The 108,815-nt window shown below is 62.9% G+C and carries 117 protein-coding genes, 2 tRNA genes and 1 riboswitch (1 of these 120 running past the window's edge); of the genes, 37 read left to right on the forward strand and 82 right to left on the reverse strand.

Features of this window, described 5'->3' with window-relative positions; genetic code table 11:
• The coding region (locus tag ABD842_RS12430) for a type I restriction endonuclease (RefSeq protein ID WP_345114228.1) at positions 1-1,182 on the forward strand (1,182 nt) is incomplete at its 5' end.
• A gap of 136 nt (positions 1,183-1,318) precedes the next feature.
• On the opposite strand, the gene ABD842_RS12435 is transcribed toward ABD842_RS12430, so the two are convergent.
• Positions 1,319-1,612, reverse strand: a complete 294-nt coding sequence (locus ABD842_RS12435) for a hypothetical protein (RefSeq protein WP_345114233.1) — start codon at positions 1,610-1,612, stop codon at positions 1,319-1,321.
• A gap of 140 nt (positions 1,613-1,752) precedes the next feature.
• Between ABD842_RS12435 and ABD842_RS12440 the strand changes: the two genes are divergently transcribed.
• Together ABD842_RS12440 and ABD842_RS12445 are read left to right on the forward strand one after the other, a co-directional pair.
• Positions 1,753-2,547, forward strand: coding sequence for a thymidylate synthase (locus ABD842_RS12440; protein WP_345114236.1), 795 nt, complete (start codon positions 1,753-1,755; stop codon positions 2,545-2,547).
• A gap of 302 nt (positions 2,548-2,849) precedes the next feature.
• On the forward strand, positions 2,850-3,050 hold the full coding sequence (locus ABD842_RS12445) for a hypothetical protein (protein WP_345114239.1): 201 nt from the start codon (positions 2,850-2,852) through the stop codon (positions 3,048-3,050).
• On the opposite strand, the gene ABD842_RS12450 is transcribed toward ABD842_RS12445, so the two are convergent.
• The 3 genes from ABD842_RS12450 to ABD842_RS12460 form a co-directional block, all read right to left on the reverse strand.
• Positions 3,047-3,865, reverse strand: coding sequence for an aminotransferase class IV (locus ABD842_RS12450; RefSeq protein WP_345114241.1), 819 nt, complete (start codon positions 3,863-3,865; stop codon positions 3,047-3,049). The two genes, ABD842_RS12445 and ABD842_RS12450, sit on opposite strands and share 4 nt — an antisense overlap.
• A gap of 102 nt (positions 3,866-3,967) precedes the next feature.
• Positions 3,968-5,095, reverse strand: a complete 1,128-nt coding sequence (gene dprA / locus ABD842_RS12455; protein WP_345114244.1) for a DNA-processing protein DprA — start codon at positions 5,093-5,095, stop codon at positions 3,968-3,970.
• 159 nt (positions 5,096-5,254) lie between these two features.
• Positions 5,255-5,608: a MerR family transcriptional regulator gene (locus ABD842_RS12460; RefSeq protein WP_345114246.1), complete on the reverse strand. Its 354-nt coding sequence runs from the start codon at positions 5,606-5,608 to the stop codon at positions 5,255-5,257.
• 313 nt (positions 5,609-5,921) lie between these two features.
• Between ABD842_RS12460 and alaS the strand changes: the two genes are divergently transcribed.
• The 6 genes from alaS (at position 5,922) to ABD842_RS12490 (ending at position 13,767) form a co-directional block, all read left to right on the forward strand.
• A complete protein-coding gene (gene alaS / locus ABD842_RS12465; RefSeq protein WP_345114249.1) occupies positions 5,922-8,606 on the forward strand; it encodes an alanine--tRNA ligase in 2,685 nt (894 codons plus the stop codon).
• 3 nt (positions 8,607-8,609) lie between these two features.
• Entirely contained in the window at positions 8,610-9,020 is a 411-nt protein-coding gene (locus ABD842_RS12470) for a hypothetical protein (RefSeq protein WP_345114252.1), read from the forward strand.
• A gap of 119 nt (positions 9,021-9,139) precedes the next feature.
• Positions 9,140-9,772, forward strand: coding sequence for a hypothetical protein (locus ABD842_RS12475; RefSeq protein WP_345114255.1), 633 nt, complete (start codon positions 9,140-9,142; stop codon positions 9,770-9,772).
• A 43-nt stretch (positions 9,773-9,815) separates the two neighbouring features.
• The gene (locus tag ABD842_RS12480; RefSeq protein WP_345114258.1) at positions 9,816-10,571 is read left to right on the forward strand and encodes a TonB family protein; all 756 of its coding nucleotides are present in this window, start codon (positions 9,816-9,818) and stop codon (positions 10,569-10,571) included.
• A 325-nt stretch (positions 10,572-10,896) separates the two neighbouring features.
• Positions 10,897-12,354, forward strand: coding sequence for an Asp-tRNA(Asn)/Glu-tRNA(Gln) amidotransferase subunit GatB (gene gatB, locus ABD842_RS12485; RefSeq protein ID WP_345114261.1), 1,458 nt, complete (start codon positions 10,897-10,899; stop codon positions 12,352-12,354).
• A 282-nt stretch (positions 12,355-12,636) separates the two neighbouring features.
• Positions 12,637-13,767 carry a redoxin family protein gene (locus ABD842_RS12490; RefSeq protein ID WP_345114264.1) on the forward strand — a complete coding sequence of 377 codons (1,131 nt, stop codon included), beginning with the start codon at positions 12,637-12,639 and terminating at the stop codon, positions 13,765-13,767.
• 242 nt (positions 13,768-14,009) lie between these two features.
• On the opposite strand, the gene ABD842_RS12495 is transcribed toward ABD842_RS12490, so the two are convergent.
• From ABD842_RS12495 to ABD842_RS12505, 3 genes are all read right to left on the reverse strand, one after another.
• Entirely contained in the window at positions 14,010-14,804 is a 795-nt protein-coding gene (locus ABD842_RS12495; protein WP_345114267.1) for a hypothetical protein, read from the reverse strand.
• A 40-nt stretch (positions 14,805-14,844) separates the two neighbouring features.
• Positions 14,845-15,363, reverse strand: coding sequence for an acyl-CoA thioesterase (locus ABD842_RS12500; RefSeq protein WP_345114874.1), 519 nt, complete (start codon positions 15,361-15,363; stop codon positions 14,845-14,847).
• A 164-nt stretch (positions 15,364-15,527) separates the two neighbouring features.
• On the reverse strand, positions 15,528-16,187 hold the full coding sequence (locus ABD842_RS12505) for a protein-L-isoaspartate(D-aspartate) O-methyltransferase (RefSeq protein ID WP_345114269.1): 660 nt from the start codon (positions 16,185-16,187) through the stop codon (positions 15,528-15,530).
• A gap of 191 nt (positions 16,188-16,378) precedes the next feature.
• Here ABD842_RS12505 and ABD842_RS12510 point away from each other — a divergent pair, with 191 nt between their 5' ends.
• The 6 genes from ABD842_RS12510 to ABD842_RS12535 all read left to right on the forward strand — a co-directional run bounded on the left by ABD842_RS12510 (position 16,379) and on the right by ABD842_RS12535 (position 19,812).
• On the forward strand, positions 16,379-17,797 hold the full coding sequence (locus ABD842_RS12510; protein WP_345114271.1) for a sugar transferase: 1,419 nt from the start codon (positions 16,379-16,381) through the stop codon (positions 17,795-17,797).
• A 28-nt stretch (positions 17,798-17,825) separates the two neighbouring features.
• The gene (locus ABD842_RS12515; RefSeq protein ID WP_345114274.1) at positions 17,826-18,314 is read left to right on the forward strand and encodes a hypothetical protein; all 489 of its coding nucleotides are present in this window, start codon (positions 17,826-17,828) and stop codon (positions 18,312-18,314) included.
• A 17-nt stretch (positions 18,315-18,331) separates the two neighbouring features.
• Complete coding sequence (locus tag ABD842_RS12520; RefSeq protein WP_345114276.1) at positions 18,332-18,475, forward strand: hypothetical protein; 144 nt, start codon at positions 18,332-18,334, stop codon at positions 18,473-18,475.
• Positions 18,476-18,488: 13 nt separating this feature from the next.
• Positions 18,489-19,079 (forward strand): riboflavin synthase, encoded by a 591-nt coding sequence (locus ABD842_RS12525; RefSeq protein WP_345114279.1) that lies wholly within the window; start codon positions 18,489-18,491, stop codon positions 19,077-19,079.
• A 1-nt stretch (position 19,080) separates the two neighbouring features.
• A complete protein-coding gene (locus ABD842_RS12530; RefSeq protein WP_345114282.1) occupies positions 19,081-19,509 on the forward strand; it encodes a hypothetical protein in 429 nt (142 codons plus the stop codon).
• Positions 19,510-19,608: 99 nt separating this feature from the next.
• Positions 19,609-19,812 carry a hypothetical protein gene (locus ABD842_RS12535; protein WP_345114285.1) on the forward strand — a complete coding sequence of 68 codons (204 nt, stop codon included), beginning with the start codon at positions 19,609-19,611 and terminating at the stop codon, positions 19,810-19,812.
• 148 nt (positions 19,813-19,960) lie between these two features.
• Here ABD842_RS12535 and ABD842_RS12540 read toward each other — a convergent pair whose 3' ends face one another.
• The 3 genes from ABD842_RS12540 to ABD842_RS12550 form a co-directional block, all read right to left on the reverse strand.
• A complete protein-coding gene (locus ABD842_RS12540) occupies positions 19,961-20,536 on the reverse strand; it encodes a phosphatase PAP2 family protein (protein WP_345114288.1) in 576 nt (191 codons plus the stop codon).
• A complete protein-coding gene (gene hemF / locus ABD842_RS12545; RefSeq protein WP_345114290.1) occupies positions 20,533-21,492 on the reverse strand; it encodes an oxygen-dependent coproporphyrinogen oxidase in 960 nt (319 codons plus the stop codon). The genes ABD842_RS12540 and hemF overlap by 4 nt, the downstream gene beginning before the upstream one ends.
• 211 nt (positions 21,493-21,703) lie before the next feature.
• The gene (locus ABD842_RS12550) at positions 21,704-22,222 is read right to left on the reverse strand and encodes a GNAT family N-acetyltransferase (protein ID WP_345114293.1); all 519 of its coding nucleotides are present in this window, start codon (positions 22,220-22,222) and stop codon (positions 21,704-21,706) included.
• 139 nt (positions 22,223-22,361) lie between these two features.
• Between ABD842_RS12550 and ABD842_RS12555 the strand changes: the two genes are divergently transcribed.
• A complete protein-coding gene (locus tag ABD842_RS12555) occupies positions 22,362-24,590 on the forward strand; it encodes an alpha-ketoacid dehydrogenase subunit alpha/beta (RefSeq protein ID WP_345114296.1) in 2,229 nt (742 codons plus the stop codon).
• A gap of 53 nt (positions 24,591-24,643) precedes the next feature.
• On the opposite strand, the gene tamL is transcribed toward ABD842_RS12555, so the two are convergent.
• Positions 24,644-27,205, reverse strand: coding sequence for a translocation and assembly module lipoprotein TamL (gene tamL, locus ABD842_RS12560; RefSeq protein WP_345114298.1), 2,562 nt, complete (start codon positions 27,203-27,205; stop codon positions 24,644-24,646).
• An 8-nt stretch (positions 27,206-27,213) separates the two neighbouring features.
• On the opposite strand from tamL, the gene ABD842_RS12565 reads away from it, so the two are divergent.
• On the forward strand, positions 27,214-27,957 hold the full coding sequence (locus ABD842_RS12565) for a TrmH family RNA methyltransferase (protein ID WP_345114301.1): 744 nt from the start codon (positions 27,214-27,216) through the stop codon (positions 27,955-27,957).
• Between the two features lie 101 nt (positions 27,958-28,058).
• Here ABD842_RS12565 and ABD842_RS12570 read toward each other — a convergent pair whose 3' ends face one another.
• From ABD842_RS12570 to ABD842_RS12600, 7 genes are all read right to left on the reverse strand, one after another.
• Positions 28,059-29,216: a porin family protein gene (locus ABD842_RS12570; RefSeq protein ID WP_345114303.1), complete on the reverse strand. Its 1,158-nt coding sequence runs from the start codon at positions 29,214-29,216 to the stop codon at positions 28,059-28,061.
• 19 nt (positions 29,217-29,235) lie between these two features.
• Positions 29,236-30,111: a hypothetical protein gene (locus ABD842_RS12575; protein WP_345114306.1), complete on the reverse strand. Its 876-nt coding sequence runs from the start codon at positions 30,109-30,111 to the stop codon at positions 29,236-29,238.
• Positions 30,092-30,670: an RNA polymerase sigma factor gene (locus ABD842_RS12580; RefSeq protein ID WP_345114309.1), complete on the reverse strand. Its 579-nt coding sequence runs from the start codon at positions 30,668-30,670 to the stop codon at positions 30,092-30,094. Before ABD842_RS12580 ends, ABD842_RS12575 begins: the two co-directional genes overlap by 20 nt.
• A gap of 288 nt (positions 30,671-30,958) precedes the next feature.
• Positions 30,959-31,318 (reverse strand): CoA-binding protein, encoded by a 360-nt coding sequence (locus tag ABD842_RS12585; protein WP_345114312.1) that lies wholly within the window; start codon positions 31,316-31,318, stop codon positions 30,959-30,961.
• A gap of 127 nt (positions 31,319-31,445) precedes the next feature.
• Entirely contained in the window at positions 31,446-33,011 is a 1,566-nt protein-coding gene (locus tag ABD842_RS12590) for an NAD(P)/FAD-dependent oxidoreductase (protein WP_345114315.1), read from the reverse strand.
• A gap of 200 nt (positions 33,012-33,211) precedes the next feature.
• Positions 33,212-33,601, reverse strand: coding sequence for an acyl-CoA thioesterase (locus ABD842_RS12595; RefSeq protein WP_345114318.1), 390 nt, complete (start codon positions 33,599-33,601; stop codon positions 33,212-33,214).
• 184 nt (positions 33,602-33,785) lie between these two features.
• Positions 33,786-33,980, reverse strand: a riboswitch (cobalamin riboswitch).
• Positions 33,981-34,145: 165 nt separating this feature from the next.
• On the reverse strand, positions 34,146-34,478 hold the full coding sequence (locus ABD842_RS12600) for a hypothetical protein (protein WP_345114320.1): 333 nt from the start codon (positions 34,476-34,478) through the stop codon (positions 34,146-34,148).
• Between the two features lie 248 nt (positions 34,479-34,726).
• On the opposite strand from ABD842_RS12600, the gene ABD842_RS12605 reads away from it, so the two are divergent.
• Both ABD842_RS12605 and ABD842_RS12610 read left to right on the forward strand, forming a co-directional pair.
• Positions 34,727-36,049, forward strand: a complete 1,323-nt coding sequence (locus ABD842_RS12605) for an MFS transporter (protein ID WP_345114323.1) — start codon at positions 34,727-34,729, stop codon at positions 36,047-36,049.
• A gap of 113 nt (positions 36,050-36,162) precedes the next feature.
• The gene (locus ABD842_RS12610) at positions 36,163-36,696 is read left to right on the forward strand and encodes a DUF2911 domain-containing protein (RefSeq protein WP_345114326.1); all 534 of its coding nucleotides are present in this window, start codon (positions 36,163-36,165) and stop codon (positions 36,694-36,696) included.
• Positions 36,697-36,799: 103 nt separating this feature from the next.
• Here the strand turns inward: ABD842_RS12610 and ABD842_RS12615 are convergent, their stop codons facing one another.
• Positions 36,800-37,051 (reverse strand): hypothetical protein, encoded by a 252-nt coding sequence (locus ABD842_RS12615; RefSeq protein WP_345114328.1) that lies wholly within the window; start codon positions 37,049-37,051, stop codon positions 36,800-36,802.
• Between the two features lie 9 nt (positions 37,052-37,060).
• Entirely contained in the window at positions 37,061-38,056 is a 996-nt protein-coding gene (locus tag ABD842_RS12620) for a tryptophan 2,3-dioxygenase family protein (RefSeq protein ID WP_345114331.1), read from the reverse strand.
• Positions 38,057-38,257: 201 nt separating this feature from the next.
• Here ABD842_RS12620 and sdaAB point away from each other — a divergent pair, with 201 nt between their 5' ends.
• The 6 genes from sdaAB to ABD842_RS12650 all read left to right on the forward strand — a co-directional run bounded on the left by sdaAB (position 38,258) and on the right by ABD842_RS12650 (position 44,152).
• Entirely contained in the window at positions 38,258-38,938 is a 681-nt protein-coding gene (gene sdaAB / locus ABD842_RS12625) for an L-serine ammonia-lyase, iron-sulfur-dependent subunit beta (RefSeq protein WP_345114334.1), read from the forward strand.
• Positions 38,939-38,962: 24 nt separating this feature from the next.
• Positions 38,963-40,507 carry a TolC family protein gene (locus ABD842_RS12630; RefSeq protein ID WP_345114337.1) on the forward strand — a complete coding sequence of 515 codons (1,545 nt, stop codon included), beginning with the start codon at positions 38,963-38,965 and terminating at the stop codon, positions 40,505-40,507.
• A gap of 193 nt (positions 40,508-40,700) precedes the next feature.
• Positions 40,701-42,107, forward strand: coding sequence for an efflux RND transporter periplasmic adaptor subunit (locus ABD842_RS12635; protein ID WP_345114340.1), 1,407 nt, complete (start codon positions 40,701-40,703; stop codon positions 42,105-42,107).
• 137 nt (positions 42,108-42,244) lie between these two features.
• A complete protein-coding gene (locus ABD842_RS12640; protein ID WP_345114344.1) occupies positions 42,245-43,234 on the forward strand; it encodes an NAD(P)H-dependent glycerol-3-phosphate dehydrogenase in 990 nt (329 codons plus the stop codon).
• A gap of 23 nt (positions 43,235-43,257) precedes the next feature.
• On the forward strand, positions 43,258-43,716 hold the full coding sequence (locus ABD842_RS12645) for a hypothetical protein (protein ID WP_345114347.1): 459 nt from the start codon (positions 43,258-43,260) through the stop codon (positions 43,714-43,716).
• Entirely contained in the window at positions 43,700-44,152 is a 453-nt protein-coding gene (locus ABD842_RS12650) for an EamA family transporter (RefSeq protein ID WP_345114350.1), read from the forward strand. Before ABD842_RS12645 ends, ABD842_RS12650 begins: the two co-directional genes overlap by 17 nt.
• Positions 44,153-44,170: 18 nt before the next feature.
• Here ABD842_RS12650 and ABD842_RS12655 read toward each other — a convergent pair whose 3' ends face one another.
• Positions 44,171-44,590 (reverse strand): hypothetical protein, encoded by a 420-nt coding sequence (locus tag ABD842_RS12655; protein WP_345114352.1) that lies wholly within the window; start codon positions 44,588-44,590, stop codon positions 44,171-44,173.
• A gap of 173 nt (positions 44,591-44,763) precedes the next feature.
• On the opposite strand from ABD842_RS12655, the gene ABD842_RS12660 reads away from it, so the two are divergent.
• Positions 44,764-45,168, forward strand: coding sequence for a DUF4259 domain-containing protein (locus ABD842_RS12660; RefSeq protein WP_345114355.1), 405 nt, complete (start codon positions 44,764-44,766; stop codon positions 45,166-45,168).
• Between the two features lie 281 nt (positions 45,169-45,449).
• Here the strand turns inward: ABD842_RS12660 and ABD842_RS12665 are convergent, their stop codons facing one another.
• From ABD842_RS12665 to pdxH, 4 genes are all read right to left on the reverse strand, one after another.
• Positions 45,450-46,886 (reverse strand): hypothetical protein, encoded by a 1,437-nt coding sequence (locus tag ABD842_RS12665; RefSeq protein ID WP_345114357.1) that lies wholly within the window; start codon positions 46,884-46,886, stop codon positions 45,450-45,452.
• 47 nt (positions 46,887-46,933) lie between these two features.
• Entirely contained in the window at positions 46,934-47,521 is a 588-nt protein-coding gene (locus tag ABD842_RS12670; RefSeq protein WP_345114360.1) for a Maf family nucleotide pyrophosphatase, read from the reverse strand.
• A complete protein-coding gene (locus ABD842_RS12675; RefSeq protein ID WP_345114363.1) occupies positions 47,487-48,809 on the reverse strand; it encodes a DUF1015 domain-containing protein in 1,323 nt (440 codons plus the stop codon). Before ABD842_RS12675 ends, ABD842_RS12670 begins: the two co-directional genes overlap by 35 nt.
• 118 nt (positions 48,810-48,927) lie before the next feature.
• Positions 48,928-49,578 (reverse strand): pyridoxamine 5'-phosphate oxidase, encoded by a 651-nt coding sequence (pdxH, locus tag ABD842_RS12680; RefSeq protein ID WP_345114366.1) that lies wholly within the window; start codon positions 49,576-49,578, stop codon positions 48,928-48,930.
• 239 nt (positions 49,579-49,817) lie between these two features.
• Between pdxH and ABD842_RS12685 the strand changes: the two genes are divergently transcribed.
• The 5 genes from ABD842_RS12685 to ABD842_RS12705 all read left to right on the forward strand — a co-directional run bounded on the left by ABD842_RS12685 (position 49,818) and on the right by ABD842_RS12705 (position 55,909).
• Positions 49,818-50,384, forward strand: coding sequence for a YqgE/AlgH family protein (locus tag ABD842_RS12685; RefSeq protein ID WP_345114368.1), 567 nt, complete (start codon positions 49,818-49,820; stop codon positions 50,382-50,384).
• A gap of 59 nt (positions 50,385-50,443) precedes the next feature.
• Positions 50,444-52,879, forward strand: coding sequence for a DUF349 domain-containing protein (locus ABD842_RS12690; RefSeq protein ID WP_345114370.1), 2,436 nt, complete (start codon positions 50,444-50,446; stop codon positions 52,877-52,879).
• Positions 52,880-53,131: 252 nt separating this feature from the next.
• A tRNA-Thr gene (locus tag ABD842_RS12695) sits at positions 53,132-53,204 on the forward strand.
• Positions 53,205-53,340: 136 nt separating this feature from the next.
• Positions 53,341-54,657 (forward strand): phage integrase SAM-like domain-containing protein, encoded by a 1,317-nt coding sequence (locus ABD842_RS12700; RefSeq protein WP_345114373.1) that lies wholly within the window; start codon positions 53,341-53,343, stop codon positions 54,655-54,657.
• A gap of 421 nt (positions 54,658-55,078) precedes the next feature.
• Positions 55,079-55,909, forward strand: a complete 831-nt coding sequence (locus ABD842_RS12705; RefSeq protein WP_345114376.1) for a hypothetical protein — start codon at positions 55,079-55,081, stop codon at positions 55,907-55,909.
• Here the strand turns inward: ABD842_RS12705 and ABD842_RS12710 are convergent.
• The 14 genes from ABD842_RS12710 to ABD842_RS12775 all read right to left on the reverse strand — a co-directional run bounded on the left by ABD842_RS12710 (position 55,898) and on the right by ABD842_RS12775 (position 68,803).
• Entirely contained in the window at positions 55,898-56,152 is a 255-nt protein-coding gene (locus ABD842_RS12710) for a hypothetical protein (RefSeq protein ID WP_345114379.1), read from the reverse strand. The genes ABD842_RS12705 and ABD842_RS12710 overlap by 12 nt on opposite strands.
• Positions 56,153-56,624: 472 nt before the next feature.
• Positions 56,625-57,053 carry a hypothetical protein gene (locus ABD842_RS12715; protein ID WP_345114381.1) on the reverse strand — a complete coding sequence of 143 codons (429 nt, stop codon included), beginning with the start codon at positions 57,051-57,053 and terminating at the stop codon, positions 56,625-56,627.
• Positions 57,054-57,479: a hypothetical protein gene (locus ABD842_RS12720; RefSeq protein WP_345114384.1), complete on the reverse strand. Its 426-nt coding sequence runs from the start codon at positions 57,477-57,479 to the stop codon at positions 57,054-57,056.
• A 66-nt stretch (positions 57,480-57,545) separates the two neighbouring features.
• Positions 57,546-58,085: a hypothetical protein gene (locus tag ABD842_RS12725; RefSeq protein ID WP_345114387.1), complete on the reverse strand. Its 540-nt coding sequence runs from the start codon at positions 58,083-58,085 to the stop codon at positions 57,546-57,548.
• Positions 58,055-58,552, reverse strand: a complete 498-nt coding sequence (locus tag ABD842_RS12730) for a hypothetical protein (protein WP_345114390.1) — start codon at positions 58,550-58,552, stop codon at positions 58,055-58,057. Before ABD842_RS12730 ends, ABD842_RS12725 begins: the two co-directional genes overlap by 31 nt.
• A gap of 21 nt (positions 58,553-58,573) precedes the next feature.
• Positions 58,574-59,230, reverse strand: a complete 657-nt coding sequence (locus ABD842_RS12735) for a DUF6549 family protein (protein WP_345114393.1) — start codon at positions 59,228-59,230, stop codon at positions 58,574-58,576.
• A 4-nt stretch (positions 59,231-59,234) separates the two neighbouring features.
• Positions 59,235-59,870, reverse strand: coding sequence for a hypothetical protein (locus ABD842_RS12740; RefSeq protein WP_345114396.1), 636 nt, complete (start codon positions 59,868-59,870; stop codon positions 59,235-59,237).
• Between the two features lie 163 nt (positions 59,871-60,033).
• On the reverse strand, positions 60,034-60,522 hold the full coding sequence (locus tag ABD842_RS12745; protein WP_345114399.1) for a hypothetical protein: 489 nt from the start codon (positions 60,520-60,522) through the stop codon (positions 60,034-60,036).
• Positions 60,523-60,532: 10 nt separating this feature from the next.
• Positions 60,533-61,264: a hypothetical protein gene (locus ABD842_RS12750; protein ID WP_345114402.1), complete on the reverse strand. Its 732-nt coding sequence runs from the start codon at positions 61,262-61,264 to the stop codon at positions 60,533-60,535.
• Positions 61,264-63,468, reverse strand: coding sequence for a hypothetical protein (locus ABD842_RS12755; RefSeq protein WP_345114404.1), 2,205 nt, complete (start codon positions 63,466-63,468; stop codon positions 61,264-61,266). Before ABD842_RS12755 ends, ABD842_RS12750 begins: the two co-directional genes overlap by 1 nt.
• Positions 63,468-65,783 (reverse strand): hypothetical protein, encoded by a 2,316-nt coding sequence (locus ABD842_RS12760; protein WP_345114407.1) that lies wholly within the window; start codon positions 65,781-65,783, stop codon positions 63,468-63,470. The genes ABD842_RS12755 and ABD842_RS12760 overlap by 1 nt, the downstream gene beginning before the upstream one ends.
• A gap of 3 nt (positions 65,784-65,786) precedes the next feature.
• Complete coding sequence (locus tag ABD842_RS12765) at positions 65,787-67,979, reverse strand: hypothetical protein (RefSeq protein WP_345114410.1); 2,193 nt, start codon at positions 67,977-67,979, stop codon at positions 65,787-65,789.
• A gap of 51 nt (positions 67,980-68,030) precedes the next feature.
• Positions 68,031-68,231, reverse strand: a complete 201-nt coding sequence (locus tag ABD842_RS12770) for a hypothetical protein (RefSeq protein WP_345114413.1) — start codon at positions 68,229-68,231, stop codon at positions 68,031-68,033.
• A 143-nt stretch (positions 68,232-68,374) separates the two neighbouring features.
• A complete protein-coding gene (locus ABD842_RS12775; RefSeq protein ID WP_345114416.1) occupies positions 68,375-68,803 on the reverse strand; it encodes a hypothetical protein in 429 nt (142 codons plus the stop codon).
• A 67-nt stretch (positions 68,804-68,870) separates the two neighbouring features.
• Between ABD842_RS12775 and ABD842_RS12780 the strand changes: the two genes are divergently transcribed.
• Positions 68,871-73,349, forward strand: a complete 4,479-nt coding sequence (locus tag ABD842_RS12780; protein WP_345114419.1) for a phage tail tape measure protein — start codon at positions 68,871-68,873, stop codon at positions 73,347-73,349.
• 54 nt (positions 73,350-73,403) lie between these two features.
• On the opposite strand, the gene ABD842_RS12785 is transcribed toward ABD842_RS12780, so the two are convergent.
• From ABD842_RS12785 to ABD842_RS12975, 40 genes are all read right to left on the reverse strand, one after another.
• The gene (locus ABD842_RS12785) at positions 73,404-73,865 is read right to left on the reverse strand and encodes a hypothetical protein (protein WP_345114422.1); all 462 of its coding nucleotides are present in this window, start codon (positions 73,863-73,865) and stop codon (positions 73,404-73,406) included.
• Between the two features lie 436 nt (positions 73,866-74,301).
• Positions 74,302-74,375, reverse strand: a tRNA-Ala gene (locus ABD842_RS12790).
• Between the two features lie 155 nt (positions 74,376-74,530).
• Positions 74,531-74,788, reverse strand: coding sequence for a hypothetical protein (locus ABD842_RS12795; RefSeq protein WP_345114425.1), 258 nt, complete (start codon positions 74,786-74,788; stop codon positions 74,531-74,533).
• Entirely contained in the window at positions 74,782-75,348 is a 567-nt protein-coding gene (locus ABD842_RS12800) for a hypothetical protein (protein ID WP_345114428.1), read from the reverse strand. Before ABD842_RS12800 ends, ABD842_RS12795 begins: the two co-directional genes overlap by 7 nt.
• Positions 75,349-75,350: 2 nt before the next feature.
• Entirely contained in the window at positions 75,351-75,689 is a 339-nt protein-coding gene (locus ABD842_RS12805; protein ID WP_345114431.1) for a hypothetical protein, read from the reverse strand.
• Positions 75,686-76,123 carry a hypothetical protein gene (locus ABD842_RS12810; RefSeq protein ID WP_345114434.1) on the reverse strand — a complete coding sequence of 146 codons (438 nt, stop codon included), beginning with the start codon at positions 76,121-76,123 and terminating at the stop codon, positions 75,686-75,688. Before ABD842_RS12810 ends, ABD842_RS12805 begins: the two co-directional genes overlap by 4 nt.
• Positions 76,123-77,247: a hypothetical protein gene (locus tag ABD842_RS12815; RefSeq protein ID WP_345114437.1), complete on the reverse strand. Its 1,125-nt coding sequence runs from the start codon at positions 77,245-77,247 to the stop codon at positions 76,123-76,125. Before ABD842_RS12815 ends, ABD842_RS12810 begins: the two co-directional genes overlap by 1 nt.
• Complete coding sequence (locus ABD842_RS21195) at positions 77,231-77,581, reverse strand: GNAT family N-acetyltransferase (protein ID WP_425553186.1); 351 nt, start codon at positions 77,579-77,581, stop codon at positions 77,231-77,233. The genes ABD842_RS12815 and ABD842_RS21195 overlap by 17 nt, the downstream gene beginning before the upstream one ends.
• A 69-nt stretch (positions 77,582-77,650) precedes the next feature.
• The gene (locus ABD842_RS12820; RefSeq protein ID WP_345114440.1) at positions 77,651-78,727 is read right to left on the reverse strand and encodes a hypothetical protein; all 1,077 of its coding nucleotides are present in this window, start codon (positions 78,725-78,727) and stop codon (positions 77,651-77,653) included.
• A gap of 128 nt (positions 78,728-78,855) precedes the next feature.
• Positions 78,856-79,773: a hypothetical protein gene (locus tag ABD842_RS12825; protein ID WP_345114443.1), complete on the reverse strand. Its 918-nt coding sequence runs from the start codon at positions 79,771-79,773 to the stop codon at positions 78,856-78,858.
• Between the two features lie 43 nt (positions 79,774-79,816).
• Positions 79,817-80,440 (reverse strand): hypothetical protein, encoded by a 624-nt coding sequence (locus tag ABD842_RS12830; protein ID WP_345114445.1) that lies wholly within the window; start codon positions 80,438-80,440, stop codon positions 79,817-79,819.
• 105 nt (positions 80,441-80,545) lie between these two features.
• Complete coding sequence (locus ABD842_RS12835) at positions 80,546-81,088, reverse strand: hypothetical protein (protein ID WP_345114448.1); 543 nt, start codon at positions 81,086-81,088, stop codon at positions 80,546-80,548.
• Positions 81,051-82,844 (reverse strand): hypothetical protein, encoded by a 1,794-nt coding sequence (locus tag ABD842_RS12840; RefSeq protein WP_345114450.1) that lies wholly within the window; start codon positions 82,842-82,844, stop codon positions 81,051-81,053. Before ABD842_RS12840 ends, ABD842_RS12835 begins: the two co-directional genes overlap by 38 nt.
• A gap of 195 nt (positions 82,845-83,039) precedes the next feature.
• A complete protein-coding gene (locus tag ABD842_RS12845; RefSeq protein ID WP_345114452.1) occupies positions 83,040-83,654 on the reverse strand; it encodes a hypothetical protein in 615 nt (204 codons plus the stop codon).
• Positions 83,655-83,804: 150 nt separating this feature from the next.
• On the reverse strand, positions 83,805-84,266 hold the full coding sequence (locus ABD842_RS12850; protein WP_345114454.1) for a toll/interleukin-1 receptor domain-containing protein: 462 nt from the start codon (positions 84,264-84,266) through the stop codon (positions 83,805-83,807).
• Positions 84,267-84,554: 288 nt separating this feature from the next.
• Positions 84,555-86,081: a terminase large subunit domain-containing protein gene (locus ABD842_RS12855; RefSeq protein ID WP_345114456.1), complete on the reverse strand. Its 1,527-nt coding sequence runs from the start codon at positions 86,079-86,081 to the stop codon at positions 84,555-84,557.
• Positions 86,068-86,850, reverse strand: coding sequence for a terminase small subunit (locus tag ABD842_RS12860; RefSeq protein ID WP_345114459.1), 783 nt, complete (start codon positions 86,848-86,850; stop codon positions 86,068-86,070). Before ABD842_RS12860 ends, ABD842_RS12855 begins: the two co-directional genes overlap by 14 nt.
• An 80-nt stretch (positions 86,851-86,930) precedes the next feature.
• The gene (locus ABD842_RS12865; protein ID WP_345114462.1) at positions 86,931-87,365 is read right to left on the reverse strand and encodes an HNH endonuclease; all 435 of its coding nucleotides are present in this window, start codon (positions 87,363-87,365) and stop codon (positions 86,931-86,933) included.
• Positions 87,362-88,126, reverse strand: a complete 765-nt coding sequence (locus tag ABD842_RS12870) for an ASCH domain-containing protein (RefSeq protein ID WP_345114465.1) — start codon at positions 88,124-88,126, stop codon at positions 87,362-87,364. Before ABD842_RS12870 ends, ABD842_RS12865 begins: the two co-directional genes overlap by 4 nt.
• A complete protein-coding gene (locus tag ABD842_RS12875) occupies positions 88,123-88,593 on the reverse strand; it encodes a VRR-NUC domain-containing protein (protein WP_345114468.1) in 471 nt (156 codons plus the stop codon). The genes ABD842_RS12870 and ABD842_RS12875 overlap by 4 nt, the downstream gene beginning before the upstream one ends.
• A complete protein-coding gene (locus tag ABD842_RS12880; protein ID WP_345114471.1) occupies positions 88,593-88,943 on the reverse strand; it encodes a hypothetical protein in 351 nt (116 codons plus the stop codon). The genes ABD842_RS12875 and ABD842_RS12880 overlap by 1 nt, the downstream gene beginning before the upstream one ends.
• Before the next feature lie 112 nt (positions 88,944-89,055).
• On the reverse strand, positions 89,056-89,325 hold the full coding sequence (locus ABD842_RS12885; RefSeq protein ID WP_345114473.1) for a hypothetical protein: 270 nt from the start codon (positions 89,323-89,325) through the stop codon (positions 89,056-89,058).
• Positions 89,326-89,503: 178 nt separating this feature from the next.
• Positions 89,504-90,253 (reverse strand): hypothetical protein, encoded by a 750-nt coding sequence (locus ABD842_RS12890; RefSeq protein WP_345114475.1) that lies wholly within the window; start codon positions 90,251-90,253, stop codon positions 89,504-89,506.
• The gene (locus ABD842_RS12895) at positions 90,250-90,447 is read right to left on the reverse strand and encodes a hypothetical protein (protein ID WP_345114477.1); all 198 of its coding nucleotides are present in this window, start codon (positions 90,445-90,447) and stop codon (positions 90,250-90,252) included. The genes ABD842_RS12890 and ABD842_RS12895 overlap by 4 nt, the downstream gene beginning before the upstream one ends.
• Before the next feature lie 4 nt (positions 90,448-90,451).
• Positions 90,452-90,718, reverse strand: a complete 267-nt coding sequence (locus ABD842_RS12900; protein WP_345114480.1) for a hypothetical protein — start codon at positions 90,716-90,718, stop codon at positions 90,452-90,454.
• Positions 90,711-90,899 carry a hypothetical protein gene (locus ABD842_RS12905; protein WP_345114483.1) on the reverse strand — a complete coding sequence of 63 codons (189 nt, stop codon included), beginning with the start codon at positions 90,897-90,899 and terminating at the stop codon, positions 90,711-90,713. The genes ABD842_RS12900 and ABD842_RS12905 overlap by 8 nt, the downstream gene beginning before the upstream one ends.
• The gene (locus ABD842_RS12910) at positions 90,896-91,804 is read right to left on the reverse strand and encodes a hypothetical protein (protein WP_345114485.1); all 909 of its coding nucleotides are present in this window, start codon (positions 91,802-91,804) and stop codon (positions 90,896-90,898) included. Before ABD842_RS12910 ends, ABD842_RS12905 begins: the two co-directional genes overlap by 4 nt.
• The gene (locus tag ABD842_RS12915) at positions 91,749-92,825 is read right to left on the reverse strand and encodes a DUF1376 domain-containing protein (RefSeq protein WP_345114488.1); all 1,077 of its coding nucleotides are present in this window, start codon (positions 92,823-92,825) and stop codon (positions 91,749-91,751) included. Before ABD842_RS12915 ends, ABD842_RS12910 begins: the two co-directional genes overlap by 56 nt.
• The gene (locus ABD842_RS12920; RefSeq protein WP_345114491.1) at positions 92,822-93,844 is read right to left on the reverse strand and encodes a phosphoadenosine phosphosulfate reductase domain-containing protein; all 1,023 of its coding nucleotides are present in this window, start codon (positions 93,842-93,844) and stop codon (positions 92,822-92,824) included. The genes ABD842_RS12915 and ABD842_RS12920 overlap by 4 nt, the downstream gene beginning before the upstream one ends.
• Positions 93,845-93,893: 49 nt before the next feature.
• A complete protein-coding gene (locus tag ABD842_RS12925; RefSeq protein ID WP_345114494.1) occupies positions 93,894-94,085 on the reverse strand; it encodes a hypothetical protein in 192 nt (63 codons plus the stop codon).
• The gene (locus ABD842_RS12930; RefSeq protein ID WP_345114496.1) at positions 94,075-94,305 is read right to left on the reverse strand and encodes a hypothetical protein; all 231 of its coding nucleotides are present in this window, start codon (positions 94,303-94,305) and stop codon (positions 94,075-94,077) included. The genes ABD842_RS12925 and ABD842_RS12930 overlap by 11 nt, the downstream gene beginning before the upstream one ends.
• Positions 94,298-95,932 (reverse strand): DNA cytosine methyltransferase, encoded by a 1,635-nt coding sequence (locus ABD842_RS12935; protein WP_345114499.1) that lies wholly within the window; start codon positions 95,930-95,932, stop codon positions 94,298-94,300. Before ABD842_RS12935 ends, ABD842_RS12930 begins: the two co-directional genes overlap by 8 nt.
• The gene (locus ABD842_RS12940; RefSeq protein ID WP_345114501.1) at positions 95,932-97,119 is read right to left on the reverse strand and encodes a hypothetical protein; all 1,188 of its coding nucleotides are present in this window, start codon (positions 97,117-97,119) and stop codon (positions 95,932-95,934) included. Before ABD842_RS12940 ends, ABD842_RS12935 begins: the two co-directional genes overlap by 1 nt.
• Positions 97,120-97,156: 37 nt before the next feature.
• The gene (locus ABD842_RS12945) at positions 97,157-97,393 is read right to left on the reverse strand and encodes a hypothetical protein (RefSeq protein WP_345114503.1); all 237 of its coding nucleotides are present in this window, start codon (positions 97,391-97,393) and stop codon (positions 97,157-97,159) included.
• The gene (locus tag ABD842_RS12950; protein WP_345114506.1) at positions 97,390-97,749 is read right to left on the reverse strand and encodes a hypothetical protein; all 360 of its coding nucleotides are present in this window, start codon (positions 97,747-97,749) and stop codon (positions 97,390-97,392) included. The genes ABD842_RS12945 and ABD842_RS12950 overlap by 4 nt, the downstream gene beginning before the upstream one ends.
• Positions 97,749-98,432, reverse strand: coding sequence for a hypothetical protein (locus ABD842_RS12955; RefSeq protein WP_345114509.1), 684 nt, complete (start codon positions 98,430-98,432; stop codon positions 97,749-97,751). Before ABD842_RS12955 ends, ABD842_RS12950 begins: the two co-directional genes overlap by 1 nt.
• Before the next feature lie 227 nt (positions 98,433-98,659).
• A complete protein-coding gene (locus tag ABD842_RS12960; RefSeq protein ID WP_345114512.1) occupies positions 98,660-98,938 on the reverse strand; it encodes a hypothetical protein in 279 nt (92 codons plus the stop codon).
• Positions 98,938-99,477, reverse strand: coding sequence for a hypothetical protein (locus ABD842_RS12965; protein ID WP_345114515.1), 540 nt, complete (start codon positions 99,475-99,477; stop codon positions 98,938-98,940). Before ABD842_RS12965 ends, ABD842_RS12960 begins: the two co-directional genes overlap by 1 nt.
• A gap of 2 nt (positions 99,478-99,479) precedes the next feature.
• Entirely contained in the window at positions 99,480-99,860 is a 381-nt protein-coding gene (locus ABD842_RS12970; protein ID WP_345114517.1) for a hypothetical protein, read from the reverse strand.
• Positions 99,861-99,931: 71 nt separating this feature from the next.
• Positions 99,932-100,162: a hypothetical protein gene (locus ABD842_RS12975; protein ID WP_345114518.1), complete on the reverse strand. Its 231-nt coding sequence runs from the start codon at positions 100,160-100,162 to the stop codon at positions 99,932-99,934.
• Between the two features lie 128 nt (positions 100,163-100,290).
• Between ABD842_RS12975 and ABD842_RS12980 the strand changes: the two genes are divergently transcribed.
• The 3 genes from ABD842_RS12980 to ABD842_RS12990 are packed head-to-tail and all read left to right on the forward strand — an operon-like array spanning position 100,291 to position 101,929.
• Positions 100,291-101,163, forward strand: a complete 873-nt coding sequence (locus ABD842_RS12980; protein ID WP_345114520.1) for a S24 family peptidase — start codon at positions 100,291-100,293, stop codon at positions 101,161-101,163.
• A 53-nt stretch (positions 101,164-101,216) separates the two neighbouring features.
• A complete protein-coding gene (locus ABD842_RS12985) occupies positions 101,217-101,570 on the forward strand; it encodes a superinfection immunity protein (RefSeq protein ID WP_345114522.1) in 354 nt (117 codons plus the stop codon).
• Positions 101,567-101,929, forward strand: a complete 363-nt coding sequence (locus tag ABD842_RS12990) for a hypothetical protein (RefSeq protein WP_345114524.1) — start codon at positions 101,567-101,569, stop codon at positions 101,927-101,929. The genes ABD842_RS12985 and ABD842_RS12990 overlap by 4 nt, the downstream gene beginning before the upstream one ends.
• Before the next feature lie 619 nt (positions 101,930-102,548).
• Here ABD842_RS12990 and ABD842_RS13000 read toward each other — a convergent pair.
• The gene (locus ABD842_RS13000) at positions 102,549-104,315 is read right to left on the reverse strand and encodes a hypothetical protein (RefSeq protein ID WP_345114526.1); all 1,767 of its coding nucleotides are present in this window, start codon (positions 104,313-104,315) and stop codon (positions 102,549-102,551) included.
• Positions 104,316-104,746: 431 nt separating this feature from the next.
• Between ABD842_RS13000 and ABD842_RS13005 the strand changes: the two genes are divergently transcribed.
• On the forward strand, positions 104,747-105,004 hold the full coding sequence (locus ABD842_RS13005) for a hypothetical protein (protein ID WP_345114528.1): 258 nt from the start codon (positions 104,747-104,749) through the stop codon (positions 105,002-105,004).
• On the opposite strand, the gene ABD842_RS13010 is transcribed toward ABD842_RS13005, so the two are convergent.
• Positions 105,001-105,417 (reverse strand): hypothetical protein, encoded by a 417-nt coding sequence (locus ABD842_RS13010; RefSeq protein ID WP_345114530.1) that lies wholly within the window; start codon positions 105,415-105,417, stop codon positions 105,001-105,003. The genes ABD842_RS13005 and ABD842_RS13010 overlap by 4 nt on opposite strands.
• Positions 105,418-105,695: 278 nt before the next feature.
• Between ABD842_RS13010 and ABD842_RS13015 the strand changes: the two genes are divergently transcribed.
• The gene (locus tag ABD842_RS13015; protein WP_345114533.1) at positions 105,696-106,160 is read left to right on the forward strand and encodes a LytR/AlgR family response regulator transcription factor; all 465 of its coding nucleotides are present in this window, start codon (positions 105,696-105,698) and stop codon (positions 106,158-106,160) included.
• Between the two features lie 102 nt (positions 106,161-106,262).
• On the opposite strand, the gene ABD842_RS13020 is transcribed toward ABD842_RS13015, so the two are convergent.
• On the reverse strand, positions 106,263-108,815 hold the 3' portion of the coding sequence (locus tag ABD842_RS13020) for a PAS domain-containing protein (RefSeq protein WP_345114535.1). It continues 918 nt past the right edge of the window; the window shows 2,553 of its 3,471 coding nt (coding positions 919-3,471); its start codon lies off the right edge, out of view — the gene reads right to left on this strand; its stop codon occupies positions 106,263-106,265.

Below are 108,815 nucleotides of genomic sequence, written 5' to 3' on the forward strand. Positions count from 1 at the left end.
CATCGACTGGATTACCAGCCAGAATGCCAGCAATTGGTTCGATCACTGCGGCTACCACACCCAGCCCGCTTGACCACTGGCCACACCGTTCACGAATCCGCTATAGCGTCGCGGGCTCAAAAGCAAATATCCCACATCCAGACAGAGGAGGCCACAAAGAATGCGCTGGTAATGCCGTTCATAAATGCCCTCGGGTACAATGTCTTCGATCCGACGGAAGTAGTGCCGGAGTTTATCTGCGACATTGGCACCAAGAAAGGCGAGAAGATCGATTACGCCATTGTGCGGGACGGCAAGCCCATTATTCTGATTGAGTGCAAACACGTAGGTGCCGAGTTGAATATTAACCATGCCAGCCAGCTGTTTCGCTATTTTCACGTCACGGATGCCCGCATTGCGGTGTTGACCAATGGCATTGTCTATAAGCTGTTTACTGATCTGGAGCAGCCGAACAAAATGGATGAGCGGCCCTTTATGGAATTTGACTTGTTCAGTTTCCACGAAAACGACGTTGCCGAAATTAAGAAGCTGAGCAAAGCAACTTTCAATATCGAAGACATGCTTTTTGCCGCCTACAACCTGAAGTACATGCGGGCTTTCAAAAAGTACTTCGATGAGCAGTTCACGCAGCCGTCAGCAGATTTTATCCACTTTGTCTCCAAACAGATCTACGATGGTGTCCTGACTCCAAAACTCAAAGAGCAGTTTAGCATCCTGGTACACCGGTCATTTCAACAATTTCTGAACGACAAAATTGCCATGCGGCTACGCTCAGCGTTGGTTGACACCAGCGGCCAAGGCCTTCTGACTACTGAGTTGCCCGCCGTCCCGATGCTGGAAACTGTTGCTGTCACCGAAGCAGAAGGCAAGGAAAAAGACATTGAAACGACGGTAGAAGAAACGGAAGGCTTTATGATCGTGCGGGCTATCCTGCGCAAGACAGTGGGTGTAAATCGGGTAATAATGCGGGATGTACAGTCTTACTGCGGCATTCTACTGGATGATAATAACCGCAAGCCCATCTGTCGGCTGCACTTTAACGGGAGCCGTAAATTCGTCACCTTGTTTGATGTGGAAGGCGGTGAGCGGGTAGATATTAACTCGCTGGATGATTTGTACGGTCTAGCCTCCCGGATTCGAGCAGCCGTACAACGGCACGAAACGAAGCCAGTTGAAGCATAAAGAAAAGCCCCAACCTCGCTATGAGGTTAGGGCTTTTGTATGAGAAGCGGTTTAGGAAGTCGCCAGATCAAGCAGGACGTTCTTTTGACTTCCTAAACAGCTTCTAAAACCAAACTTTATAGGAGCAGCTAATCCCCTACGCCAGCACACTTTCCTCCAGCAACTCGGCCAGGCTCACCTCTTCCACATCCGGTACGGCGGCGAAGCGGCTTTCGTGGAAGTTGGCTTCGGGAAAGCCCGGGGCCACGCCGGCGTTGTTGATTTCCTCCACCGTCAGGCCAAAGCCCTTGGACGTGTCGAACAAACCGCGCACCACGTAGATCGGGCCGCGCTTGGGCGTCTGGATGGCCGGGTTCTGGGCCCGCAGCACGGTGAAGTCGTCGTTGGTGCAGACGATGGGCTGCCCGGGGTGAAACAGAGGTGGGTTCATAAGGCAAAGATAGGGGCGCAACTCGTTATTCGGCTGTCCCGCTGCCCGCTAAGGCGAAAGAAGCCTGGGTTTCGCCGCGTCGCCTTGCCCGCATGAGCCGGGTTGCTACCTTTGGAGCCCGACCATTACCGCTTTGCCGCATGCGCCAGTATCTCGACCTCGTCCGCCACATTCTCGACCACGGCACCCGCAAAACCGACCGCACCGGCACGGGCACGCTCAGCATCTTCGGCCACCAGCTGCGCTTCGATCTGCAGCAGGGCTTTCCGCTGGTCACCACCAAGAAGGTCCACCTCAAAAGCATCATCCACGAGCTGCTCTGGTTTCTGCGCGGCGATACGAACGTGCGCTACCTGCAGGAAAACGGCGTGAAGATCTGGGACGAGTGGGCCGACGAAAACGGGGACCTGGGGCCGGTCTACGGCAAGCAGTGGCGCAGCTGGCCCCGCCCCGACGGCACCCACACCGACCAGATGGCCGACGTTATCCGCCAGCTCAAAACCACGCCCGACTCCCGCCGCATCCTCGTCTCGGCCTGGAACGTGGCCGAGCTGGACCAGATGCGCCTGATGCCCTGCCACGCCCTGTTCCAGTTTTACGTGGCCGACGGCAAGCTCAGCTGCCAGCTCTACCAGCGCTCCGCCGACGTATTTTTGGGCGTGCCCTTCAACATTGCCTCCTACGCCCTGCTCACGCTCATGGTGGCCCAGGTCACGGGCCTGCAGCCCGGCGAGTTCATCTGGACCGGCGGCGACACCCACCTGTACGCCAACCACCTCGAGCAGGCCCGCCTGCAGCTCACCCGGGAGCCCCGCCCGCTGCCCCGGCTGCTCCTGAACCCGGCGGTCCAAGATATTTTCGGCTTCCAATATGATGATTTCAAGCTGGAGGCCTACGACCCGTACCCGGCCATCAAGGCGCCGGTAGCGGTGTAAGCCGGACTCCGGCGCGGGCTGACTGGGTAAGGCAGCCCGCGCCGGCTGATAGTACTCAACCAGCGCGGATAAGCCTAGCTGCGGGGGATTGGGGCCGGGGCGTAACGAATATAAATTATAACCTATAGAATGAGAAGGTTGGCCGGCTTTACGCCCTATCTTGGCGGTGCTTAGCTTGATAGCGCTGGCGGAATAAGGTAGTTGACGCCTAAAATCTATTACGGCAAAATTAAACTCTGCAGTGAAAATCCAATCCAAGGGCCGATTCCGTATCTGCCGCCATGCCTACTCGCACGCCCCCTTTGTCCGTCTACTCCCCGGTTGCTCCCGCTGATACCAGCCTGTCGCGGAAGCACCGCGCCCTGGTGGCGCTGTACGCGCTGAGCGCCGGCCAGCAGGCGCGCGAAGAAGTTCTGCGCATCAACAACGTATCGGAAACGGACCTGGCGGAGCACGAAGCCGAGTGGCTGCTGCTGCGCAACCGCAATACGCCCGCCAACTAGTCCGGCTGCTGCTCCCAGCGCTGCAGCGCGCTCCACAGGGCCGGCGGCGTAGCAGGCAGCCACTGCGCCCCGATCTGGCGGATGAGCCTCAGGCCCGCGACGTTGGCGGTAAAGACGGCTGCGGCGCCGAGTACGGCGGTCGGCTCATACTGCCCTTCGTAGCACGTCACGCCGCGCTGCCGGGCCACGCGCAGCAGGTGGGCCCGCCGCACGCCGGCCACGCAGCCCGTCGTCAGGGCCGGCGTAAACAGCTCCCCGGCTTGGATCCAGAACAGCGCCGCGGCCCCGGCTTCGGCTACGTGGCCGGCGGCCGTACACAGAATGATTTCATCCAGCCCGCGCTGCTGCCGCTCCCGGGCGGCCCGCACGTACAGCCAAGCCTGGGGCCCCTTACAGAAGCTGAGCGGGGAAGGCAGCGAGTGGTTTTCCCGGGCAAAGTCGGCCCGCCCGATGGCGGTCTGGTCCGCGGCATAGGGCTCCGCGGTAGCCAGCCACTCCGCCTCCTCGCCCGGGGGCTTGTAGCGCCCGCCGCCCGAGCGCCAGAGCTGCAGGCGCAGCCGGGCCGCGGGCAGCTCATTGGCTGCCGCCAGCCGCTGCAGCGTGGTCTGCAGCGCTTCCACCGTCGCCAGCGGGGCGGGGAGTTGAAAATACAGCGCCGCCGCGGCCTGCTGCATCCGGGCGTGGTGGTCGGCGGCGTAGCGCAGCTGGCCATCGACGCAGACCAGGGTTTCAAAAAAACCGTCGCCGAAGGCCAGGCCGCGGTTGGGCAGGGGCAGGGCGGCCGTCGGCAGCAGGTGGTTGTTGAGCAGCAGCATAAGGGCGCAAGGTAGAACACGCCGACTACCTTTGTTCCGAAAAAAGTACGCTACGGGCGTGCCGCGCCCAATTCGCAACTGCCCCAGGCCTATAAGCAGCTCTCACGAAAGCCGAAACTTCTTGCCCGGCAGGGCCTTGACCACGCCCCGGAACTCCAGGCTCAGCAGCAGCGAGGCTGCTTGGTGCACTGGCAGCTGGGCTTTCCAGCTCAGGTTGTCCAGCAGCTCCTCGCCGGGCAGTAAAACTTCAATGACCCGGAATTCTTCGGGGGTGAAGTCGGCCGGGTCGTAGGCCGGGGCCGAGCGGGGCTTGCCGGTGGGGTGCAGGGCTTCGTCCCAGTTGAGCAGCTCCTCCAGGTCTTTCGGAGCCGAGTACAGCGCGGCCTTGTTGGTCCGGATCAGCTCGTTGCAGCCCTCGGAGGCCGGGCTGCCCAGGCTGCCGGGCACGGCCAGCACGTCGCGGTCGTAGCTCAGGGCCAGCTCGGCCGTAATCAGGGCCCCGCCTTTTTTGGCCGCTTCCACCACCACGGTGCCGTCGGCGAGGCCGGCAATGATACGGTTGCGGGCCGGGAAGTTGTAGCGGTCGGGCGGGGTGCCGAAAGCAAACTCGGTGAGCAGGCCGCCCTGGGTGAGCATCTTTTCGGCCGTTTTGCGGTGGGCGTGGGGGTAGAGTACGTCGAGGCCCGTGGCCATGACGCCCACGGTGTCCAGTCCTTCCTGCAGCGCGGCGCGGTGGGCGGCAATATCAATTCCGTAGGCCAGGCCGCTGACTACCAGCGGCCGGTGCGGCAGCAGGCCCTGCACCAGCAGCTCGGTCTGGGCCCGGCCGTAGTCGGTGGCCTGGCGGGTGCCGACGATGGCCACGATTTTGGGCTGGTTCAGCTCGGCCGTGCCCTGGTAGTAGAGCAGGGCCGGGGCGTCGGCAATCTGCTTGAGGCGGCGGGGAAACTGCTTGCTGGTGTAGAACAGCAGCTGAATGCCCTCGGCGGCGGCTTTTTTCAGCGTCGCCTCCGCTTTCTGCAAGGCCGCCGTGCGGGCCGCGCCGGTCAGGGCCAGCACGGTGGCCGGCCCCACGCCGGGAATCTTGCGCAGCTTGCCCGGGGGCAGCATCAGCACGTTTTTGGCCGAGCCCCCGTAGCTCATCAGTTGCCGGGTAAGCTGGGGGCCGACGCCGGGGAAGAGGGTGAGGGCAACTTCGTGGAAGAGTAATTCGTCGGTAGCAACGGGCATTAGATAGGTGTGATAGAAGTTAAAGTAATCCACTCTCAGCCTGCATAACCGCCTGTCCTCCTGAGCCCAGCGAAGGCCCTTGCTACGGCCGAACGAGTCGTTGTTGCGCTGGTCGTTCAACTGGCATAAGGTCCTTCGCTGGGCTCAGGATGACAGCCGCTAGCTCTTCCCAATCACCTCCAGCTCCTTTTTCATATTCACCAGAAACCCGCGCACTTTCTCCAGGCTCTGAATCACGTCGATTTTCTCCTTGAGCTGGGGGCCCTTCTGCTTGAGCAGGTCGCGGGCCCCGGGGATGGTGTAGCCGCGCTCCTTGACCAGGTGGTAGATGGTGCGGAAGATGTCGATGTCCTGGGGCGTGTAGAGGCGGTTGCCCTTCTTGCTTTTGCGCGGGCGCAGCTCCTCAAACTCGGTTTCCCAGAACCGGATCAAGGACGGGGCCACGTTGAACTGGGCCGCCACCTCGCCGATGGTGAAGTACTGCTTCTCGATTTCGCGGTCTTTGTAGGGCATGGGCTGGGTATTCGGGGCTATTCAGGGCAAAAAGAACGTCATTTCGAGCTTGCCGAGGAATCTCGCGGGCTGACGTTGGATCAGTAATCGGACGACGCCACGCGAGATTCCTCGGCAAGCTCGGAATGATCAACGAAAAAAAGCGGGCCTCGCAGCGGCAATTTCGCTTTCCGGCTTAGTCGGCTAACTTTGCCGGAAGCGCCTTTCCGTCGGAAAGGCGAAAAGTAGCCAAAATCCCGGCCGCCGCCAATTCCGGCGGCTCTGCCATCCACGAACCTTACGACTCGCGAAGTGAAACTTCGCGGTACTGCTTATGTCCCTTCCTACCGCCAGCCACGTCCGCCAGCAGTTCCTCGACTTCTTCGCCTCCAAGGGCCACCACATCGTGCCCTCGGCGCCCATCGTGGTGAAGGACGACCCGACGCTGCTGTTCATCAACTCGGGCATGGCCCCATTCAAGGACTACTTCCTGGGCAACAAGCCCGCGCCCTACAAGCGCATTGCCGACACCCAGAAGTGTCTGCGGGTGAGCGGCAAGCACAACGATCTGGAAGAGGTAGGCTACGACACCTACCACCACACCATGTTCGAGATGCTGGGCAACTGGTCGTTTGGCGACTACTTCAAGACCGACGCCATTGCCTGGGCCTGGGAGCTGCTCACCGACGTGTTTAAGCTGGAAAAGGACCGTCTCTACGTCACCTATTTCGAAGGCGACCAGGCCGACGGCACCGGCCCCGACACCGAAACCCAGAACCTCTGGCGGCAGTACACCACCGACGACCGGATTCTGCCCGGCAACAAGAAGGACAACTTCTGGGAGATGGGCGACACCGGCCCCTGCGGTCCGTGCACCGAAATTCACATCGACCTGCGCTCCGACGAGGAGCGGGCCGCCACGCCGGGCCGCGAGCTGGTGAATGCCGACCACCCGCAGGTGGTGGAAATCTGGAACAACGTGTTCATGGAGTTTCAGCGCCTGGCCGACAAGTCGCTCATCAAGCTGCCCGAGCAGAGCGTGGACACCGGCATGGGCTTCGAGCGGCTGATGATGGCCGTGTCGGGCGTGAAGTCGAACTACGACACCGACGTTTTCCAGCCCCTGATCCAGTTCATTGCCAACGAGGCCGGCATCCGGTACCACGGCACGGCCCCGGCCAAGGTGACCGACCAGCCGGCGACGGAAAACGAGAAAACCGACATTGCCATCCGCGTCATTGCCGACCACATCCGCACGATTTCCTTCGCCATTTCCGACGGGCAGCTGCCCTCGAATGTCAAGGCCGGCTACGTGATTCGGCGGATTTTGCGCCGGGCCGTGCGCTACGCGTTTTCGTCGCTGGGCTTCAAGCAGCCGTTTCTCTACAAGCTCGTGCCGGTGCTGGCCGAGCAGATGCGCGACATCTTTCCCGAGCTCAAGCAGCAGACCCAGTTTGTGCAGCGCGTAGTAGAAGAGGAGGAAATTGCCTTCCTCAAAACCCTCGAAAACGGCCTGCGCCGCCTCGACGCCTTGGAAGAAGCAGCCCGCGCCAACGGCAACCGCATCGACGGCAAAACCGCGTTTGAATTGAGCGACACCTTCGGCTTTCCGCTCGACCTGACGGCCCTCATTGCCCGCGAAAAGGGCCTGACGGTGGACGAGGAAGGCTTCAAGAAGGAGCTGGAGCAGCAGAAGAGCCGCAGCCGCAATGCCCAGGAAACCGAGCAGAGCGACTGGACCGTGGTAACCGAATCGGACGAGCAGCCCGCTTTCGTGGGCTACGACCTCGACGAGGCGCCGGCTAAGATCCTGCGCTACCGCAAAACCACCGCCAAGGGCAAAACCGAGTACCAGGTGGTGCTCGACCAGACCCCGTTCTACGCCGAGTCGGGCGGGCAGATCGGTGATACGGGCTACCTGACCAGCCCCCTGAGCAAGGTGCGCGTGATTGACACGAAAAAGGAAAACGACCTGATCGTGCACACCGTGCTGGATTTGCCCCTGGACCTGGACGCCGACTTCTCGGCCAAAATTGACCACGCCCGGCGCGAGCTGATCCGCAAAAACCATACGGCTACCCACCTGCTGCAGGCCGCGCTGCGCGAAATCATCGGTAGCCACGTCCAGCAGAAAGGCTCGCTGGTGAACGACAAGCTGCTGCGATTCGACTTTTCGCACTTCACCAAGGTGACCGACGAGCAGCTGCGCGAGATTGAGCGCATGGTCAACCAGCGCATCCGCCAGCAGATTCCGCTCGATGAGCGCCGCAACGTGCCCATTGCCGAGGCTAAAAACCTGGGTGCCATGGCCCTGTTCGGTGAAAAGTACGGCGAGTTCGTGCGCGTCATCACCTTCGATAAGGAGTACTCCGTGGAGCTCTGCGGCGGCATTCACGTGCGCGGCACCGGCGAAATCGGCTTCTTCAAAATCACCTCCGAAAGTGCCGTGGGCGCCGGCGTGCGCCGCATCGAGGCCGTAACCGGTGAAACGGCCGAAGCCTACGTGGACCAGCAGCTCGACCTGCTGCACCAGGTGCGCGAGGCCCTGGGCAACCCCCAGCATTTGCTGCCCGGCATTCAGAAGCTGACCGAGGAAACCGCCGGCCTGCGCAAGCAATTGGAGCAGTTTGAGCTCCAGAGCCTGAGCCAGCAGAAGGACCAGCTGGTGGCCCAGGTGAAGCCCCTGAACGGCATCAACTTCCTGGCCGCCCAGGTGCAGGTGAGCTCTGCCGACGGCCTGAAAACCCTGGCCTTCCAGCTGCGCCAGTCCGTGGACAACCTCGTGCTGGTGCTCGGCGCCGACATCGACGGCAAGCCCCAGCTGGCCGTGATGCTCGACGACGAAATTGCCAAAGCCGGTAAGCTCAACGCCACCACGCTGGTGCGCGAGCTAGCCAAGGAAATCCAGGGCGGCGGCGGCGGGCAGCCGTTCTTTGCCACGGCCGGCGGCAAGAATGCCGCCGGGCTGGCGGCGGCTATTGCCAGGGCTGAGGCTTTGGTGAACGGGCTGCTGGGATAAAGTATGGATATTGAATACATTATAAAAAGCTATGGCCCCCTGGCTAGTACGTTAGGGGCTGCCATTGCTTTTGTGTGGACGATAATTCAGTTCGTAGCGGTGCGGACCCGAGAGGCACAGAACCGGGAGTTTGAAGTATTTCACCGCTTGATTAAAGAGTTGGTAGAACCACCGACACCTGATGGGGCCCTTTATGTAGATAGGCAATGTGCTATTATCTACGAGTTGCGGTTTTTTTCTCGCTATCATCCAGTTACCAAGCGCACATTGCTGGGATTACAAGTAAAATGGGGGGAGTTAGAGGGCAAGTATGAAAGGCTGCTGGACGAAATAAGTACCACGCTTAAATACTTGGACTCTCACCGCAATAAGCTGCGGCGAGTTGTGCGTTTTTTCTGGAATGTGAACTATTAGCATAGGCCCTTAACCTCCGAACTGAGGCGACGTTGGCAATAAAAATGGCTGCTAGGTAGTTATTCTTGCCAACGTGTGGCAAAAATAAATGATATTGAACAAGTATTCTTGCCAAGGCTATGCCCCGTCGTCCTGCTCCCGATTCCTGGTTGTCGCATCTGTGCGCTTATTTTGGGCTGCGCGCCTATGATATGGCGCACTATTTGGGCGTAGATGCCGGGCAACTGAGCCGCCTGGCATCCGGGCGGCGTCCCACGGGGCCAGCCGTGCAGGAAGCGTTAGCGCCTTTCGTGAAGTGCATGCCCGCCATGGCCCCGACTTCCGGGCCGCTGGCCCTGGCCCCGCCCGCCGCTGCCGCCCTCGAAGCCCGCCTCGATTATTGCCGGCACCATGCCCGCCGCGTGCGCCGGGCGTTGCGCCCCTTGGAAGCCCAGGCCCAGGCCGCCGCGCGCTGGTCGGCAGCGTTGCCCGCGTTCCGGGCCGCGCTGCCGACCGACCCCGGTGCCGAGCCCGACTCGGTGGCCGCCTGGCCCGCTTGGCATACCTGGTTTCGCCACCGCTGGCTCGACCGGCGCCCCGGTACCTTGGACCCCGACCAAAGCGCCGCCTATCACCTGCTGCGCCTGCGGGCCGAAGCCCTGGAGACGGAAGCCGCCGCCCTGCAGGCGTTGCTGCCCCCGGCGGCCGGGGAAGGCGAGCCTACCGACGACGTGGTGCTGGGCTTCGTGCGGGCCAATGCCATGCGGCGCTGAGCGGGCTGCTTTACACTTTCGGTTATTTCAAAAGTAGATTATCATGCATCCCACAGTCGCAATTGTCCTGGCTGCCCTGCTGGCCACCCCGGCCCAGGTCTGGGCCCAAACCACCCCTCAGACCCTGAATGCCTACTTCAAGGCCCAGGGCAAAAACGATGATCTGGGCTTCGGGCCGGGCGTGCTGTTCCGGACCGACACGCTGCGCACGGCCGGCACGGCGGGCGGGCGGGTGCGCCGGTACTTTCCCTCGGGCAAAAAGTACGAGGAGGTTCCCTTCGCCAACCTGCGCAAGGGCGAGCTGCAGGGCCGGCAGACGCGCTGGTTTGAAAGCGGGCAGCTGCAGGCCACCGAAGACTACGCCGCCGGCCAGCGGCAGGGGCGGATGGTGACCTTTTACCCCGATGGCACCGTGCGCCGCCGGCAGGAGTACGCCCGGGGCGTGCCCGGCAAGAGCGAGTGTTTTGCCCCCAACGGACAGTCCGTCACCTGCCCCGAGTACGTGGTATTTCCGGAGTACCCGGGCGGCCTGCCGGCGCTGCTGACCCACATCCAGTCCAGTACCCGCTACCCCAAGGCGCAAATCCGCCAGGGCATTCAGGGCAAGGTGCTGGTCGACTTTATCATTGATAAAACGGGGGCGGTGACCAACGCCCGCATCAAGCAGGGGCTGGCCCCGGCGCTGGACGAGGAGGCGCTGCGCGTCGTGAGCAGCCTGCGCGCCTGGACGCCCGGGCGGCTCGACGGCGAAGCCACGGCAGTGCTTTTCACGCTGCCCGTCACGTTTGCCATCCGGTAGCAAGCGGCGCTGGCCGTTTCCACTCCTTACTTTCAGCCTGCCGCCTGCTTGGCGCCCCAGCGGGTGCGCGGGGAGCCGGTGGAATCCTTTTTTACCGTGGCAGCGGATTTCACCCAGCCGGTTGCGATTCGGGAGAAAGCCGCGCCTTGCCAGCGGCCGGGCCCGCGGCGCCGGGCGTGGCCTCCGCCGCGGCGGAACAACCCGGCTGCGCCGGCCCGAAATAATGTGGGGCGCGGGCGGGTTGGCGAACAAAAACCGCGGCAGCAAGTAACTTAGCACCAAAATCAGCGCACTCCGCTGGCAGATCAGCGACAATCAGCGATTCATGGACGAAGCAATAAAAGCCAAATACCAGCCCGTCATCGGCCTCGAAGTACACGCCCAGCTGCTCACCCAGAGCAAGATGTACTCCGCCGACGAGAATGAATACGGCGCGCTGCCCAACAACAACCTGAGCGTGATTACGCTGGGCCACCCCGGCACGCTGCCCCGGGTGAACCGCACGGCGGTGGAGTTTGCCATGAAAATGGGCCTGGCCACCAACTGCCACATCACCCGCGACAACCTGTTTGCGCGCAAGAACTACTTCTACCCCGACCTGCCCAAGGGCTACCAGATCACCCAGGACAAAACCCCGATCTGCACCCTGGGCCACGTCCCGATCCGGCTGGCTGACGGCTCGGTGAAGGAAATCGGCGTCACGCGTATTCACATGGAGGAAGATGCGGGCAAGAGCATGCACCTGGCCGGCGAAACCGAAACCCTGGTGGACCTGAACCGCGCCGGCGTGCCGCTGATCGAAATCGTGAGTGAGCCCGATATCCGCGACGCCGATGAAGCCTACGCCTACCTCTCGGAAATCAAGAAGCTGGTGGTGTACCTGGGCGTCTGCGACGGCAACATGGAGGAAGGCTCCCTGCGCTGTGATGCCAACGTGTCGGTGATGCTGCACGGGGCTGCCCAGTTCGGCACCAAGGTGGAAGTCAAGAACATGAACTCCTTCCGCAACGTGCAGCGCGCCATCGAGCACGAAATCGAGCGGCAGATTGCCATTCTGGAGGCCGGCGGCATCATCGACAGCGAAACCCGCGGCTTCGATGCGGCCACGGGCAGCACCAATGCCCAGCGCAGCAAGGAAACCCTGAACGACTACCGCTACTTCCCCGAGCCCGACCTGCCCCCGCTCATCATCAGCGACGCCTGGCTGCACGAGGTGCAGGCGGCCCTGCCGGCCCTGCCCCAGCAGCTCTACACCCGCTTTACCGGCGAGCTGGGTTTGTCGGACTACGACGCGTCGGTGCTCACCGACCAGAAGGAAATTGCCCTGTTCTTCGACGAGCTGTCGCGGCTGACGCCCAACGCCAAAGCCGCCGCCAACTGGGTGCAGGGCCCGGTGAAGTCATACCTGAACGAGCGCGCCTTTACCCTGGCCGACTTCCCGCTCAGCCCCCGGCAGCTGGCCGACATCATCGGCCTCATCGACGAGAACAAGGTAAGCCACTCGGTGGCCGCCAAGCAGCTGTTCCCCTACCTGCTCGACCATCCTACCCAGACCGCCGCCGCCGCCGCCGGGGCCCAGGGCCTGCTCCAGCAGGCGGATACCGGCGCCCTGGAAGCCATGGTGCAGCAGGTGCTCGACGCCAACCCGGCCAAGGTGGAAGAATACCGGGCCGGCAAAAAAAGCCTGACCGGCATGTTTATGGGCGAGCTGATGAAGCTCACCGGCGGCAAGGCCGACCCCAAGCTGGCCAACCAGCTGCTGCGCCAGAAGCTGGACGCCTAAGGGCCGCCCCACGTAACAAGCCACCGTCAGCCCCGAAGCCGGCGGTGGCTTGCTGCTGGGTACCGGATCCGCGGCGGCAGCGGCCCCGGCCGCTTCGGGCCGCTGCCGCCGCGGGCGCCGGAACCAAGCCCCGCCGTTTGGGCTTTGCCAACTACGGGGCCGTGTACCGGGGCTTAATTTTCGCAATCCGGGGCAACTCGGCAATTTGCCGGTTGGATCCCCGTTTTTTTAACGGCTCGTAAGCCCGTAGCTTGCCCGTCATTCGAGATGAAACCACAACCTATGAAGAGTTTTCTGCTGATTGGCAGCGTGCTGGCCATGGCCAATGCCTGCAATAAAAGCGCGAATCCCAGCTCCAGCACCGCCGCCGCCGGCTACCAGGTGAACGGGCAGTTTACCAACGCCCCCGCGGGCACCAAGGTGTATCTGTCCGAGATGGGCGACACCCAGTTTATGCCCCGCGACACGGCTACGGTCGACGCCGAGGGAAAATTTACCCTGCAGGGCACCGCTGCCGAACCCGGCCTCTACCAGGTGAAAGTCGATGAGGGCAACCAGGTGCTGCTGGCCCTCGACAACAGCAGCCGGGTGCAGCTGGGCGGCGACGCGCAGAAGCTCACCGGCAACTACACCGTGAAGGGCTCGAAAGACTCGGAAGTGTGGCAGCAGCTCAACCGCCGCATGCTGGCCTCCAAGATTCAGCTGACGGCCGTGGAGCAGCGCTACGGCCTGAACGCCCAGGCCGGCCGCACCGACTCGATGCAGCTGCTTAAGGATCGGTACTTCGCCGTGCAGGCGGCCTCGACGGCCGAAATAAAGCGGCTGGTGCGCCAGAACCCGAAGTCGGTGGTATCGGCTTTCGTGGTGGGCAACCTGCTGAACCCCGACGAGCAGTTCGCCTTTGCCGATTCGATGGCGGCGGAGTTCAAAAAGACCATGCCGGAGTCGCGCTACACCAAGGCCCTGGTGGCCCGGCTCGACCCGCTGCGGGCCACGGCCCGGGGCACGGTAGCGCCGGAAATCAGCCTGGCCGCCCCCGACGGCAAAATGGTGGCCCTGAGCAGCCTGCGCGGCAAGTACGTGCTGATTGACTTCTGGGCCTCCTGGTGCGGCCCCTGCCGTCAGGAAAACCCGAACGTGGTCAAAGCCTACAAGCGCTTCAAAAACAAGGGCTTCGAAATCTACAGCGTCTCGTTCGACCAGGACCGGGGCAAGTGGCTCAAGGCCATTGAAAACGACGGCCTGACCTGGACCCACGTGTCGGACCTGCGGGGCTGGGAAAGCGCGGCCGGCCAGACCTACGGCGTGAAGTCCATTCCGCTGTCGATCCTGCTCGACCCCCAGGGCCGCATTATCGATAAAAACCTGCGCGGCGACGCGCTGGAAGCCAAGCTGGCCTCGGTGCTGAAGTAGGAGCTGGTTTTTGGTTGTTGGTTGTCATCCTGAGCGACGCGAAGGACCTTCCTCTTCGCCACTGGAAGCCTTTTGAAAGGAGAAAAGCCCTTTACCGCCGCAACGGTAAAGGGCTTTTGCATTGCTAATGGCTGGTAGGGTGTCCGAGGCAGGGCCTTTATTCCGCTTCGCTGCATAGCCGCCAGATGAGGAGGACAGCCGAACGAATAACCAGAAACGAACAACCAAAAACCGTCCAGTCCCTACCCCAGAAACATGCGCTGCATGGCCTGCCAGAGGAGTTTTTTACGGCTGTTGTCTTCTTCCAGCAGCTCGATTTCGGCCGCGGGCAGGTAGGCCACGTCGTTGACGAGCAGCACCGGCTCGTAGAGCTGGGTTTTGTAGACGGCCACGTCGAGCAGGTTTTTGCCGAAGCCGATAACCTGCTTGGCGGCCAACTGCCGGCGCAGCGTACTGAGTGCCACCGGCAGGTGCGACTCCACGTTGATGAGTACCACGTCGGCCATCACCAGCCGGATGGCTTTGAGCAGGTTGTTGAGAAACACGTTTTTGGGCAGGCGCTGAAACTGCACCGCATCCAGGCGCACCAGAATCACCAGCCCGTTGGCATTGCTGCCCAGTGTGGAGTACGGGGTTTCGGTCAGCGGCGGCGCCGTGCGCTGGGGTGGCGCGTCGGCTGGGGCCGCCGCCGCGGGCGGTGGGGCCAGTGGCGGGGTGGGCCTGGGCGCAGCGGGGGCCACCAGCGACGGTAGCCCGGACGGAATAGGAATGGCGACCGGTGCCGGTGCCGGTGCCGGTGGAGCCGGCGCCGAAACTACCACGGTCGGTACGGGAGCTACGGGTGGCAGGAGCGGGGCCGCTGGCGGCGGGGGAGCAACGGGAGCCGGCGCGGCCGTTGCGGGCGGGGCCACAGCCAGGAGCGGGGCCACAGCCAGGGGCGGGGTTATTGCGGCCGGGCCGGGCTCGGGCACCACGTAGAGGGACACGTTGGTGTAGAAATTCTGAAAAAATGCCAGTGACGCCTCTTCCTGTTCCATAGGGCAGCTAACTTAATCCGGATGGCCGACGGGGCCGGGGTTACTCGACAACGAACAACGACTTAAGCTCCGTCGCTTCCTGGGGCTTCATGCGTCCGCCCAGCACGAGGCGCAGCTGGCGGCGCCGCAAAGCGCCGTCGTAGAGGCTGATTTCCTCCGGCGTCTCGGCCACGGCTTCGGGCACGTCGATGGGGCGGCCCGACTGGTCCACGGCCACGAAGGTGTAGAAGGCCTCGTTGCTTTTGACCTTGGTGCCGCTGGGAATGTCTTCGGCCCACACGTTGATGTGCACTTCCATGCTGGAGCTGAAGGACCGCGTCACCTGGGCCTGCAGCGTCACCACGTTGCCCAGGCGGATTGGCTCCCGGAACGATACGTTGTCGACCGAGGCCGTCACCACGATGCGGTTGGAGTGGCGCTGGGCCGACACGGCGGCGGCAATGTCCATCAGGTGCATCATGCGGCCGCCCATCAGGTTGTGGAGCGTGTTGGTATCGTTGGGCAGCACCAGCTCGGTCATAATCACGAACGAGTCTTTGACGGGCTTCTGTTTACGCATCATGCGGCGGGTTTCTTCAGGGGAAGTAGGTAAGCAGCCGCAAAGATAAGCCCCCGCCGAGCGGAGAAGTAAGAATTAGTAAGTAAGAATCAGCAAAAAGCCCCAGCCGCCCGGTCAGAGCCGCCGTAGCCAATTCTTAATTCTTAATTCTTAATTCTTAATTCTTAATTCTTAATTCCCCACCCCGCCTGGCCCAGCAGGGGCACGAAGCGGAATTCCTCCAACTCCTCGCGCACGAAGCCGGCCTCACTCTCCCGCGTCACGCGCAGCATGCGCTGGGTGTGCTCGGTGCCCACCGGAATGACCAGGGCCCCGCCCACGCGCAGCTGCTGCAGCAGGGCCCGCGGAATGGTGGGCGAGCCGGCCGTGACCAGAATCTTATCAAAGGGCCCGTGCCCGGGCAGGCCCACCGAGCCGTCGCCGCAGAACAGGTGGGCGGCCTGGTGCAGGCTGGCCAGGCGGCGGCGGGTGCGCTCAAAGAGCACGGCGTTGAACTCGATGCTGAACACGTGGGGCGTGAGCTGCAGCAGCACCGCGCACTGGTAGCCCGAGCCCGTCCCGATTTCCAGCACCCGGTCTTGGGGCCGCACGCCCAGCAGGGCGGTCTGGTAGGCCACGGTGTAGGGCTGCGAAATCGTCTGGCCCTCGCCGATGGGAAAGGCCTTGTCCTGGTAGGCGTGCTCCTGGAAGGCGGCCTCGAAGAACAGGTGGCGGGGCACGGTGCCCAGGGCCGTGAGCACCCGCTCGTCCTCGATGCCCTTGCGGCGCAGCTCCGCCACCAGGGTGCGGCGCTGCCCGCGGTGGCGGTAGCTGTCAGCGGGCATAGGCGAAGGAGCGGGAGCGGGCCATGAGCGGGGAGGAAAGGGAGGTCTGCGGTTCCGCATTAATGCCCTACCTTTGCCATGCGTCAGAAATGGCGCCAGCGGCCTGTTAGAGCGACATCAGCCGCGAAACTACGGCTTCACCCGCACATTATCACCTATTGCCGGCCCTGGCCGGTCTGCCCGTATCCCACTTGATTCGCACCGCGCAAAAACTGAAGCTTATAGCTGCCGACTTTCTGGCGGCGCTTTTGGCCTGGGTTAGTTTCTTTCTGCTGCGCAAATACCTGCTCAGCGAAATGACGGCCGGCTATAAATTCACCGAGGGCGCCCTGTTTACCCTCACCGGCGGCGCCATCATGATTGCGGCCTTCTGGATGCTGCTCTACGCGCTGATCGGCGAGTACCGCGACATTTTCCGCAAGTCGCGCCTGTCCGAAATCATCCGGCTGGGCCGGGTTTCCATCCTGGGGGCGCTGATTATCTTCTTCGCCTTTCTGCTCGACGACCAGGGGGTGAGCAACTACCGGCTCTACTACAAGACCATTACGGCCTACTTCCTGCTGCACTTCTTTATCACGGCCATCCTGCGCACCTGGGCCGTGACCAGCGTGCAGCATCTGGTGCACGACGGCACCATCTACTTCAACACCCTGCTGGTGGGCTCCAATGCCCTGGCCCACGAAACCTACCACGAGCTGACCCGCACCAGCCGCCACCTGGGGCTGCGCCTGGTGGGCTTTGCCCCGGTGGGCGACACGGTAGACGAGGCGCTGGCGGCGCAGCTGCCCGCCCACGGCTCCTACAAGCGCCTGCCGGCCCTGATCCGGGCCCTCAAGATTGAGCAGATTGTCATTGCCATCGAGCCCTCGGAGCACCGTATGATTCAGGAAATCCTGACCCTGCTGGAAGGCACGCCCACCCGGGTGAGCATCCTGCCCGACCTCTACCAGATGCTGCTGGGCTCGGTGAAGGTCAACCACCTGTTTGGCACGCCGCTGATTGAAATCAAGCACGATCTGCTGCCGCTGTGGCAGGAAGTCACCAAGCGCGGCCTCGACATCGTGGGCTCCCTGCTGTTTTTGGGGCTAGCCTGGCCCGTGTACGCCTTCACCGCCATGATGGTGCGCAGCTCGTCGCCGGGGCCCGTGTTCTATTCCCAGGAGCGCGTGGGCAAGCTCGGGCACCCGTTCCGCATCTATAAGTTCCGCTCGATGTACGTGGATGCCGAGCAGCAGGGCCCGTCGCTGTCGTCCGACCACGACCCGCGCATCACGCCCTGGGGCCGCTTTATGCGCAAGGTGCGCCTCGACGAGCTGCCCCAGTTCTGGAACGTGGTGAAGGGCGACATGAGCCTGGTGGGCCCGCGCCCCGAGCGGCAGTTCTACATCGACCAGATCGTGAAGGTGGCCCCGCACTACCGCCACCTGCACCGGGTGCGGCCCGGCATCACCAGCCTGGGGCAGGTGAAGTACGGCTACGCCGAAACCGTGGCCCAGATGGTGGAGCGGCTCAAGTTCGACATTCTCTACATCGAAAACATGAGCCTGGCCATGGACTTCCGGGTGATGCTCTACACGATTAAGATCATCGTGGAAGGGCGGGGGAAATAAGCCCGGTCATAGCATACAAAAAGCCGATATGATAACGAAACGGTTCATTACCTGCACGCTGGCCGCCGGACTGGGGCTAGGGGCCTTCACCGCCCGGGCCCAACAGCCGGCCGGGGCTAGCGCCAACTTTCAGCTAATCGTCAACGGGCAGCCGATGGATGTGGAAGCGGGCAAGGAGTTCACCCTGACCACGCCCAAGGGGGAGACGGTGCGGCTGGAAGTGCGGGAGAAAACCATCCGCACGTTTCAGGACAGCTGGGTAACGTTTCAGTATCCGGCGAAGCTCTCGGTGGCCGAAACCCAGCAGGATGGCATGCGGCAGCTGGTGATGATGAATGCCACCGGCGGGGGGCTGCTGATCCAGGAATATACGGGTATCGACCCGGCTGGCATCGTTGACTTTATGAGTGCGCAGCTGGTCAAGGACGACGCCAAGGCCGGCTATAAACAGTCGGAAAAGCCTTACAGCTTAACGCTGGCCGACAACAAGCAGCTGCAGGGAAAACAAAGCTCCTAACGCAGAAAAACAAGCAAATGGTGTACAACGTCGGTACGTGGTCGGGCGAAAACGAAGGCATCCTGGTTGTGGCGTTTCAAACGACGGACGGCAGCGACGACGATAAGATCAACCAGCGGTTGATTGATGACGTGCTTAAGAATCTAAAAATCCGGCGCTAGCGCCCGTTTTACCATGTTCACAGGAATCATAGAAGCCCTCGGCACCATCACGGCCGTGCAGACCGAAGGCACCAACCGCCATTTCACCGTCGCCACGCCCTTCGCGGCCGAGCTGCAGGTTGACCAGAGCGTGGCCCACGACGGCGTGTGTCTGACGGTGGTGGCCGTGGACGCGGCCGCCGGTACCCACGTCGTCACGGCCATCGACGAGACCCTGCAGAAAACCAACCTGGGCAGCTGGGCCGCGGGCCGGCAGGTGAACCTGGAGCGCTGCCTGGCCGCCAACGGCCGCTTCGACGGCCACATCGTGCAGGGCCACGTCGATCTGGCCGCCGTGTGCGAGTCGGTGACGGACCAGAACGGCTCCTGGCTCTACCGCTTCCGCCACGCGCCGGGCGCGGGCCGGGTGACGGTGGAAAAGGGCTCCATCTGCATCAACGGCACCAGCCTGACCTGCTTCGAGAGCACCGATACGGGCTTCAGCGTGGCCATCATTCCCTACACCTACGCCCACACCACCTTCCAGCACCTGCGCGCCGGCGACCCGGTCAACCTGGAGTTCGACATCGTGGGCAAGTACGTGGCCCGGCTGCTGGGCAAGTAATATGGCCGCCGGACCGTCGACGGGTGGGCGCTGGTTTGGCCGGCTGATGGTTTTGCCGGTCCTGTTGCTGGGCGCAGTGCTCAACGTACTGGCTACGGAATACACCAAGCCTGTGTGGCATACGCTGGAGCAGCTGTCCGGCTTGGCGGGTGCCGGGCTGCTGCTGCTGCTGGTTGTAGCTTGCCTGGCTCTTACCCGGCGCTTTTATCGTCGTAGCCCGCTGCTGCTGCGGGCGCTGTTCGTGGCTTCGGCGCTAATGGTCGACTATCTGGTGGCCATGCTTGCCCAGGCCATATTAGATCAGTCCCGGCAGCCGGAGGAGGTTGACCTGCTGAACAACGTTGATTTCGTGGTGATTCTGCCCGCGGTGCTGCTGGCCCTGCTGCTCTGGGGCTGGGCATTTGACCGGGTGAAGAATACGGCAGCTTAGCCTAGTCACGCTTTCAGGCCATTTTTCGGGTGGCATAGCCAAACTCCCCATCGGCTGCTGCGTAACAGGCTCTACACTAACCACCACCACCACCGAGCTATGTCCACCAAACGCGAATTAATCGAGCCCACCGAAGGCGACAAGCGCTACGTCCGCCGCGATGATGAAGGCCAGTTCACCGAATCCGACGACCTGAACCGCTCCCTGTCCCAGGATGCCCGCGAAAACGCCAAAACCACCGTCAAGCCCGGCCACGGCGACGAGGGCGACGGCCACAGCGGCAACCGCAAGCCCGCGAAATAAGACGGGTTGCCAAAATGGAAAAAAGCTCCGGTCCCGGCAGGGTCGGAGCTTTTTCATGTGGTATCCGGCGTGTCCGTCTTGAAGCTCAGGCGAGTTTTAGGTTGGTAAGTAAAGCTCGGCCGCGGCGCTCCGGCCGGTGGTGCGGCGGCTAGAGCGCCGTCGGCCACCACCGCTCGGCCCCGCGCCGGTAGAGCGTGGCGCAGCCCCAGGCCAGCAGGCCGCCCAGCAGGGCGCCGGCCACCACGTCGGTGAAGTAGTGGGCGGCCAGGTAGATGCGGCTGTAGGAGAGCAGCCCGGCCCATACCAGCACCAGCCACTTGGCCAGGCGGTAGCGCCGGGGCAGCACCAGCCACAGAAATACCGCCAGGGCAAACCCGTTGGCCGCGTGCGACGACATGAAGCCGAACTGTCCCCCGCAGCCGTGGGCCAGGTTCAGGGCTGCCGACAGCTCCGGGTCGTGGCAGGGCCGCAGGCGGGCGAAGAAGGGCTTGAAAAACCGGCTCGAAATGCTGTCGGCCAGGGCCACGCTGAGCAGCAGCAGCGGCACCAGCAGCCGGGTGCGCTGCCCAAACAGGTAGCCCAGCGCCAGCAGAATAACCAAATAGGCCGGAAACCACACAAAGCGCTCCGAGAAGAAAATCATCCACTTGTCCAGCGCCGGCGAGTGGGAGGCATTGGCGGCCAGCAGCAGCCGGCGGTCCAGGGTTTGCAGCAGCTCGATCAAAGCGCGTCGGGGGCTTCAACCCAGTTTACGCCTTTGCGCAGCCAGCTCTGGGTGGCGGCTTCGGGCGAGCCGGGGGCGGGCACCAGGTTGTAGTGCCACTCGCAGCGCGGGGGCAGGCTCATCAGGATGCTCTCGGTGCGGCCCCCGGTTTCGAGGCCGAAGCGCGTGCCCCGGTCGATGGCCAGGTTGAACTCGGCGTAGCGGCCCCGGCGCACCAGCTGCCACTGCTCCTCGGCGGGGCCGTAGGGCAGGGCGCGGTTTTGCTGCATCAGGGTGGTGTAGGTGGGCCCGAAAACGTCGGCCACGGCCCGCACGAAGGCGAACAGGTCGTCGGCCGAGCCATCCTTGCCCACGGTGAGCCGGTCGAAGAAGATGCCGCCTACGCCCCGGGTTTCCTGGCGGTGGGTGAGGAAGAAGTAGTCGTCGGCCCAGGCGTGGAAGCGGGCGTAGTAGGCGGGGTGGTGCTCGTCGCAGACGGCCCGCAGCTGCTCGTGAAACCAGCGGGCCTGGGCTTCATCCACGTAAATCGGGGTCAGGTCGATGCCGCCGCCGAACCAGGCCTCCCCGTTGCCGGCCTCGAAGTAGCGCACGTTCATGTGCACGATGGGCACCCGGGGGCTGCGCGGGTGCTGCACCACGCTCACGCCGGTGGCGAAGTACTCAGGGTTGGGCATGAGCAGCACCCGGGCGGCCTGCTCGCTCATAGTGCCCGCCACGGCCGAGAAGTTCACCCCGCCCTTTTCGAGCACGTCGCCATTGGTGAGGACGCGGCTGCGGCCGCCGCCGCCGCCGTGGTGCTGCCAGGCGTCTTCCTGAAAGCGGCCCCGGCCGTCGGCCGCTTCGAGCTGCTGGCAGAGGCGGTCCTGAAAATCACGCATCCAGGCTTCCACCCGGGCCCGGAAGGGCGGGCCGGCCGCGGGGGAGGAGGTGGGGGGAACAGGGGAGGTGGTAGGCATAAGCAGACGGGCAGCCAGCAGGTAGTAGAATCGGAAAAAGCGTTCCGCCCGCCTCAGAGCAGGGAAAAGACGCGCGGCAAGCCAGCGGGGCCGACCGCAAAGGTAACGGGTTTGAGGGAGGATTGAGGCTGGCGGCGCGGGCCTGCCCTGAACCAGCTGGCCTCCGACCCGAACCAGTGGCCCAGCGTAGATGGCCGCTGGCCGTTGCAGGCTAGGCCAGCGGCTTTTCCAGCACCAGCAGCTCCAGGGGCTGGCGCGCGCGCCCGAAGCGTGGGTCGGTAGGAAAGGGCACCACGGCACCCGTGCGCCGGTAGCCGTGCCGCTCGTACCAGGCCAGCAGCTCGGGGCGCACCGAAATTACCGTGATGCGGATTATGCTCCGGTCCCGCTGCCGGGCGTAGGCTTTGGCGGCGCTCAGCAGCTGCTTGCCCAGGCCCTGGTTCTGGCGCGTGGCGGCCACCGAGAGCATACCCAGGTACAGCGCGTCGGGCTGCACTTCCAGCAGCACGGAGGCCAGCAGCACGCCTTGTTCGTCGCGGCCGAGCAGGATGCTCACGTGCTCGGGGGCCAGCAGCTCGCGCAGGGCAGCGGCGTCGGTGCGCTGCCCGCTCAGCAGGTGCGCTTCCGTCGTCCAGCCCTTTTCCGACTCGGGGCCGCGGTACACGCTGTTGACAAAGGCGGCCAGCTCGGGCGTGTCGGCCGCCGTGGCCAGCGTCAGAGAATGAATCATGGGGTAAAGGTAGGGTCCGCGGCGTATTCCCATAGCCATTTTTGGCCGCTCAGGGGTGGTTAACCGGCTTGCCGGAGCAGGGCAGCACGAAGAACCAGCAACGAAAAACCGAAATCGAGCGGCCAAGCGCTACTTTTGCATGCTCACCCGCCGCTCCTTCATGCTCACGCCTACCACCCCCGCCCCGGAACTTCAGTTTATTGATTCGCACGCGGCCGTCGAGCCCGACCTGGGCACCCAGCTGCGGGCTTACGCGCTGCTGCGCACGGCCGACGAGCTGGCCCGTCTCTACGAAGAGAACAAGGCCGTGACGGCCAAGTACGTGCACGCCACGGCCCGCGGCCACGAAGCCATTCAGCTGGCCGCCGCCTTCCACCTGCGCGAAACCGACTACGCCACGCCCTACTACCGCGACGACGCCCTGCTGCTGGGCCTGGGCATCTCGCCTTACGAGCTGATGCTGCAGCTGATGGCCAAGCGCGACGACCCCTTCTCCGGCGGCCGGACCTACTACAGCCATCCGTCGCTGCGCCGGGCCGGCTTCCCCGTTATTCCCCACCAAAGCTCGGCCACCGGCATGCAGGCCATTCCGGCTACCGGCATGGCCCATGGCCTGCACTACCTGGAAAGCCAGGGCCTGCCGGCTACGCCCGTCGGCCCGCCGGCCGCCGCTGGCCACCCCGCGGACACCGATGAGGCGGGCATCGACCAGGCGGGCTTTCTGAACTCACCGGTGCTGCTGACCGATTCCCGACCCGTGGTGCTCTGCTCCATCGGCGACGGGGCCATGACCGAAGGCGAAGTAGCCGAAGCCCTGCAGATGGCCGTGCTGCACCAGCTGCCCATTATCTACCTGGTGCAGGACAACGACTGGGGTATTTCGGCCACCGGCCGCGAGATGCGCGCCATGGACGCCTACGAGTTTGCCGCCGGCTTCAAGGGCCTGCAGCGCCTGCGCGTCAACGGTGCCGACTTCGCCGACTCCTACGCCGGCCTGGCCGCCGCCTTCGACTACGTGCGCCGTACCCGCGGCCCCATCCTGGTGCATGCCAAGTGCCCGCTGCTGGGCCACCACACCAGCGGCGTGCGCCGCGAGTGGTACCGCGGCGACAACCTGGCCGAGCATACCATCAACGACCCGCTGCCCCGCCTGCACCAGCAGCTGCTGGGCCTGGGCGTGGGCGAGGCCGAGCTGGCCGGGCTCGGCGAGCAGGCCCGCGTCCTGGTGGCGGCCGACTACCAGCGCGCCCTGGCGGCGCCCGACCCGGACCCGGCCACCTTTGCCGACCACGAGTTTGCCCCGCCCGCTACCACTGCCGAAGCCGGGGAGCGGAGCCCCGCCGGGGCCGACAAAGCCCTGATGGTGGATGCCGCCCTGCACGCCGTCGACGACATTCTGCGCGAGTTTCCCGAGGCCCTGTTCTACGGGCAGGACGTGGGCGGCGAGCTGGGCGGCGTGTTCCGCGAAGCGGCCCTGCTGGCCAAGAAGTACGGCGACACCCGCGTGTTCAACACCCCGATTCAGGAAGCCTACATCGTGGGCAGCACGGCCGGCATGAGTGCCGTCGGGGCCAAGCCCATCGTCGAAATTCAGTTTGCCGACTACATCTGGCCGGCCCTGAACCAGCTGGTGGAAGAGCTGTCGAAGTCGTGCTACCTGTCCAACGGCAAGTTTCCGGTGCAGGCCCTGATCCGGGTGCCCATCGGGGCCTACGGCGGGGGCGGCCCCTACCACTCGGGCTCCATCGAAAGCACGCTGCTCAATATCCGCGGCATTAAAGTGGTGTACCCCAGCAACGCGGCCGACATGAAGGGCCTGATGCGGGCCGCCTTCCTCGACCCCAACCCGGTGGTGATGCTGGAGCACAAGGGCCTGTACTGGAGCAAGGTGCCCGGTACCGAAGACGCCAAAACCGTGGAGCCGGCCACCGGCTACGTCATTCCGCTGGGGGTGGCCGCCGTGGCCCAGCCGGCCGATGCCGCCAAGCTGCGCCAGGGCGAAACCTGCACCGTGATAACCTACGGCATGGGCGTGCACTGGGCCAAAACGGCCTCCCGGCAGTTTCCTGGCCAGGTCGAAATCCTGGATCTGCGCACCCTGAACCCGCTCGACTTCGACGCCGTGCAGGCCGCCGTGCGCCGCCACGGCAAAGCCCTGGTGCTCACCGAAGAACCCCTGATGAACTCCTTCGCCGAAAGCCTGGCCGGGCGCATCCAGCGCACGTGCTTTCCGCAGCTCGACGCGCCGGTGTTTACCCTGGGGGCCGCCAACCTGCCCGCCATTGCCCTGAACGTGGCGCTGGAAAAGCAGATGCTGCCCAGCGCCGACAAGGTAGCCGCGGCCCTGGCCGAGCTGCTGGCGTATTAAGCTTCAAGCTGAAATCAATAGCTTGTGGCTTGTGGCTTGAAGCGTGAAGCTTTTTAAAACGGGTAGCCGATACCGATATTAAAGGCAGTCTGGTTGTCGCGGAAGCTGAACTTCGACAGCACCAGCTTTTCGCCCGGGGCGGTGGGGTCGTACACTTTGGTGGCCACGTCGAGGCGCAGGATCAGGAAGGTGAAGTCGAAGCGCAGGCCCACGCCCGAGCCCACGGCAAACTCCTTGTAGAAGCGGTCAATTGCAAACTCCGCGTCCTTGCGGGTGTCGGCGTGCAGGGTCCACACGTTGCCGAAATCGGTAAACAGCGCCCCGTTGATAAAGCTCCACACCGGGAAGCGGTACTCCACGCTGCCTTCCAGCAGGATCTCGCCGGGCTGCTCCAGGTCAAAGTTCTGCACCAGCTCACTGTTGGGGTCCTTGGAGTCGCTCAGGCGCAGCGAGGTGTAGGAGCCCGGCCCCAGGCGGCGCGGCTTCCAGGCCCGCAGGCTGGAGCTGCCGCCGGCAAACACGTACTTATCGTAGGGCACAACGTAGCGCTGGACGGTGGTTTTGGTGCCTTTCACGGGGTCGATTAGCTCATCTTCGCTGGTCGACAGCGCACTCACGATGCCCGCGTTCAGCCGGTAGGCCAGGTAGGACTTGGGCCCCAGCTTATAGTAGCGCCGGTAGTCGGAGTTGAACTTGGCGAAGTTGTAGACTCGCAGCTCCAGGTTTTGCTCCAGCGCCTTTTGGTACAGGCCCTTGGTCAGGCCCCCGAGTTCGGCAAACAGCCGCAGGTAGTAGGCGTTGCGGGTCTGGTTGAAGTCGTTGGAGTTGTAGAGCGAGGTGGCGTTGAAGCTGGGCACAAACTGCTGCTTGAAGCTCTGGTTGAGCGGAGAGCCCAGCTGGGCCAGCGAATCCAGCTTGCGCCGGAACGTGGGGTTCACGTAGGGCGTGTTGACCAGGCTCAGGTCAATCGGGGTCAGCACGTACTGGTGAAAGGCGGAGCGCTGCCAGATGTAGTCGTAGGTGGCCTCCAGGTTGGTGCGGATGTACTCGGGCCGGATCACGTAGGTGTAGGCCGCGTTGATGCGGGTGCGCGGGTTGTACTGGGTCAGAAACCGGTTGGTGCGCCAGGGCACCAGAAACTGGGGCAGCACCAGGTTGGCGTTGGCCCCAATCTGGGTGGTGTACACGGGCTGAGTCTGGACCTCGTTGTTGACCAGCGTGCTGGTGTACTGGCCTTCAAAGCCCAGCCGGACGCCAAACTCCAGGGTTTCGGCCCCCCCGAACACGTTGCGGATTTTCAGCCGCTCGTTGGCGAAAGGCCCGGCCAGGCGGGCCACGTAAGTCGCGCCGGCCTCGCTGGTTTCCTGATATTTCTTGGCCGGCGAGGCATTGATGGTTGCGTCGAGCTGACGCAGGGTGGTGTCGGTGGCCGAAGGGGAGTTGCGCACCCGCAGGTAGTTGACCGTGTTAAAGCGAAACACGTCGAGGTTGCTGAGCTGGCGCTGGGTGAGCTGGGTGCTGGTCAGGCTGTAGAGGTCGCCGGGGCGCACGGTGAGCTTGCGGTCCAGGGTCTTGGGGCTGATCAGGTGCTTGTAGGCCAAATAGTAGACGGAGTCCTGCACCAGCGTGTCGCGGGCCTGTCCGAAGCGGGTGATGCCGGCGTCGGCAATGAAGCGCACCCGGCGAATAACGTACTGGTAGTGCCGCCGCCCCGGGCCGGGGTCGGTAATGATGGTGCGCAGCCGCACGGTGGCGGGGGCAAAGCTGGTGTCGGCTTCCAGCGTCACGTACTGCTGGCGGAAGTCGAAGTAGCCCTGGTTCTTGAGCAGCGTCTCCAGCCGGCTCCGCTCGTTGCCGATAACCTCCTCGTCGTACTGGTCGCCCACGTGCAGCAGCGAGGCCGGCTGGCTGGCAATGACGCGGCGGGCAATGGCCGAGTCAGCAATGTCAAAATCAAGCTGCGAATACTTGAAAGGCTGGTTCTCGGTGACGCGGTAGGTGACCGTCACGCGGCGGTTGTGCACCGTGTCGGGCCCGCTCAGCAGGCGGCCGAGCGAGAAGCGCTGGTCGGCCACGGTATCAGTGGCCGACACGGAGCTGCGGAAGAAGCCCTTCGACTTGAGGAAGGTGCCGATCTGCTCCACCGTCTTGCGCGTCAGGGCCGAGTCGTAAATCACCGGCGGCTCGCCCAGGCGCATCACGGCGTTGCCCTTGTCGAGGGCGCGCTGGAGGCGGCTGGTACGCTTTTCGCGCCGCACCAGCAGCCGGCCCACCTTCACCGAGTCGGGCCGGGCGGCCTGCAGGCGCTCATCAAACTCGCTCTGGATGCGGGCCAGCTTGAGCTTGAGCCGCCCGTCGTCATAAAAAGTGCGTCCCAGCTGGTAGATTGCTAGCTTTGGCAGCGGAACCCGGGTGTTGGGCTGCTGCTGGTAGAGGGCGGCAATGCGCTCGGCATCGGCCTGCTTCACGCCCTCGAGGCGGATGCGGCTGAGCAGCTTCTGCCGGGGCTCCAGCAGCTTCAGCGGCGAGCAGCCCCCCAGCAGCAGCAGCAGCGCCCCGGTAAGCGCCGCGGGTAATCGGAGAATAGAAATGGCCCGGTGCCGGGCTTTAGGCAACAACGAATATGGTTTCAAAAGCAGTAGCGAAATATGTGCACGCGCTGCACCTGAAGAAATACCGGCTTCGGCACGGCGCTTTCCTGGTGGAAGGCGGCAAAAGCGTACAGGAGCTGCTAAGTTCCGCACTTCTAACGGAACGCGTGTTCCTGACGGCTGAGTTTGCGGCAAAAATCCCGCCGCTCCCGGCGAAAGTACCGGTTGAAATTGTAACGGAGGAGGAATTAACCCAGCTGGGCACTCTGGCCAACAATACCACCGCCCTGGCCATTGCCCGCCTGCCTGCGGAAACGCCGCTGCAGCCGGCCCCCACCCGGCTGCTGCTGGCCCTGGACCAGGTGCGCGACCCGGGCAACCTGGGCACCCTCATCCGCCTGGCCGACTGGTACGGCCTGCAGGGCGTGGTGTGCTCCGATACCTGCGCCGACCCCTGGGCGCCCAAAACCATTGCCGCCACCATGGGCTCCTTCACCCGGGTCGCCGTCTGGCAGCGCGAGCTGCCCGAGTGGCTCGATACGCTGCCGCCCGCGCTGCCCCGCTACGGCGCCCACCTCGAAGGCGACAACGTGCACCGCCTCAGCCTGCAGCCCGGCGGCGTGCTCATCATGGGCAGCGAGTCGCACGGGCCGCGGCCGGAGGTGCTGGCCCGCCTCACCCAGCGGCTCTACATTCCCGGGGCCGGCGGGGCCGAAAGCCTCAACGTGGCCGTGTCGGCCGCCATTCTGCTCGACAACTTTCACCGGGCGCTGTAGACTACCAGACCAGAGGAGCGGCCGGCCAGAACGAGACAGGCCCCAAAAAAGGCCCGGCAGAACGTTCTGCCGGGCCTTTTCGGGAGTGCGCGCAGCGGCGCTTATATCGAGATGCCAAAGCTGACGGTCTGGCCCTGGGGGCCGCGGTTGTCCTTGAACAGGTCGTTCAGGCCGTACTTCACGAACAGGTCGATGCCGCGCACGCCGATGCCGCCCTGCAGGCCGTACTGGAAGTCTTCCAGGTTGTAGGAGCTGCGGTCCTTGTCTTTGCGGGTGTTGCCCTCGCTTTCGTACTTGATCTTGGTGTGGCTGCTCAGGCGGTAGCCCGCGTAGCCGCCGGCCGAGAGGCTGAACATGCTGTGGCCCTTTTTGTCCTTGAAGTTCAGGTTGGCCAGCACGGGCAGGTTGAGGGTGGTAACCGACAGCTTGCTTTTCTCCAGGCTCAGCGTGGGCTCCCGCAGGATGTCGGTGCGGGTGTCGGTGGCGAAAAGGCGGCGGTTCTTGTCAAACATGTAGTTGTTGAACGACAGCTCGGGACCCATGATCAGGTGCAGGGGGCTGGCTTTGCCGCCCACGCGGATTTCGTAGAGGTAGTTGAGGCTGACGTAGCGGGAGCCGGTGGGCTTCAGGTCGAAGTCCTGGTCGACGCCGCTGGCATCCTTCCAGGGGCTGCGGTTGATGAGCGTGTTGAGGCCCAGGTCGAGGTTGACGTTGCTGTGCACCACCTTGTTGGCGTACTCCTGGCGCTTGCGCCGGCTTTTTTCGGCCCGCAGCGAGTCGCTGCCGCCCTTGTTTTTGCCGCCGATGGTGATGTTGATATCGTCGTTGTCGTTGGCGTCCTTTTCATCGTCATCCACCGATACGGTAATGTAGCGGCCCACCTTCGTGGTGGTTTTGCCGGTGCCTGCCTGGGTGTCCTCGGCCCGCACCGTAATGCGCACTTCCTCGGGGGCGTTGGTGCCGGGGTGGTCCTTGGCGGGGTAGAACTCCATCGTGACGGCCTTGTTGTCGGCATTCTTGCTGGCCGCGTCGGCCTGGCTGATGTAGCTGTCGAGCAGAATCATCAGCGAGTCGAGGTGGTAGGTGCGCAGCTCCTTGAGCTGGGCCTTGTTCTTGGTCACCAGGGTCATCGTGGCCTTGTTGGGCAGCTTAACCAGGATGGTGTCGTCGTTGGTGGGGCGGGAGGCGGCCTGCGTGGCGCAAGGCGCGGCCAGAACTGTCAGCAGCAGAGCTGCCAGCAGCGAAGAGAGACGTTTCATGACGAGGGGGTTGAAAAGCTTAGAGTTGAATGTCTTTGGTCGAAAGCGAGTGGTTCAGCACGTTGAGCGTGACCACCGGCAAATCCACTTTTTCGCGCACTTCGCGCAGCGCCACCGTACCGGCTTTGCGCAGCAGGCGCCCTACCAGGCGGGACTGTGGCTGGTCCGGCGCGTCCGCCAGGGCCAGAGCCTGGGCGGGCAGGCCCCGGCGTACTTCTACTTCAATGGTACCCGTCGGGGCCGGCGTTACCAGCGCCGTGGCCGCTTCGGGCTTCGGCAGCGCCTGGGCAGCCCGGGCCTCCGCCACCGGGCGTTCCGGACGCGCCGTGGGAGCTGAGGCATAGACCGGAGCCGGGGCTGGTTGCGGCGCCGCCGGCTGGCGGCGCGTCCGGGGCGCTACCGTGGTGCCAGCTACCGGATGGCGGCTGGGTGCCAAGTCATCCTGCGGCCGGGCTACTGCTGCGGGCCGGGGCGCGGCCGGGGTTGCGGCGGTTGCCGGGGCCTGGGGCGAGGTGGCCGCTACCAGTGGTTCAGCCCGATTGGCTTCTGGGAGGGTAGATGGAGTCTGGCCGGACGGGGTTGCCTGGGCAGCGGAAGGTTTTTCGGAAAAAGGCGCTCTTATCGCGACGGAGCCGTCTTTCCGGGCTGCCGGCGTTTTTGTTGCAGTGGCCAGCGTGCCTTCCAGGGTGCCGGCGCCGGGCGTCGGCCACAGCCAGGAGCCGCCGGCTACCAGGAGCAGGGCCACCACGGCGGCCGCGGCGTAGAGCCACATGGCCGGCCGCTTCCTGGCGGGCTGCAGCTCAGCTTCGAGCTGGGTCCAGAGGTAAGCCGGCGGGGCGGGAGCATGGTCGCGCAGCTGGTCGCGAAACAGCTTATCAATATCTTCCGGTTGCATAGTATTCTTTCGGTTCGGTGGTGGGAGTGGCGCTCAGGTTGGCTACCGCGAGGCGGCGCTGGAGCATGGCGCGGGCTTTACTGAGCTGAGATTTGGAGGTGCCTTCCGAAATACCCAGCATCTCGGCAATTTCGGCGTGGGAAAAGCCCTCCAGGGCGTACAGGTTGAAAACGGTGCGGTACCCGGCGGGCAGCTGAGCCAGTACGGCCAGCATGTCGGCCGCGTTGAGCTGGCTTTCGGCTTCGGCCGGCGTTACGGCCAGCTCGAGGTGCGAATCGTCGATGGCCAGGTGCATGGGCTCCTTGCGCCGCAGCTGGCCCAGGGCCTCGTTGACCATGATGCGGCGAATCCAGCCTTCGAAGCTGCCCTCGTGCCGGTACGAGTCCAGGGCCCGGAACACTTTGGCAAAACCGCCCAGCATCACTTCCTCGGCATCTTCGCGGTGGCGCAGGTAGCGCAGGCACACGCCGAACATCATGCCCGCAAACTGCTCGTAGAGCTGCTTCTGGGCCCGGACACTGCCCTGGCGGCACGCGACGATGAGTTCGGTTTCAGTCACGGAAGTAAGGATAGGATCAAACGATAGACGGCGGTTTGGCAGGGTAGATACTACGGTAAGCCGATGGGTTGCCTGGGGGGCAGGGAAAGTTAAAAATAGCAGTTAACACTCGTTCTCGTTGCGAGCAGCGCGAAGCAATCCGTCCGGAGCAAAAAAGCAAGCCTGCTAAAGCAAAAAGCCCCGACGTATGCGCTACGCGGGGGCTTTTATAAGAAAGGAGCTGTTCACACTTTAGCGGACGGATTGCTGCGCGCTGCGCGCAGAGACGGGTAAACGGGGCCTTGAAGCCTAATAGTTGCCAATGGACAGCATCACCAGCGTGCAGGCTTCCTCGGTGCGGATGCCGCGCTGCTGGGCCAGCTTTTCCAGCTCGGCATTTTCGGTGCCGGGGTTGAAGATGATGCGCTTCGGGTTCAGGTCCAGAATGTAGTCGTACCAGGCAGGCTGATTTTGCGGGCCCACGTAGAGCGTGACGGTATCGATGTCGGCCTCCGGGGGCCGGTCGGTGTGAATGGCGAGGCCGGCCACCTGGCCCTTGCGGATGCCCACGGGCACCACCTCGTGGCCGTGCTGCCGGAGCTGGTGCACGGCCCGGAAAGAATAGCGGGCCGGATTGTCGCTGGCCCCGAGAACTAAGGTCTTTTTCATGGTGGTTTTTAGGTAGTCGTTTTTAGTTTTTGGCCCGGGGGAGCGGAGGATTTGGTGCCGCCGCAACCACAAGTCAGTTGTTTAAACGAAAGACTGCGGCCAAAAACCAAAAACCACTCACCAAAAACTACAAGCGGGCCAGCACCGCTTCGGCGCACCGCTCTCCGTCCATGGCCGCCGACACGATGCCGCCGGCAAAGCCGGCGCCTTCGCCGCAGGGAAACAGGCCCCGGATTTCGGGGTGCTGGAGCGTGTCCCGGTCGCGGGGGATGCGTACGGGGGCCGAAGTGCGGCTTTCCACGCCCACAATCTGGGCCGCGTTGGTGGCGTAGCCGGGAATCTTGCGGCCGAAGTCGCGGAAGCCCTGGCGCAGGCGGTCGGCCAGGCCCGCGCCCAGCACCTGCTCCATATCCACCGATACCAGCCCCGGCTGGTAGGAAGTTTCGAGCAGCTCGGCCGAGCGGGTGCCCTTGAGAAAGTCGCCGAGAAGCTGGGCCGGGGCGCGCTGGGTGGCGCCGGCCAGGGCGCAGGCCCGCTGCTCGATTTGCTGCTGCAGGCGCAGCCCCGCCAGCTCGCCGTACTGGGCCAGGTCCAGGTCTTCGAGTTCAATGGCCGTCACGATGCCCGAGTTGGCGAAGCGGGAGTCGCGGCGGCTGGGGCTCATGCCGTTCACTACCACCTCGCCCGGGGCCGTGGCGGCCGGCACGATAAAGCCGCCGGGACACATGCAGAACGAAAATACGCCCCGCTGCCGGCCCTGCCACTGGGTTTGGTGCACCAGCGCGTAGGAAGCCGCCGGCAGCGGCCCGCGGTCCTGCAAACGGTACTGGGCCTGATCGATGAGCTGCTGGGGGTGCTCCACGCGCACGCCCAGGGCGAAGGGCTTGGCCTCGATGCGCACCCCGCGCCGGTGCAGCAGCTCGTAGATGTCGCGGGCTGAGTGGCCGGTGGCCAGAATCACGGCGTCGGCTTCCAGGGTCTCGCCACGGGCCGTGACTACCCCGCGCAGGTGGTTCTGCGCCAGAATCAGGTCGTCCACCCGCGTATCGAAGCGCACTTCGCCGCCGGCCGCCAGAATACTTTCCCGCAGGGCGGCCACCACGGAGGGCAGCTTGTTGGTGCCGATGTGGGGGTGGGCATCGACGAGAATATCGGGGGTGGCGCCGTGCTGCACCAGCAGGCGCAGGATGCGCTGAATGTCGCCGCGCTTGGTGGCCCGGGTGTAGAGCTTGCCGTCGGAATAGGTGCCCGCCCCGCCCTCGCCGAAGCAGTAGTTGGAATCCGGGTTCACCACGTGCTCCTTATTGAGGGCGGCCAGGTCGCGGCGGCGGGTGCGCACGTCCTTGCCGCGCTCCAGCACAATGGGTTTCAGGCCCAGCTCGATGCAGCGCAGCGCCGCAAACAGCCCCGCCGGCCCCGCGCCCACGATGAGCACCGAGCGGCGGGCCCGGCTCACGTCGGGGTACTGAAACCAGGGTCCGAACGTATCGGCCGGGGGACGGCTGAGCCAGATGTCGGCCCGCAGGCGCACCAGCGGCTGGCGGCCGCGGGCGTCGATGCTGCGCTTGCGCAGGTGCACGAAGTCGGCCTCGCCGGGCTCCAGGCCCGTGGCTTCCAGCAGGGCGCGGTAGCGGGCAAACTCGTCGTAGGCTACTTCGGGCGGCAGCAGCACCTCAATTTCTCTCTTGGACATAAGGCGAAAGGTTTCGAGCCTTTAAACCGGGGCAGTGAATGGGGGAAAGGGCAAAGATACGGCGGGCGGCATCTCCCCCCCAACCCCTTCTCCAAAAGATAGGGGGCTTAGAGTACCAACCAGAAGTCAGCCCGCGAGATACTTCGGCTGCGCAGACGCCAGATCAAGCCTGACGTTGTGCCTGTTACGCTGCCATTCTCCTACTCCGCCAGAATCTTCACCGGGCGCTTGTCGGCGTCGATGGCGACGAAGGTGAACAGGCCGGTTACGGCCTTGGTGCGCTCCTCGGAGTACATCTGCTCCACGAACAGATCCACGCGCACCTGCAGGCTGGTGTTGCCCACGCGCACCACGTTGCCGATCAGCTCGACGAGCGTGCCGCCGGGTATGGGGTGGGTGAAGTCGACCTTGTCGGAGGAGACGGTGACCATCTTCAGGCGGCTGAAGCGGGTGGCGCAGATGAAGGCCACCTCATCCATCATGTGCAGCGTGGCGCCGCCGAAGAGCGTGTCGTAGTGGTTGGTGGTGTTGGGAAATACGGCTTTGAAGATGCGGGTTTCGGCGCGGGCAATTTTCTCGTCGAGGCTCATGAGAGGCGGAAAAAGGAAGGGAAGCAATACGCCCTTGCCGGATTTCGGAAAGCCCCGCGAACTGAGCAATAACGGGAATCGTCCGGCCGCACGACGAGCCCGGCCCGGCCGCACTGCCGCGGGCCGGAAAAGGCAGAAACCGTGCACCAGCACCCGATAAAGGCCTCATTTCGCGAAGGCAGCCTTACCAATAAGACGGAAGGCAGGTCTCCTGACTCGTAACATCTTCCCCGCCCTTCTCATCCCGCCGGAAGCGGGACAATGGGTTGCTGTGGGGGAAAACAAAGTCGTTACTTACAGTAGCGCGTCTGTCCGGGATTTGCACCCGGTTCCCTGTTCGGGGCGGAATTACCCGCCCACCTTCCGTCGTCTGATGAATAAAATCCAGCAAAGGACAACGGCGGCGAAGGTAGCGGTTTTGCGCGGCTGGCGGGGCCCCGGGCCGGGTTCCATGCAAAAGCCCCTTGCCGCGGGTCGGGTAAGGGGCTTGATCCGTAACGAAGGAAGCGTGGGCGCGGGGCGGGGCGGCTGGGTGGGCGCGGGGCTACTCTGCCAGCTCCGCCGGGTCGGGGGCACTCCGGGAAGGGCCGGGGCTGTTTTTGCGGGGCCAGAACGCCTCCATCGACTGGTTGAACGAAGCCAGCACCTGGGCCCGCACTTCCCCCGAGCTGTGGCGCAGCAGCTTGCCGAGCATCTCCCGGTACATTTCGGTGGTTACCTCCAGCCCCTTGGCACTGACCAGGCCGTGGTGGAGCAGGTCGCAGTTGGTGGCCACCGACCGGGCGATGGAGTCCGCCAGGTCTTCCCGCGCCAGGTCGGCTTCTTTAAAGGATTGTTCCAAACGAGCGTTGATGGCGGGGGTGGGCTTCTGATCCATGATCGAAAGAGAAGAGGGCGATGGTGGAGGACTGAACCGAAAAGATGGTTTAACTGGTTCAGCTTGGCGGGCGGTTTTCGGCCGGTTTTGCGGCCAAGGCCCCACCGGAGGCAGCCACTATCGGCCGACTGCTGAGCGAATACGTAGTTTGCGGCCGGCTGGTTTAAACCCGCGCCGGGGCAGCCGACTGCCTATAGTGCCCCGCCTCGGCCGAAGCCGGCCTCTTTCGTCTTTATCCGCCCCCCGCGATGCCCGCCTCCCGTACTGTCCCCGATCTGTCGTCTGCCGCGCGGCTGCGCTCCATCTTCAGCGGCTCGGTGGGCAACCTGGTGGAATGGTACGACTGGTACGTGTACTCGGCCTTTGCCCTGTATTTTGCCCCCGCGTTCTTCCCCAAGGGCAACCTCACGGCCCAGCTGCTCAACACGGCCGCCATCTTCGCCGTGGGCTTTCTGATGCGGCCCCTGGGCGGCTGGCTGATGGGCGTGTACGCCGACCGGCACGGGCGCAAGGCGGCCCTGCTGCTGTCGGTGCTGCTGATGTGCGCGGGTTCCCTGCTCATTGCCCTCACGCCCTCGTACCAGCGCATCGGCGTGGCGGCCCCCATCCTGCTGGTGGTGGCGCGGCTGGCCCAGGGGCTGAGCGTGGGCGGCGAGTACGGCACCTCGGCGACCTACCTCAGCGAAATGGCCGACGCCAAAAACCGGGGCTTCTACTCCAGCTTCCAGTACGTGACGCTCATTGCCGGGCAGCTGCTGGCCTTGCTGGTACAGCTGGGCCTGCAGCGGGTGCTCAGCCCCGGGCAGATGTACGCCTGGGGCTGGCGGGTACCGTTCGTGATTGGCGCGGCGGCCGCGGTTTCGGCCCTGTACCTGCGGCGCAGCATGGCCGAAACCGACGCTTTCGAGCAGCAGCGCCCGGTAGCGGCCGGCTCGGAAAAGCCGGCGGGCAAGCTGGCCGTGCTGCGGCGCTACCCGCGCGAGGTCTTCACCGTGGTGGGCATGACGCTGGGCGGCACCATTGCCTTTTACACCTTCACCAACTATGCCCAGAAGTTTCTGGTCAACACCTCCGGCTTCAGCAAGGCCGACGCCACGCTGATTTCCTTCGGGGCCCTGGCCGTCACCGTCGTCTTGCAGCCGCTGCTCGGGGCGCTGTCCGACCGGGTGGGGCGGCGGCCGGTGCTGCTGTTTTTCGGGGTGGGCGCCACGCTGGCCACGGTGCCGCTGCTCACGCTGCTGGGCCGCACCCACGACGCCTGGACGGCCTTCGGGCTGCTGCTCATCGGGCTGGTTATCGTCAGCGGCTACACCGCCATCAACGCCATTGTGAAGGCCGAGCTGTTTCCGACCGAAATCCGGGCCCTGGGCGTGGGGCTGCCCTACGCGCTGACGGTGGCGTTGTTCGGCGGCTCGGCCGAGTACGTGGCCCTGCAGGCCAAAGACCACGGCGTGGAAAGCTGGTACTACTGGTACGTGACGGCCTGCGCGGCCATTTCCCTGATCGTGTACCTGCGCATGCCCGACACGAAGCGCACCTCCCGCCTCGACGACGAGCCGCTGTCGATGTAGGGCGCGTGCAACGTCTGGGGCGCAGGCGGCGTCATCTGGCCGGAGGCCGGACAAACAAATCCGGCCGTTCCTTCTTTTCAGGCCAACCATTCTCCCTCACTTCCCCACTACCCATGCGAAACGCTGCTTCCCACTTCCTGCTGGCCGCCCTGCTGCTGCTGACCGGCTCCGCCTACGCCCAGGGCCAGAAGATGCCCGAAGACAAATCGAAGCGCCCGAGCCCGCCGGCTACGGCCACGGCCATGGTAGGTGGGGCCACGGTGACCATCGACTACAGCCGCCCGGCCATGAAGGGCCGCAAGGTGTTCGGCGGGCTGGTGCCCTACAACGCCGTGTGGCGCACCGGGGCCAACGAAGCCACCACCTTCACCGTGGACAAGCCCGTGAAAATTGAAGGCCAGGCGCTGCCCGCCGGCAAGTACGCCCTGTTCGCCATTCCCGGCGCCACCGAGTGGACCATCGTCTTCAACAAGACCGCCAATCAGTGGGGCGCCTACGAGTACGACGCCAAGCAGGACGCGCTGCGCGTGAAGGTAAAAGCCAAAAAGACGGCCGCGCCGGTCGAGCAGTTCACCATCACAGCCGATAAGGCCGGTAAGGTGAGCCTGATGTGGGAAAACTCCCAGGCCGACTTTATGGTGAAATAGCTTCCAGCGCTGTCTTTCAGAAGGGCCGAAAAAAGTGGCCGCCGTTCCTTTGCTACCAGGCAAGGAACAGCGGCCACACTGCTTTCAGGGACCAGGAAAGCGCTTATCGAAGCCGCCGGGGATACTTCTTAACCGGCTTCGATTTCCGGGAAGGCCGATGGAAAAGCAGGATGGACCCCAGCAGCGCCCCGCAAACGTAAAGCAGCCAGACCGGATTGAGCGTGCCGTTTTTGCCCGGAACTGAGTGGATACCGCGCAACTGCCCCATCATTCCGCTGCTGACAAGCAATAGGCTCAGGGCCCCCAGCAGGTAGCGGCCGTACCGCTCAAGCCAGGTTCTGGTTTTGCGGATCATGCGGACCCCTCAGTGGTTGACCGGCGTTACCGCCCGCGCCTCTTCCAGAATGCTTTCCACCCAGCCCTTGCCCCATTCTTCCAGGTCCTGCTCGGTCCAGAGCTGGGGGTAGAAGATGCGGCGCTGGAACTTGGGAGGCAGGTACTTTTTCCAGTTGGTGCCCCCGGTAGCGGCCAGGGCCGTCGGGTCGCGCTCCAGGTAGCGCACCGCCGACTTGTAGTGCATCAGGGGCCAGTTCACGTTCACGTTCACGTCGAGCTGCTTGAGGGCGCGCAGCAGGCGCGGGTGCTGCCGGTCCTCGGCCGACAGGCGCTGCACGGTGCTCCACACGTTCGTGTCGTGGTAGGCGGCGGCGTGGTCGGTCAGGTGCTGGCTGTACTTTTCCTCGAACTGCACCAGCGTCAGGGCCTTGGCGCCGGTTTCCTCGATGGTGGCGCCGGCTTTCCAGTAGATGCAGCCCATCAGCTCGTCGTGGGCGGCGGCGTCGCCCAGCAGGCGGCGCTTTTCCTGGTTGAGCAGGTTGCTCAGGTCGGTGCTGGCAATTTCAATCATGCGGTACTGCACGCTCTGAAAGCCCGAGGCGGGCATCAGGGCCATGCGGAACTGCAGAAACTGCTGCTTGTCCATGCCGTCCACCATCACGTCGAACGAGTTGATCAGGTTCTCGAAGTAGCGGTTGATGCGGCCCACGCGCAGGGCCAGCTCGCCCACGGTGGGTGCCGTCAGCTGCCCGATCTGCTCGTACTCGCACAGGCAGAGCTTGAAGTAGAGCTCCGTAATCTGGTGGTACATGATAAAGATCCGCTCGTCGGGAATCAGCGTGAGCGGGCGCTGCAGGCTCAGCAGCGTGTCGAGCTCGATGTAGTCCCAGTAGTTGACGTAGTCGGCGTGGTACAGGCCTTCGAGGTAAGCAGCCAGGTCCTGACCATCAGCGGCATACTTCTGCTGAAGTCGGCGGAGCTGCTCAAATACGGCGGGCGAGAATTCGTCCTGGGTGGCGGGCATGGGAGAAGGAAAGGGGTGGGAGTGGGGTGGGAGTGGATACAAAGAACGAAAAAGCCGCCGAATGCGCCAGGTCCAGGCAACTCTTCGGGGGCGGAGCGCATCTTTGGGCACAGTGGGCCCAGGGCCTGGTTCGGCCCCGGTCGGACAAACTCCGGGCTCCGGTTGCTTTCCCGCCCGAAACCCCTACTTTTAGCCCGTCCTATGGCTGAGAAAAGCAGTATTTTTGATATGATCGGGCCAGTGATGATTGGGCCCAGCTCCTCGCACACCGCCGGGGTAGTCCGCATTGCCAGCGCCGCTATCCGCATTCTGGGCTCCTTGCCCACGCATGCCACCATCACCTTCTACAATTCCTTTGCCCGCACCTACGAGGGCCACGGCTCCGACCGCGCCATCGTGGCCGGCCTGCTGGGCATGGCCACCGACGACAAGCGCATCCGCGAGGCCTTCGACTACGCCAAGGAGGCCGGCCTGCAATACGTGTTTCAGAGCGTGGGCAACGCCAGCACCATGCACCCGAACACCATCCGCCTGCAGCTGCGCGACGAGCGCAACGGCCACAGCGTGGAGGTCATCGGGCAAAGCCGGGGCGGGGGCGTGATTCGCATTGTGGAAGTCGATGGCTTTCCGTCCGACTTTTCCGCTTCCCTGCACACGCTTATTATTGACGCCGACGACCGCACCGGCTCCATTGCCTTTATTGCCTCCGTCATTGCCCACGACGACTGCAACATCGCCACGATGTTTGTGAGCCGCAAGGGCAAGAATGACGCGGCCCGGCAGTTTATCGAGATGGACTCGGGCCTGCGCGCCATTACCCTCGATTACCTGCGCCAGCTCAGCTGGGTGCAGCGCGTGACCTATATTCCGAACATTGACTAGGTGCCTGAGACGACCTGACCGGCTATGAAACCAACCCGTACTTCGCTTTCCCGCCTGGCTGCCGCCGGGGTCGGGGCATTGTTAGCAGGCGCTGCGGCCCTGCCCGTCGCGGCCCAGCAGCCGCAGTCCACGCCCGCCCAGCCGCCGGCCGGGACGCTGCCCGCTGCCGCGCCCAGTGGCCCCTACACCCTGCGCCGGGCCGTAGACGTAGCCCTGCAGAACAACCTGACCATCCGCCAGCAGCAGCTCACCAACCTGAACACGGATGCCGTGCTGCGCCAGAGCCGGGCGGCCCTGCTGCCCTCGGCCAGCGCCAACGCCACCCAGAACTGGAACTACGGCACCAGCGTCGACCCGCTGACCTTCCAGTTTCAGGACCAGACCATCCGGACCAATAACTTCTCCCTGAACTCCCAGGTGACGCTGTTTTCGGGCTTTCAGCTGCGCAATACCATCAAGCGCAACGTGCTCGACTACGAGGCCGGCCTGAACGACATCGAGAAGTCGAAAAACGATATTGCCCTGAACGTAGCCTCCTCCTACCTGCAGCTGGTGCTGGCCCAGGAAATCGTGCGGGCCAACGAAACGCGCGTGAACAGCAGCCAGCAGCAGGTCAGCCGCACCCAGAAGCTGCTCAAAGCCGGCAGCGTGGCCGAAAGCAACCTGCTCGACAGCCAGGCCCAGCAGGCTTCCGACGAGCTGAACGTGATTACGGCCCAGAACCAGGTGGCTTTCTACAAGCTCCAGCTGGCCCAGCTGCTCAACCTGAGCTCGGCCACCGGCTTCGAGATTGAGGTGCCGACCCTGCCTGACCCCGACGATGAGGTGCTGCTCACGGCCGACCCCGACGGCACCTACGATACGGCCCAGGGCCTGATGCCGGAAGTGAAAGCCGCCGACCTGCGGGTGGAAAGCGCCCTGCGGACGGTGGAAGTGGCCCGGGGCGCCTACTACCCGCGCCTCACCTTCGGCGGCGGCCTGTTCTCGGGCTACTCCTCGTCGCGCACCACCCCGGTGTTTACCGGCGAGCTGGAGGAAACGGCCCGGCTGCCGCTGTTTCTGGAAGACCCCGTCACCAAGGTGCGCGTGCCGGTGCCCAATACCTACGCCATTGCCTTTCAGCCGGGGTTTAAAAGCCTGCCCGACGGGTTCTTCAGCCAGGTGAAAAGCAACTACGGCAAGCAGCTGCAGTTCAACCTGAGCGTGCCGATTCTCAACGGCCTGCAGGTGCGCACCAACGTGCAGCGCTCCGAAATCGGGGTGAAGCAGAACCAGCTGCGCGCCGAGCAAACCCGCCTGCAGCTGCGCCAGAGCATTCAGCAGGCCTACGCCGACGCCATTGGCGCCCAGCGGCGCTACTCGGCGGCCAAGCGCCAGACCGAAGCGCTGACCACGGCCTACCGCAACGCCGAAATCCGCTTCAACAACGGCCTGCTCAACGGCACGGACTTCAACATCGCCAAAAACAACCTCTACGGGGCCGAGTCGAGCATGATTCAGGCCAAGTACGAGTTCATCTTCCGCCGCAAGGTGCTGGACTTCTACCAGGGCCGCGCCCTGGACCTGTAAGCGCCGGGCGGACCTGCTACGCCGGGTAAAGACCTCTGCCGCCGCGGTAATACCTTATTACCACCCGGGGCAGAGGTCTTTTTCTGTGCTTCCGCCCGGCCCGGCTGCGCATTACTGCCGCGGACTTCCTTTATTTGCCCACCGTTTCGCCTCCTTCTTTTTCTTTTTCCTTCCTGGTTCCTCTTTCCTGAGCATGAAAAACAACCGCTTACTGTACATTCTACTGGCCGTTTTTGCCGTTCTGCTGATCGGCTTCTTCGTGGCGAAAAAACAGGGCTGGGTGGGGCAGCCGACGGGCACCGAGGTTATCGTATCCAAGGCCGCGCCGGTCAACATTGTGGAGAAGGTGAGTGCCTCGGGCAAAGTGCAGCCCGAAACCGAAGTGAAAATCTCCCCCGACGTATCCGGTGAAATCACCGAGCTCTACGTGCAGGAAGGCGACTCGGTGAAGAAAGGCCAGCTGCTGCTGCGCATCCGCCCCGATAACTACCAGGCCATGGTCAACATGCAGTCGGCGTCTGTGGGCACCCAGCGCGCCAACGTGGGCCAGACCCAGGCCCGCCTGCAGCAGCTCATGGCCGCGGCCAAGCAAACCGAGCTCACCTACCGCCGCAATGCCTCGCTCTACAAGCAAAAGGTGATTTCGCAGGCCGACTACGAAGGCAGCCAGGCCGCCTACAACGCCTCGCAGGAAGAAATCAACTCGGCCCGCCAGGGTATCCGCGCCGCGCAGAGCAACGTGCAGAGCGCCCAGGCCTCGCTGGAGGAGGCCCGCAAGAACCTGAATAAAACCACGATTTACGCCCCCGTCAGCGGCACGGTGAGCAAGCTGAACGTGAAGAAGGGCGAGCGGGTAGTGGGCACGACCCAGATGGCGGGCACCGAAATCATGCGCATTGCCAACCTCAACTCGATGGAAGTGCGGGTGAGCGTCAACGAAAACGACATCATCAACGTGGACCTCGGCGACTCGGCCGTGGTGGAAGTGGACTCCTATGCCAGCAAGGACGAGAAGTTCCGGGGCATCGTGACCAGCATTGCCAACACGGCCAAGGACGCGCTGACGGCCGAAGCCGTCACCGAGTTTGAGGTGCGCATCCGCCTGCTGCCCGAGTCGTACCGCCACCTGCAGCGCACCGTGAAGGGCCGCTCCATCGTGCCGTTCCGCCCGGGCATGACGGCCTCCGTCGACGTGATTACCGACCGCAAAAGCAACGTGCTGAGCGTGCCGCTGGCCGCCGTCACGACCCGCTCCGACAGCACGGCTCTGGAAGGCGACAAGAAGGGCGGGGGCATGAAAGTCAGCCGCGGCAGCTCGGCGCCCAAGGAGGCAGGCGACAAGCCGGCCCCGAAGATTGACGTGCAGGAAGTAGTCTTCGTGGTGCGCAACGGCAAGGCGGTGCTCACGCCCGTAAAAACCGGTATCAGCGACTTCGCCAACATCCAGATCCTGAGCGGCCTGCAAAGCGGCGAGCAGGTGGTCAGCGGCCCCTTCCGGGCGGTAGCCAAAACCCTGAAGGACGGCGTGGTAGTGGTGATTAAAGACGCCAAAACCATCAACAAGGCCGCCCTGAAGGAAACCCCCGAAGAAGGCGAGTAACCTGGCCGCCCCTTTACCCGACAAGCCCCGGACGTCCGCACGGACGTCCGGGGCTTGTCGGTTACGGGAAACTTCGCACTTTTGGCAGCACCGATGGCCGCGCTTTGCTCGCCACGACACTATTACGACGCACCGAGTTGGAAAAAATAGCCATGATTGGCGGCGGCTCCTGGGCCACCGCGCTAACCAAGATCTTATCCGAAAACGGGGCCCGCGTGGGCTGGTGGCAGCGCAGCAAGGACGACGTGCAGCACCTGCGCACCACCCGCCACAACCGCCGCTACCTCTCGTCGGTGGCTTTCGATCTGACCCGGGTCTTTCCCTCCACCGACCTGGAAGACGTGGTGAAGGAAGCCGACTGGCTGGTGCTGGCCGTGCCCGCCGCCTTCGTGCAGAGCGCCCTGGACAAGCTGGACCGCGACGCGCTGCGCAACAAGCGCATCATTTCGGCCATTAAGGGCATGATTCCGGGTAAGAACGTGCTGGTGACCGACTACGTGGCCGAGCGGTTTCGGCTGCCCCACACCCAGCTGGGCATTGTGGCCGGGCCCTGCCACGCCGAGGAAGTAGCCCTGGAAAAGCAGAGCTACCTCACTATCGGCTCGCCCGACCACCAGCTGGCCGAGGACTTCAGCGCCCTGCTGCGTAACCGCTACGTGAAGGCCCATCCCATGGCCGACCTGGACGGCATCGAGTACTTCGCCGTGATGAAGAACATCATTGCCCTGACCTGCGGCATTGCCCACGGCCTGGGCTACGGCGACAATTTTCAGGCTGTGCTGGTCAGCAATGCAGTGCAGGAGATGCGCCGCTTCGTGCACGCCATGAACCCCCAGCCCCGCGACCTGTCGGGCTCGGCCTACCTGGGGGATTTGCTGGTGACGGCCTACTCGCAGTTTTCGCGCAACCGCACCTTCGGCAACATGATCGGGCGGGGCTACTCGGTCAAGTCGGCGCAGATGGAGATGAACATGGTGGCCGAGGGCTACTACGCCGTCAAGAGCATCCACGAGCTCAACAAGGAGCTCAAGGTGCCCATGCCCATTGCCACGGCCGCCTACCACATTCTCTACGAGAAGATTTCGCCGGCCGTGGAGCTGGAGATACTGAAGGAGAAGTTCAGATGAGCGGGCTTTAACCCCAATAGATCATGTGGAAATCAATGCGGAGCCAGGCTGGTTCGGACCACCTAATGACGGTGTTCAGAAGCTTTCATGACAGCTGCATCAAAGAAGTGGCTCTGCAAACCCGGGAGTTTGTGGACGAGCGGCGGGCTATGCATTTCGACAATCGTACGTTCGTCCGGCTGCTGTTTCAAAGTCAGTTTAAGAAAGACGCTACGCTGGAAATGATATTTGAAGACGTGCTGGATTTCAACTGGGTTCAGGACGAAAGAAAAGCTGATCCGGGACTGAGCATCATTCTGCACGCTGTATGCTTGTGGAAGAATGACATGTTGTATTGGGCCGAAGATTTGGATTGGAGCTTGGAAGCCGAGGATAAAAATGACTTCCGGTGGCTTGCCGCAAAGCAAGCTCGCTGGCGCTTTGCAGAGTCGGGGCTTGATCCAGCTACTTTGCTTTCTGAACCAATTGATTCCACGGACTGAAATAGCCATGCCCTGGATTCTGCTCGCCCTGCTCACGGCCTTGTGCCTGGCCCTCTACAACTTCTTTATCAAGCTGGCCGCCGCCCAGCTCCCGGCCGCCGTGGGCGCGGTGGTGCTGCAGCTGGTGGCCGCGCTGCTGGGCGGGCTGTGGCTGCTGAGGCTGAAGGTGCAGGGCCAGCCGCTGCCCATTACCAACAAAGGGCTGCTGCTGGCGGCGCTGGCCGGGGTGGGCGTGGGGCTGGCCGAGATTCTGACCTTTGTGGTCTTCAGCCGGGGCGTGCCTTCCTCGGTCGGGACGCCGGTGATTGTGGGTGGCTCGGTGCTGCTCACGGCCCTGCTGGGGCTGGTGGTGCTGCGCGAGTCGCTCACGCTGCCGCAGGGCCTGGGGCTGCTATTGATTGTGGCGGGTATTGCGCTGCTGGCCCGCGGGCATTGAGGGCGGCGCCCACCGTGCTCAGGCCAGCGCCGGCACAGGCTGCAGCGCGGGCAGGGTGCGCACCAGCGCCGCCGCCAGCTTGGTGTGATGGCAGGAAATGTAGGATTGCAGCTCGCCGCCGCGGTAGATAAAGATGCGCGTATCCGTGGCCTCGGGGCCTTCGTCCTTGGCCGGGCAGTAAGCTGCCACGGTCAGCTGGCAGTCGTTGCGGAAGCTGATGGTGACGTGGGCGCCCTGGTGGATTTTGTCCTGCCAGCCGCTGACGCGGTTGGGATAAAACGCCAGCAGCAGGGGCACGCAGGTCAGCAGCTGCTCGGTTACGGTTTGCTGACAGGTTTCGGAGAGGGAGCCGACGGCGGCCAGCTGCAGCACTAGCTCGGTCCGGACCTGTTGGGTAAACACGTGGGCCAGGGGCAAACGTCTGAAGATTCTTCTCACGGGAAAGCGCGGGGTAAGCTGGAAATCATTAGAGATACCCGGCTGAACAAGGATTAGTTTATAAAGCCTTGAAAATAGAATAAATAGTCGGGCGCGGCGGGGCGGCTCAGGCCCAATACCGGCGGAGGCCGTATACTGCGGCGTAACCTATCGTTCACCTAATTCCTGGTAGTATGACCACCTTGGGCAACAGCAACTTTGACGACGAATCGGCGGCCGACTTCCTGGCTGAGTTTGACGAAGCGCCCGGGGAGGTGGCGCTGCTCGAAGCCCTGGCGCCCGCCGCCGATGCGGCCCAGGACGACGAGTACCTCGAAGCCGAAGTAGCCGGCCCGGCCCTGGCTGCCGCCGAAATTGTGGCCGCCCTGGCCGGGCAGCCCTTTCCGAATTTTCCGGCCATGCTGCTCCGGAAGCTGGAAAACCTCGACATAAGCGACCTGGAAGAGCTGCAGGCGCTGGCCGCGCAGGCCGTAAGGGCCGTGGCCCGGGATTCGGAGCCACGCGCCCAGGCCGCGGGCAGCAGCACGCTCAACGACTGGCTCAACGAGCAGCAGGCGCTGCTGAAGCGCCTGGCGTAGGGTGGGCGCCCTGGCCGAGGCCAGGCCCAAGGTAAGCGACAGGAGGGGAGCGCTGCACCAGCTGCGACCCGGCCTGGGGCCAGCGCCTGGCCCAGGGTCTGCAGCAGGCCCGCGGCGGCCAGCAAGCCGAGGCCCTGGCCCACATCGCGAAGCCGGGCTAACTTTTTTGAAACGCTAAGCAGCCCGAAGCGGCCGGTGATACGCGCACCGGCCGCTTTTTTGTTTTCCTGCTGCGCTACGACCGGCTCTGGTAAGGGTGGCAACCTGCGCGGGGAATGAGGTTAGGTGCCCGGGGCCGTATCATCAAGGTCGGGCTCGTTCACTGGCGCCAGTATTTCCGATGAGTCCCGGGGCTCGGGCGGGCGGGCGGCTACGGAGTCAATGCCCGCTGGTTCGGAGGTCATACCCCCGGGCTCTACGGCGTCGGGCGCCGGGTCCGCAACGTCAGCCGCTGGGTCGGCGGGGCGGGCGGCGGGCGCCGACTGCTCAGTGGCTTTGGGCGGCCCGACCAGCTGCCGGGTCAGCTGGGTGAGTCCCCACACGGCCGCTCCCGACCAGCCCAGCCCGGCGGCTACTACGGCCACGCGGGACCATTGCAGCCGCCACCGGCGGGCGGGCGGCGACGGGCGGCGGGCAGCCCTAGGAGCAGTGGCAGCGGTACCCGACCTGTGTGGAGCCGCAGGAGCGGGCGGTTTGGGTGATCTGGGCGCGGCCTGCAGCTGCTGAATCAGCTGGCCCAGTTGGTCGATGCGCTCCTCTAGCCGCGCACTGCGCGCCACCGACTCGGCCTGGGCCGTGCGCACGGCTGCTTCCAGTGCGGTTTTTTGCCGGGTTTCCGCCGCCAGCCGGGCGTGTAGCGCCGCCGTTTCGGCCGGCACCGCCGCCGCCTGCGCCAGCTGCGCCCGGAGCTGGGCAATGGTGTGTTCCCGCTCGGCTTCGCGGGCTGCCGCCGCCTGGCTTTGCGCCTGCACTTCAGCCCGCACCTGCTGGCGTATCTGTTCCAGGCGCTGCTTTTCCTGCTGGCTGGCCGCTACCGGGTCGGCCGGCAGCTGGCCGTAGGGCGCGTCCGGGGGAATATCTTCGGCGCCGAGCCAGCGCCAGAGCTGCCGGGCTTTGTGCTCCCAGAAACCGGGCGGCTCTTCGTCTGCTGCTGCTTCCGCTCCGCCCAGCTCCCGGGCCCAGGCTTGCAGCACCGCTTCACTCAGCAGCGGGCCGGGTGTTGCGGTGCTGCCCAGCAGCGCCGGCAGCTGGGGCAGGCTGCCGGCCAGCTGAAAGTTATGGCCCGCCAAAAAGGCCGCCACGGCGGGCCCGAACGCAACCGGGCTTTCAAAAGCAACTACGCCGGCAACCGCCGCCGGGGCTACCGGCGTACCCAGCTGGTCCGCCAGCCAGGCCGCCAGGGCGGGCTGCTGGCGCGCAAACTGCCCGGCCAGTTGCCGGCCGCTACGTTCGTCGGGCAGGGGCTGCCCGTTCAGCTGCCAGGAGTCCGCCGTAGTCGGGGAGATGGTGAGCCGGCCGCCCCCGGGCAAAAAAGCCAGCACCGTCACGCCGTCGGCCCGGACCAACACGGCGTCCAGTGTCTCCCCGGCCACGGTCAGGTTGCCGAGCAGCAGGGCAGTGCCAGGCCGGTCTTCCTGCTCCAGCACCGTCTGTGCCGCGTCGAACTGCGCCTGCCGGGCGGCGGCCGCAAAAGGCGCATACAGAAAGCTGTGCAGCATGGAAAAACGAAAAAAGGGAGTAAGGCGGCCGGGAGTCCGGCGGTCCGCTAGGTGATACGGAAGCCCAGCTTGGTCAGTTCTTCCCACACCCGATGCACGGGCAGGCCCATCACGTTGAAGTAGGAGCCTTCGAGCCGGGTGACGCCCACCAGGCCCAGCCAGTCCTGGGCCCCGTAGGCGCCGGCTTTGTCGAGCGGCTGGTACTGCTCCACGTAGTGGCGGATTTCGGCGTCGCTCAACGCCCGGAAGTACACGCGGGTCTGGTCGGAGAAGACCACCTGCTGCCCGCCGCCGGTGAGCAGGCAGACGCCGGTGTACACGTCGTGGTGGCGGCCCTGCAGGCGGGTGAGCATGCGCACGGCATCGGCGGCATCGGTGGGCTTGTTGAGCACGTCCTCGCCGAGGCAGACGATGGTGTCGGCGGTCAGCACCACCTCGTCCGGGGCCAGGCCGGCGCGGTAGGCTTCGGCCTTGTGGGCGGCCAGGTACTCGGCCACTTCGGCGCGGCGCAGGTGGGGCGGGTAGGCTTCCGCCACTTCCTGCAGCCGGATTTCGTAGCGCAGGCCCAGGTCGGTGAGCAGCTGCCGCCGGCGCGGGGAGTTAGACGCCAGAATTAAACGGGGAGTGGAAGGCATGCTCGTGGTCGTCGTCGCGGATTGAGGTGAACAGAAAGCCGCCGATGGTTTTGGGGTAGAAAAACGTGGATTTAGGCGGCATCACCGCCCCCGAGTGGCACACGCGCTCCACCTCGTCCATGGTCACCTCATTCACGATGAGGGCGGCGCGGGCCTCGCCGCGGTCCACGCGGCTCAGGCACTCGGAAAAGTTGCGCACGTAAGCCACGCCCGGCCAGGAGCGCTGGGCGTCGGGGCCCACGATGCCGAGGGCCTTTTCCAGGATAAAAAAGTGCAGCACCGACAAATCCAGGGCCTTCACCTCGGGCGTCGTGTCCCAGTTCAGCTGGGCGTGCACCTCGGGCCGCAGCCGCAGCTTGTAGGCCTGCCCGCCCAGGTAAAGCCCAAACGCCCAGGGCTTGCCGGCAATCAGCTCGGGCAGGTCGTACGCGTCGTCCTTGGGCAGCACGGTAAAGTACGGCTCCAGGCGCCGCCGGAACTCCTCATCCGCCAGGTTATCGGGCAGCTCGAGCAGCAGGCGGTGGGTGGGCAGAATGCGCAGATCGTCGGCGGCCGAGTTGGTCAGATACATCAGGTGAAAGTTCCACGGCTCCTGGCCCGTGGCCTGGGGGTCGGCGGCCAGCCGGGCTTGCCGGTAGGCCAGAGAGCCTTCGTAGCGGTGGTGGCCGTCGGCCAGAATCACCTCCCGCGTCGCCAGGATTGCCTGGAAGCGCCGGATGATGGCCGCGTCCTGAATCAAGGCCAGCACGTCGCGGGCGCCCTGGTAGTCTTCCTCGGTCTGGTAGAGCGGGTCGGCAATGGCCTCATCGAGGTAGCGCTCCAGCTCAAAGTCGTCGTCGCGGTAGAGGCCGTGGGTGGCACTGGTCTGAAACTGGGTGCGGGCCAGCAGCTCGGCCCGGTCGCTGACGGCGGCGGGCAGGGTGTTTTCGTGGCGCAGCACCACGTTCTGGGCCCAGTCGTAGGCCCGGATGTGGCACATGAAGCCCTTGCGGCAGTACTCGCGCTGGGAGCCCGGCAGCCGGAAATACTGGTAGTAGGCGTAAATGCCGGGCAGCTCGTCCTGGCGCAGCACGTCCGTGGTCTGCCATTCGGTGAGCCGGACCAGGGCCGCGCCGGCGGCATCCTCGCCGCGGGGCACCGACAGGTGGATGCTGTTCAGCGGGTTGCGGTAGAGCGCCTCGCGCTGCTTCTCCGACACCACGTCGAACAGCGGCGACACGTAGTCATCAATATGTTCACTCAGCGCGGCGTTGTAGCGCCAGCCCCGCACGGGTTGAATTTCAGCCATGTAGTCAATCGAGAAGGAGAAGCGAAGAACCAAAAATGAGGTGGGCGCAAGGCCGGCCGGCGCCACGCTTCCGGCCGCCGGACCGTTTTCGCGGCCTCATTTTTACTTCGTAATCGAATCAGGGCGCCAGCCGGCTCCGCTGCCAGTCTGCGCCGGCCAGCTCGTACACGATCCGGTCGTGCAGGCGGCTGGGGCGGCCCTGCCAGAACTCCACCCGGTGGGGCCGCAGGATGTAGCCGCCCCAGTTTTCCGGGCGCGGCAGGGGCTGCTGCCCGGCAAAGCGGGCTTCCACGTCCCGCTCCAGCTGCTCGAGCTGCTGCCGGCTTTCGATGGGCTGGCTCTGGGGCGAGGCCCAGGCGCCCACCTGGCTGCCGTGCGGCCGGCTCTGGAAGTATTCCGTCGACAGGTCCGCCGGCGCTTTTTCCACCCGCCCTTCCACGCGCACCTGCCGCTCGAGGCCGGGCCAGAAGAAGGTGAGGGCCGCCAGCGGCCGGGCGGCCAGGTTCTTGCCCTTGCGGCTGTCGTAGTTGGTATAAAACAGAAATCCGGCGTCGTCGGGCAACCCCTTCAGCAGCACTATCCGAGCTGAAGGCTGGCCGGCTTCATCTACCGTGGCCAGGGTCATGGCCGTGGGCTCATCGAGGTGGGCGGCCAGGGCCTCATCGAGCCAGGCCCGGAACTGGGGCACGGCGGCGGGCAGCACATCGGCCTCCGAGAGGGTGCGCTGGGCGTAGGTCAGGCGCAGGTCGGCCAGTTGTTGGTCAAGCATTCTTTTTTACGGGCGAAGGAGGCGGGATTTAAACTCGGGCAGCGGCATTTCGGGCCGCAAGGTAACAGAATGAGTTCAGGTCCGGGAACCCATCCTCTGCTGGCGAACGTAAGTGGCAAGGACAGCCCGGCCCGCGGATAACCGAATCCCGGGCCCGACTGTTCAGCCCGGGGCCCAGCTCCTGCGTCCCCGGCGCCGCGCCGACCTGGTCCTTCTTTCTCCCTCTAGCCTTCCCACCTATGCCCCGGCTCCGCGACGGTAGTTTGCTGATTTCCCAGCCCTTTCTGGGCGACCCCAACTTCGAGCGGACGGTGGTGCTGATGTGCCGCCATTCCGACGAGGAAGGCTCCTTTGGCCTGGTGCTCAACCGCGACTCCACCCTGCACCTGGGCGACGTGCTGGAGCTGCCCGGCGGCGACGCGTCGCCCGCTGCCCGCCTGCCCCTGGGCCTGGGCGGCCCCGTGCAGCCCGACACGCTCCACTACCTGCACCACCGCGCCGATCTGCCCAAGGCCGTGCACCTGGGCCAGGACGTGTACTGGGGTGGCGACTTTGGCGTGCTGCTCGGGCTGCTGCTCAGCGGCGAGCTGGGCCCCGATGATGTGCGGCTCTACGTGGGCTATTCGGGCTGGACGACGGGGCAGCTGGCGGAGGAAGTCAAGGAAAATGTTTGGATTGTGCATCCTAATGCTGCCGGGAAAGTATTTACTTTGGATAATGATGCCTTCTGGCGCGCAATTCTGCGCGAAAAAGGTGGCCGCTTCCGCGTCCTGTCCAACTATCCCACGGACCCCCGCCTCAACTAATCTTTTTTTCGCCTTCGCGCCTCCACTGCTGGCTTTGCGCCGGCCCTCTCTCCTGATCTATGCTTCCCGAAAACGATAACGCCGCCCCGAACCAGTCCAACGAGCCCGAAGAGTCGCCGATGAGCATCTTCGAACGCCGTCTGGCCGAAATCCAGGCCCGGCAGGGCGAGGCACCGGTGCCGCCCACGCCGGCGGCGGCCCCGCCGGTGGAGCCGGACGCGGCCCTTGCTGCCACTGCTGCCGACGAAATAACCGAGCGCCCCGCCCAGGGTGCTGCCGTAGCCGCCGGTGAGCCCGCCGGTGCCGGTACGGCCGAAGCTTCCGCTGATGCCACGCCCGCGACCGAGCCGGTGGCGCCGCCAGCTACCCCGCCCACCGTATCGGAGCCGCTGGCCCGCGCCGAAAGCCACTACGGCAGCCAGAACCCGGGCGTAGCCAGCGCCCACGCGGCGGAAGCGGCCGCCCCGGCCAGTCATGCCGCTCCAACGGCGGAGGCTTTGGCGGCTACGCCGGCCGAAGCGGAATCCAGCGCCGAGCTGGCCGCGCCGCCGGTAAGCCCGGCCGCTGCGGAGGCGGAGCCCTCGCACCCGGCCGGCGTGGAGCCGGCCCCCGTTTTTGCGCTGGCTTCGGCCGAAGACATTGAAACGGCCCCGGTAGGCGTTGCTACGCTGCCGACGTCGGCTACGGCTTCGGCCACCGAAGCCGCCGCGGAGGCCGAGGCGCTTTCTCCTTCGGAGGAAGAAGAGGAATACGTATCCGAAACGCCGGCACCTGACTTCGCCCAGCTCGATCTGCCCAGCCAGGCCACCCACCTGCTCACGCTGCTACGCCGCGCCGACGCGCGCCAGAACCGCAAGCAGATTTTCGACCTGCACCGCCAGTACGACACGGCCATCGGCACCGACCGCACCGCGGCCCGGCAGCGCTTTGCCGAGCAGGGCGGCGAGGGCGACGACTTCGCCTACGCCGGCCCCGCCGGCCACGCCGAGCTGACCAAAGCCTTGCAGGAGTTCCGCGAAAGCCGCACCCGCGACGCCAAAGCCGAGGACGAGCAGCGGGCCAAAAACCTGACCCACAAGCACGAGCTGCTGGCCCAGCTGCGCCAGCTCATTGAGTCGGCCGAAACCAAGGACAGCTCGGTGCGCATCAAAGCCCTGCAGACCGACTGGAAAGCCACCGGCCCCGTGCCCCAGAAAGATGCCCAGGAACTGTGGAACAGCTACCACGCCCTGCTGGATATGTACTACAACAACCGCGGCCTGTTCTTCGAGATGAAGGAGCTAGACCGGCGCCGCAACCTCGAAGCCAAGGAAGCCCTGGTGGTGCGGGCTGAGGCGCTGGTGCAGCAGCCCAGCATCAATAAGGCCCTGCAGGAGCTGCGGCAGCTGCACGAGGACTGGAAGCACATCGGCCCCGTGCCCAACGAGCAGCGCGACCCGATCTGGAACCGTTTTCTGGCGGCTTCGGAGCAGATCCACGACCGCAAAAAGGAGTTTCTGAGCGCCCGCACCGCCCAGGAAACGGCTAATCTAACCCGTAAGACGGCCATCCTGGACCAGATCAAGCCCTACGCCGAGTTTCAGACGGAGCGCGTGAACGAGTGGCGCGCCAAGACCGACGAGCTGCAGAAACTGAAAGAGGAGTGGGACGCCGCCGGCCTGGTGCCCCGCGACAAAGCCGAGCAGCTCAACAAGCAGTTCTGGGGCGCTTACAAAGGCTTCTTTCAGCGCAAAAACCAGTTCTTCAAATCCCTGGACGAGGAGAAAAACGCCAACCTCAAGCGCAAGCTCGACCTGTGTGAGCAGGCCGACGCCGCGCTGGTAAACCCAAACTGGGAGGAGGGCCGCGAAATCGTCATTCGTCTGCAGAAGGAGTGGAAGCTGATTGGCCGCGTGCCGGAAAAGCAGTCGGACAAAGTCTGGAACCGCTTCCGCACGGCCTGCGACGCTTTCTTCGAGCGCAAAAACGAGGAAACCAAGCAGCGGGTGCAGCAGGCCCAGCAGGTGTCGCAGGAGCAGGCCACCCACCTCGACCGGGTAGCCGAGGCCGTAACGGCCCTCACCGCCGATGCGCCCGGTACGCTGGAAGGCTTTAAGCAGCACGTGGCCGAGTGGCGGGCCTTTGACGGGGCGGCCGGTGGTGGCCGTGGGAACTCGGAGCGGGGCGAAGAGAAGTTTCAGTCCCTGATGAGCAAGTACCTGGATGCCGTGCCCGCCCTTACGTACGCCGAGCGGACGGACCTGCTGTTTCAGCTTCAGGTCGAGCGGCTCAAATCCGGCGCCGACTCGCAGCAGGCGCTCTATAAGAAGGAGCAGACGCTGCGGCGCGAAATCAACGAGCTGGAGAATGACATTGCCACGCTGCAAACCAACCTGGAGTTTTTTGCCCGCTCCAAGAATGCCGCCCAGCTGCGCGAAGAATACCAGGGCCGTATTGACGAAGCCAAAACCCGGATCGATGGCCTGAAGCGGCAGCTGAAAATAGTACGGAGCTAACGTTCAGTTGCCCGCAGAATAAAAAAAGCGCCCGATGAAAGTCGGGCGCTTTTTTTATTGGCCGAAAGCTCGGGGGCTCCGGCGAAACTGCTTGTAAATCAAATCGGAGGGCGGCCGTAACTGCGGGAGCACAAGCAGCGGATTCGTGCGGAGCCGGGCGAAAAACGAGCAGGGCGGGCCGGCCCGCGCAGAAAAACAAGGCTCCGGAGGTTGCACATTCCGGCAGGATGCGTAGTTTTGCACCACCAATTCGCCTCCTTAGCTCAGCTGGTAGAGCAACTGACTTGTAATCAGTAGGTCGCTGGTTCGATCCCGGCAGGAGGCTCAAAACCCCCGCAATAGCTGCTCTCTTAGGGCAGCTATTGCTGTTTTACCGCTTTCCGGGCGGTTTGCGCCGGATGCCCGTCCCCAGCATCCGGCTTTATACCAGCCTAAAACCATGCCCAAAAACCTGCCCGCCTATGTCTGACCGGCCCCGCCTCCCGTTGCACAAGTTTACGCTGCACGTTTATCTGCGGCGCCCCGATAAAGCCGGCACCTACGCTACGCGGATGGTGGCCTATTTCCACGGCACTGATTTTTCGGTCTCGCCGGGCGTGCGTATCCTGCCGGGCCGGGAGGAGCGGGGCCGTAAGCCCGAAAAGCTCTGGGACCCCGACACGATGCGCGTGACAGCGGCCCACCCCGACGCCGACGTGGTCAACGAGCGGCTCGCCCACTGGGAAGGGCGCCTGCGCGACGCCTTCCGCAAGCTCTCCGGCCCGGGGGCCCTGGAGCAGGTGACGCGGCCAGCGATGGAGGCCGAGCTGTTCCCCACCGGGCAGGCTAAGAAGCAGCGCGCCATCGACCCACGGACGCTCAGCTTTGTGGCGCACTACCAGCAGTGGGTGGCCGAAAACCAGGGCATCCTAAAGCCGGTGTATCTGAACAAGTACAAGTCCGTGGCCAAGCTGCTCCAGCAGTTTCGGCCCACGGCGACGGCCGGCGACCTGGATGAGAAGTTTGTGAAGGACTACCTGCGGGAGCTGCTGAAGAAGGGCAGCTCGGACGCGACCATTTCCCGCGAGTTCAAGTTCCTGCGCATCGTGGGTACGCGCATCGGCCTGGCCCCCGGCGTGAAGTGGCTCAGCTATGAGGAGAACAGCGCGCCCCAGCTCGACCTGCATCAGGAGGAGCTATGCCAGCTGATCCGGGCCCGCATGCCCACGGCCGCGCTAACAGAGGAGCGGGACCGGTGGCTGCTGGAGTGCTTCTCGGGCCGCCGCGATGCCGACATGGCCCACCTCTCGGCCCAGCAGCTGGAAACCATAGATACGGCCGTGGGGCCCATCACGTTCCTGCGCCATGCCCAGCAGAAAACGACCCAGGTGACGCTGGTGCCGCTGCCGCCCATGGCCCTGGCCATCGGGGAACGTTACGGCTGGCAGCTGCCGGTGCGCAGTAATCAGTACCGCAACAGCCTGATCAAGCAGGTCGCCAAAGAAGCGGGCCTGACCCGGGTGTTTAACCTGATGCGCATCAGCGGCGGGGCCGTCACCAACCATTACCGGCCGGTGCACGAGATTATTTCCACCCACACCGCCCGCCATACGTGTGCGTCGCTGCTGCTCGAAGGCTCCGACGGCGATAAGTCGCTGGCCAATTTCGTGCTAGGCCATACCAACAAGGACATCACCGACCGCTACGCCAAGGACAAGGTGAAGCGGGTAGCGCCGAAGGTGCTGGCGGCCTGGCAGCAGGTACTGGGAGGCTTGTATAACGCGGTCCCGACGTGGTAGTAGTGCTTCCTAATCCCCAAGGGGTGGTCGATCAGGTAACGCTCACGTACGCGGCGGGTTTGTCCAGATCCATGGGCACGCTAATGAGCGGATAGTTGGCTGGGTACTTGCATTCTTCAAACAAAACACCGACCGTTGCGTTACACATCTGTAACAAGCTGTTATATTCGTGCCCCGGTAGCGAAAACCACATCTTCCACCTAATCAACGCTCTTATGGAAAGCCTCGCCATTGCTATGAGCGCAATAGCTCTCGTAGCTTCAGTAGTAACACTCTCAGTGTCGGCACTTCGCTCTGCGGCCAAGCCGCCGCATCATCACAGAGTCGAAACTAAGTAGTGATTAAATAATATTCATGCCCAAAAATTGGGTATCTACCACTAAAACCCGGCAATTGTCGGGTTTTTTTGCTATTAAATTCTATGCTCAAGTCGACAGCTACTGTTCTTGGTTTTCTTTTTATTTTATCTATTGCATACTATTTGCCTTTTTGGAGCCACTTCGATATAAATGTATTCCAATACATGGCACTCGAAGATATTACTAAGGGTATAGCATATCCGTTACGCTTTGCTGGTGTATGGATAATACTGTTAACTATTATTTTAGTTTCCTTGGTTTATCTTGCAATAATTTCCGGCGATAAACTTTTTAAAACAGAAAAATCAACAAAGACTTTTTATAAAAGATTTGGGTTTATAGTAGCTATAGCTGCGGCATCATTTATACTCGCGCCCGAGCGTTCATTTACAGGTTTTAGCCTTTCTCTTGCATTTTCCATTTTGATAATAGGGATATACTTCTTGGCAAAGGATTCAGAAGAAGACTCCGAACAAGAAAGTGTGTCGCTTTTGTCTGAATTGATAGAACCTTATTTAATATATTGTGCTATTTTTTTAACTGTAAATGCAGCCGTGTCAGGTGTATCAGAAGCACAAGGGATAGTAAAAGAGTTGAGATATAACTACATACTTACAGATGATATAAAAGATAAAATTAATACAAATGCGGTTTATCTCATATTTCTAGGGGCAATTAGTGACAAGTATATATTTATTGATAAAAGTGGTTTTGAGCGGTTTATTGTCGATGAGTCTGAAATTCCAAGTTTGAAAATACATCATTTCGATCGAGATGATCAAGCATCTGTGCAGCATCTGCAAAACATGTTGGAATTAGCGCAAAATCACAATAAGAGACCAACAGGTTCAGGAAGAAACTCGCCCATCCGGGCGAGTTCTTTACAACCCTAAATCATCCAGCTTCACATACGCCGTATAATCCATCAGGCACTCCCGGCTGGTAAACGTGCGGGTGCGGTGCACGCAGTTGGCCTGCGGGTCGTAGTACACCTCCACGAAGAAGGTGCCCAGGTGGTAGAGGTTAATGCAGTCCTCTTCCTCGAAGCGCTGGGCCAGGAAGTCTCCCTGCTGCCAGATGATGGGCAGTTGCTCCTCGAGGCTCAGGGCGCGGAAGGCGTAGTGGCTGATGGGCATGAGCCGAAGGTAGAAAAAGCCCGGCCGGATGGTCGGGCTTTTAGCCTACTTGCCTCGCTCGCCGTTCTGCTTGTAAAAAGCAGCATGGAGGCTGTCCCGGCCGGCTGTGTCGTCAGGGCAAACATCCCCGAATGACTCTGTGCTGCCGTCTGCGTGCTCCACTGTAAAAACAACTGGGCACCCTAAGCATTTAGATTCCCAGCGAAGGAAGCTGCCATTACCTGATGGGATTTCAGTTCTGCCGATGATGCCGGGGGCCATCATGCTGCGGGGATCTGCTTGTATTTTCGTCATATTACAAGGAACAGCTTTTCAATGACAACCTTGGTTGTTTTGAAAAACAGAAAAGCCCCGACCATCGGTCGAGGCTTCTTTGTATTGCAATAGGGCCAGTACACACACCTTTATGAAGTCCCGGCCGGCGAATATAGTTAGCGACGCATAAAATACCAATAGCCCAGGCGCAGCCGCCTCATAACCGGAGCCAGAGTAGCAGACCCAGCAACAGCAGGGCCCCCGCAGCCTTTCCTGCCTGGTAGAGCTTGCCCGGGATGCGGTGCCGGGTGATGGCCTTGTCGATGCCCGCCGTTTGCGGATCGATGCCGACGTAGTACCAGCTCAGGCCGCGGCGCCGGTTCAGCGTCAGATCAAACCAGAACCCGAAGGCGCAGGCCGCCATGAAAAAGCCGGCGGCAGCGTGCAGCATCGACCACAGGTCCGGTACCGAGAAGGAAGCCAAGGCCGCCATAAAGCCCAGCGCGGTCATCCGGCCCCGGGTTTCCCACAGGTGGCTCACGTCGTACTCGCGCTGAATCTGGTAGGCATTGCTGCCCGCTTCAATACCAGCGTACACCAAGGCTCCGACTAGCAGAACGATGGGAGCAAGCAAGTGCCAGAGCATTTACTGCAGCCAGTAGGTAACACCGGCGCCCAGCGCGAAGGCAAACGTAACAATGCTGGCCAGGCAGACGGCCACGATGGGCCACACATCCGGAATGTAGGAGCCTACTTCCCCTTTACGGGTCAGCGCCCAGATCCACAACGCTACCAGGGCCACGCCCACCAGCCACCAGACCGAGAAGCTGAGGTGAATAGCCAGCAGCACGGGTAGGGCGAAGTTGTTCAGCCGGTTCTCGTCGGCTTTGTCGCTACTGCCCTTTTTCTGAAAGCTGAAGTTGCCGCCCACCAGCGGGAAGATGGGAAACACCACCAGGGCCACGGCGGCGCAAAGGAAGCGGCCGGTACCCTCGGGCACGAAGACCACCATGGCGGTCAGGATCAGGAAGCAAAGGAGGAGGAAGGGCCAAACGGGCCAGTTCTTAAACATGGTAGGAGGGGTTAGGTAAAAAAAAGGAAAGAGAGAGATGCTTCGGCGCTGCTCAGGATGACAGATCTACCAGAGCCAGTTGGCGCAGGCGTAGAAGTCGGGCAGGGCGTAGTACACGAGCCGGATGCCGGCCCCGTCCCGGCCGCCGCCGGCCCCGGTGTTGCCGGCGTTGACGTACCAGCCCCGCACCGGGCGGCCCTTGCGGATGGTGCGGCCGGCCACGATGCCCCGGCCGATGTGCCCGATGCGCCCGAGGTTGGCGTAGTAGAAGCCGACCTGGTGGCCGGCGCGCAGGCTGTCCACGCTGCCCCGCTTGCCCCGCACGTAGTAGGTGCGCTTGGGGTCGAGAAACCAGTTGTAAGAGCCGGCGGCGCCTTTCGGTACCGGCAGCCCGCACGCTTTCTGCCCGGCCCACTGCGTCAGCCCACACCAGGGGGAGCGCAAGGGCACGCCGTTGGCCCGGGCCCAGGTGTCGATGAGTGGGCCGTCGTTGCGGCCGGTGGCTTCCCGGACGTAGAGGTGCGCCGCCGACCACTGCACGGTGCAGGCGGCCCGAGTAGCCTGCTGGGCCCGGGTTACTGACTGAGCGCGGCTACCAGCAGACAAGCCGCATAGAGCGAGAGCAAGCCCAACCAGACCTTTAAGTAGATGCTGTACTGACATTCTTCAGAGAGTTGAACGGTGGAATCCTCGGCCACAAAGCCGGAGGTGAAGTGCCGTTTGGCCCACGGCGGCAGGCCCGGGGTGATGCAGTGCATCAGCGACCAGACCACCATGATGATGCCGCAGAAGTAACCCGAGCCCGCCAGGAAGATGCTGAGCACGGCCCCCAGCTGCTTGGCGCCGCCGGCCTGCTGGGCCGCCGCGACCTGGGTGCCGTCCAGGTCGGGGCCGCCGGCCACGAGGGGCGGCGCGTCGTGCACCCAGAAGAGCAGCGTTTGCAGCAGGCCGGGCACGAACACGTAGAGGATCAGAATAGCCAGGCCCAGCACCAGCGGGATGCGGCGGCGCCAGTAGCTCAGGAAGCGCTGCAGCGGGGTGCAGTCAGGGGCAGAAGCCAGTTGCTCAGACATAAGGAAAAGGGATTAGGTGAATTACTTTTTCTCCACGGCTACCGCTTCCAGGGCCGTGGTCGTAGTGTTGGGGTTCTTGTTTTTCAGGTCGACAAAGACTTTGCGCGGCTTCCAGAACTGCCACCAGTGCTTGGCGTCGCGCATCGAGTAGGCGCGCACGTCGAACTCGTTGCGGATGGAGTACTTCACCGACAGGCTGTCATCGGTCACGATGCCGGTCAGCGACAGCCAGGGGTCTTTGAAGGTGCCGGCCCGCGCCGGCTTGGCCACGATGCCGGCGGCGGTAGCCCGGTGCACGGTCGTGTCGCGTAGGGCCACGGTGGGCAGCACTTGTCCGGTCTGGGTCTGTACCCGCTGGGCCTGTAGCAGCTGGGCATTGCGGCCGAACTCCTTGCGCAGCTGGTCCCGTACTTCGGCCGCCAACCCGGCCTTGACCTGCTTGAGCACGGCCGCCGAAATGGTGGGCGTCACGACCCGCACGGTTTCGCGGCCCTGCGCATCCACCGAGCGGGTGACGGGCTGCGCGGCGTAGAGGGTGATGATGCTCTGCTTCTCGGCCTGCGTGACCCGGTTCAGGTCGTAGAGGTAGTAAATCAGGCCGCCGGCAATGCCGAGCAACAGCACGAGCACCAGCGAGCGGTAGGCATAGAGGCGGGTCAACACAGAAACCAACGGCATGGCGTTAATCGGAAAGGGTGAAGGAGAGATCCCGGCGGTAGCCTTCCAGCTCCGTCGTGTTCAGGTCGGTCAGCGTGCGGCGGTCCGTGCACCAGTTCAGCATCAGCACGGCCAGGGGCTTGTCTTTCTTGCCGCGGATAAGCAGCGCCACACTGGTTTCGTACTCGCGCTCATTCATCAGGCGGCCCATTTCGAAGTCCAGCACGTTGTCCGGATTCATGCAGTAGTAGGCCTGCTTGGCCGCGCCATCGAGGGCCAGCACCAGGTGGGGGAAGTCCGACATGAGCAGGCTCTGGCTGGCCGATTTCCAGCGGCCCATGCCCACGCGGCCAAGCGACTCGCTGACCATGCTCATCTTCTTGATCGAGTCGTTGCCTTCGAAGAATTCCCCGTTGTGCAGGCGGTAGAGGCTGATGTGGTCCGCTTTCGTTTCCAGGCAGATGCGCTCGGTGGCCTGGTCGAGCAGCACCTGCTTTTCGGCCAGGTACACGAAGGAGCTTTGCTTGGCTTTCTTGCGGTTTTCGCGCCACTGGGTGATGGTCGTTTTGATCATGTCCAGCACGAGCAGGAACACGGCGAAAGCCACCCCGCCTAAAGCAGCATAGAGTTTGTCGGCGGAGATGGAGGCAAGATTAGGCACTGACAGCGTCGATAACGGTGGTAGGTTTGGATAGGCGTTGCAGTAGGCAGTGGGTCGGAGCGGGCGGCGGGGCCTTAGGGCTGGCGCAGCACCACGTACACGGCGCGGGCCACCATACAGAGCAGCAGCGCCAGCAGGGCCATGGTGCAGGCCGGGGGCAGCATTAGCCGGTGTAGCGGCTAAAGGGCGGAAACTGGGCCGCGTACATATGCTGCTCAATAAGCTGAGTCAGGATTACGGGCCCGTTTTTCATGGCGTACTCGAACGCATCGCCCTGCAGATAGGCCGTGTCATCGTCGGCGTAGCGGGCGCAGACGGCGGCCCAGTCCGCATCTATTTGCAAGGCCGGGTTGCGGATGGCGAGCACGCCGGTGGGATTGGCTTCGGTGGGCGGCCCCATGATGGTGTTGTTATTGGCCACCAGCCGCACCGGGTAGCCACGCAGGTTCAGCGGCTCGCCCACTTCGCCGTTGTGGCTGGCGTGCAGCGTGACTTCGACCTGGATAAAGAACTCGGCCTGGTAGCCGTTGTGGGGCGGCTGTAGAAAGCCCTGGCCGACGCATTCTGCCACCTGGGTGTAGCGGGTGTCCTGGGTCTGGTGGTCGTTTACTCGGATACGTACGGGCTGGCGGGTGCCGGGAAAGTTTTTCATGGTGAAGTGGTTAAGGCAGGGAATCGAGGTAGGGATGCCACTCGCCGCGCACCTTGTCCGGCGAGACGCCGGCCGTGACCGGCCACGCCAGCACGGAGCGAATGAGGGTATTGGGCACGAACGGAATACCGCCACCGTAGCCGCCGCTGAAGAGGAATACCGGCTCGTTGGCAAATACACCCGGGTCTACGTGGCCGAAATCCGAGGAAAAAGAGGCTTCGGGCGCCTGCGGGGTGATGAGCCGCAGCGTTGGCTCGGCCGGGTCGTTGTCGTGGTTGAGGAAATAAGCCAGGCTGTTGGCTTCTCCCGGCGCGAGCATATAGTGCGAAATGCTGCTCCCCAGACCAGCCGGCGAATTGCTGCGGAAAATGAACTGTGACCCGTCTGTGTAGGAGTCGACGTGCCCTGGCCCGGCGCCGGAACCGTTGCCCAGCGTCATCAGGTAGTGCTGCCCCGCGTAGTCGGGTGCGGCAAACTGGAACGCGAAAACCATGTTGCTGCTGGTGTTGAGCAGATGGTCGGTGATGGCTAGTTGCGTCGCGCCGTCAAATACCCAGGCTTTTTTTCCACCTGGGTAGGTGTTGGTCAACGGGAGGGAGCCGCTGCCGGTGCAATGTCCGGCGCCGCGGTGGTCCCGAATCAGGTTGGAGCTACCGGCCAGCAGCCAGATGCTCGGCTGCGGCCCGCCGGGCTGGGCTAGTGCGGGCGGCGGCGGCGTGTGGAAGTAATAGTAGTCCGACATTACACCTGAATCATGACAACGGTACCGGGTGCGCCACTTTGCGCCTGCCCCACGATGCTGGCCACATCCCCCAGCTGCAGATTGTTGAGGGCGGGCACTTCCACTCCGTTCACCTTAAAGAGGAAGCCTGACACCATCCCGCCCGCACTTTCTGTGACGTAACTGCCCACCTGGCCCGGGCGCAGAATGGGCAGCACGTTGGTGTAAGAAGCCGCCCCCGCCGGGAAGGAGGCCACCAGCCGGGTTTTGCCCCGCACCGTGACCGGGTAGTTTTCGCCGTCAGCCGTGCGTACCGTCAGCACGCCGGTGGCCGGGTCGTAGAGCGGCGCAATCAGGTCGTCCGCGTTCGGGTCGCCGGGACCGCCGCCGCCCGTAGCTGGCAGGTTGGAGGGCAGCTCTACGATGGTCACCCGGACGTCAATCGTGCCAATAGTCGCCCCCGCGTGACGGGCCAGGGTAGTTCCCGCTGGCCCTGCAACCGAATCAGTGGAAGTATTCGAAACGGTTACCGCGCTGGAAACTTCAATCCGGCCCGAGTCTTCCATCACCAGCGTAGGCAGCAAGGTGTTGGTATAGGTGCCCGTTTTCAACCGCACGATAGAATTTCCAGCAGCCCTGACCGCGTTACTTAGAGCAAAACCGGTGTTCGTCGGATTAATGAAGTTGGCATAGACTTCTACGACAGCGCTGCCATCCGTTCGCACCGGGGCCAGATAGTACCCCGTCGAATTTTCCATTCTAAATTCCACGTACGCCGTGTCGCTGGCCCACACCAGCTGGCCGCCCCCGGTCAGGGAGAAACCCGAGTAGTAGAAGCGGCTGTTCTGCGTCACCCGCGCCCCGATGCCGCCCTGCGCGTTGAACAGACCGGTTAGATGCACGGTAGCGCCGTTGGCGACGGTGAGGGTGGTGCCGCCTTCGCCCTGGCTCAACATGTCGATATTTTCCAGCGTCACATTCGTAGCCGAGCCGGTGAAGGAGCCAAACCGTTTCGTATTGGCGTAGGAGGAGCCGCCCAGCACCTTGGCAAAGACGCTGGCCCCAAGGTCGGTGATCAGATCCACCTTCAGCGGGATGCCGTTGGTGTGGTAGGTGACGCCGTTTTTTAGAACCCAGGTGGCGCTGTTGATGCCGTTGAGCAGGCTGACCACGTCCCCCTCCGAAGGCAGGAAATTGTTTAGCTCGAACGCCGACAGGTACTGCACCTGGCCGTTGCGGCTGAACCGGCCGGCCACGGCACCCGCCTTGGCTTCCAGCGTAACCAGGCGCGCGCCGTGTACGGCAAACTGCTCGGCCGTTACCTCCCCGCCGCCGGTGGCGCGGGGGGTGGTCACGTCATTCACCAGGTCGTAGCTGACCGACACCCACTTCACCCCGTTCCACTCCAGCGCGTTTTCCAGATCGTAGGCGGTGGGGCTGATGCCGCGTACTACAACCGACGGCAGCGGATTGCCCTGCTCATCGTCGCGCCGCTCCACCCGGTACTGGGTGGCCCGCACTTTATTGCCAGCAGCTAGCATGCTGGCCAGCTCTACCGACACAGTGATTTCGGCGGGCAGCGTGGTGCCTTCCGGAGACAACTCTTCCCAGTTCAGGTCACTCGCCAGGCCTGTGGGCGCGGGGATACCTGCATCGTCGAAGACATCGACGCTGAGCAGCTTCCTGGCCTGGAACAGGCGCAGCTTGCCCTGCAGGACATGCTTGACCTCAAAGCCCGCCGGGTAGTCGCCTTTGGCTGGGAAAGGCGTGAAATACTCGCGCCCAGCCAGCTGCGCGGCTACAGTGCCGGCTGCTACCCAGTTCGCCTTCACCGTACGCGTGGTGAGGCCCGCATCGGCCATCACGGTCAGGGCGCCCTCCGGGTCGATAGCCACTACGAACTGCACTTTTCTGCCCGGGGCGCCGGCGGCGGCCTCCGCGACTCCGGAGTCGTTGCGTACGGTGCATACGACTTCCGGACAGAGCGTTTTAGGGTCCAGGCTCTGCCGGGTGCTGGCATCGGTTGGCATGCCGGTGAAGGGCTGCAGGTATTCCACGACCTTGTTGGCGCCGCGCAGGCCGTTGGCGTGGCGTACGCCCAGGCGTCCCACCCGCGCTTTGCGGTCCTTGCCGGTGGCTGCATTGCGCACCAGCACCAGCGCGTTTTCCGGCAGCAGGCCCGCGCCTTCGAAGTCGGGGATACTATCGTTGAGTTCGTAGCTCATTACACCTTTACTTTTAGGTACTCGTCGTTGACCAGCAGGTACTCGTTGGCATTCGGCGGGGGCAGCAGGCCCGCATCGTGGCCGTTGCCGACGCCGAGCCATTCCACTTGCTCCAGCGCCACGGCGCCGCCGGTGAGCGGAGACGCCCGCTGCTCGGCGACCTGGTACACCTCATCGGTGGTATAGCGCTGGCCGTTGACACGCAGGTAGTCGAGCCGGCAGATCAGGTAGAGCTTCTCGTGCAGGTAATCCGGCAGGCCGTAGGTTTCCAGCAGCGTTTTGCGCTGGGCCGTCGAGGCCAGCACCGTCGCTGCGCCGTTGCTGTTGCGGTGCACGTTGAGCGTGCCGGCGGGCTTGAGCCGAAAGAAGGTGGCTTCCACCCTCAGGCGGGGCAGCACGCCGGCCGCGTAGGGCGTCCAGACCATGCCGTAGCCGTTGTCGGTGTTTTTGTACTCCACCACCACGGTGTTTTCATGCTCTTCGGCCAGATACAGCGGCTCGGATACCGCCTCCGCATCCGGCCAGCCGGCCCGGGAGCCCCGCAGCCGCACCTGGTAGCGGCCCTCGGGCAGGCCGGATAGGTCGAGCGTGGTTTGCCACACGTCGTAGCCCGGGCCCAGCAGCTCCCACTGCACGAAAATATCCAAGGCGTTGCCGGCCTCTTCCCAGGGGCGGTTCAGCACCAGGTACTCTTCCCCGTTGCTGGCCTGCTTTTGCCGGGAGCGAACCAGGTAGGCGCCGCTCACCCCACCACTGAGCGTGACCCGGCCGCTTTGCAGCAGGTTTTCCGGCAGTATCGTATCGGCGGGACGCAGGCGGGTGCGGCCGTCTCCGTTGTCGCTGAGCTGCACCAGCAGCGGCACGGCCGTCCCGGTAAGCTGCACGGTCTGCGTGGCGGCCTGGGTGAGCACGGCCGTGCCGGACAGGTGCTCCTGCACCACCGCTTCCACGGCCGTGTAGTTGGTAAGCACCTGCAGGCGCAGCCGGTCACAGTGCTGCACTTTCTGCCAGTACTGCGGCCGCACCCGGTGGCCGGGGCGGCTCTGCTGGCAGAACAGCACGTTGTCCAGCGTTTCAAACTGGGAGCAGCTGTCCACGGCCTGCGGCACGACGAAACGCAGCGGATTGAGCAGCGGGGGCTGAAACACCGGGGCCGGCACTGGTGGGGTGTACACGCAGCTGCCATCCTCGTAGGTGGCCAGCTGGTTGCGGTTGGTGGCCTTCGGATCGGTGCAGCCGCCGACGAAAGGAGCAGGGATGGTGAAGTCCACCGACAGCTCCTCGCCCTCGTTGTCGCGGATAACGGCCGTATGCTCACCGGGCGGCACGCCAAGAATTTCAATGAAGCCATCAGCGTTGACCGGCTCGGGCTGCACGGTGACGCCGGCCACGAAGACGGTCACGGGCAGCGCGCCGCCCAGCGTATCGACCTGCACGCGGCCATTGGCCTGCTGAGGCAGCGGCTGAAACGGCGTGAGCCGCTCCAGCGTGAGCGGGCCGGCAGGTTCCACGTAGCCGCACTCGGTGCTATTGGCCAGTACCTTCAGCACGGCGTAGGGCTTCGCCAGCGAGGCGCGGACCTCCACCCGGGTCGCGCCCTCACAGAACGCTGTAATCAGTGCCCCGCTGGCCCGGCCGCGTTCTGCTGCCGACAACACGCCTTTGTTGGCGTTGCCGTCGCTGTTGGTAAAGGTCAGCTGCCGCGTCGGGCCAGCCTGATAGAAAATCCGGGCCAGCGTACCATCCTCCCACGTGAAGGTATCGACCTGAATGCCGCCGGTGGCCGTGCCGGGAATCGTGTAGGGAATCGTGGCCTCGTAGTTGGCCGCGTCCTTGAGGTAGATCGTACCGGTTTCCCCCGCACCGACAGGGTAAATGCTCTGATTCACCACAAACGGCACGTTCAGCGCGGCGCGGCTGCGCCAGGGCCCATTGGAGGTAGTGGCCGTAATCGTAATCGTGCTGCTGGACTCGTCGTAGGTGTAGGTGCCGACTAAGTCTCCGCCACCGACGGGAACGGCGCACAGCGCGGCGGCCGGATCCTGATCGGCGCGGGCGTAGGGGGAGGCGGCAATCGAGACGACTGTAACCCCGAGCTGGGGGCGGGCGTTGGCATCGTCACAGTACTGCCCGATGATGGTTTGGCCCGGGGCATACAGGCGTTGGGGCACCTCGGCGCCTGGGTTGGTGGGAGCCTGATCCGGATCTATCGGCTCCCGTTCCCCTACGGTGATGTCCAGGCTGACATCATCGAAGTAGATCGGGAGCAGGAAGTTGGCCGCTTCGTAGCGCAGCGTGTCGATTTGCGTCAGCATAGCCTACTGGGTAAGAGCGGTAAGCTGCGCAGCCCGCAACAGCGTGAAATCTCCTTTCTGCTCCTGCAGGATGTGTTTGAAGTCGAGTACCCAGCCCTCGCAGACGTGCCCAGCCTCATTGCGGAAGCGGACCCGGCCCCGGGGGTTGGCCAGCAGCGCGGCTACCTGCTCAGCCCGCATCGCTGGCTTGATTTCGTAGCTCTCCGGCAGCCAGATCGGGGCGGGCAGATCGGCGACGCGCACGTCGCCTTTCTCCACCACCGACTGCGCCTCGGTGGCGAGACGGCTGACAAACTCGTTGTTGCCTTCCCCGAAGGTGAAGCGCACCAGCCGCAGCAGCTCATGGCGCAGCCCGGCCCCAAAGGCAGGTGCGTGCCGCCGCAGCAGCCGGGCTGGGCTGAGGCGGGCGTTGTACACGGTTTCGGGCGACAGGATGCCGGAGAGCTGCGCGAACCGTTGGTTGCGCTCGGATTCAAAGCCGCCGCCGGCCTGGCGCAGCAGGCAGATCAGGAAACTGTCGTTGTCGCTGGCGGTATCCGTGCTGGAAGAAGCATCAAAGCGCTTGCGGCGGGTATTTTCCAGGTAGAAGCCGGCCGTGACCGCACTGCACAAAACGGAGTAGGAGTTTTTGGCCTGGGTGATAGGCAGGGCCCATTCCCGGCGGGCGTTGAACTCATCCAGGCCGTTGACCTGCTCGGTCTGCCATTTCTGGTAGCCCAGTTCGAGCGTGTTGAAATGATAGTCTTCCAGGCCGTTGGCCTTGGTTTCGGTCGGCTCGGTGAAGTCGACGACGACTTCATCGGAATAGAAGTAGGGCGCGGGCTCTACCCGGACCACTTCCTGTCCGTCGGCCCGCTTTTCTATGCCCATCCCCAGCCAGTACACCTGGGCCAGCGAGGACTCAAACAGCGTTTTCCAAGAGGCCGTCAGCGGCTTTTTATCCAGCGGAAACCCGCGCAATTGAAAGCCGCCGGTAACGAAGGTGAGGCTGCCTTCGCCATCCTGCGCGTAGGCAGAGGCCGTATCCGTCCGGCCGAAAAAGTCCGACCGGAAAGCCTGAGGCTGATCCGTGGCTGCCTGGCAGATGCGTTCCAGCGCTTCATAAGCCAGCAGGCCAGCGCAGGGGCTGGGCTCCGTAGTTGTTTGCGCCTCGATGCGGAAGGCGGAGCCAGGCTGCATCGACAGGCTCACCTCGAAGGAGTAGCCCGGCCCGGCCCGGTCGTACTCAATGTCGTGCACGTTGAGCAGGCCATACACATATACCTCGTCGCCGATTTCCAGTGGCAGCGTCCCCTGATAGCGCAGCAGCACGTCACGGCTATAATCACTCTCGTCGACATCATCCCCCACGGTGGCCAGCACGACCGGCGCGTCCAGGTTGATCCGCAGAAAGTAGGTCACGTCCACCCGATGAAATAAGGAGCGCAGGATTGGAAACTGGCGCACCCCCTGCTTGATGAGCAGGCGGCTGAGTAGATTGAAATCAAAGGAAAACGGGCCCGCTTCCTTTGTGACGAAAATCGGGACCTCTGAATGATCGACGCCGCTGGTCCGGACAACGGGCCCGAAGGGCAGAACGCCGATACCGAACTCATCATCGGTGGGGGTGCCCACGCCGAAATACAGATTCTGAAAGCGGCTCTCTCCATCCGTAACGTAGTTGGCAGGCGAAACAAGCGCGGTGTCCTCTACCTGCCCGGCATAGCGCTTGATGATGGCTTTGCTGTGCAGCTCGGCAAAGACCGGGGCAAGGGTGGGCAGCACGGTACCGCTAAGCGACTCGGCCTTGAACAGGTCGACCTGTTTGTCAGTCTGGTTCAGAAACTGCTGGGTGAAGCCCGCATTCTCCACATTACAGCGGAATTCCAGAGCCGTACGCTGCTTGGCCCGGAAAGCCAGCCGGCCCGTGTAGTAGGGAATAAATAGGAAGGAGTTGGGGTCGTACTGCTCAATGGTGAGCGTCACGCTTGCCTCAATGCCGCGCAGCTCATCCATCCGCTCCAGGTACTGCTTGGCCCGCTTGACGAAGCCCAGCTGCACCGAGTACTCGGTGGTCAGGCCGTGCAGCTTCGCATCGCGGTGCAGCTGCAGGCCCAGCTGTTCCCAGCCAATCGGATCTTCTTCGACATCTACAACCAGCCGCCCGAGTTCTTCGGAGTCCAGAGTGAAGCGCAGGCGAGGGGAAGTCGTAGCCATAGGCAGAAGATAATGTAAGCAAATTAGTTACTTTATTTCCAAACTACCGAGTCATCCTCTATTTTCTGGCTGTTGCTTCTGCTCCAGATACTCGAAGTAGGCGTGAAACTCAAATAGGGAAAGCTGCCCCGGCTGGGGCACGCCGTGCTCGGAGAGGATGGCGCAGAGGTGAGCAAAGCTGCGGCGCAGCAGCACGAGCACGTTTTCCGGGTGGCCATCGTCGAATACCTCCGGCCGGACCAGGTCCAGCATCCAGCTGTCTACCTGCTCAATGATGTGGAGCTGGGCCGGGTCGGCGGACTCTATCCAGCCGGACAGCGCCTGCGTGCGCCGCTTGAGCTGCTGGGCGTAGGCTATTTCGCGGGCCTCGCCGAAGCGGGCCGGAAACTGCTGGCCTAGCTCGGTTTGCAGTTTTTTTTTACGTCCTGGCAGATATCCTCTACCATGCCCTGCGTCAGTCCCCAGCCGCTGAGCCGGTCCAGCAGCTGCCGGAGCCCATCATCCTCTACTTTGGTGGCCGTGGCCGTGCCGTCTACGCTGGCCACCAAGCACCCGAAAGCCAGCGAAGCGGGCGAGAACTGCTCCAAACAGTAGTTGAAGGCATAGTGCAGGTGGGCCAGTTCTTCAGTGGCGTCCTCAGTCCGGCCGGCCGCCAGAAACTGCGCCAGCCGCTCAAAATGCTTGGTCACGTCGACCATGGTGGAACCGATGCCGCCTGCCTGCACCAGGCGGCACTGGAATTCGCTGTGGCGCTGGGCCGGCAGCTCGTGCATGGACTGGTAGAGGTCGACGGTGTGGCCGTCGTGGAGTGAAATCGTGCGCATGCTCATGCAGGTAGGGGGAGGACGAAGATAGGAATCCTAACAGTAAAATATCTATTTTGCTTACATTATGGCAGACAACCCAATCCACTACCAGGACCTGTTCGACCAGCTGGGGCCGGGCCGGCAGGAGCTCGACGACTTCACCAAGTCCGTCGGGGCACTGAACCGCAGCTACAAGGCCCTGAGCAAGCTGCTCGACGCCGATGGCCAGCGCATTGCGGCAGGCCTGGCCGGCATTGCCGCAAGCAACAAAACCCTGGCCGAGCAGGTGAAGGGGCTCAATGTTGCCAACGAGCAGGAGCGCGAAACCCTGGCCGGCCTGTCGGCGGAGTTGGGCAAGATGGCCCGGGAGCAGGAGGCCTACAAAAAAGCCCAGCAGGGTCAGGCAGAAATCCGGCGGCAGGTAGCCGACGCGACCAAGCAGGCCGGCACCGAACTTAAGAAGCTTCAGACAGAGTTGAAGCAGGCCTTTACGGCTAAGGATTCGGAGCGCGTCATCAAGGCGGCCCAGGCTGTGCAGCAGTACAAGCGCGACACCGACCAGCTCAACAAAGCCATTCGGGGCGCCAACTCGGAGCTTACGGCGGCGGCCGGCTCCTACAACCGGCTCAGCATCGAAACCCAGCAGCTGGGCGAGAAGATCCGGGCATTGCCCGGCGGCTTCGAGGCAACCAGCGCGGAAGCCAACAAACTCAAGAAAGAGTTTGCCGACAACACGCAGAAGCTGAAGGATTTTGACCGGGAGATGAATCAGAACTTCCGGGAGGTCGGCGCCTACGCCAAAGGCATCCTGGAAGCTACCCGCGCCCTGAATTCGCAGAAGGTTGCCCTCACCAGCGAAGTGCAGGCGCTCAAGATGCAGGCCAACGCCGCCCACCTCAGCGCTGACGAGCATCGCAAGCTGCGGGCCGAAATCGAGCGCACGGAGACGGAACTGCAGAAGGTCACCGGGGAGCTTCGGTCCTACGGCGTGGCGGCCAGCAAGAGTGGCAAGGATAGCCAGAGCCTGGGCGCCAACGCCGCCGGCATGGCCAACGGCTTTCTGGGCGCCTACCTCGGGGTGACAGCCCTGGCGGGTGCTGTAGCCGCCACCTTTGAGAAGGTGGCCGAATACTCTGACCAGCTGGCCAGCGTACGTAAGACGACCAACCTGTCGAAGGAGGCCACCGACCAGCTGGCCGAAAGCCTGAAGAAGGTCGATACCCGCACCTCGTTGTCCGGCCTGCTCGACATTGCCAAAGTGGGTGGTCAGCTGGGCAAGGCGGGCTCCGAGATTGAAGGCTTCACCAAAGCCATCGATGTAGCTGTACAGGCCCTGGAAGATGACTTCCAGGGTGGAGCTGAGCAGATAGCCACGGAACTCGGAAAAATCGGCCTGGTGTTCCGCAAAACCCTGGGCCCGGACCAGAACCAGAACCTGCTGGCCATCGGCTCGGCCATCAACCAGCTCGGGGCCGACGGCGCCGCCACGGCCCCGTTTCTGGCCGACGTAGCGTTGCGCGTGGGTGCCACTGCCGCCAACTCCCGCCTGGGCCTGAAGGACGTGCTGGCTTATGCCGCCGTGCTCCAGGAGACCGGTAGCAGCGCCGAGGTCAGCGGTACCGCCCTGAACCGGCTGTTCAATACGCTGAGCACCAAAACTAAGGAGAGTTTCGCCATTGCCAAGCTGGCCGACAGCAACCTGACGCTGAAGGAATTCAAGCGGCTGGTGAATAACGACTTCCAGGGCGCCATCAACATCTTCCTGAAAGGCCTGAACGCCGGCGGCGACACCACCACCGAATTCAACGCCCTGCTCAAAACCCTGAAGCTGCAGAGCGGCGAGGCCAAGAACGCCATCACCACGCTGGCCAAAAATACCGACCTGTTTGCCGAGCGGCAGGCCACGGCTAATGAGCAGCTGAAAACGGCCACGTCGCTGGCCGCCGAAGCCGCCATCAAGAACGACAACCTGGCCGGCTCCTGGGCCAAGCTCAAGAACGACATCAACAACTTCTTCAGCAGCGGGGCCGGCGCCGACTCGTTGAAGTGGCTGGTTGACGCCACCCGGGCCTCGCTGAATTTCAAGGATGGTTTCGGGGCCCTGTTCGACGGCCGCCTGTTCGGGCTGGCCAAAAAGCAGGTGGATGACTACGGTAAGTCGTTGGCAGATTCAGCCCTGAGCCAGCGTAAGTTTGCCGACGGCACCGACAGCCTGCTGGCCCGCTTCTCCCGGCTGAACGAGGTAACCAAGCCCACCATCAAGGACCAGCAGGAGTTGCGCGAAACCGTGCTGCAGTTAAAAGACCGTCTGGGGGAAACAGCAGTGGTGCTCAACCAGCAGACCGGCCAGTACGACCTGAACACGGTCGCCGTGGGCCGCAACACCAAGGCGGCCCGCGCCAAATACCTGGAAGATGCCACCGCCCTGGCCAAGCGCCTCGAAGGCCTGGACAAGGAAGCCGGGTTGTCGCGCGCGACAGCAACGGCTATTCAGGAGGAGGCCACCGCGCGAGAGAAGCTGGTGCGGGCCGCCACGGGCTTGAAATCGGCGGACTTTGAGAAGGTGCTGCCCCAGCAGATTCGCCAGCGCGAAGCCACCCCGAAGCTCTATGACAGTTCCGAGGGAGCCATTAGCCCGCTCGTGCTGCAGCAGTACAAGGAATACGTCCAGCTCACGGACCAGGCGCAGCTGTCCGCCAACAAAGCGGCCCGGGCCGAAGGCGCCCGCAACAAGGTGCTGGCCCAGCTCAAGCGACTGGGCTACGATGCCGCCACCGCGTACACCTTGCTGGCCCAGGCCACCGATGATGCTACCGAGAAGGTAGATGAGAGCATCGAGAAGGATAAGCAGAAGAAACAGGCGGTGGCCGACCTGGTTAAGGAGGAAAACGCCCTGAGAAAACAGCGGATTGAGGGCCGGATTGCCGACCTGGACCGGCAGGCGGGCAACCCGGCCAACTCGGAGGCGCTACGCACGACCGCGCTGCAAAAGGGCAAGGAGGAGCGCATCAAGCTGGCGGCCCTGGAGCGGGAAGAGCTGATTCACGAAGCGGCCAAGACCTATAAGGACCAGCTGGGCGGGGCCCAGGCGCTGGAAGTGGCGCGGGTGCGGCTCACCGAGCAGTTCTCGGCGAAGAAGCTGGAGATAGAGCGCAGCACCGATAAGCAGGTGCTGGCCCTGCACAACACGCTGCTGGACCAACTCACGGCCGTCGATAAACTGGTCATCAACAGCGAAATCGACGCGCTGGAAAGTCTGGCCCAGGATGAGAACCGGTCCGCGCAGGAGCGGCAGCAGGCCCTGCTCGACGCGGCGGCCCGGCGGATTGAAATTGTTGAGTTGGAAGCAGCCAGCAAGATTCGGGCAGCCAAAGGAGATGCCGCGGCGGAGAAACTCATCTACGAGGAGCTTGCCCAGCAGAAGGCCACTATTCTGGCCCGGCCGCGGGCCAACAATTCGGACTTCACCAATTCTGAGCTCAATAAGCAGTATGTGCTGGAGCAGACCGCCCTGGAGCGGAAGCTGGCCAGTGGGCTGCTCTCGGAAAAGGACTACCGCAAGCAGCTCAAGCAGCTTGATGACGACTACGCCGCCTTCCGCATCAACAACCTGCGCAAGGATGCCGATGCGCAGCGGCAGGCCGATGAGGAGGAGCTGCAGCGGGTGCGCAACCAGAATGCCGAAAAGCAGCGGCTGCGGGAAGAGGAAGGCCAACTGGTGATTGAGGGCCTGCAGAACATTCAGGGCATTGCCGATGCGTTCTACCAGATCGGGTCCACCCGTCGGCAGAAGGAGCTAGAGGATTTGGCCCACAAAAAGGACCAGGAACTACAGGTGGCCGGCGACAATGCCGAGCTCAAAGCCCAGATTGAGGATAACTACCGCAAGCGAGACCTGGCCCTACGGCAGAAACAGGCCAAGGCCGATAAGGCGGCGGCCCTGTTCAACGTGGCGCTGAATACGGCCATGGCCGTCACCTCGGTGCTGAGCACCGGCGGCGGCACCCGCTACGCCGACTTCGGCATCAGCGCCGGCATCTTGTCCGCGCTGGTCATTGCCCAAGGTGTGGCGCAGGCGGCCGTGATTGCCGCCAAGCCGATTCCACAGTACTTCAAGGGCCGGGAGAACGGCCCGGCCGAATGGGCCTGGGTCGGCGACCGGGGCCGGGAGCTGATTGAGGGCAAGTCGGGCGGCATGCGACTCGTGGAGAAGCCCACGGTTACCTACCTGCAGGCGGGGGACAAAGTGCACACCGCCCCGCGCACCGAGCAGATTCTGCGCAACAACCGGGCTTTGCAGGATCAGCTCTTGCAGCGCCGCTACCTCACGACGATGCAGGGCCAGGTCGCCGACATGCGTAGCGCCACCAGCGGGCCTTCCGCCTCGGTGGTGGCGGTGGCGCAGGCCGCGGCGCAGGCCAGCAGCCGCGACGCCGACCGCATCATTACGGCCCTGCACGAGCGGCCGGAGTGGCGCCTGACGGAAGACGGTCTGCGGCTGTACACGCGCAAGGGTGGCACCGTTACCCGGCACGAGAATGCCTACTACCGACGGAATGGGTAGAAGCAAAAAAGCCCCGCTGGCAATGACGTCAGCGGGGCTTTTTTGTAGGAAGCCTTACCATTCATTGGTTAGAATAGAGGTGCGAGCTGAAACGTTGATTACGCCGGGAGCGGTGTTGTTGTCGATGCGTACGCTCTTTTTCACCACGCCGTCGACAAGGATGTCGGCCGTAAAAGAGCTGCCTGTAGGCGCTTTGTTGGGCGTCTTCACATTCTCAAACACCAGCGTCACGTTGAATTCCCGGTCGCTGGTGACCTGCCCGACTGCTTGTACGACATTGGCCACGTCGGTGCCCACGCTGACATTAAACGAGTTTTGGGGCTGCAGACCATCGGTGTTGACGCTGGCCCCTGATATGCGGGCGCCCAGGCCAGAGACTTGGACAGCCGAATAGCGCACTTGTACCGTGTGAGCTTTCGGGGTCGGCTCGGAATTCTTCTCGTCATCTCCACAGGCCGAAGCCGTGGCGAAAAGCAGGACAAATAGCAGGTAGCGGAGGGTGGATAGCTGTTTCATGGCTGGAAGATACGAAACTGCTGAAACTGGGATTTTGGGCAACAAAAAACCCAGAGTATCCGGCCGGCCTCTGGGTTTTTGCGGTTTAGTTATCGACTTTCCTTCGTCGTGCGCTTCTGTTTAGTACCGCAGGCTTACGCCTGTTACCTGGACGATGTGTGCACGCTTTCTGTGGTCCGTCACGCCACTAAAGTAATGTCGGCGGGGGCTTCCAGCTGATCAGGCCGGTACTCAGCTTCCGATTCTAACATCCCTCTGCCTTACAACAGCAGTGGCAAGAGCCGGAACTGGTTTCGCCCCCTATCTGGGGAGTTGTGAGATGGGACAGGGAGTCGAACCCTGGGGAATGAAGTTTTGCAGACCACATCAGCCCCGCGGCTTTCCCATCTGGTTGCCCGTCTTGAAACGGGCGAAGCAGCCGGCTGCCGCTTCTTCGTGGACCGTGTAGGAGTCGAACCTACGACATCTGCCTTGCAAAAGCAGCACTCTAGCCAACTGAGTTAACAGCCCAAAAGTGTCCGTCTTTCCCGACTGTCATGCTGTGGAGCAACCGAGGCTACTTCCCTAGCCGCTTTGCTTTCTCTCCTTGCGGGTTACTTGCTACTGGGGCGTAGGCCGTTCTGCCTGATGCAAATGTAATAAAATATCTAAATAGCTTACATTAATCAGGAGAAAAAACGACAGAAGGCAGCGGCGGGCAGGGCTCCGGACACCCAATACCAGGGCAAGCCCAACATGATAATGGCTGCTGTGATTAACAGCACCGCCAGCCAGAAGCCGAGGCAGAAGTCGCAGCGCTTCATTAGCCACGCCGGCCGCTGCACCTCCCAGGCCACTAGCCAGCCCCACTTCTCGAAGCAGACGAGCAGCGCGGCCGCCGTCATGCCGACAATCACAATCAGGGCAAGCAGTTCCGTTAGCATAGCACGTTCTGTAAGCTCAATTCACATTGAATCCGGAAGCCGGCGTAGGGCATCCTGAACACCTGCTCCGCTACCACATCCATCGAGAATCCCTTGAAGACCTCTTCGGCCGTCGTGTACACCCGCTGCACCGCGATGCTGTTGTTGCTGAGCACCCGCAGCACGTCGCGCAGCAGCTCCGCCTCGAAGCGGTAGTCTTTGGCCGGATCCAGGGCCCGCAGGTTTACCCAGAAAATCAGGTCGACAGGCTGGTTCAGCGCCAGGCCCAGCGGAGTAGGGGCTGAGTCCGGGTTGCTGGCCGGGTCGCGCGGGTAGAAGAAGCTCTGGGCCGACACGTTGTCGTTGGGCAGCACGTCGCGGTATTCCCGCTCGCCATCGTAGACCTCGGGGTAGTAGATGGTCTTGGTGCCGTCTTTGCGGCCGCTGCGGTAGGCCCGGCCGTAGCTGACCTGCAGCCAGGGCAGCTTGGCGGCCAGCAGCAGCTGCACGCGCTGGATTTCTTTGTCCAGCCCGATCGGGTTGGGTAGGGTGGGCGCCTGGGGATTGAGGTAGGAAACCATAGCTAGTTGCCGGAAAAAGGAAAAATACCTGAGAAGGGAAAGGCTTTGCGCACCTGGTTGCCTTTGCGAAAGTTGCGGTAGGCCCGTTGCGTTTCTTCAAAGTAAGCCTGCAGGTAAACATACTCTCCTCGCCAGCGCAGATAGCAGCGCGGGGCCGGCATATCCTCCATCATACCCTTCGGGACCGTGCCGACGTAGCTTACATCCTCCCACGCCCATACCCCGATGGCGCAGGTCAGCTCAGCCGCTTCGCCATTGACCCAGAAGTGCCGGCCGCTGAACATGGTCCCATCATCAAGCAGCTTGAGCGTCGATTCAGGCAAGAGCTCGTCTTCAGTCATAGTCCAAGGGTATTACGGGTTTTCTGCTGGAGCTCGGGCAATACATAGTCCTGCCGAAACTCTTCTATGTGGGCATCGGTGAGGCCCAGAATATCCTCGCCGTACTTTTCTACCAGCCCTGGCGTCTTCGCATCTGTGCCGACGAAGGTGAGCTCAGCAGCATCCGACAGGGCCAGAATACCGGTGTAGAAGTCTCCCTCGTCGCGGAGCGTGACCCGCTCGGTGGGCTGGCCTTTGATCTGCTTTAGGGCAATGGTAAGCGGGGCGTACTCAGGGGTGATGGGTTGATTTTCCCGGGTGAGGCCGGCGGCCAGCTGCTCGGTGTTGGCATCCTCGAGGAAAGGCCGATTGTCCTGCACGACCTGGGCAGTGGCCTGCTCTAGCACGTCCGGTAGCAGTTTCAGGGCTGCTGCCAACTCTTCGAGCCGCCGCATTACACCCGGCCGTATTTGACGGCCCCCGATTTGGGCACGCAAGGTAAGCAGGTGGAGGAAACACCTGAAAGGTCCACATCCAGTGCCTGCACCGCATCCGCCAGCTGCAAGTGAAAGCCTTTCTGGCTGGTGTTGGGGCGGTTGTTGAGCTCCATCAACGCCATGGCTTTCGTCTGCGCTTCCAGCCCGTTGTTGCGGGTGCTGTTGGCCATCATCGTGAGCATGTCCACGGCCAGCTGCAGGCGCAGGGCCGGCGCGAAGGAGTTGATCTGGCTGGTCAGGTGCTGGGTCAGGTCGCAGCTGGCTTCGAGCTGCAGGTTCAGGCCCCAATTGGTGTTGGTCTGGTAGGTGATGTCGGCGCCGGGGGAGGCCTGCGAAAACGGCAGCACCTGCACGTAGGGGCTCCAGGCATCGTATTGCAGGTAGTCACTGCCACAGCACTGGCCCGGCCGCTGCTGCAGGTTCTGATCCAAACGGATGGCCTGCCCGCTCATATCCGACTCGTGGTAGCCCAGGTACCAGGTGCCGTTGAGCTTAGCTGACAGATCAATCTCCAGCGGAGTCCACTCGAAATACACCCGGTCGGCGCGGAGGAAGGGGTACTCCTTCACCGGGGTAGCCATATCGGAGCTGTGCAACAGCACGAGCTTGAAGCCCGGCTCCACCTGGGTGAACTGGGTACCGACGTCCGTGATGCGGATGGCCATGTTGGTCTGGCCGGCCCGGGGGCGCAGGGCCAGGCCGACGAAGCGGTCCTCCCGGATAATCTTATCTACGTAGGCCCCACTGCGCTTGGTCAGGGGCAGGCTTTGCAGCAGCCTTTTACCAGTGCCGTTAAGCTGCTTGCGCTGCCGCAACGCATCCAGCACCTTGATGGCAGCCGTTTCGCGGGCCTTGGTCAGGTACTTGATAAACTCCGCTTCGGCCATCTGCGGGGCGCCCATGCGCAGGTTGCGCAACGTGAGCAGCGGGTGCACATCCTGCAGGGCCAGCGTGCCATCCGCAGCCAGCAGCTCAGCAGGTAGCAGTGCGGGCTCATCGACGGCGCCGTCGGAGGTGGTCCGGAAACCAATGGAGAGGGCCAGCAGGGCGGCCAGGGTCGAGGCGTTAAACATGGCAGACAATGGCTATTCGGTGGAGGATACCCGGGACGGCGGCGCGGGTGAAGCCAGCGGATTCGTAGAAGACGATTAGGTCCTCGTCTGGGACTATACCACCGTCATAGGCACGCACCAGCAGGTAAAGCGTTTCGTGGGGATAGGCAGCGGTGACAGCCGTAAGGACCTGCCGGCCCAGGCCGTTGCCGCGGTGGCCGTCCTTTACCCAGACATTCGATACCCACCGCACACCATGGCGGACATCCGTAATGGCCTCAGCAATGGGGTTTCCATCTCCATCCGAGATACGAAACACGTCTTGGCGAGCTATTGGTGAATACTTAGGTGTCTCTCTTTTCATCTGCTGTCGTATTCAAAAAAGCCCGCCCCGGCTTCGGGTCGGGCTTTTTTGGATAAATAACTCGCCTGACTAAGCTGCCAGCTTCTGCTCCACTTTGATAACGGGGAAGAAGCGGCCAGCCTCATCCGAGTTATAAGCCTTCACATAGCAGAAGTCAGCGCTCCACTCGTAGCTCTCCACCGACGTGCGGGTGAGGGCCTGCAGATTCTGACCTGCCAGCGGAGCGGACTGGTCCGAGCAGTCAGCGCGGTAGAACAGGCCCATGCGGCCAACGCCGGGCACGTCCTGGGAAGTCCACTCTTTTACTGGGTTATCTGCCCCACCGTGTACCACGCCACGGGCGCAATCCGGATCGATGCGGCTTTCCAGCCCGACAGCGCCGTCCCCTACCAAGTAGAGGGCAGCACGGTTACCGGTGCCGGCCACTACGCGGTTGGACGAGAAGAACGAGCCCACGCCGTCGAGCAGGTAGCTCAGGTCACCAGCATCGGTCTGGCCGGCTTTGGTCAGAGTCCGCACGTCGGCCATCGCCATGGGGTTTACCAACACGTCTGGCGAGCCGGACAGGTCCATGGTCTCCAGAATCGACTGCACGTAGTTGTAGAACTCCAAGCGGTCTTCGTCGGCTACCTGCAGCGCGTCGGCTACCTCGGGGTAGTAGGCGGTGATAGAAGCTGGGAAGAACTGGTTCTTCGACAGGTTCAGGTGGTCGACGGCTTTCTGATCGAGCAGTTCCATCAGGGCCAGGCGACGCGCCTCAAACAGCCGGAAGAACGCATCCTCATAGCTGAGGTCGTTGTTGACGTGCTGCGAAGGAATCATCGGAAAGCCGAAGGCTGCCGTGAAGAAAGTGAACGTTACCAGCTTGGAGTTGAGTCCACCAACCTGCACGTTGCAGGTGCGCACGTTGCCGATGGTGGGCTGCTCATAGTCAATGACGGGCACCTGCACGGTGTTGCCAAAGTTGTTTTGCAGCGCCGTTCTCAGCTCGGGCGTCATGATGCCGGTAGCTGAAGCGGACTGTTTGCGGTACAGGGCGAGAGCACCGTAGTTGGAGCCGCGCAGCTCCAAGTTGTCCAGGCCACCAGGCCGACGGCGATAACGGGTGCGGACGGCCTGTTTGAGGGTTTGAGCGATGGAAGGCATCGTCGTAGGGAAAAGTGTGTGAGAAAATAAAACAGGGCCTGCGAAATCGTCCCGTAATCACGCAGTGGGTAAGCGGTAAGCGTAAAGCAGGGCCAGCCAGCGTCCCATGCGGCTGGCCCTGGTGCGTATTAGCGGAGCGGCAACTTGTCGCCACCCAGAGCATCCCAGGCTTTGTCGTAGTCGTCGGTGCCATCGGTCACGCTGAATTCTTTCAGGTAATCGATAAGCTGGCCCTGGGTCTTTACCGTAGCAGGCAGCGAGGTAGGCACCGCTTTGCGGCCACCGCCGGCGCCGCCAGCACCACCTGAACCACCAGCGCTGCCCGCGCCACCGCCGGCACCACCATGGCCCGCATCGATTACTTCGGTCAGCAGCTCAGCCAGCAGGTCAGCAGCCGTAGCGGACTGGTTTTCTTTGTTCAGCGCTACTTTGCCATCAGCCCCCAGATAGACGACGGTTTCCGTCTGGTCTGCATTTTTCTGCGGCCGGGCCATCGCCACGATGCAAGCCGTGGCGTTGTCGACGGCCAGCTTACGCAGGCCTGCGGGCAGCGCCTCGTTAAGTTTGATACCGCGCAACCCATCACGCAGGTCGAGCATCACGTCTTTTTCGAACAGCTTCGCGTCGCGGTCCTTGATGTCGCTCTGGTAGGTTTCCTCCCTTTTCTGCAGGGCCTCCAACTGGGCCTTCATGGTTTCGTTGCCATTGCCGTCAGCGATGGCCTTCTCCAGATCAGCAATTTTGGTTTGAAGAGGCGTGGTGGCCTCCATAATGCTGGTTTTCAGGCTGCCGATGGTGCGCTTGGCGTAGTCGTAGGTCTTTTCGGTCGGCAGCTTGGCAATGCCGCTGGTATCGAAAATATCCTTGTCGAGCCCATCATATAGCGACTTGGTTTTCTCGCCGATGAAGGATTCCTCCTCCTGAGCGGTGCGCGCCACGTAGCCGGCCGTTTTCACGGCACCTACGAGGTGGTCTTTCAGAGCGGGGTTGGCTGCTACAGCAGCGGTTAGCTCTTCGGGGGTAAAGGTGTTGTCGGTAATGGCCATACTGAGTCCCGTTCAGTGGGTGTTTGCGAGTGGGAAAAATGAACTAAGCAGCTACTTTTGCTTCTGCCGAAGTGTTTATGAAATCACGGCCTTCCGGGCCGTCAAGCGTGTAGTAGGTCTTACCGCCATCCTTGCTGAATGCATCTGACTGGCGCCGGCTTTGCCACGTAGGATCGTCTGCATATTCGAGGCTCATCCACTCATCCGGATTGTTGGTGAGCGGGCCTAGTGGTTTGAAATGGGCCAGCTTGGAAAACAGATCCATCGTCAGGGCATGAGAGCCACCCGAATGCCCCTGGTACGACAGCACCTGAATCAGCTGCATCACCGCGTTGGCAACGTCGCCACCGTAGTCCGCATCTTCCTCCCAGAGACCCGCCGCCTTCATCTCGGCACGAGCGTGGTAGACCAGAGTGCTTTCGTCCTGCTGGTTCAGCGCCGGAACCGCGGCCTGAATCCAGATAGGGGGTGGACCGCTCAAGACGCCTACCACGACGCAATGCGTGAGGTTGATATTCACCAGCTCTTCCGGCGCGAGTTTCCAGACGCTGATGCATTCACCTTTTTCGGTGCGCATGATGGGCAAGGGAGTACACTCCTCGTCCGTCATATTTTCGGGCTTAGCCAGGACGGCGTTTTGTTCGGGGAATTCGATTGGGGAGGCCATGCGAGTGGGGAATAGCAGGGTTTGTGAAAAAGCGACTACTGTGCGGGAGGGAAAGAAAAGGGCCGGCTCCGGTTGATCCCACCCGCGTGGAACCGGCCCGGTCGCTTATTCAGCTTCCTTTTCCTTGCCGAAGTCGGCGTCCTTGGCCTTGATGAGCTCCAGCAGCTCGTGATAGTCTTTGTCAGCTGGCGCTACTTCGTTGTAGAGCTGCTGGTAGCGCATCTGCACATCCTGCAGCGTGGGCAGGCCCTCAGCTGGCTGCATCGGCTCCTTCTTCTCGCCGGCCGCGGCTACGCCCATCGTCTTGGTGGAGCCGCCTTTGCGTGAGTCGTGCAGGATGGTGACCGAGTCATACTCGTCAAAGCTGCCGTTCTTCTTCATCCGGTCATATTCCACCGGATAGAGCTTCACAACCTTATCGACGGTGACGTACTCCTTTTTGATGGGGTCATTCTCCTTTTTCGTGAGCTTGACGTGGATGCGGTCGGCTTCGTGGGCGTGGAACTTGTATTCCTCATCCTCGCTGCCCGACTCGGTGGGCTCGGACGTCTCCTCGTTCATCTGCTGCTGCTGGAGCTGCTTGAGGTCGAGTTTGGGCTTCGCCGTCGTTTTAGTTGCGGCCGGCGCCGTTTTGGTTTTCGTTGACATAAGACAAAAGGATTTGGGTGATGGAAGCAAGTTTGATGTGGTAGGGCTGCTGGGAGCCGAAGCGCCGCACATCCATCTGCTCCGACTCGAAGCGGGTGAGGTAGCGGCCGAAGTCTACTTTGAGTCGGAGCAGCTCCTGCTGGAAGAGGTCCTGCACGAACGTGTTGGCCTCGCTGGCGGCGCCGGCAATCATCGTCAGGATCTGATCGATGGAGTACTCAGGGTAGGGCTCCAGATCGGACAGGATGCGCATGCGGTCCAGCTTGGCCGGGTTGCGGCGGAACTGGGTCTGGTAGCGGAAGTCCCGCGCATCGCTGAGCTCGTACACGGGGCGGCCGGCCTTGCGGGCTTTCTCTTCCTCCTCGGCCAGCTGCTCCGACGTCTTGAGGTAGAACCGCTCGCCCATGCCCACGTAAGTGCTGCGGTAGAGCGGACCATAGCGCAGCACGCCCCAGGTGTTCAGGGTCCAGGTGCGGGCCTCTTCCAGCGGCTTCTTGAATTCGACCAGCACGTCCTGCTTGATTTCGAAGCCGCCCATCACCTGCTTGGTGTTCTTCGCCTGGTCATTGCTGGGCTCCCCACCGCTGCCGAGCACGGCGCGCAGCAGGTTTTCCCGGCTCTGCGCCAGAATCTCGGTCAGGTAGTTAAGGATGTCCACCGAGGGCGTGACGAAGCCTGCCGGGTCGCGAGTGTTGGGCATGTCCTTTGAAGGGGCCGGCACTTCGACGTGCACCCCCGGGCCCAGCAGCTTGCGCAGCGCGCAGGCGGGGCAGGGTTTCTCCCCGTACACGGGCATCTGCTCCCCATTCTCCAGGGAGGTGTAGCTTTTGATGTAGGAAACGATGCCACTGGCGCAGCCTTGCCCGTCGCCGCTCGTGAACTCACACTGCGCCTCGAAGCTCCACAGAATCGGGAAGGTGCCGTACTGCCGGTAGTACTCAATGGCGCCATCCCACCACACGTAGCGGTCCAGCGCCCCCAGGATGGAGGTCAACGGGGCCCGCCGGGGCAGGTCGGTGGCTAAGTCCAGCGGCTCCGACCAGAGCAGCCGGGCCGGGCAGTAGCCCAGGATGTGGGGGTTGCGCAGCACCTCGGTCCAGGCCTGCTCCCCGGCGGGCTTTTCGAGGATGGTATAGGCCTCGTCATCGTAGCAGGCTATCCGCTCGATGACGACTGTGGCGTCCTGCTCACTGCGCCGGGAAGGCAGTAGGAACAGCACGTACTCACAGCTGCCGTCGGGCTTGAGGGCCACATCCCAGATATCCTCCAGATGCACCAGGAACACGTAGGGCTCCGGTCGGGAGGTACGCTGTACGGCCGGCATATCGACTACCAGCAGCGAGTGGGGGCGGCCCCGCAGCGCTTTGAAAGCGGGGCCAGACCAGAAGTCCGCCTCGCGCATCGTGGTGCGGTACGCTTCGAAGTCGGATTCCAGTTCGGGCGTGGCCAGCTCCACCTGCACCAGGCCGTCCTGTGCTTCGAACACCCGTTTGAGGCCGGTGAAGATATCCTCTACAATGTCCGTCGTGGGCAGCGGCGCCGGCACGCACTGTTCCCAGCGCAGATACTCGTTGTTGGGCAGCATGCCTTTGGCCCAGTCACGCACATACAGCCAGCCAGCGGGCCGCCGGGCGGGGTCGACATGGGGGATGGCATGCAACCGCAGCCGATGCTCGTGCCGCAGGCAATCACCGATAACGCCGCCGTTAGCGGGGTTTTCGAGCAGTGCGCGTACGGCTTCGGGGCTTAGGATCATGCTGCGGCAGGGCCGTAGAGTCAGAAGGTGGGGGCGGTGCGGGCGCTTCGGCCAGCAGCCAGTGGGCGGTCTTGTTGCGCTGCTGGCGTTCCAGCAGGCGGGCGGCGTGCTCGGGGGCGAAGGGCTTGGGTTCGTCCCCGAGGTCAGGCGCCCGCAGCCATACCGGCTCCGGAGCGCCTGCCTTAGTAGCAGCCATTAGGCGTCCAGGTCGGTGAGCGGGTTGAACGTGGGCTTGATGACCGACACGCCCTTGAACCAGTCGGCGGAGAAGGACATGCCGAAGGGGAAGACCGTCTGGGACTTGAAGCCCTGGGTGCCGGGGGAGCCCACGGTGAAGTTGAAGCCGGGGATGCCGCGCAGGCCCTTGGCCAGGATTTCGCCGTCGGCCGTCACCGGGTAGGCTGTCACCCGGGCTACGCCCAGCTCAGCCAGGGATTCAGCCGTTAAGGCATCGAGCTGCTCGTAGGTGGCCGAATCCAGGCCCACGAACTCGCCGGAGAGGCGGACCGGGTTGAAGCCCAGGAAGGTGCCTACACCGTTGAGCGTGTCGTTGCTGTTCTCGCCGCCGAACTGGGCCTCCGAGGAAGGAATGACGGCCTTCTGGAAAAAGGGGGTGATGATGACCTTGGTATCATCGTTGGCGTCGAACAGCGCTTCCCAGGCGGCCAGCGTCTTCATTTCCGCCTCCGTGGCGAAGGTGGGGACCTTGTTGTAGCGCTGAAGCAGCAGGCGCTGAAGCTGCTTGAGGTTGACGGCGCAATCCTGCTTCGCAATGGCGGTCAAGGATGCGGGGCGTGTGCAAATGGCCATAGGAGGCAGGAGGTTAAGTGAATAATGTAAGCAAAATAGATACTTTATTTCACAACAAGCAACTCTGCAGATTTATTCCCTTATTCCCAGGCACAAAAATGCCCCCGTGTCGCTGCTGACCGGGGGCGTTTTCTGGGCGTTCAAGTAGCGCTAAGGGGCGACCAGCTCAGCTAGCTTCGCTGCGACGCCTGTCATCGGCTGCTCTTTAGTGCTAAGGCCGCTCCGCGAGGCGAGCATGGGACTGACTTCGCGCAGTTCATCATACGTCGTGTTGTGCACAATGGGGACGAGTTGCTCACGAGCCAGGAGTACCGAAAGCTCTTTGTCAGCGATACCCTCATTCTTAAGGCGACTCAGCAGCGCAGGGGTCACCAGCACGATTCCCATTTTCGACTTGGCCAGTCCCTTGTCAATTTCGCGGAGCAATGATGAACCGAGGAGAACATCCTTCTCGCTGAACCATACCGAGACACCGCGCGATTCGAGCAGGTCATGCAATTCTTTAGCAGCCCCCTGCCGGTCATCCCAAGCGTGGCAAAGAAAAACATCCCGAAGGTCGGGTGCGAATGGGCGATTCTCAATATTCTCGCGGATCGGCGTGAGCGCCCGCACCTCGGTAGGCGTGTACAGAACGACTGAACCTGGTTTCGACCACCGTGCTCTTTGTCTGGACCCGCTGCTTCCACTGCTCCCGCTGCTGCCTGACGAGTAGGAGGACGGGGATGAGTAGGAAGAACCGTAGCTGCGAGAGCGGCCTCCACATGCGGGGCAGTCCGCTGCCGCACTCGCCGTGCGATGTCCTCTTGATGGTGCTGTACATTGTGCCATAACCTTTGCCTTATGATTTGGGGTGAGTATTAATGCCAACTAAACTACAGAATATATAATCAGGGTCCGTACTTAGTTCACGCGCTTCATAAAGCCCTGCTTAACGACTGGCTGCAGCTCGAACCACTCCCGCATCATGGCTGTATCACCGAAATCGGGGGAGCGGCCGTTGAGCATCACCTTTTGCTCGGCTTTGCTGTTGATGTGCATCTTGCCCTCAGCATCGGTTTTGGCCCGTTTCACCGCCTTCAGGTCGGCTTTGAGCAGTTCCTTCACGTTGGTTTCCTTGCCGCCCACCTTCAGCTTCATTCCCCGGCTGCCGTCGATTTCGACCGTGTAGTCATCTACGCGCACGGCCGTGGTAGCTGCATTCACCCGGTCGGAATACCGGTAGTAGCACTGGGTTTTGAGGTATTTGTAGTTCTCTGGCTTACCCGTGATTGGATCGACCATAGGAGCGGCGCCACCGGAGAAGCCTTTGTAGCCGCGGCCGAAAGCGAAGACTTTCCCGCCTACGCCGTCCTGGTCCACGAGCACGTCAGACTCAGCTACGTTCCACTTGCGGCGTTGGGCCTCAATCAGGTCATAGATGTCGCGCGGGGCCGTCTTACGGTCTACCACGATCTGCACGACCTCCCAGCCCTCCCAAACCATAATGACGGTGAAGTCCTTCCCGAAGCCGGCCGCGTCGCAGGTGATATAGCGCCGTGGGCGCGGGGGCTGGGTGAGCAGGTTGGTGAACAGGTCGGAGAGGCGCGGGTGCTCGAACAGGGCTAGGCCGTCGACCTTTACTTTCCAGTTACCCTCCAGCAGTTGGGCCTTGGTGGTTTCGTCCTGGGCCATCAGGCCGGCCAGGTACTCCGGGTTGACGGCCAGCAGCTTCTTGTTCTCGAAGATGCTGCCGGGAATGAAGGTGAGCGACTTAGGCCGGGTGGCGGCCAGCTCTCCCTCGAACAGGTGGGGCGCCTTCTCCAGGACTTCTTCGGGCGTGTCGCCCCAGATCATCATCTCCCCGTCGCGGGTGAAGTAGCGCAGCGTACCGGCCCGCTCCAGAATCGGGAAGCCATCCTCTCCAATCCACCAGGCAATCAACTCTGCTACCCAGCTGTCGGGGTCGGGATTGCACGAGCAGCGCACGTAGGGCCGCACGCCGCACAGGCTGCGGTTCCGGGTCTGCATATACCAGAACTGCTTTTTGGTGAAGTGGGTGAGCTCATCGAAGATGATGAGCGGAATCTGGGTGCCCTGCCAGTCGAACATATTCTTCTCGTGCTGCATGTGGGCAAACGAGACGCGGGCGCCGCTGGGGAACTTCCATTCCAGGTCGCCCTGCTTGGCGCCCACCATCGGGTAGAGTTCCTTGCTGGTATCCCACAGGCCGCCCTCGTTGGTGACCATGGCGTAGGTGCGGCGGAAGATGACGGCGCCGAAATCCTTGTTGAACCGGTGCCGGCTGGCTTCCATCAGGAGCGCGTACGTCTTGCCGCCGCCGGCCCCGCCGCCGATGATGGCAATGTCAGCCGGGGTGCTCAGGGCCGCCATCTGGAAGCCAGGTTGGGGGTAGATGATGCGGGCCGCTTCGGTATCAGTCGCGGCCATTGTCAGGCATCATGATGTTGGAACCGGGCAAGTCGTTGCCGTTGGTGGTGATGTCGTGCTTCTCAGGCGCGTAGGCGCCGTGAATCTTGAGCATCTGGGAAACGGCGTCCTTCGCGTCGTGCAGCTCGACGGCGGTGCCGTAGCGGGTGGGCGTGACCTTCTTAATCATGTGGCCCGCCTTAAGCTTGTGCACCTTTACCAGGTCCAGGTTCACGACTTCACGGGTAGCGAGCGGCCCTGGCACTTCCCGGGTAGCCTCCGGGTCCTTCTCCAGCTCCAGCAGCAGCCGCTCGTGGGCAATGAGCCGCAGCAGGTGGGCTTCCTGTTGCTTGTTGCGGTAGCGTTTCTGGTCTTTTTTGTCGGTGAACAGGATTTCGGTCCGGATAGCCAGCTCCTGCTCAAACTGGATCTTCTCGTAATTCTCCGCTACAATTTCGCGCAACGGCTTCTGGATGCGGGTGGGGTACTCCTCCGTCTCCAGCGTCATCACGTCATCGATGCTGACGCGGCCCCACTCCGACATGCGCACAGTGGCTTCCTCCGTCGTCATGCCCAGGCGGGCGGCCTCGGCCAGCACAGCCGCCATAATGCGCTGATCGTTGAGCATGGCCGTGGCCTGCTGCTTGGCCGTCTTCACACTGTAGCCCGCCTCGCGGGCTGCCGGCGCACCTTTCCACAACCGGGCGTAGGCGGCTGCGAAGGCCCGCTGCTGGTGATTCAATGGCTTTGTCGTAGCCGTCGGCTGCTCTGGTGCATCTGCCTGTCCCATGGGCATCGCTGAAAAGTGCAAGTGGTAAAGAAAAGTAAATCGGTAATGTCAGCAATTTACTGACATTAAAGACAAATAATTCAGGCAGCCAGTTCGTAGGGCATCTTATCCCCCTTGGCCTGGTTGCAATCGTTACAGAGGCATTGCAGGTTGGCCCGGTGCCAGCCGCCGCCTTTGCTCAGCGGGATGATGTGGTCCAGCGTGAGGTTGTCGCCCGTGCCGCATACCTGGCACCGATGGCCGGCGTCACGGATCACCTCCTGCTTGAGGCGGAAGCGTTCGGCCGGGTCGTCGTGCAGCTTGGGGGTCTGGTCGTGGAACAGGGGGCGGGGCCGGCAGCCGGCGTAGTGCTCCTTTTTCTTGCGGCGACGGTGGGCTTTCTGGCCCTTGGTGGGCGGCTTCTCCTTGCGTTGGCCCTTGAGGGCTTCCGTGCGGGAGGTGTAGCCGGGATTGAAGTAGGACACGTCGCCGGTTTCCGGGTCGATGTCGCGGCCGATGATGCGCATCTTTTTCATACCTGAGCCTCGGTAAGGTGGGTGCGAAGTACTTCCAGTCGGATGCCAGAGCGGAACGAGTAGAGTTTCACATCCCGGCGGGCTATTTCTCCCGAAACCGACGTCAGAAAGCCGCGGTGGGTTCCGATGAATTCCGGCGTAAGCTCGGTGGCCTCCAATACTGCTTCGAAGTGATTGTGGTCTAACTTGGGCAGGTGCTGGGTGGTCTGCACGGTGAGAGCGGCATAGTCCCCCTCATTGGCGGCGTTGCAGATGCTTTTGAGCACCTCCCAGGAAGCATCGGATACAGCCTGGGACTGTGCCTTTATTGCTTCCTCTACCTCGGTGGGCAACTCCCAGATGCTCAGGGCTCCTTTTTGGGGTATGGGCGTGGGCAGCTCTAAGACCTTGTCTAGGTCCCAGGCCCAGCGGCCGGGCGTATAGTCACCGCAGGCTACTTCTACTGGCCGTAAGTCGCCAGCTTCAATCTCGTGCTCAGATTCCGCCGCGCTCGGGGCACAAATCTTGAGCATATGATTCACTTGGCAGATGCCCAGCACGGCGGCGCGGGGCAGCGTGTCGAAAGTGAGGCCGTGGGCTGAGAGTACCTGACGGATGTGCATATTCTCCTGACAAACCTTGCGGGCCCAAGCTGGCTTCCCGGCGCTGGCGTGAATAGCGAGGGTGCCGCGATGCTTAGTAGACCACGAGCGGGTTTCGTACTGCTTATAGCCCAGCATGATGAGCGTGGCGTAGGGCTGAATGAGGGAAAGAGCCTTCATAAGGTTTGGGAAAGGGAGGTGAGGTAGAGTTTCAGTTCGCGCTCCAGCTGGTCGATGCTCCGGCAGCAGCAGGCGAAGCCGCCGGCCCGGCGCACTTCAGCCAGGAAGGCTGTCTGGGGTTTGCTGAGCGTATCCTTACCGTATTTGATTTCGACGGCGCAGAAGCGGCCGGTGACGCGGTGGTAGCCCAGCGTGTCGGAGATGCCCGGCGTGCTGGAGCCGGCGCGGAACAGCTGCCGGGTGGGGTCCCAGACGCCGCCGTTGTTTTGCCGCCACATTGTGAAGCCGTGCAGGGCCAGCAGGGCCAGGGCTGCCTTGGTGAGGGAAGCCGCCCCCGACGTATCGGGCTTTTTGCGGGCCTTGAGCGGGGCATCCGCTGCCGGCGGGTCTTTGCTGGCCGGCGGGGCTCTGCGCTGCGTGGTGGCCACGATGCGGCCTTTGAGCAGGTCTTCGGTGAAGCGTCCCATCAGGCGGCAGCCAGCGGCTGGATATGCCTCAGATAGAAACCACCAGCGTAGCCTTCGACGGAAACGAAGACGGCTGTCTCGCTCGGCACCCAGGCGGGGGTGCGGATGGTGGTCAGCCCGTCCGGCCAGGTATCGGCCTCACAGCAACCGACGACCCGAACCGGCGTGCCTACGGGATAGCGGGCGTTGAAGGCTTCGGCCTCAGCCAGCAGGCGGGCATAGCGCCGCGTGTCACGCCAATACTTGCCCTGGTCTTCGTGCGCTTCAATGGCCAGCTGCTCTTGCTCTGGGTCGCGTAGCCGGCGGCTACGCAGGTGAGGCCAGATATCCCGGTCGGCGTAGCCATCCATCTGGCGAGCCAGGTAAGCGCGGGCTTGGCCCGGGGTGCGGCCGACGTGCACGCCGGCTGGCTCTCCGCAGTGAAAGCACTCATAGGGCTTCAACGGGGCGGTGGATTGCTTTTTAGGCACCTGCGCCTCCTTCCTGCCCAGCCGCATCCCAGTGAGCCTGCACGCCGGCGGGCACCGGGTTGAGGGTGGGGGCGGGGAGTTCTAGGTCGAACTCCGGCCCGTAGATGCTGCGCCCAGTGTCCTCGTTCCAGATAGCATCCCGGTAGGTGCCGTGGCGCCACAGCCGGCCGATGATGCCGGGCTTAGGCTTACTGTCGGAGGCGGCTATGTAGTATAGCTCCTTGACCTTTTTGCCCCCCTTGGTGCGGCTGATGCTATCCAAGGCAAGGTGTTGCCGGGGGCCGTTTAGCGGGATACAAGCTGCGTGCACGTCACGAAACGCGCCTACCAGCCGCAGGGCTTCAGCGAAGGCAATCGGTTGGTCGTAACCCATCTTGCCGCCGCACACCTCGCACCGCCAGCCTTGGAAGCCGTCCTGCTCTGTTGCCAGTGCTATGACATTATCCACGGGCCACCTCCTTTCCAGCTTCAACAACTGCACGCGGGGCCGGCAGGGGCCTCCAACCAATAACGGAAATAGGGTAGCCGGCCTCGGTATACCATTTTTGCCCGGCCGCATAATAGCGGGCAATAACTATGGATGAATAGGCAGGAAACTCCGATGAGCCCGTGGGCTCATTCAGCTCGCAGGCCAGCACATCTTCACTGCACCTTTGTATGTCCTTTTCATCTTCGTCCTCATCCTCTCCAAACCCATAGACCTCATCCGGCATCATGTCCGGCATCCGGTCGGTTATCCAGGCTTCCGCAGCGGCCCCCGTGGCCGGGCTGGGATTGGAGTCCAGCACGGTCACTGTCACCACCACCCACTTGCCTTCGCTGCCTTCCTGCTCGATAAGCTCGCGCAGAGCTTCGGCCGGATTCAGCCCTTTCCACTTGAACAGGCGGCAGTGCACCTTGCCGGTATCACGCCGGCGGTAGATCATCTCAGCCTTGCAGGTCGCGGCCGGCGTGGGCGGGGTGGGCGGGGTGGGCGTGGACTCCAGCTTCTTCACCGCCGCGCTCCAGCGGTGGGTTTCGTCTACTAGGCGGGCGTTGTCACGCTCCAAGCGGGCTATTTCGGCCAGGCACTCAACCACGGCAGCGGAGGCGTGATCCACGGAAGCAGCCGGGCTGTAATGCGTATCCAGCTCAGCCCAGCGCTCTTCGGTCATGGCTGCTGGGACTGGAGTTGTCGTTTCGGTTTTCATGGGGAAGAATTAAGTTTTGATGGGGTTTGAATGGTTGTTGTTCTGCGGCGCCGCCGGCGGCTGGCCTTTTCCCGGCGGCTGGCCTCGGCCTCAATCAGTTCCAGCAGGTGCCCGGTAGGGTAGAGCCGGCGCAGGCGGTGCAGCTCGGCCAGCGAGGCGCTGAGCAGCCGGTGCCGAAACTGAGGGAGGCTCATGGGGTCAGGTGCGGTTCTTGGCTTTGGTCGCCACGCCCTTCAGGGCCCGCTGACTGAGCTTGAGCTTCTCGATTTCCTTGCCCCGACGCTCGTAACCGGCTTTGTAGTAGTCCAGGTTGCGCTGCATATCGGTGTAGTTCTTGGCCATCAGCTCGGTGGCATCGGCAATGCGCTGCAGGGCGCCGAGTTGCACTTGCTCGGCCGGAGGGAGGGAAGAGGAAACCCAATTCAGGCGGCTCTGGTCGCGGTAGTTTTTCAGGGCTTCAGGCATCGGTAAGGGTGCCCGGCTCGGGCGTTTGAGGTTTGGAATTGCGCAGGCTGGCCAGCAGTAGCTCTTTGTAGCGCTCGGCATCGACCAAGGCCTGCGCCACGGCCTGAGCGGCTTCCGTGATGGAGCAGACGACCCGGCCGGCGGGCACCTGGGCGGCGACGTATTCTTCGGGGCTTTTCATTGTCTTGAGGCGTTTTCGGCTAAATCTTCCAGCCACAGGTGCAGGTCCGAGACGGGCGTGTCGGCAGCCTGGTAATGCAGCCATTCGCGCAGCATGTGTTTGCGGCAGGCATCCCGGAGCCGGACAGCGTGCGGACCCGTCAGCTCCCCGGTGCGCAGCTGCTCGCGGAATTCGCGGGTATCCTTGCGCTGCTGCTTGTCGATGGAGCGGTGCGTGGCCAGCTGCCAGCCGACGGTGCGCAGGATGCGCTGCTGCCGGCGCGGGGTGAGGTAGGGGCGGAAGGCGCCGATGCGCTGCAGCCACAGGTACACCACGTCGCCGATGTCCAGCCTCTGCCACTCCAGCGGCTGCCGCTGGCTGAGCTGGACCGCCCACTCCGTCACCCGCTCGGGAAAGCCGACGGTCGGGTCGGGTGGGGGCAGGGCCAGCAGCCGGCCCCGCTCCCGCTCCAGAATTTCCAGGGCAACCGCCCGGCAGTGGGTCTGGTAGCAGCCCAGCCAGTACGCGATGTTGGGTAGCGTCAGCAGCAGCAAATCATTCTCCCGGCGCCAGTCGCCGGCAACGCCCCGGCGGATCGCCAGATGGATTTCCGGCAGGCGCAGTCCGGGGAAGTTGCGGCGGATCATGACGGCCACCTCGGTGCTCATCAGGTTCAGATCGAGCGGGTCGGCCAGCGTGTTGTTGTGGCCCAGCAGGAAGGCGGCACTCGACAGCGACTCCATCAGCGCATCCGCTACCTGCTCAACCTCCTGCTGCCGGACAGGCAGAAACTCGGGCTGCTGGACCAGCTCAGCGGCCTGCCGGATGGCCGAAGGCACGGTCTGCGGCAGCCTGACGTAGAGCAGCAGGTCACGCTGCCTGTGAGCCAGATTGCTGTTCGCGGTTGAGCTGACGAGCTTGTTCAATGACGGAGAGTCGTTTACTGACTTGTCCGGGGCGAGGTGCAGCATTGCCTGCCGCAGGGGAAGATGTTGCATTACGAGGGTTTTTGCGGGCTTCTGCCAGGGCAGCTACCCAGTCTTTTTCATTCCAGGCGCCGTTGGCGTAGCCCTGGCTTTCGTCGCCGAGGTAGGCCTTCCAGCTGTGTACCCGCTCGTCCCGCTCGGCTTTGTAGGCGCGGTAGGCGTGGAACTGCCGGGTCAGCAGCTCGCCCTGGCCCTTTTCGAACTGGGTGCGGCAGAAGCGACCGATGCGGCCCTTGGCGTCGGCCTGGGCAATGGTGAGCTTGAAGAACTCGGCCATCTGTTCGATGAGCTGCCGCATCTGCGGGGCCCACTGCGGATCGGCACGGAACTCGGGCCGCGTCTCGCCGCCGGCCGCCGCGTCCCCGGTGTGCAAAGCCGACGCGGGCGAGTCATCAGCGGGGTAAGTTGAGGCGGCTGGGCTGGCCTCATTTTTTTTTGAGCCTTCAGCCGACAACTTCTCAGCACCCACCCCGGGGGTAGGGGGTGTTTCTTTTAAAGAAGATGAAGTAGAAGAGTGAAGATGAAGAGCTTTTTTTGGGTTATGCTCTGGGTTTTGATTTGAAAGGCCTGGGTTATTTTCGGAAAGGCCTGGGTTTATTTGGCTTTCGGTTGGGTTCTTTTTGGGCCTTCCCCCCTTGGACCCGTTGCCAGCCTGCTTACTTCTGAAAACCCACTGCTTTTCGGCTTCGGCGACCATGCGCGGGTTGTAGCGGGTGAGCTTATCGGCCGACTCGGGGAACTTACCGAGCAGGATTTCCCGGCTGGCAGCCCACTCTTCCACGCTCAGGCGGGCGAGCCGGCGCATCTTGTCCTCGCTGTTGGGCAGGTGGCCGGGCTGCTCCCCCTGCCAGGCGTTGAACAGCAGCAGGCAGTAGGCCCCCACCTCGCGCGCGTCCATCATCTGCACGTCGGGCGAGCTGAGAAAATCACCGGTATAGAGTTGGAATGCGGGGGATTTCATAGGGTCAATGTTTTACCGGCCAGCACCTGATCCCGCAGCCGGGCCGCTTCACCCGTAACGGGCAGCTGCGTGAGGCTCCAGCCGTTTTTGAAGGTGGCCTGACCGACGATTTCCAGCTCAATGAGGTGGGCGTAGAGTTCGGGGTTGTGCTGGGCACCGTTGAGCAGGTCGTTTTGGCTGCCCAGCACGCAGAAAGCGCAACTCAGTCGCTCGTTGCCGAACACGTAGGCCGGATGACAGGGCCAGCCCAGTAACGCCGCCTCGTGCTGGCCAGCGGCATACAGCCGGCGACGGCGCTGCAGGTCGGCCGTGGACGTGCCGCAGGCCTGCCAGATTTCCTCCGTATTGAAATGCAGCAACGGCCGCCAGTTCAGCGCGACCCGCTGGCCAGGTTGCCGGGCGGCCAGCGCTGCCTCGGGTTCCATCATGGCCAGATTGCGGGCGGCCTGCTGGCTGCTGGCCGTAATGCCGCTGCGGACTTCCACCGCGGGCTTTTTGGCCCGGGCGTGGCTTTCGTCGGCCCGGACACCTTCCGCCGATATAACGACCTCAGCAGAGCGAAGAGCCGTATCGATGGGGCCCCGCTTTAAATCGGAGGTGCAATACCGGCTAGCCGACGAAGGCCAGAACGGGGCCGGGTTGCGCAGGGCCGTGTCGATGGGGCCGGCTTTGAGGTGGCTGGTGCAGTAGCGGCTGGCGGAAGAAGGCCAGAACGGTGCGCCGCTTGCGCGGGTGGCTTCCAGCCGTTCTTCAAACCGGGCTATCAGGTCGCCTTTGGGCCGGCGTACGACCAGCAGGGGCAAGTCCACGTCAGCGGCCATCCGCTCGACCAGTTCCGCGGTTTGGGGCCATTCCGCCCGGCCCAGGTCGGCATGCACTACGTAGCAGCGGCCCGGGTAGCCCTGCGCCCGAAACCAGGGCGCCACCAAGTATACCAGGGCCTGCGAGTCCTTCCCGGCGGAAAGGCTCAGGGCCAGATCGGCGCCACCCCGAAGGGCAGCATCTATAACAGCGGGCACGGCCAGTGTGGGGGCGGGGCGGGGGAATAAGCTGGGCTGGTGTAGTGTGCTAGACATCGGTCACCTCCTTCTCAAGAACTTCATGAATCCGGGCAATCATCTTGATGGCCGCATAGCAGCCGCGTTGATTGCGGCCGCGGGCCCGTACCAGCGTGAGTAGTCGGAGCCGCTCGGCTTGCAGCAGGTCGGGGGCGTAGACCGAAGGGTTGCCAATAGCAGGCTGTATGGTGCTACCGAGCATGGACCACCTCCTCTCTCAGCAGCAGGATAATGCGAATGATACCCGCCGTGGGCCGGCCGCAGGTACCTGCCCAACCGGGTACATTGGTGCCCAGGCGCACCTGCCGGGCGTCATCCAGCTGGCAGGTCTGGAGCAGCTGCTGCCGGTGCTTTTGCAGGTAGTCCGTGGGCCGGGTTTCCAGGCCCAGGCGGATATTATCCCAGAGGTCTGTATCAGGCACAGGCCACCTCCTTCCCAAAAAGCTGGCCCTGCTCGTACCGGTTCACGGCTGCCCGGCGCAGCGCGGGCAGCTTCCGGAGCCGTGCCTTGTGCAGGCTGGGCAGCATAGCCCGGGCAATGGCTTCGCTTACCTGGGGTACTACGGCGTTGCCCAGCATCTCCTTTTGCTTGGTGGCGCTGCCCGACAGGAAATAGTCGGCCGGGAAGCCCATGATCAGCTTCAGCTCCGACACCTTCAGCATCCGCATGAAGATGTCGGCAATACCGTGGCGCCGGCACGTCACCTTCAGCAGGCGCATGGCCTGCGAGTCGCCGGGCTGGGTGGCCACCGCAGAGCCGGCGGCGCACAGCACCAGGTACTGGTGCCGGCGGCTGGCCACGATGGGTGAGGCCGGCCGGCTGAAGGGGTAGGGCCGTTGCCCGTAGCCGCTGCCCGTCACGAAGCCCAGCAGGGCAAACCGGTCATGCGTGCTCAGCGTGGGGCAGGCATGGCAGAGCGGTCGGGTGCTGCCGTTGCCGTAGTAGCTCATCAGGTACAGGTTGCCGCCGTTCGTGTTGATGGTCGGGGCCTGGCCGCCGAGCGGCATGGTGAGGCGGCCCGGGTCGTCGTTGGCCCGGGTGCCGTTGGCCTGCAGCAGGCACTGCACGGCAGCAAAGCGGTTTTCGGTGGGCACTCCGTTGCAGGGGCCGTCGAGGCTCAGTACCCGGCAGTTGTCAGAACCACCATTGTACTGCGCCAGAAATACGGGTGTCACCAGATCAGGCAGGTAGCAGGTAGCCACCGTGGGGCCGGTTTCGTTGATGCTGGCCCCGGTGCCCGGCTTGCCGCTCGGTGGGTTGCTGGTGCGCTTATCCAGAAACTGCCCCTGGCCTTTGCCGATGACGTGCTTTTTCAGCCCGGCCAGAATCCGGCGCAGCGTCTTGTCGGCAATCGGCTTGCCCCAGGCCGTGAAGATGCTGCGGCCCCGGTCGTCGAGGTCAAGCACCGTGCGGACGGCCACCCACTTAGGCAGGCCGTGTTTGCCGTGCTTGTCGTGGGTGGGCTGAGGCCAGTGGATGGCCACGCCCTTGCGGGTGAAGATGCCGAAATAGCGCACCCGGCTTTGCGGGGCTCCGAAGTCGGCCGAGTTGAGCAGGCGGTACTCGTAGTGGACGAAGCCCAGCTCAGCCAGCGACGCCAGCCAGGCGCGGTAATGCTCCCCCTTGCGGGTCGGGTCCGGCAGCATCTTGCCGTCCTTCTCCATCACCGGCCCCCACTGCAGGAATTCCTTCACGTTCTCCACCATGATGCAGTTCACGTTCAGGTTGTAGGCGAAGCGCGGCAGCTCCTCCGCCAGGGCCCGCTCTTTGGCGTCCCGGCTCTGGCCGCCCTTGGCGATGGAATGGTGGGTGCAGTCGGGCGAGGCCCACATAATATCGGCGTGGCCCAGGCCCCAGCTTTTCTGGGTGCGGATGTCGCAGAGCAGGTGCCGGGCGCCGGGGAAGTTGATGCCGTGCGTATCGATGGCTACCGGCGAATGGTTCAGGGCAGCCAGCACGTTGATGCCGGCGCGGTGCAGGCCGAGGGAAGCCCCGCCGCCGCCCGCGAAGAAATCGAAGGCCGTGAGAGTGGAATCGTTATAGCTCATTATACTGCCTCCTGCTCTTCGGTAGGGACTACGACTTCCTCTTCCGGCAGCGTGGACAACGCCAGCGAGGTATTGAACAGCAAGGGCTCAGAAGCTTCCAGGCCGGGCAGGACCCGCAGCATGCCACCCTGCACATGGGCCACACTCAGTGCGACTTCCGGGGTATCGAGTACCTCCACCATCTTGAGCAGGTAGGGAAGGTTAAAGTTGAGTGGCAGTAGCGCAGCGCCGGCCGGCACCACAGCAGGCAGCCACTCCGTGCCCTCGTAGCCCCACTCGGGGTGGCCGGCCTCCACCGTCACGGTATCCGGCGAGAAGGATAACCGCCCTTTGGTCTTGGTGTAAGGCTTCAGGCGCAGCAGCGTCAGCTGCAGGGCCGGCCGCGAAATCGTGATAGTGGTACGCCGCTCGTCTTCGATAAACAGGTTGTCGATATCCGGCATCGTATCATCCACCAGCTGGGTAGAGAGCCGTACCAAGGGATGTCCGAAGCTGAATTCCGCGTTGTTCTCATTCCAGTTCACGACCACCTCGCCCGCGGCGGCCAGCTCCAGCTGGGCCAGCAGCAGGCGCACGGATTGCAGCGGCAGCAGCAGTTTGGCCGGGCCGCTGGTTTCGATAAAGCGGAGCTGGGTAGAAGCCGCCGAAAACCCGGAGGTGGCTTGCAGCGTTGCCACTGAGCCCGCCAAGCGTAGCAGCACGGCACTGTAAGAGGCATAGGCCGTATTGTTTTTACTCAGCACGAAGGGCAGCGCCGTGCGCAGGGCTTTGGCCAGGTGCAACACGGGCAGTGTTGCGCGGTTACCGAAGGCCTGCACGGGCTTGGGACGGGGGAAATCAGTGCTTTGATTGACTGACTGCCGATACTGCGCTGTCCCGCTTGCACAGGTCAGCAGATCGGGGTAGTCAAAGCGAAAGTGGGCATCCTGTTTGGCGGGGAGCGTACCCAGCAGCTGAATCAGCAGCTTCGCATCCACAAGGGTGCTCATGGTGCCTGTGCTACCCGAGAGCGGCACCGTGGTCGAAAGCGAAGTCGTGAGGTTGGTGCTCGTCAGGCGCAGGGCACCGCCCTCCGATTCAACCAGCACACCGCAGGCAGCTGGGATGATAGCGTCATCCGGCATAGCGGATTGCTGCACCAGTTGCAGGGTAGCGCGGAAAAGCTTGGGGGAAACGGCGAATTGCATGGTAGAAACTGAGGTCGTTGAGGACATGGCGTATCGACTAGAAGGACTGCTCTGAAGAAGAGGAGAGAGAGGCGGCCAGCGCGTAGACAGCCTCGTCATGGGCCGTGGGCACCTGCATCAGCAGCGCATCGGTGAACAGGTCGGCATCTTGCTGGCTGGCCAGCAGGGCGCGCACGAAGAAGGGAGTAGGCCGGCGCAGCAGCCGGCGGCGGGCGCGCATGACGTGGCGCTGCAGGTGCTGGCGCATGGCCAGCTGGGTGTCGAGGCGGCTCATGCGGCGGCACGCCGGCGGGCCGGGCGTCTTACCGGTTTGAGCACGGGCACCTCGCCGCGGCGGCGCTGCCAGTCCGAAAGCTGGGCCAGCGTGATGCGGTCGAGCTTGCGGTTGCCGTCCATGCCGCGCAGGTAGTGCAGGCGCTGCGGATGCTCGGCCGGCAGGTTCATGTAGCGGCGGACCGTGTCGGGCGCCATGTCGACGGCATCGGCAATGGCGGGCACGCTGTACTCGGTGACGGGCTGGGGCACCAGGGCCAGCACCTTGGCTACAGCCTCGGTGGCCGTTTTGGTGGCTTCCTCACTGAGAAGAGCAACCAGCGAATCGGGCAGGGTAAATTCGAGCGTCTGTCCCATTACGCCGCGGTCTTGCCATTTTCACGCTCCTCAATCCAGCCGCGCAGCTTCGCAATAACCTCCTGTGCTTTGTCCTGCCGGTATTTGTAGACATTGAGCAGGTGCGAAGTCTTCTCCGAACGGGTGATTTTCGGGTTGTTGACCAGCCGCATAATTTCCTCCGACTGCTCTTTGGTGGCGACGAAATCCGGATTGGGCACGAACTCAGTACTTGCGGCGGATGCCACGGAGGGAGTAGGGATCGGCGAAGCCGGCGCGCTGGCCGCGGCTTCGGGCTTTCCCGGCAGCTCTGCTTCGGCTTTGTAAAGCTCGGCCATGTGTAAAAACAGGCCGGATAGCTTGATAGCGTAGGAAGCTGCGTCTGCGGGGCGGGCCATCAGGTCAGCGCTTTTCAGCAGTCCGAAGACGCGCTCCAGCTCATCCGGCAGTTGCTCCGTGGTGTTCTGAGCACGGCTGGTAGCCAGCACGTTCCAAGCCTCGCGGAACAGGCCGTTCTTGGCCATCTTTTCCAGCGCGTCGGCGGCGGCCTCCATCAGGGCAATTTCCCGGTCCATGTCGGCCTGGGTGAAGGTGCTTTTCTCGTCGGCTACCTTGCCCGGATACACGGCGTAGCGCATGCGCACTTCCCGCCGCAGGCAGAGCGCGATGTCGGAGAGCGAAAAAGGGGTTGTTTTATTTTCCATTAACTTGCAGTCGCATCGACTTTTTAGGAGAGTGGATGAAGTAAAAGAGGCCCACCGCATTGCCGTGCTGTGGGCCTCGCTGTTTTTATTTGCCGGCCAAACGAACCAGCAGCAGCGCGCCGGGAACGGCGACGCAGAGCAGTAGCAGGCCGACGAGGCGGGCGAAGAGGGAGAGGGGCTTCATAAATCTGTGTAGGGCACTGGGGGAGGGAATCCGGCCGACTTCTTTAGTCGGCGGCGAGCTGACGATGGGACCATGTGGCGAAGGGGCGGGGATACACGGCCACCGGGGCCGGGGTTGCCGCTCGGGCCGGCGGCGGGCTGGCCGGAAGCGGTTTCGGGGCTGGCCCGGGCGCAGGGGCCGGCGGGTCCGGTTGCAGGCGGTCGATTCGCTCCAGTAGCTCCTGCAGCTGCGCGCGGGCCAGTTGATTAGCCCCGTGCTGGGAGCGGCCCTGTACCTGCACGGTGAGCGTGAGGTGGACGGTGAAGGGGTGTAGCTCCTCCATCACGCCACCTGCTTTCTGGTCCCGCTGAGCTCGTCGATGAGCAGCTGGGCCGTTTCCATGGTGAAGCCAGTGCGCAGGCGCCAGTCGAAGCGGCGCGCCACCGTGTCGGGCACGTGGCCGTGGTAGAGCAGCCGGATCTGCTGCTCCTGCGCGCGGCTCATCCGCTCGGTGGCTGGCTGCAGGATGCGGGCCGTGCCGGCTATATAGGTGCGGTCGAACTCGCCCAGCGCGTCGGCGAAATCCACGCCTTCCACGCCTTCGGGCATCGGTTCCACAGTGGTGATGACCGCTTGAGCGGGCGTCAGGCCCAGCGCGTGGCCGGCCTGTTGCAACGTTGTCAGCGCTTCATGGTAGGCGGCGGTAAAAACGGCGGCCGTGGTGGGCTGCTCGTGAAAGACGGGCTCGCGGTTCAGGAAGGCCGGGTAGAGATTGATGTCCAGCCAGGTAGAGCCTGTGGACTTATCCAGGCAGAGCACCTGGCCATCGACCAGATACGCGTAAAGGGAGTTGGCTCCGACGGTGTAGAAGGGCTTTTCCATGGCTACGCGGCGAAAAGCAAGCTGGACGAAACGTGCATCAGCGCCGGGTTGGCGACAGGCACGGGGAAGTAGAGCAGCGCGCCGGGGGCGTACTCATCGAGGCGGTATTCGCGCAGCGTGTCCGGCACGCGGCCGGCGAAGAACTGCTCATCCTCGCAGCCGTCTTCCAGCGCGAGTCGGAACAAGCTGGAGTCGGGACCGGCCGTGTACACGCTCAGCTGGCCGTCCAGGTCGCGGGCCCAGCCGATAATAGGCTGGGGCAGCGTGTAATGGCTGTTGGCCTCCAGCACGGCCAGCGCGTCGCCAAAGCAGGGGTGGGAGAGGTGAGCGGGGCCGTCGGGCGTTCGGAGCTCGTAGAGCGGGGTCGCAGTGACAATCTTCATAGGAGAGTGGTGTAAGAAATGTGAGGTTGGGAGTCAGTGGAAAGCAGCGGTTGCCGCCGCTGCGGGGAGAATTAGGCGGGGGCGTGCTCGGCCTGGGCGGCCTGCCACTGGGCGAAGCCTGCCGGATTGGTTTCGCGGGCCAGGGCTTCGACGGCGGGCCAGTACTTGGAGGCAGTTGCCTCATAAGTCACTACCCCGGAAAGGGTGGCGCGCTGGCGGCAACCTGTCAGATCGGCCAGTTTCTTAAGAAAGCCTTCCGGCATCAGGGAGCGGATGCTCGGGGCTGCTGTCTGGGTGTCCATAAGCATTTGCGGAAGGGGTGTATATTGCGAGTGTTGTTGTCGTTGTTGTTTCAAATGTACCTGATATGCGAGAGTATGTCAAGTCATTTGCGAGAAATATTTCTTAAATGCGAGAAGAAGGCCAAGTAATGTCCATCCATCAGCGCGTTAATGCCCTGATTGACAAGATGGAGGGAGGCAATAAGTCCGCTTTCGCCCGTGCCATCACCTTGAGCACTGGGGCCCTCGCAGATATTATCGGCGGCCGGCAGAACAAGCCGAGCTTTGACGTGCTGACTAAGATTTTAGCAGCCTACCCTCTCGTAAATCCGGCATGGCTGATCAGCGGGGAAGGGGAGGGGTCTATGTTGCGTGAAGAACTGCCGAGCCCTTTCCTTGCTAAGGAAGACGCTTCTGTCGCAATGGAGGAGCCAGCCGCGCCCTATGGCAAGAATGTGCGGGTCGTGACTGTGCAGGTGGACAGCCATAATAATGAGAACATTGAGCTGGTCAACAGCCGGGCCGCAGCCGGCTATGTGGCCGGTGGTTTTTTGGAGCGGGAATTCATCAGCAAGCTACCGAGCTTATCGCTGCCCGATCCAGCCTACCGCAACGGCAGCTTCCGGGCGTTTCAAGTGAGCGGCGAATCCATGACCAGCACGCTCTACGACCGGGACTGGGTGATTTGCCGCTATGTGGAGCGCTGGGACCGAGATATTCGCGATGGCTTCGTGTACGTCGTGGTATCCGAAGACTCCCTGCTGGTGAAGCGCCTGCAGAACCGACTCACCGAGCGCGGGGAGTTGACCCTGCACTCCGACAATCCGGCCTTCCCCGTGCAGTTCCTGGACGGAGCCTCTGTCCGTGAAGTCTGGGTAGCCGTGGCCAAGTTGAGCCGGCAGTTCGTGAACCCGCGCTACGACGTGAACGACGAATTAATGCGCACTCGCGCCGACGTAGATGAGCTACTGGCCTTCATGCAGGAAATGAAGGGGAGGCCCGTTGGGAATAATCCTAAGTAATCGGTTCAGCCCACGGTGTTTTTCATTGCTGCCTCCTCATAAAATCTAATAATATGGCTTCAGTATTACTCATCGGTGGTTTGAGCGGCGCACCAGGTGGTATCGTCGGGATGCTCATTATTCTGTTCCTGTATTTTTTGCCAGCTATTCTGGGACGGAATCACCGGCAGAGCAATTCCATCACCATCCTGAATCTGCTGCTCGGCTGGACGGTGCTGGGCTGGATTGGGGCACTGGTCTGGGCTATGTCGAACGATAAGCCGCAGGCGGTCGTCGCGCGCGCCGCCGCGGTGCCCAGGTCCGTGGCCGACGAACTCAGCAAGCTACAGGGCCTGCGTGAGGCCGGCGCGCTGAGCGACGCCGAGTTTCAGCGCGAAAAAGACCGTCTGCTTTCCCGTACCGCATGAGCACTACCACTTCGCTTGCGCCCCTAGCTGGTAAGCTGCCCGAGTTCGACCAGGAGGCCATGGACCGACGCTTCGTGGCCGAGGTACACCGACTCTTCGAAGTAGGTGTCTTCAGTACGTTCCGCGAATTCCTGGACGCCATCGCCGCCCACCCCTCGCTGTTGAGTAACATCGAGTCGGGCAAGAATCACTGCAACCAGCGGATGCTCTACAACCTACTACGCCAGTACCCGGCCGCCGACGTGAACTGGGTGCTGTTCGGGGCCGCCTTGACGGGACGGGCTGAGCCGGTCCGCACCCTGCAGCGCCAGCGGGGAAGGCCGGTGGAAAAAGGCGTTTCCACACGCAAACCCGCCTAAAACCATGCCCATTCGAAGGTGTGAAATTACAATAACTTGATAAATAGACGATTGAAAACCTTGTTCCGATCCCGGCAGGAGGCTCTTGTTATCGTACCCGGAGCACCCGGAAAATGGCTTCTCGCGTCGCAGAAGCGGTTTTCCGGGTTTTTTGCGTTCAGGCCAATCGGTGGTCTGCAACGCGAAACAGGGAGGATCTTTGACGGCTACGCCGTGGGCCCAGCTTGCGCTGCCGCTGCCGGGCCAGGAGTGGTCGCCGGGCAAGACGGCCAAAGATATGTTCGTTGAGGCAGTGCTCTGGCGGGCGCGTTGTGGGGTGTCGTGGGGTGATTTGCCCACCGAGCGTTTCGTCTTGGCTGACAGGGCATATGAGGCCGCCTACGCACGGAATCAAATCCAGCAAGCCAGGGCCACGGCCGTGATTCCTAGCAAGAAAAACCGCCTCATCCCGTCGCCCACGATACCGAAATCTGCAAAGAGCGTGACCCTATTGAACAAGCCACTAACGGCTTAAAACGGTTCCGGGCCGTGGTAACCCGGTTTGACAAACACGCTGCTAACTACTTTGCCACCTGTTGCCTGATTGTGGACTTAACCTGGCCTCAACTGCAAACACTCCCTAAATACTCTGCTGCGCTGAGCGTTGATTACACATGTTCATCAGCTCTACTTTCCACAGATAATTAGGGTACGTAGCATCCATAGACGCCCTGGCTGACATATTGGGACGGCAGGATATAAACCTGATTTCTACCACGCCCTGATTGACAGTGCCGGATAGTAAAGAAGCGGAATAGCCGTTGTATGCTATGCTGTAGGCAGGTGCACCGGGGCTCAGGAAATACAACCGAACCGGGTAGCACGTTTGGGTCGGGTCACAATATAAAGACCCACCACTGGGCAAAATGCCCGGACCGTTCGCCGTAAAGGCAATCTGAATGCTCACTATATTATTGGCATTGCATACTACCTGAGTGCCGTTGATGACCGGAGCGGTAACTGTGCCGGTGCTGCATGGGCTGGCAATCAGCTGGGTGGTTACCCGCTTGGTCAGGCCATTGGAAAATTTACCGTTAGTGTAGGTGAGGTCGTAGCTGAAGGGTTGGTTGGTGGTGGCGCTGGTAGTAGCCCGTAGGCGAATGCCACCGTCGGCTTGGTTAAGCTGGGTGAGCGTTACGTTGGGGTTGCTCACGTTGCTGACGCGCAGGTACCGATTGAACACGTTGCGCACACTGGTCGAGTACTGGGTGCGTAACTCTTTAAACCTGGTGCTCGGCCGCAATGTCTGGGGTAGCGCATTGACAATTTCGTTAAAGGATGATCGAAACGAAGTGAATTGTGCCATACCGGCATTTAGCAGCGAACCACCGGGAAACGTCGCTTCATCGCCTTGGAAGAAAGTGCGGTATTTGGCCGTAACCGCCACGTCAAGTTCCTGGCCCAGCTGGAAGACAGTCTGGTTCAGGTCAAGTCCTTCGTAGGGCTTCAACGCCTTGCTGAGCAGGATGCCGGTAATCGAATAGAGCTGCAGCAGATGTACCTCGAAGCTGCCTACGGTTAGGGCCAGGGCCAGGAGCACCCCAGGGTTGGGGGCGGCTACTAACAGCTTGGCGCCCATCAAAATAAGCGGAATATGCCCGGCTGTAAATATGGCCGTTGTGATGAAATGGCCCATGCTCACCTCTACCCCGGCCTCGTAGTCGGACACTGCCTGGGTGCTGCGTAGCGCGGTGGCGCTGGTGGTGAAGGCGGCGGTCAGGCTTTCAAATTCGGCGTCTACTGCCGCGTTGGCGGCCATAGCACGCGCAAATTCCTGCTTATCGGCTGCTGACAGATTCTGGAAGCGGGTCTTGTACTCGCTCAGCAGCGCTGCCTGCTGCAGCACATCCTGTTTGAGGGGCAGGTAATCGGCGGGCAAGCCCCCGTCTTGGATCAAGGCATCGGCGTGCGTATTGATTTGCGTGAAGTTGCGCAGCATCTGCGTTTCAGCCGCCGTAAAGTAGGTTTCTGGGCTCTGCAGGTTGGCAACAGCTACCACAACCACGGGCACTGTGTAAACCGTGTTGTTCGCGGTAAGCCGGAGGGTGTAGGGGCCGTTTGTCAAACCGGGCAGCATGAAGCAGGCCAACGTGTCCTTGGGCGTTATCTGGACCTTGATTTCATTAATGGTGCCCTCCAGCGGCTGGGTTCCCAGTATACTTTTAGGCGACCTCAACAACACTAGCTCATACGGGGCATGTTGGGACTTGATTGTTTTTAGCGCCGTGGTGTCAGTTGTAGAATCGGGGTCGGGGTCTTCCGACGTATTGTTACAGGAGGGCACCAGGATCAGGCACAGCAGAAAAGTGATTGTGCGCATCAGCGAGCAAAGGGCTGTTGAATCCATACAATGAAGGGTGAGGTATCAGGTTGAAACATTGATGCAGAGCAGGGGGCAACTAGCTATTCGGCTAGTTGCTTGCAAGCTTACTTAGTTCTGTTGCCGACTGCCATACCTTGCTTGGGGTAGAGTATACCGGAGGCCGGCTGACCTGAATTCAGCTAGGATGGCTGATGCAAGGCAATGCGTCCAGCCTCAGTAGTGTGGGAGCAGATAGTAGATCGTGGGCAAACACCGAAGGGTAAATGGCCAAGGCCCGCAACAAGCTGGCAAGGCAATAGCCGTTTTTTATACAGTTCTTAATTTATATTTATTTTATTAAATATTATACTTTAAAAATAAAATAAATGCTCCCACGAAATAATGCCGGGCCCCATGGGGCAATCCGGCCGCGGGGCGGATTTCGTACGTTTGGCTCCACAGTAAAAAAGCAGGGTATGAAAAGCCACGACTTACCGGTGTCGGCCAAGCTTGAGCGCAGTGCTTCCGACCGCCTTATCATCGCCATCAGTGCCGCGCTGGGGCAGGCGCCCTGGCGGATGGAATTGCTGCGTACTACCTGGAAAAGCCTGGGTACCGCCCTGGCCGCCGCCTACGTAGCCGACTGCTACCTGGGCGCCCACCCCCAGAAGCGGCAGCAGCTTGACCGCGCGGGCCTGGTTTCCGCCATTCAGCTGACTATGCCCAGCCTTTAGCCGGCCCCGGGCGGCGCAACATGCTGCAGCCAGCCGTAGGCCGTGGCCAGATCATCGAAGGTGACCACCAGCGGGCGGGTCACAAACTTCATGGCCGTATCCATGGAGTTGCGCACGGCCCAGTGCACCGGATACACCCAGGCGACGTACTCCACGCCGCGCTGGGCCAGCTGGTCGTAGTAGTACTCGCCCACCCAGCGGGCGGCCTTTTCCCAGTTGGTTGTGACCTGGCTGTTGTCGTTGAGGATTTTGGCGCAGGGACGCAGCTGCAGGCAGCGCAGTACTTCGTAGCCGCCCCGCAGCGCGGACGCCTCGTCGTGCTCCCCCTTCCATTCCACATAGAGCCACTGATTGGCCGGATCGTAAGCAATGCAGAGGCCTGGAGTGTCGATATAGTGCTGCAGCTCATCCATCGGCTTAAGGTGCAGTTTTCGGGCGGCTTTCGCAAACTCCCCACGGCTTAACCACCCGGCCACCACGGGCCGGCGCAGAACAATAACCTGGTCTTACGGGCCGGCTGCTGCCGGGCGCGCGGCCGGCGGAATGTCAAGGGCTGGGGGAAGTTTAGTTTTCATTATTCCTATATATTTACACTCTGCCTTTTGGGGTGGCCCGTGGCAAGACTGCTTGGTAAAGCCAGCTATTTCACCCGGGCCTTTGAACAAGGTTTTAGCTTGCTTCTTCTCGGGTTATGGTAAATAATTACGCGGCCGGGACTTCCCCGCTGACCTGCGCCATTCTGGACGATGATGAAATCAACCGCCTGTCGCTGGAGCACTTTATTCGCCTCAACGGCAGCCTGCAGATCGTCGTGTCCCTGTCGGGAAGTGTGGAGGGCCTGCAGTTTTTCAGCACGGGCCGGCGCGTCGACGTGCTGTTTCTGGACGTGGAGATGCCCGACCTGAACGGGCTGGATATGCTGCGGCTGCTGCCCGAGCCCCCGCAGGTGGTCCTCACCACCGCCCACGAAAACTTTGCCTGGGAAGCCTACGAGCTGCGGGTAACGGATTATTTGGTCAAGCCCTTCGACTACGAGCGGTTTGAGCTGGCCGTGCAGCGCGTGGCGGCCCACCACCGCACGCTGGCGGCGCAGTGCCACGGAACCAGCCGGTCGCCCCAGCCGGGCCCGGAGCCCGGCAGCGTCACCCATCCCTGATTCCGGCGGGCTAGTGCGCTGGGGCTCCTTAACGGCTGACCCGCCGAGGAAGTGGCCCGCCCGCCTTTGGCAGAAGCCCCGGGGTCGACCAAAAACCGCAGATCAGTCGGGGCGCAGGCCGGCGGCCAGCTGCGTGAGCAGGTCGGGCAAAGTCAGCAGCAGCAGCTGGGCGGCTCGCTGCCGGGCGGCTTCGGGAGCCTGCTCATCTTCGAGCGTCGCCAGGGCGGGCAGCACCCGGGAAACCTGCAGCAGCTTCAGGGAGGGCTTCAGCTTGTGAGCGGCCCCGGCGGCCCGCGGCCATTGCGCGGTGGCCGCAGCTTCGGCCAGCTCCTCAATAAGGGCGGGGGTGTGGGTGAGAAAGGAGGTCAGGATACGGGGCACAAAATCGGGGCTGCCGTGGGCCATGCGGTGCAGCCCCGCCAGGTCGAACAGCGGGGCCACGGGCGCAAGCAGGGCCACCATCCGGCTGAGCAGCTCGGCTGCTTCGAAGGGTTTGGCCAGGCAGTCGTCGAGGCCGGCGGCCAGGTACCGCTCGTTGTCGGCCCGGAAGGCGTTGGCCGTCAGGGCAATGATGGGAGTGCGGGCCCGGGCCGGGTCGGGGCAGCGGCGGATGTGGGCGGTGGCTTCCAGGCCGCTCATGCCCGGCATCTGAATATCCATCAGCACCAGGTCGTACGGGTGCTGCTCGAACAGGGCCAGCGCCGTGGCGCCATCCGCGGCCGTATCGACCTGCACGGCGTAGCTTTCCAGAACCAGCTGCGCCAGCTGCCGGTTCACGTCGTGGTCCTCCACCAGCAGCACGCGCCGGCCGCGCACGGCGTCGGCATCGGCCGGGGGCTGGGCGGGGGGAATGGCGGCGGCGGCGGCGGCTTTGGGGAAGGTCAGCGTAAAGCCAAACGAGCTGCCCTGGTCCGGTACGCTGCACAAGACCAGGTGGCCCCCCAGCTGCTCGACCAGGCTGCTGCTGATGGACAGGCCCAGGCCGGTGCCGCCAAAGCGGCGGGTGGTATCGGCGTAGGCCTGGGAGAAGGTTGAGAAAATGGTTTCCTGCTTGTCCGGGGTCACGCCCATGCCCGTGTCGCTGACGCGGAAGCCGATGGTCAGGCTGGTCGGGGTTTCGCGCAGCAGCGTGCCGGCCAGCACAATGTGGCCTTTTTCGGTAAACTTGAGGCTGTTGCTGAGCAGGTTCAGCAGCACCTGCTGCAACCGCTGCGGGTCGCTGAGCACAATGGGCTGATCCAGCGGCAGCAACTCCAGCCGAAACCCCAGGCCCTTGCCGGCCGCCTGAAACGTCAGCGTCTGGCCCAGGCGGTGCAGGACCTGGTTTAAATCGAAGGCAATGTGCTCGAGCTCCAGCTTGCCAGAGGTGATTTTGGCCACGTCGAGCACATCGTTGAGCACACCCAGCAGGTGCGTGCCCGAGTTGCGGATGATGGTCACGAACTCCTGCTGGCGGGCACTGAGCTGGGTGCGGGCCAGCAGGCCGGCCATGCCCAGCACGCCATTCATGGGCGTACGAATCTCGTGGCTCATGTTGGCCAGGAAGTTTTCCCGGGCCCGGGCGGCGGCTTCGGCTTCGCGCTTGGCCCGCTTCAGCTCGGTGATGTCGGTGCAGACGGTCAGCACTTCCAGCGTGCCGTGGGGGCGCACCAGGGGGCGCTTCACCACCTGTAGCTGCCGCACCTGGCCATCGGCCAGGGTGAAGGGCATTTCGGTGGACAGCTCCTGCCCGGTGGCCATTACCCGGGCGTGCCACTCGTTGAGCTGGCGTACCTCGGCGGCTTCGGGCGTATCGTCGTCGTCGGGCCCCAGCTGGGCGTGGCGGCTGCCCTGCAGCAGCAGCTCGAAGCTGGCGTTGGTAAAGATGGGCGTACCATTTTTGTCGGCCACGTACAGGAAGTTGGGCGAGGTGTCGACGATCTGGCGGATGAACTCCTGCTGGGCCTGCACCTCGGCCTCGCTCTGCCGCTGCCGCTCCTCGGCCAGGTAGCGGTCGGTGATGTCGAGGCCCAGGCTCACCACCAGGCGCAGGCTGGCATCGGGGCCGAAAATCGGGGCCAGGCGGCGCAGCACCCGGCGCGGGCCGGCGGCAGACTCCAGCGTTTCTTCCCACTGAATCTCCTCGCGCTGCTGCACGGCCTGCTCAAACATCTGCCGCCGCTGCCGGGCCAGGGCCACCGGCCGCTGCCGGTAGGCGCAATACTCAAAATCATCTTTCCCAATCAGCCAGGCGCGAATCTCGGGGTTCTTGACGCTGACCGGGTTTACGAACAGGTAGCGGTGCCGGGCATCAAGCACCGAAATATCGGCCGAGAGGTTGTTGAGAATGGTTTCGTAGAACTCGCGCTGCTCGGCCAGCTGCAGCTCGGCGCGGTGCTGCTCGGTCGTATCCACGCCGTAGGCCACCACCATGCGCAGCGTGCCGTCGGGGTGGAACAGCGGGCGGAAGCGGCGCAGCATGTGAATAGAGCCGGGGCCGGTTGCAATGGTTTCCTCCCAGCGCACATCCTGCCGCGCGCGCACGGCCTGCTCAAACATGGCCTGCCGCTGCTGGGCCAGTGCCAGCGGCCGGCCCCGGTAGGCGCACACCGCAAAGTTGGTTTGGCCAATCATCCACTCCCGGGTGGGCTCATCGGTAATCACGCTGGGATTCAC

This window comes from Hymenobacter algoricola (assembly GCF_039539525.1).
Lineage (GTDB): Bacteria > Bacteroidota > Bacteroidia > Cytophagales > Hymenobacteraceae > Hymenobacter > Hymenobacter algoricola.

Bases quoted from the DNA above. Each gene is read 5' to 3' on its own strand.
- ABD842_RS12935 (WP_345114499.1), bottom strand. From the start codon at position 95,932: ATGAGCTATAACGATTCCACTCTCACGGCCTTCGATTTCTTCGCGGGC.
- ABD842_RS12575 (WP_345114306.1), bottom strand. From the start codon at position 30,111: ATGCAACCGGAAGATATTGATAAGCTGTTTCGCGACCAGCTGCGCGAC.
- ABD842_RS12585 (WP_345114312.1), bottom strand. From the start codon at position 31,318: ATGAAAAAGACCTTAGTTCTCGGGGCCAGCGACAATCCGGCCCGCTAT.
- ABD842_RS12805 (WP_345114431.1), bottom strand. From the start codon at position 75,689: ATGACTGAAGACGAGCTCTTGCCTGAATCGACGCTCAAGCTGCTTGAT.
- ABD842_RS13010 (WP_345114530.1), bottom strand. From the start codon at position 105,417: ATGGATGAGCTGCAGCACTATATCGACACTCCAGGCCTCTGCATTGCT.
- ABD842_RS12600 (WP_345114320.1), bottom strand. From the start codon at position 34,478: ATGGATCAGAAGCCCACCCCCGCCATCAACGCTCGTTTGGAACAATCC.
- ABD842_RS12440 (WP_345114236.1), top strand. From the start codon at position 1,753: ATGCGCCAGTATCTCGACCTCGTCCGCCACATTCTCGACCACGGCACC.
- ABD842_RS12950 (WP_345114506.1), bottom strand. From the start codon at position 97,749: ATGGGACAGACGCTCGAATTTACCCTGCCCGATTCGCTGGTTGCTCTT.
- ABD842_RS12660 (WP_345114355.1), top strand. From the start codon at position 44,764: ATGACCACCTTGGGCAACAGCAACTTTGACGACGAATCGGCGGCCGAC.
- alaS (WP_345114249.1), top strand. From the start codon at position 5,922: ATGTCCCTTCCTACCGCCAGCCACGTCCGCCAGCAGTTCCTCGACTTC.
- ABD842_RS12875 (WP_345114468.1), bottom strand. From the start codon at position 88,593: ATGGGACGCTTCACCGAAGACCTGCTCAAAGGCCGCATCGTGGCCACC.
- ABD842_RS12895 (WP_345114477.1), bottom strand. From the start codon at position 90,447: ATGAGCCTCCCTCAGTTTCGGCACCGGCTGCTCAGCGCCTCGCTGGCC.
- ABD842_RS12475 (WP_345114255.1), top strand. From the start codon at position 9,140: ATGCCCCGTCGTCCTGCTCCCGATTCCTGGTTGTCGCATCTGTGCGCT.
- ABD842_RS12615 (WP_345114328.1), bottom strand. From the start codon at position 37,051: ATGATCCGCAAAACCAGAACCTGGCTTGAGCGGTACGGCCGCTACCTG.
- ABD842_RS12645 (WP_345114347.1), top strand. From the start codon at position 43,258: ATGTGGAAATCAATGCGGAGCCAGGCTGGTTCGGACCACCTAATGACG.
- ABD842_RS12980 (WP_345114520.1), top strand. From the start codon at position 100,291: ATGTCCATCCATCAGCGCGTTAATGCCCTGATTGACAAGATGGAGGGA.
- ABD842_RS12800 (WP_345114428.1), bottom strand. From the start codon at position 75,348: ATGGTTTCCTACCTCAATCCCCAGGCGCCCACCCTACCCAACCCGATC.
- ABD842_RS12565 (WP_345114301.1), top strand. From the start codon at position 27,214: ATGGTTTCAAAAGCAGTAGCGAAATATGTGCACGCGCTGCACCTGAAG.
- ABD842_RS12535 (WP_345114285.1), top strand. From the start codon at position 19,609: ATGTCCACCAAACGCGAATTAATCGAGCCCACCGAAGGCGACAAGCGC.
- gatB (WP_345114261.1), top strand. From the start codon at position 10,897: ATGGACGAAGCAATAAAAGCCAAATACCAGCCCGTCATCGGCCTCGAA.
- ABD842_RS12780 (WP_345114419.1), top strand. From the start codon at position 68,871: ATGGCAGACAACCCAATCCACTACCAGGACCTGTTCGACCAGCTGGGG.
- ABD842_RS12555 (WP_345114296.1), top strand. From the start codon at position 22,362: ATGCTCACCCGCCGCTCCTTCATGCTCACGCCTACCACCCCCGCCCCG.
- ABD842_RS12610 (WP_345114326.1), top strand. From the start codon at position 36,163: ATGCGAAACGCTGCTTCCCACTTCCTGCTGGCCGCCCTGCTGCTGCTG.
- ABD842_RS12855 (WP_345114456.1), bottom strand. From the start codon at position 86,081: ATGGCCGCGACTGATACCGAAGCGGCCCGCATCATCTACCCCCAACCT.
- ABD842_RS12550 (WP_345114293.1), bottom strand. From the start codon at position 22,222: ATGATTCATTCTCTGACGCTGGCCACGGCGGCCGACACGCCCGAGCTG.
- ABD842_RS12830 (WP_345114445.1), bottom strand. From the start codon at position 80,440: ATGGCCTCCCCAATCGAATTCCCCGAACAAAACGCCGTCCTGGCTAAG.
- ABD842_RS12730 (WP_345114390.1), bottom strand. From the start codon at position 58,552: ATGTCTGAGCAACTGGCTTCTGCCCCTGACTGCACCCCGCTGCAGCGC.
- ABD842_RS12570 (WP_345114303.1), bottom strand. From the start codon at position 29,216: ATGAAACGTCTCTCTTCGCTGCTGGCAGCTCTGCTGCTGACAGTTCTG.
- ABD842_RS12960 (WP_345114512.1), bottom strand. From the start codon at position 98,938: ATGGAGGAGCTACACCCCTTCACCGTCCACCTCACGCTCACCGTGCAG.
- ABD842_RS12880 (WP_345114471.1), bottom strand. From the start codon at position 88,943: ATGGATGGCTACGCCGACCGGGATATCTGGCCTCACCTGCGTAGCCGC.
- ABD842_RS12710 (WP_345114379.1), bottom strand. From the start codon at position 56,152: ATGCCCATCAGCCACTACGCCTTCCGCGCCCTGAGCCTCGAGGAGCAA.
- ABD842_RS12500 (WP_345114874.1), bottom strand. From the start codon at position 15,363: ATGCGTAAACAGAAGCCCGTCAAAGACTCGTTCGTGATTATGACCGAG.
- ABD842_RS12915 (WP_345114488.1), bottom strand. From the start codon at position 92,825: ATGAAATCCCCCGCATTCCAACTCTATACCGGTGATTTTCTCAGCTCG.
- ABD842_RS12890 (WP_345114475.1), bottom strand. From the start codon at position 90,253: ATGAAAACCGAAACGACAACTCCAGTCCCAGCAGCCATGACCGAAGAG.
- ABD842_RS12605 (WP_345114323.1), top strand. From the start codon at position 34,727: ATGCCCGCCTCCCGTACTGTCCCCGATCTGTCGTCTGCCGCGCGGCTG.
- ABD842_RS12925 (WP_345114494.1), bottom strand. From the start codon at position 94,085: ATGCTCGGTAGCACCATACAGCCTGCTATTGGCAACCCTTCGGTCTAC.
- ABD842_RS12965 (WP_345114515.1), bottom strand. From the start codon at position 99,477: ATGGAAAAGCCCTTCTACACCGTCGGAGCCAACTCCCTTTACGCGTAT.
- ABD842_RS12795 (WP_345114425.1), bottom strand. From the start codon at position 74,788: ATGCTAACGGAACTGCTTGCCCTGATTGTGATTGTCGGCATGACGGCG.
- ABD842_RS12945 (WP_345114503.1), bottom strand. From the start codon at position 97,393: ATGAGCCGCCTCGACACCCAGCTGGCCATGCGCCAGCACCTGCAGCGC.
- ABD842_RS12750 (WP_345114402.1), bottom strand. From the start codon at position 61,264: ATGTCGGACTACTATTACTTCCACACGCCGCCGCCGCCCGCACTAGCC.
- ABD842_RS12490 (WP_345114264.1), top strand. From the start codon at position 12,637: ATGAAGAGTTTTCTGCTGATTGGCAGCGTGCTGGCCATGGCCAATGCC.
- ABD842_RS12845 (WP_345114452.1), bottom strand. From the start codon at position 83,654: ATGGCCATTTGCACACGCCCCGCATCCTTGACCGCCATTGCGAAGCAG.
- ABD842_RS12990 (WP_345114524.1), top strand. From the start codon at position 101,567: ATGAGCACTACCACTTCGCTTGCGCCCCTAGCTGGTAAGCTGCCCGAG.
- ABD842_RS12865 (WP_345114462.1), bottom strand. From the start codon at position 87,365: ATGAAAAAGATGCGCATCATCGGCCGCGACATCGACCCGGAAACCGGC.
- ABD842_RS12835 (WP_345114448.1), bottom strand. From the start codon at position 81,088: ATGTCAACGAAAACCAAAACGGCGCCGGCCGCAACTAAAACGACGGCG.
- ABD842_RS12770 (WP_345114413.1), bottom strand. From the start codon at position 68,231: ATGCTGGACCTGGTCCGGCCGGAGGTATTCGACGATGGCCACCCGGAA.
- ABD842_RS12985 (WP_345114522.1), top strand. From the start codon at position 101,217: ATGGCTTCAGTATTACTCATCGGTGGTTTGAGCGGCGCACCAGGTGGT.
- ABD842_RS12700 (WP_345114373.1), top strand. From the start codon at position 53,341: ATGTCTGACCGGCCCCGCCTCCCGTTGCACAAGTTTACGCTGCACGTT.
- ABD842_RS12955 (WP_345114509.1), bottom strand. From the start codon at position 98,432: ATGGAAAATAAAACAACCCCTTTTTCGCTCTCCGACATCGCGCTCTGC.
- ABD842_RS12905 (WP_345114483.1), bottom strand. From the start codon at position 90,899: ATGAAAAGCCCCGAAGAATACGTCGCCGCCCAGGTGCCCGCCGGCCGG.
- ABD842_RS21195 (WP_425553186.1), bottom strand. From the start codon at position 77,581: ATGAAAAGAGAGACACCTAAGTATTCACCAATAGCTCGCCAAGACGTG.
- ABD842_RS12495 (WP_345114267.1), bottom strand. From the start codon at position 14,804: ATGGAACAGGAAGAGGCGTCACTGGCATTTTTTCAGAATTTCTACACC.
- ABD842_RS12785 (WP_345114422.1), bottom strand. From the start codon at position 73,865: ATGAAACAGCTATCCACCCTCCGCTACCTGCTATTTGTCCTGCTTTTC.
- ABD842_RS12760 (WP_345114407.1), bottom strand. From the start codon at position 65,783: ATGCTGACGCAAATCGACACGCTGCGCTACGAAGCGGCCAACTTCCTG.
- ABD842_RS12450 (WP_345114241.1), bottom strand. From the start codon at position 3,865: ATGCTGCTGCTCAACAACCACCTGCTGCCGACGGCCGCCCTGCCCCTG.
- ABD842_RS12755 (WP_345114404.1), bottom strand. From the start codon at position 63,468: ATGAGCTACGAACTCAACGATAGTATCCCCGACTTCGAAGGCGCGGGC.
- ABD842_RS12630 (WP_345114337.1), top strand. From the start codon at position 38,963: ATGAAACCAACCCGTACTTCGCTTTCCCGCCTGGCTGCCGCCGGGGTC.
- ABD842_RS12525 (WP_345114279.1), top strand. From the start codon at position 18,489: ATGTTCACAGGAATCATAGAAGCCCTCGGCACCATCACGGCCGTGCAG.
- ABD842_RS12685 (WP_345114368.1), top strand. From the start codon at position 49,818: ATGCCCCGGCTCCGCGACGGTAGTTTGCTGATTTCCCAGCCCTTTCTG.
- ABD842_RS13005 (WP_345114528.1), top strand. From the start codon at position 104,747: ATGAAAAGCCACGACTTACCGGTGTCGGCCAAGCTTGAGCGCAGTGCT.
- ABD842_RS12595 (WP_345114318.1), bottom strand. From the start codon at position 33,601: ATGAGCCTCGACGAGAAAATTGCCCGCGCCGAAACCCGCATCTTCAAA.
- ABD842_RS12840 (WP_345114450.1), bottom strand. From the start codon at position 82,844: ATGATCCTAAGCCCCGAAGCCGTACGCGCACTGCTCGAAAACCCCGCT.
- dprA (WP_345114244.1), bottom strand. From the start codon at position 5,095: ATGCCCGTTGCTACCGACGAATTACTCTTCCACGAAGTTGCCCTCACC.
- ABD842_RS12765 (WP_345114410.1), bottom strand. From the start codon at position 67,979: ATGGCTACGACTTCCCCTCGCCTGCGCTTCACTCTGGACTCCGAAGAA.
- ABD842_RS12470 (WP_345114252.1), top strand. From the start codon at position 8,610: ATGGATATTGAATACATTATAAAAAGCTATGGCCCCCTGGCTAGTACG.
- ABD842_RS12435 (WP_345114233.1), bottom strand. From the start codon at position 1,612: ATGAACCCACCTCTGTTTCACCCCGGGCAGCCCATCGTCTGCACCAAC.
- ABD842_RS12635 (WP_345114340.1), top strand. From the start codon at position 40,701: ATGAAAAACAACCGCTTACTGTACATTCTACTGGCCGTTTTTGCCGTT.
- ABD842_RS12675 (WP_345114363.1), bottom strand. From the start codon at position 48,809: ATGGCTGAAATTCAACCCGTGCGGGGCTGGCGCTACAACGCCGCGCTG.
- ABD842_RS12775 (WP_345114416.1), bottom strand. From the start codon at position 68,803: ATGCGCACGATTTCACTCCACGACGGCCACACCGTCGACCTCTACCAG.
- ABD842_RS12870 (WP_345114465.1), bottom strand. From the start codon at position 88,126: ATGAAGGCTCTTTCCCTCATTCAGCCCTACGCCACGCTCATCATGCTG.
- ABD842_RS13000 (WP_345114526.1), bottom strand. From the start codon at position 104,315: ATGGATTCAACAGCCCTTTGCTCGCTGATGCGCACAATCACTTTTCTG.
- ABD842_RS12670 (WP_345114360.1), bottom strand. From the start codon at position 47,521: ATGCCTTCCACTCCCCGTTTAATTCTGGCGTCTAACTCCCCGCGCCGG.
- ABD842_RS12745 (WP_345114399.1), bottom strand. From the start codon at position 60,522: ATGAAAAACTTTCCCGGCACCCGCCAGCCCGTACGTATCCGAGTAAAC.
- ABD842_RS12590 (WP_345114315.1), bottom strand. From the start codon at position 33,011: ATGTCCAAGAGAGAAATTGAGGTGCTGCTGCCGCCCGAAGTAGCCTAC.
- hemF (WP_345114290.1), bottom strand. From the start codon at position 21,492: ATGCCTACCACCTCCCCTGTTCCCCCCACCTCCTCCCCCGCGGCCGGC.
- ABD842_RS12520 (WP_345114276.1), top strand. From the start codon at position 18,332: ATGGTGTACAACGTCGGTACGTGGTCGGGCGAAAACGAAGGCATCCTG.
- ABD842_RS12820 (WP_345114440.1), bottom strand. From the start codon at position 78,727: ATGCCTTCCATCGCTCAAACCCTCAAACAGGCCGTCCGCACCCGTTAT.
- ABD842_RS12970 (WP_345114517.1), bottom strand. From the start codon at position 99,860: ATGAAGATTGTCACTGCGACCCCGCTCTACGAGCTCCGAACGCCCGAC.
- ABD842_RS12515 (WP_345114274.1), top strand. From the start codon at position 17,826: ATGATAACGAAACGGTTCATTACCTGCACGCTGGCCGCCGGACTGGGG.
- ABD842_RS12620 (WP_345114331.1), bottom strand. From the start codon at position 38,056: ATGCCCGCCACCCAGGACGAATTCTCGCCCGCCGTATTTGAGCAGCTC.
- ABD842_RS12900 (WP_345114480.1), bottom strand. From the start codon at position 90,718: ATGCCTGAAGCCCTGAAAAACTACCGCGACCAGAGCCGCCTGAATTGG.
- ABD842_RS12715 (WP_345114381.1), bottom strand. From the start codon at position 57,053: ATGCTCTGGCACTTGCTTGCTCCCATCGTTCTGCTAGTCGGAGCCTTG.
- ABD842_RS12975 (WP_345114518.1), bottom strand. From the start codon at position 100,162: ATGGACACCCAGACAGCAGCCCCGAGCATCCGCTCCCTGATGCCGGAA.
- ABD842_RS12705 (WP_345114376.1), top strand. From the start codon at position 55,079: ATGCTCAAGTCGACAGCTACTGTTCTTGGTTTTCTTTTTATTTTATCT.
- ABD842_RS12735 (WP_345114393.1), bottom strand. From the start codon at position 59,230: ATGCCGTTGGTTTCTGTGTTGACCCGCCTCTATGCCTACCGCTCGCTG.
- ABD842_RS12530 (WP_345114282.1), top strand. From the start codon at position 19,081: ATGGCCGCCGGACCGTCGACGGGTGGGCGCTGGTTTGGCCGGCTGATG.
- ABD842_RS12665 (WP_345114357.1), bottom strand. From the start codon at position 46,886: ATGCTGCACAGCTTTCTGTATGCGCCTTTTGCGGCCGCCGCCCGGCAG.
- ABD842_RS12860 (WP_345114459.1), bottom strand. From the start codon at position 86,850: ATGGGACAGGCAGATGCACCAGAGCAGCCGACGGCTACGACAAAGCCA.
- ABD842_RS12505 (WP_345114269.1), bottom strand. From the start codon at position 16,187: ATGCCCGCTGACAGCTACCGCCACCGCGGGCAGCGCCGCACCCTGGTG.
- ABD842_RS12825 (WP_345114443.1), bottom strand. From the start codon at position 79,773: ATGGCCATTACCGACAACACCTTTACCCCCGAAGAGCTAACCGCTGCT.
- ABD842_RS13015 (WP_345114533.1), top strand. From the start codon at position 105,696: ATGGTAAATAATTACGCGGCCGGGACTTCCCCGCTGACCTGCGCCATT.
- ABD842_RS12690 (WP_345114370.1), top strand. From the start codon at position 50,444: ATGCTTCCCGAAAACGATAACGCCGCCCCGAACCAGTCCAACGAGCCC.
- ABD842_RS12940 (WP_345114501.1), bottom strand. From the start codon at position 97,119: ATGCAATTCGCCGTTTCCCCCAAGCTTTTCCGCGCTACCCTGCAACTG.
- sdaAB (WP_345114334.1), top strand. From the start codon at position 38,258: ATGGCTGAGAAAAGCAGTATTTTTGATATGATCGGGCCAGTGATGATT.
- pdxH (WP_345114366.1), bottom strand. From the start codon at position 49,578: ATGCTTGACCAACAACTGGCCGACCTGCGCCTGACCTACGCCCAGCGC.
- ABD842_RS12460 (WP_345114246.1), bottom strand. From the start codon at position 5,608: ATGCCCTACAAAGACCGCGAAATCGAGAAGCAGTACTTCACCATCGGC.
- ABD842_RS12480 (WP_345114258.1), top strand. From the start codon at position 9,816: ATGCATCCCACAGTCGCAATTGTCCTGGCTGCCCTGCTGGCCACCCCG.
- ABD842_RS12720 (WP_345114384.1), bottom strand. From the start codon at position 57,479: ATGTTTAAGAACTGGCCCGTTTGGCCCTTCCTCCTCCTTTGCTTCCTG.
- ABD842_RS12810 (WP_345114434.1), bottom strand. From the start codon at position 76,123: ATGCGGCGGCTCGAAGAGTTGGCAGCAGCCCTGAAACTGCTACCGGAC.